The organism is Sphingobacterium sp. BN32 (assembly GCF_030503615.1).
Lineage (GTDB): Bacteria > Bacteroidota > Bacteroidia > Sphingobacteriales > Sphingobacteriaceae > Sphingobacterium.
Map to the genome: position 1 here is coordinate 3,287,275 of NZ_CP129963.1, position 115,343 is coordinate 3,402,617.

97 protein-coding genes and 1 tRNA gene (2 of these 98 only partly in view) are annotated in these 115,343 nt (G+C 41.7%); 36 read left to right on the forward strand and 62 right to left on the reverse strand.

Features of this window, described 5'->3' with window-relative positions; all coding sequences use genetic code 11:
• From QYC40_RS13910 to mraZ, 15 genes are all read right to left on the reverse strand, one after another.
• Window positions 1-354 carry the beginning of a sugar phosphate isomerase/epimerase gene (locus QYC40_RS13910; protein ID WP_301990731.1) on the reverse strand. It extends 786 nt beyond the left edge of the window, so only the first 354 of its 1,140 coding nucleotides appear in the window; the start codon lies at window positions 352-354; its stop codon lies beyond the left edge, outside the window.
• A 76-nt stretch (window positions 355-430) separates the two neighbouring features.
• Window positions 431-616, reverse strand: coding sequence for a histone H1 (locus tag QYC40_RS13915; protein WP_149525106.1), 186 nt, complete (start codon window positions 614-616; stop codon window positions 431-433).
• 206 nt (window positions 617-822) lie between these two features.
• Window positions 823-2,526 (reverse strand): cell division protein FtsZ, encoded by a 1,704-nt coding sequence (gene ftsZ, locus QYC40_RS13920; protein WP_301990732.1) that lies wholly within the window; start codon window positions 2,524-2,526, stop codon window positions 823-825.
• Between the two features lie 140 nt (window positions 2,527-2,666).
• Entirely contained in the window at window positions 2,667-4,049 is a 1,383-nt protein-coding gene (gene ftsA / locus QYC40_RS13925; protein ID WP_301990733.1) for a cell division protein FtsA, read from the reverse strand.
• Between the two features lie 39 nt (window positions 4,050-4,088).
• Window positions 4,089-4,916, reverse strand: a complete 828-nt coding sequence (locus QYC40_RS13930) for a cell division protein FtsQ/DivIB (RefSeq protein WP_301990734.1) — start codon at window positions 4,914-4,916, stop codon at window positions 4,089-4,091.
• The gene (murC, locus tag QYC40_RS13935) at window positions 4,909-6,264 is read right to left on the reverse strand and encodes a UDP-N-acetylmuramate--L-alanine ligase (RefSeq protein WP_301990735.1); all 1,356 of its coding nucleotides are present in this window, start codon (window positions 6,262-6,264) and stop codon (window positions 4,909-4,911) included. The genes QYC40_RS13930 and murC overlap by 8 nt, the downstream gene beginning before the upstream one ends.
• Window positions 6,265-6,266: 2 nt before the next feature.
• Window positions 6,267-7,367: an undecaprenyldiphospho-muramoylpentapeptide beta-N-acetylglucosaminyltransferase gene (gene murG, locus QYC40_RS13940; protein ID WP_301990736.1), complete on the reverse strand. Its 1,101-nt coding sequence runs from the start codon at window positions 7,365-7,367 to the stop codon at window positions 6,267-6,269.
• 4 nt (window positions 7,368-7,371) lie between these two features.
• Window positions 7,372-8,571, reverse strand: coding sequence for an FtsW/RodA/SpoVE family cell cycle protein (locus tag QYC40_RS13945; protein WP_301990737.1), 1,200 nt, complete (start codon window positions 8,569-8,571; stop codon window positions 7,372-7,374).
• 17 nt (window positions 8,572-8,588) lie between these two features.
• Window positions 8,589-9,962: a UDP-N-acetylmuramoyl-L-alanine--D-glutamate ligase gene (murD, locus tag QYC40_RS13950; protein WP_301990738.1), complete on the reverse strand. Its 1,374-nt coding sequence runs from the start codon at window positions 9,960-9,962 to the stop codon at window positions 8,589-8,591.
• A 10-nt stretch (window positions 9,963-9,972) separates the two neighbouring features.
• Window positions 9,973-11,217: a phospho-N-acetylmuramoyl-pentapeptide-transferase gene (gene mraY / locus QYC40_RS13955; protein ID WP_301990739.1), complete on the reverse strand. Its 1,245-nt coding sequence runs from the start codon at window positions 11,215-11,217 to the stop codon at window positions 9,973-9,975.
• Between the two features lie 5 nt (window positions 11,218-11,222).
• Complete coding sequence (locus QYC40_RS13960; protein ID WP_301990740.1) at window positions 11,223-12,680, reverse strand: UDP-N-acetylmuramoyl-L-alanyl-D-glutamate--2,6-diaminopimelate ligase; 1,458 nt, start codon at window positions 12,678-12,680, stop codon at window positions 11,223-11,225.
• A 1-nt stretch (window position 12,681) separates the two neighbouring features.
• Window positions 12,682-14,808, reverse strand: a complete 2,127-nt coding sequence (locus QYC40_RS13965; protein ID WP_301990741.1) for a penicillin-binding protein — start codon at window positions 14,806-14,808, stop codon at window positions 12,682-12,684.
• A gap of 16 nt (window positions 14,809-14,824) precedes the next feature.
• Window positions 14,825-15,235, reverse strand: coding sequence for an FtsL-like putative cell division protein (locus tag QYC40_RS13970; protein WP_149525095.1), 411 nt, complete (start codon window positions 15,233-15,235; stop codon window positions 14,825-14,827).
• Between the two features lie 19 nt (window positions 15,236-15,254).
• Window positions 15,255-16,166, reverse strand: coding sequence for a 16S rRNA (cytosine(1402)-N(4))-methyltransferase RsmH (gene rsmH, locus QYC40_RS13975; protein WP_301990742.1), 912 nt, complete (start codon window positions 16,164-16,166; stop codon window positions 15,255-15,257).
• Complete coding sequence (gene mraZ / locus QYC40_RS13980; protein WP_301990743.1) at window positions 16,159-16,632, reverse strand: division/cell wall cluster transcriptional repressor MraZ; 474 nt, start codon at window positions 16,630-16,632, stop codon at window positions 16,159-16,161. The genes rsmH and mraZ overlap by 8 nt, the downstream gene beginning before the upstream one ends.
• Window positions 16,633-17,315: 683 nt before the next feature.
• Between mraZ and aspS the strand changes: the two genes are divergently transcribed.
• Window positions 17,316-19,070 carry an aspartate--tRNA ligase gene (gene aspS / locus QYC40_RS13985; RefSeq protein WP_301990744.1) on the forward strand — a complete coding sequence of 585 codons (1,755 nt, stop codon included), beginning with the start codon at window positions 17,316-17,318 and terminating at the stop codon, window positions 19,068-19,070.
• Window positions 19,071-19,181: 111 nt separating this feature from the next.
• Window positions 19,182-20,567 (forward strand): LutB/LldF family L-lactate oxidation iron-sulfur protein, encoded by a 1,386-nt coding sequence (locus tag QYC40_RS13990; RefSeq protein WP_301990745.1) that lies wholly within the window; start codon window positions 19,182-19,184, stop codon window positions 20,565-20,567.
• A 98-nt stretch (window positions 20,568-20,665) separates the two neighbouring features.
• Here the strand turns inward: QYC40_RS13990 and QYC40_RS13995 are convergent, their stop codons facing one another.
• Window positions 20,666-22,501 (reverse strand): von Willebrand factor type A domain-containing protein, encoded by a 1,836-nt coding sequence (locus QYC40_RS13995; protein WP_301990746.1) that lies wholly within the window; start codon window positions 22,499-22,501, stop codon window positions 20,666-20,668.
• A 93-nt stretch (window positions 22,502-22,594) separates the two neighbouring features.
• Between QYC40_RS13995 and QYC40_RS14000 the strand changes: the two genes are divergently transcribed.
• Window positions 22,595-23,155 carry an RNA polymerase sigma factor gene (locus QYC40_RS14000; protein ID WP_301990747.1) on the forward strand — a complete coding sequence of 187 codons (561 nt, stop codon included), beginning with the start codon at window positions 22,595-22,597 and terminating at the stop codon, window positions 23,153-23,155.
• Window positions 23,148-24,383, forward strand: a complete 1,236-nt coding sequence (locus tag QYC40_RS14005; RefSeq protein WP_301990748.1) for a carboxypeptidase-like regulatory domain-containing protein — start codon at window positions 23,148-23,150, stop codon at window positions 24,381-24,383. Before QYC40_RS14000 ends, QYC40_RS14005 begins: the two co-directional genes overlap by 8 nt.
• Before the next feature lie 32 nt (window positions 24,384-24,415).
• Here the strand turns inward: QYC40_RS14005 and QYC40_RS14010 are convergent, their stop codons facing one another.
• Window positions 24,416-28,762 carry a translocation/assembly module TamB domain-containing protein gene (locus QYC40_RS14010; protein WP_301990749.1) on the reverse strand — a complete coding sequence of 1,449 codons (4,347 nt, stop codon included), beginning with the start codon at window positions 28,760-28,762 and terminating at the stop codon, window positions 24,416-24,418.
• A 102-nt stretch (window positions 28,763-28,864) separates the two neighbouring features.
• Between QYC40_RS14010 and tsaD the strand changes: the two genes are divergently transcribed.
• The 8 genes from tsaD (at window position 28,865) to QYC40_RS14050 (ending at window position 36,125) form a co-directional block, all read left to right on the forward strand.
• The gene (tsaD, locus tag QYC40_RS14015) at window positions 28,865-29,866 is read left to right on the forward strand and encodes a tRNA (adenosine(37)-N6)-threonylcarbamoyltransferase complex transferase subunit TsaD (protein WP_301990750.1); all 1,002 of its coding nucleotides are present in this window, start codon (window positions 28,865-28,867) and stop codon (window positions 29,864-29,866) included.
• A 310-nt stretch (window positions 29,867-30,176) separates the two neighbouring features.
• Window positions 30,177-31,025, forward strand: coding sequence for a transketolase (locus QYC40_RS14020; protein WP_301990751.1), 849 nt, complete (start codon window positions 30,177-30,179; stop codon window positions 31,023-31,025).
• A 55-nt stretch (window positions 31,026-31,080) separates the two neighbouring features.
• Window positions 31,081-32,034 (forward strand): transketolase family protein, encoded by a 954-nt coding sequence (locus tag QYC40_RS14025; RefSeq protein WP_301990752.1) that lies wholly within the window; start codon window positions 31,081-31,083, stop codon window positions 32,032-32,034.
• A gap of 6 nt (window positions 32,035-32,040) precedes the next feature.
• Window positions 32,041-32,586 (forward strand): RNA polymerase sigma factor, encoded by a 546-nt coding sequence (locus tag QYC40_RS14030; protein ID WP_149525083.1) that lies wholly within the window; start codon window positions 32,041-32,043, stop codon window positions 32,584-32,586.
• A 34-nt stretch (window positions 32,587-32,620) separates the two neighbouring features.
• Window positions 32,621-33,565, forward strand: a complete 945-nt coding sequence (locus QYC40_RS14035) for a hypothetical protein (RefSeq protein WP_301990753.1) — start codon at window positions 32,621-32,623, stop codon at window positions 33,563-33,565.
• A complete protein-coding gene (locus tag QYC40_RS14040; RefSeq protein ID WP_301990754.1) occupies window positions 33,565-34,002 on the forward strand; it encodes a hypothetical protein in 438 nt (145 codons plus the stop codon). The genes QYC40_RS14035 and QYC40_RS14040 overlap by 1 nt, the downstream gene beginning before the upstream one ends.
• Window positions 34,003-34,133: 131 nt before the next feature.
• Window positions 34,134-35,321 carry an aspartate aminotransferase family protein gene (locus QYC40_RS14045; protein ID WP_301990755.1) on the forward strand — a complete coding sequence of 396 codons (1,188 nt, stop codon included), beginning with the start codon at window positions 34,134-34,136 and terminating at the stop codon, window positions 35,319-35,321.
• Window positions 35,322-35,363: 42 nt separating this feature from the next.
• Window positions 35,364-36,125 (forward strand): SGNH/GDSL hydrolase family protein, encoded by a 762-nt coding sequence (locus QYC40_RS14050; protein WP_301990756.1) that lies wholly within the window; start codon window positions 35,364-35,366, stop codon window positions 36,123-36,125.
• 162 nt (window positions 36,126-36,287) lie between these two features.
• On the opposite strand, the gene QYC40_RS14055 is transcribed toward QYC40_RS14050, so the two are convergent.
• From QYC40_RS14055 to thrA, 5 genes are all read right to left on the reverse strand, one after another.
• Window positions 36,288-37,955, reverse strand: coding sequence for a hypothetical protein (locus tag QYC40_RS14055; protein ID WP_301990757.1), 1,668 nt, complete (start codon window positions 37,953-37,955; stop codon window positions 36,288-36,290).
• A gap of 767 nt (window positions 37,956-38,722) precedes the next feature.
• Entirely contained in the window at window positions 38,723-39,907 is a 1,185-nt protein-coding gene (locus QYC40_RS14060; protein ID WP_301990758.1) for a class I SAM-dependent rRNA methyltransferase, read from the reverse strand.
• Between the two features lie 414 nt (window positions 39,908-40,321).
• Entirely contained in the window at window positions 40,322-41,629 is a 1,308-nt protein-coding gene (gene thrC, locus QYC40_RS14065; RefSeq protein ID WP_301990759.1) for a threonine synthase, read from the reverse strand.
• A gap of 5 nt (window positions 41,630-41,634) precedes the next feature.
• Window positions 41,635-42,636 (reverse strand): homoserine kinase, encoded by a 1,002-nt coding sequence (locus tag QYC40_RS14070; protein WP_301990760.1) that lies wholly within the window; start codon window positions 42,634-42,636, stop codon window positions 41,635-41,637.
• Between the two features lie 10 nt (window positions 42,637-42,646).
• Window positions 42,647-45,097 (reverse strand): bifunctional aspartate kinase/homoserine dehydrogenase I, encoded by a 2,451-nt coding sequence (gene thrA / locus QYC40_RS14075; RefSeq protein WP_301990761.1) that lies wholly within the window; start codon window positions 45,095-45,097, stop codon window positions 42,647-42,649.
• A 469-nt stretch (window positions 45,098-45,566) separates the two neighbouring features.
• Between thrA and QYC40_RS14080 the strand changes: the two genes are divergently transcribed.
• Together QYC40_RS14080 and QYC40_RS14085 are read left to right on the forward strand one after the other, a co-directional pair.
• Window positions 45,567-46,142, forward strand: a complete 576-nt coding sequence (locus tag QYC40_RS14080; protein WP_301990762.1) for a C40 family peptidase — start codon at window positions 45,567-45,569, stop codon at window positions 46,140-46,142.
• Between the two features lie 149 nt (window positions 46,143-46,291).
• On the forward strand, window positions 46,292-46,807 hold the full coding sequence (locus tag QYC40_RS14085; RefSeq protein WP_301990763.1) for a phosphoribosyltransferase family protein: 516 nt from the start codon (window positions 46,292-46,294) through the stop codon (window positions 46,805-46,807).
• A gap of 43 nt (window positions 46,808-46,850) precedes the next feature.
• On the opposite strand, the gene QYC40_RS14090 is transcribed toward QYC40_RS14085, so the two are convergent.
• The 6 genes from QYC40_RS14090 to QYC40_RS14115 form a co-directional block, all read right to left on the reverse strand.
• Window positions 46,851-48,299, reverse strand: a complete 1,449-nt coding sequence (locus QYC40_RS14090) for a lytic transglycosylase domain-containing protein (RefSeq protein ID WP_301990764.1) — start codon at window positions 48,297-48,299, stop codon at window positions 46,851-46,853.
• A gap of 150 nt (window positions 48,300-48,449) precedes the next feature.
• The gene (locus tag QYC40_RS14095) at window positions 48,450-48,665 is read right to left on the reverse strand and encodes a twin-arginine translocase TatA/TatE family subunit (protein WP_301990765.1); all 216 of its coding nucleotides are present in this window, start codon (window positions 48,663-48,665) and stop codon (window positions 48,450-48,452) included.
• 73 nt (window positions 48,666-48,738) lie between these two features.
• Window positions 48,739-50,016: a murein hydrolase activator EnvC gene (locus QYC40_RS14100; protein ID WP_301990766.1), complete on the reverse strand. Its 1,278-nt coding sequence runs from the start codon at window positions 50,014-50,016 to the stop codon at window positions 48,739-48,741.
• A gap of 108 nt (window positions 50,017-50,124) precedes the next feature.
• The gene (locus QYC40_RS14105; RefSeq protein WP_301990767.1) at window positions 50,125-50,910 is read right to left on the reverse strand and encodes a DUF4292 domain-containing protein; all 786 of its coding nucleotides are present in this window, start codon (window positions 50,908-50,910) and stop codon (window positions 50,125-50,127) included.
• Window positions 50,888-52,600 carry a tetratricopeptide repeat protein gene (locus QYC40_RS14110; RefSeq protein ID WP_301990768.1) on the reverse strand — a complete coding sequence of 571 codons (1,713 nt, stop codon included), beginning with the start codon at window positions 52,598-52,600 and terminating at the stop codon, window positions 50,888-50,890. The genes QYC40_RS14105 and QYC40_RS14110 overlap by 23 nt, the downstream gene beginning before the upstream one ends.
• 154 nt (window positions 52,601-52,754) lie before the next feature.
• Window positions 52,755-53,444: a hypothetical protein gene (locus QYC40_RS14115; protein ID WP_301990769.1), complete on the reverse strand. Its 690-nt coding sequence runs from the start codon at window positions 53,442-53,444 to the stop codon at window positions 52,755-52,757.
• A 310-nt stretch (window positions 53,445-53,754) separates the two neighbouring features.
• On the opposite strand from QYC40_RS14115, the gene rplM reads away from it, so the two are divergent.
• From rplM to QYC40_RS14185, 14 genes are all read left to right on the forward strand, one after another.
• Entirely contained in the window at window positions 53,755-54,198 is a 444-nt protein-coding gene (gene rplM / locus QYC40_RS14120) for a 50S ribosomal protein L13 (RefSeq protein WP_149525068.1), read from the forward strand.
• 11 nt (window positions 54,199-54,209) lie between these two features.
• On the forward strand, window positions 54,210-54,596 hold the full coding sequence (gene rpsI / locus QYC40_RS14125; protein WP_149525067.1) for a 30S ribosomal protein S9: 387 nt from the start codon (window positions 54,210-54,212) through the stop codon (window positions 54,594-54,596).
• Between the two features lie 18 nt (window positions 54,597-54,614).
• Window positions 54,615-55,421, forward strand: a complete 807-nt coding sequence (gene rpsB / locus QYC40_RS14130; protein WP_301990770.1) for a 30S ribosomal protein S2 — start codon at window positions 54,615-54,617, stop codon at window positions 55,419-55,421.
• Between the two features lie 224 nt (window positions 55,422-55,645).
• On the forward strand, window positions 55,646-56,482 hold the full coding sequence (tsf, locus tag QYC40_RS14135) for a translation elongation factor Ts (protein WP_301990771.1): 837 nt from the start codon (window positions 55,646-55,648) through the stop codon (window positions 56,480-56,482).
• Between the two features lie 207 nt (window positions 56,483-56,689).
• The gene (locus QYC40_RS14140; RefSeq protein ID WP_301990772.1) at window positions 56,690-57,727 is read left to right on the forward strand and encodes an AI-2E family transporter; all 1,038 of its coding nucleotides are present in this window, start codon (window positions 56,690-56,692) and stop codon (window positions 57,725-57,727) included.
• A 392-nt stretch (window positions 57,728-58,119) separates the two neighbouring features.
• Window positions 58,120-58,863 (forward strand): SDR family NAD(P)-dependent oxidoreductase, encoded by a 744-nt coding sequence (locus QYC40_RS14145; protein WP_301990773.1) that lies wholly within the window; start codon window positions 58,120-58,122, stop codon window positions 58,861-58,863.
• A gap of 366 nt (window positions 58,864-59,229) precedes the next feature.
• Entirely contained in the window at window positions 59,230-62,520 is a 3,291-nt protein-coding gene (locus QYC40_RS14150; protein ID WP_301990774.1) for a TonB-dependent receptor, read from the forward strand.
• 10 nt (window positions 62,521-62,530) lie between these two features.
• Window positions 62,531-64,336: a RagB/SusD family nutrient uptake outer membrane protein gene (locus tag QYC40_RS14155; RefSeq protein WP_301990775.1), complete on the forward strand. Its 1,806-nt coding sequence runs from the start codon at window positions 62,531-62,533 to the stop codon at window positions 64,334-64,336.
• Window positions 64,337-64,357: 21 nt separating this feature from the next.
• Window positions 64,358-66,073 carry an FAD-dependent oxidoreductase gene (locus tag QYC40_RS14160; protein WP_301990776.1) on the forward strand — a complete coding sequence of 572 codons (1,716 nt, stop codon included), beginning with the start codon at window positions 64,358-64,360 and terminating at the stop codon, window positions 66,071-66,073.
• Between the two features lie 625 nt (window positions 66,074-66,698).
• Window positions 66,699-67,568, forward strand: coding sequence for a bifunctional transcriptional activator/DNA repair enzyme AdaA (locus tag QYC40_RS14165; RefSeq protein ID WP_301990777.1), 870 nt, complete (start codon window positions 66,699-66,701; stop codon window positions 67,566-67,568).
• Window positions 67,555-68,157 carry an alpha-ketoglutarate-dependent dioxygenase AlkB gene (locus QYC40_RS14170; protein ID WP_301990778.1) on the forward strand — a complete coding sequence of 201 codons (603 nt, stop codon included), beginning with the start codon at window positions 67,555-67,557 and terminating at the stop codon, window positions 68,155-68,157. Before QYC40_RS14165 ends, QYC40_RS14170 begins: the two co-directional genes overlap by 14 nt.
• A 141-nt stretch (window positions 68,158-68,298) precedes the next feature.
• The gene (locus QYC40_RS14175) at window positions 68,299-68,799 is read left to right on the forward strand and encodes a hypothetical protein (RefSeq protein ID WP_301990779.1); all 501 of its coding nucleotides are present in this window, start codon (window positions 68,299-68,301) and stop codon (window positions 68,797-68,799) included.
• 172 nt (window positions 68,800-68,971) lie between these two features.
• Complete coding sequence (locus tag QYC40_RS14180; RefSeq protein WP_301990780.1) at window positions 68,972-70,561, forward strand: ABC-F family ATP-binding cassette domain-containing protein; 1,590 nt, start codon at window positions 68,972-68,974, stop codon at window positions 70,559-70,561.
• A gap of 100 nt (window positions 70,562-70,661) precedes the next feature.
• The gene (locus QYC40_RS14185; RefSeq protein WP_301990781.1) at window positions 70,662-71,186 is read left to right on the forward strand and encodes a hypothetical protein; all 525 of its coding nucleotides are present in this window, start codon (window positions 70,662-70,664) and stop codon (window positions 71,184-71,186) included.
• Window positions 71,187-71,191: 5 nt separating this feature from the next.
• On the opposite strand, the gene QYC40_RS14190 is transcribed toward QYC40_RS14185, so the two are convergent.
• Both QYC40_RS14190 and QYC40_RS14195 read right to left on the reverse strand, forming a co-directional pair.
• Window positions 71,192-71,482 carry a GNAT family N-acetyltransferase gene (locus tag QYC40_RS14190; protein WP_301990782.1) on the reverse strand — a complete coding sequence of 97 codons (291 nt, stop codon included), beginning with the start codon at window positions 71,480-71,482 and terminating at the stop codon, window positions 71,192-71,194.
• A gap of 53 nt (window positions 71,483-71,535) precedes the next feature.
• Complete coding sequence (locus tag QYC40_RS14195; protein ID WP_301990783.1) at window positions 71,536-73,932, reverse strand: TonB-dependent receptor; 2,397 nt, start codon at window positions 73,930-73,932, stop codon at window positions 71,536-71,538.
• Window positions 73,933-74,042: 110 nt separating this feature from the next.
• Between QYC40_RS14195 and QYC40_RS14200 the strand changes: the two genes are divergently transcribed.
• Together QYC40_RS14200 and QYC40_RS14205 are read left to right on the forward strand one after the other, a co-directional pair.
• On the forward strand, window positions 74,043-75,134 hold the full coding sequence (locus QYC40_RS14200; protein WP_301990784.1) for a cadherin repeat domain-containing protein: 1,092 nt from the start codon (window positions 74,043-74,045) through the stop codon (window positions 75,132-75,134).
• Between the two features lie 123 nt (window positions 75,135-75,257).
• Window positions 75,258-75,974: a DUF1963 domain-containing protein gene (locus QYC40_RS14205; RefSeq protein WP_301990785.1), complete on the forward strand. Its 717-nt coding sequence runs from the start codon at window positions 75,258-75,260 to the stop codon at window positions 75,972-75,974.
• A 71-nt stretch (window positions 75,975-76,045) separates the two neighbouring features.
• Here the strand turns inward: QYC40_RS14205 and QYC40_RS14210 are convergent.
• Window positions 76,046-76,119, reverse strand: a tRNA-Met gene (locus QYC40_RS14210).
• Window positions 76,120-76,443: 324 nt separating this feature from the next.
• Here QYC40_RS14210 and QYC40_RS14215 point away from each other — a divergent pair.
• The 4 genes from QYC40_RS14215 to QYC40_RS14230 all read left to right on the forward strand — a co-directional run bounded on the left by QYC40_RS14215 (window position 76,444) and on the right by QYC40_RS14230 (window position 81,326).
• Window positions 76,444-76,821 carry an START-like domain-containing protein gene (locus tag QYC40_RS14215; RefSeq protein WP_149525048.1) on the forward strand — a complete coding sequence of 126 codons (378 nt, stop codon included), beginning with the start codon at window positions 76,444-76,446 and terminating at the stop codon, window positions 76,819-76,821.
• Between the two features lie 200 nt (window positions 76,822-77,021).
• Window positions 77,022-78,485 carry an LptF/LptG family permease gene (locus QYC40_RS14220; RefSeq protein ID WP_301990786.1) on the forward strand — a complete coding sequence of 488 codons (1,464 nt, stop codon included), beginning with the start codon at window positions 77,022-77,024 and terminating at the stop codon, window positions 78,483-78,485.
• A gap of 70 nt (window positions 78,486-78,555) precedes the next feature.
• On the forward strand, window positions 78,556-79,767 hold the full coding sequence (locus tag QYC40_RS14225; protein WP_301990787.1) for a bifunctional 3,4-dihydroxy-2-butanone-4-phosphate synthase/GTP cyclohydrolase II: 1,212 nt from the start codon (window positions 78,556-78,558) through the stop codon (window positions 79,765-79,767).
• A 122-nt stretch (window positions 79,768-79,889) separates the two neighbouring features.
• The gene (locus tag QYC40_RS14230; protein ID WP_301990788.1) at window positions 79,890-81,326 is read left to right on the forward strand and encodes an NAD-dependent succinate-semialdehyde dehydrogenase; all 1,437 of its coding nucleotides are present in this window, start codon (window positions 79,890-79,892) and stop codon (window positions 81,324-81,326) included.
• Here the strand turns inward: QYC40_RS14230 and QYC40_RS14235 are convergent.
• From QYC40_RS14235 to QYC40_RS14260, 6 genes are all read right to left on the reverse strand, one after another.
• Window positions 81,314-81,820 (reverse strand): hypothetical protein, encoded by a 507-nt coding sequence (locus QYC40_RS14235; RefSeq protein WP_301990789.1) that lies wholly within the window; start codon window positions 81,818-81,820, stop codon window positions 81,314-81,316. The two genes, QYC40_RS14230 and QYC40_RS14235, sit on opposite strands and share 13 nt — an antisense overlap.
• Window positions 81,821-81,829: 9 nt before the next feature.
• Window positions 81,830-82,381 carry a CopD family protein gene (locus tag QYC40_RS14240; protein WP_301990790.1) on the reverse strand — a complete coding sequence of 184 codons (552 nt, stop codon included), beginning with the start codon at window positions 82,379-82,381 and terminating at the stop codon, window positions 81,830-81,832.
• A gap of 124 nt (window positions 82,382-82,505) precedes the next feature.
• Window positions 82,506-83,540 (reverse strand): uroporphyrinogen decarboxylase, encoded by a 1,035-nt coding sequence (gene hemE / locus QYC40_RS14245; RefSeq protein WP_301990791.1) that lies wholly within the window; start codon window positions 83,538-83,540, stop codon window positions 82,506-82,508.
• A complete protein-coding gene (locus QYC40_RS14250; protein WP_301990792.1) occupies window positions 83,540-84,055 on the reverse strand; it encodes a hypothetical protein in 516 nt (171 codons plus the stop codon). Before QYC40_RS14250 ends, hemE begins: the two co-directional genes overlap by 1 nt.
• 6 nt (window positions 84,056-84,061) lie before the next feature.
• The gene (locus QYC40_RS14255) at window positions 84,062-84,769 is read right to left on the reverse strand and encodes a response regulator transcription factor (RefSeq protein WP_149525041.1); all 708 of its coding nucleotides are present in this window, start codon (window positions 84,767-84,769) and stop codon (window positions 84,062-84,064) included.
• On the reverse strand, window positions 84,759-85,634 hold the full coding sequence (locus tag QYC40_RS14260) for a sensor histidine kinase KdpD (RefSeq protein WP_301990793.1): 876 nt from the start codon (window positions 85,632-85,634) through the stop codon (window positions 84,759-84,761). The genes QYC40_RS14255 and QYC40_RS14260 overlap by 11 nt, the downstream gene beginning before the upstream one ends.
• Before the next feature lie 120 nt (window positions 85,635-85,754).
• Between QYC40_RS14260 and QYC40_RS14265 the strand changes: the two genes are divergently transcribed.
• Window positions 85,755-86,456, forward strand: coding sequence for a YjjG family noncanonical pyrimidine nucleotidase (locus tag QYC40_RS14265; RefSeq protein WP_301990794.1), 702 nt, complete (start codon window positions 85,755-85,757; stop codon window positions 86,454-86,456).
• Window positions 86,457-87,127: 671 nt separating this feature from the next.
• On the opposite strand, the gene QYC40_RS14270 is transcribed toward QYC40_RS14265, so the two are convergent.
• The 15 genes from QYC40_RS14270 to QYC40_RS14340 form a co-directional block, all read right to left on the reverse strand.
• On the reverse strand, window positions 87,128-87,709 hold the full coding sequence (locus QYC40_RS14270; RefSeq protein ID WP_301990795.1) for an RNA polymerase sigma factor: 582 nt from the start codon (window positions 87,707-87,709) through the stop codon (window positions 87,128-87,130).
• Between the two features lie 108 nt (window positions 87,710-87,817).
• Window positions 87,818-90,127, reverse strand: a complete 2,310-nt coding sequence (locus tag QYC40_RS14275) for a hypothetical protein (protein ID WP_301990796.1) — start codon at window positions 90,125-90,127, stop codon at window positions 87,818-87,820.
• A 5-nt stretch (window positions 90,128-90,132) separates the two neighbouring features.
• Window positions 90,133-90,486: a RidA family protein gene (locus QYC40_RS14280; RefSeq protein ID WP_301990797.1), complete on the reverse strand. Its 354-nt coding sequence runs from the start codon at window positions 90,484-90,486 to the stop codon at window positions 90,133-90,135.
• 29 nt (window positions 90,487-90,515) lie between these two features.
• Entirely contained in the window at window positions 90,516-91,352 is an 837-nt protein-coding gene (locus QYC40_RS14285; RefSeq protein WP_301990798.1) for an amidohydrolase, read from the reverse strand.
• Between the two features lie 5 nt (window positions 91,353-91,357).
• The gene (locus QYC40_RS14290; protein WP_301990799.1) at window positions 91,358-92,578 is read right to left on the reverse strand and encodes a UxaA family hydrolase; all 1,221 of its coding nucleotides are present in this window, start codon (window positions 92,576-92,578) and stop codon (window positions 91,358-91,360) included.
• Complete coding sequence (locus QYC40_RS14295; protein ID WP_301990800.1) at window positions 92,556-92,852, reverse strand: UxaA family hydrolase; 297 nt, start codon at window positions 92,850-92,852, stop codon at window positions 92,556-92,558. Before QYC40_RS14295 ends, QYC40_RS14290 begins: the two co-directional genes overlap by 23 nt.
• An 11-nt stretch (window positions 92,853-92,863) precedes the next feature.
• Window positions 92,864-94,072, reverse strand: a complete 1,209-nt coding sequence (gluP, locus tag QYC40_RS14300; protein WP_301990801.1) for a glucose/galactose MFS transporter — start codon at window positions 94,070-94,072, stop codon at window positions 92,864-92,866.
• A 10-nt stretch (window positions 94,073-94,082) separates the two neighbouring features.
• Window positions 94,083-94,829, reverse strand: a complete 747-nt coding sequence (locus QYC40_RS14305) for a creatininase family protein (RefSeq protein WP_301990802.1) — start codon at window positions 94,827-94,829, stop codon at window positions 94,083-94,085.
• A gap of 25 nt (window positions 94,830-94,854) precedes the next feature.
• Window positions 94,855-96,501, reverse strand: a complete 1,647-nt coding sequence (locus QYC40_RS14310) for a RagB/SusD family nutrient uptake outer membrane protein (RefSeq protein ID WP_301990803.1) — start codon at window positions 96,499-96,501, stop codon at window positions 94,855-94,857.
• An 11-nt stretch (window positions 96,502-96,512) separates the two neighbouring features.
• Complete coding sequence (locus QYC40_RS14315; RefSeq protein WP_301990804.1) at window positions 96,513-99,851, reverse strand: TonB-dependent receptor; 3,339 nt, start codon at window positions 99,849-99,851, stop codon at window positions 96,513-96,515.
• Between the two features lie 190 nt (window positions 99,852-100,041).
• Window positions 100,042-101,262, reverse strand: a complete 1,221-nt coding sequence (locus tag QYC40_RS14320; RefSeq protein WP_301990805.1) for a FecR family protein — start codon at window positions 101,260-101,262, stop codon at window positions 100,042-100,044.
• 248 nt (window positions 101,263-101,510) lie between these two features.
• Window positions 101,511-102,629, reverse strand: a complete 1,119-nt coding sequence (locus QYC40_RS14325; RefSeq protein ID WP_301990806.1) for an SGNH/GDSL hydrolase family protein — start codon at window positions 102,627-102,629, stop codon at window positions 101,511-101,513.
• Window positions 102,629-103,444, reverse strand: coding sequence for a DUF1080 domain-containing protein (locus QYC40_RS14330; protein WP_301990807.1), 816 nt, complete (start codon window positions 103,442-103,444; stop codon window positions 102,629-102,631). The genes QYC40_RS14325 and QYC40_RS14330 overlap by 1 nt, the downstream gene beginning before the upstream one ends.
• Before the next feature lie 60 nt (window positions 103,445-103,504).
• Entirely contained in the window at window positions 103,505-105,991 is a 2,487-nt protein-coding gene (locus QYC40_RS14335) for a TonB-dependent receptor (RefSeq protein WP_301990808.1), read from the reverse strand.
• 95 nt (window positions 105,992-106,086) lie between these two features.
• Window positions 106,087-106,368 (reverse strand): ATP-dependent Clp protease adaptor ClpS, encoded by a 282-nt coding sequence (locus QYC40_RS14340; protein ID WP_149525026.1) that lies wholly within the window; start codon window positions 106,366-106,368, stop codon window positions 106,087-106,089.
• A gap of 68 nt (window positions 106,369-106,436) precedes the next feature.
• On the opposite strand from QYC40_RS14340, the gene QYC40_RS14345 reads away from it, so the two are divergent.
• Window positions 106,437-107,483 carry a 3-oxoacyl-ACP synthase III family protein gene (locus tag QYC40_RS14345; protein ID WP_301990809.1) on the forward strand — a complete coding sequence of 349 codons (1,047 nt, stop codon included), beginning with the start codon at window positions 106,437-106,439 and terminating at the stop codon, window positions 107,481-107,483.
• 126 nt (window positions 107,484-107,609) lie between these two features.
• On the opposite strand, the gene QYC40_RS14350 is transcribed toward QYC40_RS14345, so the two are convergent.
• The 10 genes from QYC40_RS14350 to QYC40_RS14395 all read right to left on the reverse strand — a co-directional run.
• Complete coding sequence (locus QYC40_RS14350; protein ID WP_301990810.1) at window positions 107,610-108,290, reverse strand: sterol desaturase family protein; 681 nt, start codon at window positions 108,288-108,290, stop codon at window positions 107,610-107,612.
• A gap of 433 nt (window positions 108,291-108,723) precedes the next feature.
• On the reverse strand, window positions 108,724-109,602 hold the full coding sequence (atpG, locus tag QYC40_RS14355; protein WP_301990811.1) for an ATP synthase F1 subunit gamma: 879 nt from the start codon (window positions 109,600-109,602) through the stop codon (window positions 108,724-108,726).
• A gap of 108 nt (window positions 109,603-109,710) precedes the next feature.
• Window positions 109,711-111,285 (reverse strand): F0F1 ATP synthase subunit alpha, encoded by a 1,575-nt coding sequence (gene atpA, locus QYC40_RS14360; RefSeq protein ID WP_149525023.1) that lies wholly within the window; start codon window positions 111,283-111,285, stop codon window positions 109,711-109,713.
• A gap of 57 nt (window positions 111,286-111,342) precedes the next feature.
• On the reverse strand, window positions 111,343-111,882 hold the full coding sequence (locus QYC40_RS14365) for a F0F1 ATP synthase subunit delta (protein ID WP_301990812.1): 540 nt from the start codon (window positions 111,880-111,882) through the stop codon (window positions 111,343-111,345).
• A 26-nt stretch (window positions 111,883-111,908) separates the two neighbouring features.
• The gene (locus tag QYC40_RS14370; protein WP_149525021.1) at window positions 111,909-112,409 is read right to left on the reverse strand and encodes a F0F1 ATP synthase subunit B; all 501 of its coding nucleotides are present in this window, start codon (window positions 112,407-112,409) and stop codon (window positions 111,909-111,911) included.
• A 104-nt stretch (window positions 112,410-112,513) separates the two neighbouring features.
• On the reverse strand, window positions 112,514-112,705 hold the full coding sequence (gene atpE / locus QYC40_RS14375) for an ATP synthase F0 subunit C (protein WP_099367593.1): 192 nt from the start codon (window positions 112,703-112,705) through the stop codon (window positions 112,514-112,516).
• 38 nt (window positions 112,706-112,743) lie between these two features.
• The gene (gene atpB / locus QYC40_RS14380; protein WP_301990813.1) at window positions 112,744-113,832 is read right to left on the reverse strand and encodes a F0F1 ATP synthase subunit A; all 1,089 of its coding nucleotides are present in this window, start codon (window positions 113,830-113,832) and stop codon (window positions 112,744-112,746) included.
• Between the two features lie 88 nt (window positions 113,833-113,920).
• Complete coding sequence (locus QYC40_RS14385; protein ID WP_149525018.1) at window positions 113,921-114,325, reverse strand: hypothetical protein; 405 nt, start codon at window positions 114,323-114,325, stop codon at window positions 113,921-113,923.
• Window positions 114,318-114,545, reverse strand: a complete 228-nt coding sequence (locus QYC40_RS14390; RefSeq protein ID WP_246172455.1) for an AtpZ/AtpI family protein — start codon at window positions 114,543-114,545, stop codon at window positions 114,318-114,320. The genes QYC40_RS14385 and QYC40_RS14390 overlap by 8 nt, the downstream gene beginning before the upstream one ends.
• 40 nt (window positions 114,546-114,585) lie before the next feature.
• On the reverse strand, window positions 114,586-115,343 hold the final stretch of the coding sequence (locus QYC40_RS14395; RefSeq protein WP_301990814.1) for a helix-turn-helix domain-containing protein. 1,459 nt of this gene lie beyond the right edge of the window; 758 of the gene's 2,217 nt are visible here — the last part of the coding sequence; its start codon lies beyond the right edge, outside the window — the gene reads right to left on this strand; it ends in the stop codon at window positions 114,586-114,588.

A 115,343-nucleotide genomic window follows, 5' to 3' on the forward strand; every position in this document is an offset into this window, starting at 1 on the left:
GACGTCGTTCTCATCGCCACCCAACAGGTGCGCAATCCGAATAAGTTTTAATAAGTGATTTTGGTTTTTTACGCGTTCGACTTCATCGCCGCCGATCATATTCTCGAAGGCGCCTAAAGACAGCCTCAATCCCATCGTATTAAAGCGCTCTAGGGTAGCTTTCGCCTGTTCGGGTCCAAACCCTTCATAGTCTAAGTGCGTTGCTGTGTGATCCTCTCTAGTGCCATCCTTCCGGAACACGCAAAGATCGACACCCTGCGCACCATTGGCGCGAGCAACTTCTAACAATTCTGTTTGATTTAATTTATCATAGGCCGAGCTCATCAACCATATCGGGTTTTGTATTGATTTCATAGCGTTGAAGTTATCAAAATTTAGGCAGTAAAAAAGCCCTGACGGGCTTAGAATGTAACGAGACTCGAAGAAAAGCTTATTTCTTATTCTTTAAATCTTGAATTCCTAGACGCAGCGACTGCGATAGCGTTTTAATGTCTTGAAGACCTTTTCTCACGCGCGTACCTGCAGCGCTATTGCCTTTAGAGAAGAACTTTTCTGCATCTCCTTCCAAACCGTCAATAAGAGATTTTAATTCTTTGAATTTATCAATACTTGCCATAACTGTTAGATTTATGTGTTTATATTTAGTAACTAGCTTAAAATTAACATCTTTTTTGAAGAATCAAAATGTTAAAACAAAACTTTCATGTTTCCATGAAACCATTTAAAGGCATCAACGTTCTTGATGGCAGTTAAAAATAAACAGCCTAGGACAAAAAAAAGGTGACCTTCGCAGGCCACCCTTTTTTATTAAATAGGATAAGATTAATCAACGTTGTCGTGTAGGAACGAGTTGTTTGGTCTGATTTCAGTTTCTCCATCGTCGAACGATAAAGTGAAACGAGACACTTGCGACTGCGAAGAATGTGGAACATCTTCTAAAGTCTTCTGCTTTCTTTTGTAAGCAGGCTCATTCTCTAATTCTTGAAGTCCATTGGAAGACTTTAATTTCATGCTCAACTCTTTCAAACGTAAGATACGCTCTTTCGTTTTCAATAATTGATCTTCGAAATTGATCTCTTCTTTCTTCGCTTCTTCCAATTCTACTTCAGCAACAGGAAACTGTTCAAGTGCTTCTGCAGAAATAGGCGCCTCTTCTTCTTGCTCTTCTGCCGGTTTGTAAGCATCAAATACCGTTGGCAATTTGAACTCGAATAATGATGGCGTAGTTTTTAATTCGAAACCGTGTGGATTTGAATCTTCTTCAACTTCTTCGACCTCTGAAGCATTATCAAACTCTAAGGTATGACGAATGATCTTGTCACTGTTTTCAGCCACAGCAGCTGTACTAGGACTAGTCACCGTTTTATTAGAGAATAGATCTTGCGGAGGTTGTGCCGAAGGGTTCTCTACCGGTTGAGAAGGCTTTACAAAAGCACTTTGATCAACAGCAGGACGTTCAGCAAATTGATTCTGAGAAACAGGTTTTACAAAAGCAGAAGTTTGAACTTCTGGTGTTAAGGGAATAGCAATCTTCTCTTTTTCTTTCTCCTTAACGCGCTCTTCTGATGTTTGGAAACCTGTAGCTATAATCGTAACAGAAAGTTCTTCGTCGTAGTTCTCATCGATACAGTTACCCCAGATTAAGTCAGCGGATAAACCAGCTTTCTCCTGAATGTAATCTGTAACAATAGCAACCTCGTCCATAGTTACCTCGCGTTTTCCGGAAGTAATATTTAACAAGATATAACGAGCACCTTCAATTTCATTATCTTTTAATAATGGCGATGCTAAAGCACCAGTAACAGCGTCTAATGCACGTTGTTCACCAGTTGCGATGGCATTACCCATGATTGCCACACCACTATCATTCATTACTGTGCGCACGTCTTTGAAATCGACGTTCACATATCCTGGAATGGTAATGATCTCTGCAATACCTTTTGCAGCTGTTGTTAAAATATCATCTGCTTTCGCAAATGCAGCTGTCATGGTCAAGTTACCGAAGATCTCACGTAAGCGATCATTCGAAATAACTAAATAAGAGTCCACATATTTACGTAGTTCGCCAAGCCCTTCCTCAGCTTGCATACGACGTCTTTTACCTTCGAACGTAAATGGAGTAGTAATAATAGCAACGGTTAGAATTCCTAATTCTTTCGCAGCCTTCGCTAATACCGGACTTGCTCCAGTACCTGTACCGCCACCCATACCAGCAGTGATGAAAAGCATCTTTGTATTGGTACCTAACATGCGTTTGATATCCTCAATACTCTCGATTGCTGAGTTCTCACCAACATCTGGGTCAGCACCTGCCCCCATACCTTCAGTTAAGCTCGCGCCTAATTGAACCTTATTTGGAATCGGGCTCAGCTCCAATGCTTGCGCATCTGTATTACAAACGATGAAGTCTACACCAGAAATCCCTTGCTTATACATGTGATTTACGGCATTCCCACCGCCACCACCAACACCAATTACCTTGATAATTGATGAATTCTCCTTTAACATTTCAAATTGTATCGACATATATGTTATCCTATTTAATTCTTCCTCAAGCAATTACGTTATCGCAATTTGACTCAACAATTCTAATGTAATATTACCAAAATCTTAACAACAGTTTTCCACATTTGTTAAAATGTGGAAAAATTGAACGATGTGGAAAATTATTTCTTTCCGATGAATGTATCATCGTCGATATCGGCGCCATCCTTGATCCAATCGCCTAAGAATCGCGTCAACCAACCTTCCTTTTTTGATTGTCCCTCCGCTATTTCTTTAACGCCTTCCTTCGCTTTTTCTTTTGTTTGAGGAGCTTTTTTAATTACTTTTTCTTCGTTGCGCATCTCCTCCTCTTCAATCGACTGAATACCTTTAATCAACAGTCCGATACCCGTTGCATACAATGGGCTCTTCAACTCGTCAAAGGCTTGTTTATTCAACATCTCTGTTTTTGCTAAATACTCATTCGGATATCCGATACGGCAATCAATTCCTGTGATATATTCAACTAATTGAACTAAGTGTTTCAATTGCGCACCACCACCTGTAATAACAATACCTGCAATCAATTTATCTTCATAACCTGAAGATTTAATCTCGTAGTAAACATGCTCGATGATCTCTTCCATTCTAGCTTGGATGATATAAGCTAGATTCTTTACAGAGATTTCTTTTGCTTCACGACCGCGGATACCAGGTACACAGATCACCTCGTTATCTTTGTTTTCGTCAGCTAATGCAGAACCGTAACGTACTTTCAATTGCTCTGCTTGATTGCGCAATACAGAACATCCCTGACGGATATCTTCTGTAACGATATTACCACCCAATGGAATTACCGCTGTATGACGGATAATACCCTCGTGGAAGATCGCTACGTCTGTTGTACCACCACCGATATCAACTAACACCACACCTGCCGTTTTTTCCTCTTCATCCAACACAGCTTCGGATGATGCAAGAGGTTCTAAGATCAATTCTGAAACTTCCAGATCTGAATTGTCTACACAACGCTTAATGTTTTTGATGTCAGTAACACGACCGGAGATAATATGGAAATTTGCTTCCACACGACGGCCAGCCATACCGATAGGTTCTTTGATACCAGGTTCGTTGTCAATAGTAAACTCCTGAGGCAACACGTGGATAATCTCCTCTCCCGGAGGCAAAACCAACTTATACATGTCCGAGATCAAACGCTCAATATCTAAACGTCCGATTTCATCATCATCGTTCTTGGTTAAGATACCACGGTGTTGAATACTTTTAATGTGCTGACCCGCAATACCCACGTTGACAACCTTGATGTCTACGTTTGATTGCCCTTCCGCTACGGCAACGGCCTCACGAATACTTGTAACCGTTTTCTGGATATTTGCTACTACCCCACGGTTAACACCTGCGGATTCAGCCTTGCCGACACCTAAAAGCTCCACCTTATTGACCCCACTACGACGACCAACGGTTACACAAATCTTTGTTGTTCCGATGTCCAATCCAACAATAATTGGATTCTCTTTTTCATTTTCTACAATTCTAGGTTTCATATGCTGTGTTTGATGCTGTATGTTATTAATTCTTTCTGTTTACTTCTTATTCATTTTCATCTGCAAGCTATCGATGAACCAATCACCATTGCGCTCGCAAATAATTTGGCCGCCATATTTCACATTCACTTTGCTATAGGCGCCAGTCCCCACTCTTGGCATAATATGCTTATAGAAGGTCGTCAATCGATTCAATTTATAATCCAATGAATCGGCGCTTCCGATAATCAAGGCTTGCTCACCAACACGAGGAACAATCTCTATATCGCGATCGCTGTTGACAAAGAGCTGTACGATTTGGTTGCTCCATAGTTCGTCATGCTTAGTATGCTCAACAACATTTACTAGATCTTTGACTAGCGAAGATTGTACAGGCTCCAAAGCTTTCTTATAACCTTCTTTGATATTTCCGTTCGCAACCATCACATGCGGAACATATTTCAAGGTCACCGGAATCTTTTTGTTCTTGGAGTCTACATAATACTCCTGCCCCATCTGATTGATGACACGAAGTACAACCTCGCGCTGCATAACCTGCACCTGCATCGTTCCATCCATGTCCATATGCACATCCGCTTCCGATACGTAAGGCGATTTCTTCAACTCGTTCTCGATCTTCTGCAATGGAATTTCATTCAGATTCTTACCCACAACACGACCAAACTTGTCTTGAATCATCGAGGAAATATCCTGCTGATCGATGAACGTCTCTTTACCCTCTACTAAAACCTTCAGTGATGTACATACCTGCACCTGATCTTTCTTCGATACCAGGCTCATCAACATACCGACTCCAACCAAGGATGCAATTCCTAGGAAAAAGTAGCCTACTTGGCGCCACTGTATGTTTCTAATTTTATTAAGCATTTGTCAACACTTCTTTAATCGGTTTAACCAACTTATCAATATCTCCTGCTCCCACAGTTACAACCAACTCCGGACTTTCGGCTTTTACAATCGCCAATACTTCTTCCGGACTTACCAAACGCTTGTTTTCTAAGCGAACCTTTTCCAACAACCATTGCGAATCCACTCCCGGAATCGGCAATTCACGTGCTGGATAGATCTCCATCAACAACAGCTCATCTGCTAAAGCTAAAACCTCTGCGAAGCCATCGACGAAGTCACGCGTACGGGTGAACAAGTGCGGCTGAAATACAACCGTTAATTTCTTATTCGGATAAAGCTTCTTCATTGATGTCAAAAATGCACGCAACTCCTCTGGATGATGCGCATAGTCATCGATGTAAATATGCTCTGGCGATTTAAAAATATATTCAAAACGACGCTTCACGCCTGCGAATGTCGACAATGCATGAACGATCTTCGGAGCAGCAATTCCTAATAGCTTTGCAACAGTAATCGCAGCAACCGCATTCTCTACATTATGCAATCCCGGAATACCTAGATGAATATCCTTGATCGTCAAATCTTCCGAGTGATAATCAAAATAGAACTCGCCATCTTTAACAACAACGTTCTCCGCGTATGCATCGCAAACTTCTTCACGAGCATAGTTGATATCTGCCGCAAATGGCAATCCTTTTCTTACGATCTTTTGGCCATCCTCTACCACGCGATCCAAAAACATCTGGAAAGACTCCTGAAGCTTGCTCGCCTCGCCGTAGATATCCAAGTGATCAGCATCCGCAGATGTCACGATCGCAATATTCGGATGCAGCGTCAAAAATGAACGATCATACTCATCCGCTTCAACAACCACGACGTTATTATCGCCGAACAAAACGTTATTTTGGTAGTTCGTACTGATTCCGCCTAAGAAAGCAGAACAGTCATAACCACTATCTTTCAATATATGAGCAACCATGGTCGACGTTGTTGTCTTGCCATGCGTGCCTGCAACAGCAATCGTGAAACGACTTGCTGAAATAAAACCTAATACCTGAGAGCGTTTATACAGCTCATGACCCGCTTTAATGAAATGTGACTTCAAAGCTAAATCTGCAGGAATAGCTGGTGTAAAGATGATTAAGGTATCTTCACCTGCCGAGTCAAACGATGCTGGCACTGCCGCCACATCATCTGTATAAATAATCGGCATCCCCTCTTCCTCTAATGTTCTGGTCAACTCTGTCGACGTACGATCATAGCCCGCAACCTCACAACCTAAGCGACTAAAATAACGAGCAAGACCGCTCATACCGATACCACCGATACCCAATAAATAAACTCGTTTAATCTTGTCGATATTCATCTTTACTTTCTTATTAAATTCAATACTTCTTGTGCAATCACCACATCAGCATCTGCTAATGCCAGTTTATTGATCGCATCGCCTAAAGCCTGCATCTTCGGTTCATCATTCAGCAAGCTTAATAGCGTGCTGACCAAAACCTCACGTGCCTCATTGTCTTTCACCATGATAGCCGCGTCTTTGCTGACTAATGCCATCGCATTTTTCGTCTGATGATCATCCGAAACATTCGGTGAAGGAACCAATACTACTGGCTTTCCAACTACACATAACTCGGAAATAGTACCAGCACCTGCACGTCCCACGATCACATCTGCCGCCGCATACGCATAGTCCATACGGTCTACGAAGGCCATCAATTTGATCTCTTCGGGAAGCGAGTCGCCTAGCTCCTCTTTTAGTTTCTCATAGTAGTAACCACCACATTGCCAAATCACCTGAACGCCTGCCGCAACAAATTGCGGAATACCCGCTTTGATACAATCGTTCAATGTCAAGGCGCCTAAGCTACCACCGGTAACCAAAATGGTCTTCTTATTCATATCCAATGCAAAGGCATTGATTGCTTCCTCGCGCTTATTCTCAATCGCCACGGAAGACTTACGAATAGGATTACCGGTCAACAGAATGCGCTCGGCTGGAAAGAAACGATCCATACCCTCGTACGCAACACAGATCTTCTTTGCTTTTGCGCCCAACTTCTTGTTGGTCACTCCGGCATAAGAGTTCTGCTCCTGGATAATTGTCGGTAAACCCATCATATTGGCCATCATCAATAATGGACCCGATGCATAACCGCCAACACCAATTGCCACTTCGGCGTTAAACTGTTTAAGAACGCTGCGCGCTTTCAAAAGACTCTTTAGCATTTTGAATGGAAGCGCTAAGTTTTTCAATAAAGATTGGCGGTTGATACCGACGATATCCAAACCTACAATCTCATATCCTGCTGCTGGCACACGCTCCATCTCCATCTTGCCCTCTGCACCAACAAATAAAATCTCCGTGTCGGGCGCCAATTGCTTCAAAGCATTCGCAATCGCAATCGCCGGGAAAATATGTCCTCCCGTGCCGCCTCCACTTATGATTACTTTATGCGCCATATATTTATATAGTACCCACTACCACCTTACGAGCAGCTGGCTTTTTAACTACGTCTAATTCTTCTTTATGCTTCAACTCTTCAATGTTACGGCTCACACTTAGGATAATCCCTAAGGCCACACTCGTAAACAAAATCGACGTTCCTCCCATACTGACCAAGGGTAATGGAACACCCGTTACCGGGCCAAGCCCTACCGCAACAGCCATATTGGCCAACGCCTGTATCGTCAAACTGAAGCCCAAGCCTGCTGCCAAAAAGGCCCCGAAGGCTCGCGGACTTAAAGTCACGATTCGGATGCATCGATACATCAAGGCAATATATAGGAACAGCAATACTGCACCTCCTATCGTGCCATACTCTTCAATAATAATCGCGAAGATGAAATCCGAATATGGGTGAGGCAATACGTTACGTTGAACTGAATTACCGATACCTTTTCCGAACATCTCTCCTGTTGCAATTGCAATCTTCGCGTTGTTCGCCTGGAAGTTTTTATCCTCCTGAAATGAACCTTTCGACTCATGAACCTCCTCCGTTTGGAAGAAACCCTGAATACGACTAATATAGGTACCGCGACGTGGTCCTAATAGCATAACCAGTGTCAGCAACACCGCTCCGCCCAGACATACCACTGCAATCTGTTTAAAGTCGATACGCCCAATCATCAGCAATAGAACACTTACACCAAACAGCATCAATGCGGTCGATAAGTTTGCTAAGGCAATTAATACGAATACCGCACAAACGGCGCCCATGATAGGGATGAACGACTTTTTAACGTCTTTAATTTCTTCCTGCTTTCTCGACAGCATACGCGCCAAGAAAGTAATCAAGGCAAGTTTTGCTAAATCCGACGTTTGGAAGGTCTGATTAATGATCGGAATAGTCAACCAACGACTCGCCTCATTCACCTTGCTACCAAACATCAACGTGTAAAGCAACAATGGAATCGTGATCAACATCAACAGTTTGGATATTCCAGCATAATAGCGGTAATCTAACTTGTGCGATAAGTACATTAATCCTAAGCCCGCCACAACGATAAAAAGGTGCTTGAACAGATACATCTCGGTACCTTTGCCTTCTTTATAAGCCAAAGTACCTACAGAACTGTAAACTGCTAGTAGTGACCAAATGGATAACAAGATCACAATGATCCAGATCCACTTATCGCCTTTTAGTTTAGAAAAAATGTATTCCATAGATCCCCCTTCTATTTTTATAAAGCCATTACAGCTTCCTTAAATTTATCACCACGCTCTTCGTAGTTCTTGAACCAATCAAAGCTTGCACAAGCAGGCGACAACAAGACTGTATCTCCTTTTTTCGCAAGATGAGAAGCAATCTGAACCGCATCAGACATCGACGCTGAATTAACGATCACATCCGTATCATCCTCAAAAGCCTCATGAATGCGACCAGTATCTTTACCAATACAGATAATCGCTTTTACCTTTGACTTTACTAAATCGCGCAACATATCGTAATCATTGCCTTTATCCACACCACCCATAATCAAAACGATGTCTGTAGAGAAACTCTCCAAGGCATACCATACCGAGTTTACGTTTGTTGCCTTTGAATCATTGATATAATTCACGCCACCAACGCTAGCCACATGCTCTAGTCTGTGTTCAATATTTACAAAGGATCCCATACTCTCCTTCATCGACTGATTGCGCAATTCTTGAACTTTTGCAATCAATCCCGCCGCACTGTTATTGTAAACATTGTGCTTGCCCTGTAACGATAATTCTTCAATATTCATGGTAAAAACTTCTCTATTAGGTACTAAAATGTTCAAATTGTTCTCCGCATCAACAAAAGCCCCCTGAGTCAATGCTTGATCCTGTGTAAATGGCAAATGAATAGCCTTTGTAGGATGCTTATCCAATGCCGCTACTGTTTCCGGATCATCTAAACAGTAAATGAAGTAATCCGTCTCGCGTTGGTTCTGCAGCATTCTAAATTTAGAAGCCACATAATTCTCCATCTTATAGTCGTAGCGATCTAAATGATCGGGCGTAATATTTAAGATGACAGCGACATCTGCACGGAAATGATACATATCATCCAACATAAAGCTGGAAATCTCCAATACATAACAGGCATGCGGATCGCGAGCTACTTGTAAAGCGAAACTGTTACCGATATTTCCTGCCAAGCCAACATCCAATCCTGCATTTTTCAACAGCGTATAAGTTAGCATGGTGGTTGTCGTCTTGCCGTTAGAACCCGTAATGCAATATAATTTTGCATCGGTGTATTGCGCAGCAAACTCAATCTCCGAGATCAATGGCTTATTTAAAGAACGTAACTGTTTGATCAATGGAGCCTTCTCCGGAATACCCGGGCTCTTCACTAGCAAATCAGCATTCAATATCAGTTCCTCACTGTGCTTACCCTCTTCAAAAGAGATTTGCTCTTTTTCCAAGATCTGCTTGTAAGAATCAGCGATCTGCCCCATATCGGAAACAAATACATCAAAACCCTTATCCTTACCTAAAATTGCAGCCCCTACGCCACTCTCGCCCGCACCTAGGATTACTAGGCGGCCAGATTGTGGATAATAGGTATGTGCTATATTTGACATCTCTTTATTTTTATCTAACTTTCAACGTAACTATGGTCAAAATCGCCAGGATAATCGACAGAATAACAAACCGCGTCACGATCTTCGATTCATGATATCCTTTCTTTTGGTAGTGGTGATGTAATGGCGACATCAAAAAGATACGTCTGCCCTCACCGTATTTCTTCTTCGTGAATTTGAAATAAGACACCTGAAGAATCACCGATAGATTCTCGATTAAGAAAACCCCACATAATACCGGAATCAACAGCTCCTTACGGATCAAGATTGCAAAAGCCGCAATTATACCGCCGATGGCCAAACTTCCTGTATCGCCCATGAACACCTGCGCAGGATAAGCATTGTACCAAAGGAAGCCTGTACATGCACCGATAAAAGCACCAGCAAAAATTACCAGCTCACTCGAGTTCGGGATATACATGATATTCAGGTAATCCGAGAAAATGATGTTACCGGATACATAGGCTAAAATCGCCAGGGTAATCCCCATAATTGCCGAGGTTCCCGTCGCTAGCCCATCTATCCCGTCCGTTATATTGGCACCGTTCGAAACCGCCGTAACAATAAAGACCACGACTACCAAGAAAACCATAAAAGTGACCCAAGGGTTATTCACGCCCAAAAAGTCTAAGACTTTCGAATAGTCAAACTCATTATTCTTATAAAAAGGAATATTCGTCTTGGTCGACTTTACATTTTCTGCATATATCTTTTCGCCTGTTGAGGGGTTGATAACCACTTCAACTGGTTTGGAAGAAGTCGGGTTGGTCACTTGCTGACGAACCACGATGTCCGGATGGAAGTACATTGTAATCGCAATCAAAACTCCTAAACCAATCTGACCGATCACTTTAAAACGGCCCGCTAATCCTTCTTTATTCTTACGGAATACTTTGATGTAATCATCTAAGAATCCAATGGCACCCATCCATACGGTTGTGATGATCATTAAGATGACATAGATATTATCCAGCTTCGCGAACAGTAAGGTTGGAATCAGGATACCAGCGATAATGATCAATCCACCCATCGTTGGTGTTCCTTGCTTCTTCTTCTCGCCTTCCAAACCTAAATCGCGAATTGTTTCGCCTACTTGCTTCTGATGAAGCAAACGAATCAAACGACTACCGAATACCGTCGTAATAATTAACGAAACAATAACTGCCATGGCCGTCCGGAATGAGATATACTGGAACAATCCAGCTCCCGGAATATGAACATGTTCATTAAGCCAAGTAAATAAATAATATAACATCCTCTCTAATTGATCTCGTTAAATATATTTTCTAATTCCTCACGGTCGTCAAAGTGATTCTTCACGCCATTGATCTCTTGATATTTCTCGTGTCCTTTGCCCGCAACGAGGATAACATCTCCCGGTTGTGCTAAGTGAACCGCCGCGCGAATTGCTTCTCTTCGGTCGGTTATCGAGAATACATTTTTCTTCTTCTCCGCCGGTAAGCCCGCTTCCATATCTCTGATAATCTGTACCGGATCTTCCGAACGTGGATTATCCGATGTCAAAATCACCTTGTCGCTCATTCGAGCAGCAACTTCCGCCATCTCCGGGCGCTTTGTTTTATCGCGATCGCCCCCACAGCCTAATACCGTCAATACCTGTTGACCTTGCTTTCTCAAATCAAGAATCGTCTCCAGTACATTCTCTACTGCATCCGGTGTATGTGCATAATCCACGATAGCCACAATCCCATTGTTCGAACGAACGGTTTCAAAACGTCCCTCTGCACCAGAAATCTCGCTCAAAGCCGTTAGAACCTTCATGGTTTCTTGTTCCAATAAAATGGCAGCACCGTAAACCGCTAACAAGTTGTAGGCATTGAAATGCCCAACCAACTTCACCCATAGCTCCTGGCTGTCAATCTGCAACAACATGCCATCTAAATGACTCTCCAAAATCTTAGCCTTGAAATCAGCCATCTGATGCAGACCGTAAGTTTTACGATGTGCAAATGTATTTTGAAGCATCACGACGCCATTCTTATCATCGATGTTGGTCAATGCGAAAGCATAGCGATCTAAGTCGTCAAAGAATTTCTTCTTTGCCTTAATATAGTTGGCAAAAGTGCCGTGAAAATCTAAGTGATCGTGCGTGATATTTGTGAAAATTCCACCCGCAAAGCGCAATCCTGCAATACGTTGTTGAACAACCGCATGCGAACTCACCTCCATGAAACAATAGTCGCAGCCATCATCCAGCATCTCGCGCAATAATGCGTTCAGAGAGATAGGATCTGGTGTGGTATGTGTAGCAGGAACAATGCGATCGCCGATCTGATTTTGAACCGTTGATAACAAGCCTACATGATAACCCAGCTTCGTGAACAGGTTGAACAACAAAGTTGCCACCGTCGTCTTGCCATTCGTACCTGTAACCCCAACTAATTTTAAATCTTTGGACGGGTTGCCATAAAAATTCGCCGCAAAAACGCCTAATGCAAAGGAAGAATCATCAACCAATATATAAGTTACTCCTTCGGCAATTTCCGCAGGATATTCTTCCAATAACACTACACTTGCGCCTAACTCAACAGCCTTTGCGATAAACAAATGACCATCGGTTTGATGCCCTCGAACTGCTACAAAAGCTGAACCTGCCTGTGCTTTTCTTGAGTCCAGACATACCGAAGTCACCGCTGTATCGAGCGAGCCTTGGTAATCCTTTACCGGGATAGCATGTAACAATTCTTTTAACAACATATTAGTGTAATTCAATTAACACCTTAGTACCCGACTTCAAACGCTGTCCGGCAGCTAATGATTGATTAAAAACTTTTCCTTTTCCACGTACAGTGGTCTTGAAGCCTGCATTCTCCATCGCAAAGATGGCATCTACCAAGCCCATACCTTTGACATCCGGAACAACACCTTCTTTAAACTCTGCGCTCGTAAATGGCAGGGCATTCGTGCTGTTCGCTCCTGAATCCGATTGCACGATCGCATTCCAATTCACGGATTGAATACCCAACAGCTGGTAAACCTTTGCGGTAGCATCCTTCGAACCTTTCAATGTATATGGAACTTTAGTCCCTTTGAAATTTACTTGGCGCTTATCTAATGTACTATGCAACGACAGGTCGTTCGCATAAACCATGTCCGCTAACTCGCGAAACACCGGACCGGCAACAGACCCTCCGTAATAACCATTTCTAGGGTTTCGGATAACGACGATCATCGAGTACTTCGGATTTTCCGCAGGGAAATAACCCACGAAGGATGATTGATAGCGACGAGCGCCATATCCTCTCGATCCGTCTGCCATCTGTGCAGTACCTGTTTTACCTGCCGAACTGTACAAAGGGCTACGCAAGCGCTTACCTGTTCCTTCTGTCATCACCCCTTCCATCATCTTCTGCATCTTGCGGATAGCATCTTCTGAAGCCATTTGTTTATTGATAACGCGAGCATCAAACTTGCGCACCGTATTCCCCAAATGTTGAATTTCCTTAACAAACAAAGGAGCTAATAAACGTCCATTGTTCGCTACACCATTCACCAATGTCAAAGTCTGTAACGGAGTCAATTTTAATTCGTAACCATAAGCCATCTGCACCAAAGACAACTTGCTCCATGAGCGGCTATCCGGCATCTTAACCCAAGGCTTGCCTTCTCCAGGAATCTGCAAGCCTAGTGGATCATTTAAGCCCCACTTATGCAGTTTACCAGTATATTTTGCAGGGTTGCTACCATAATGCTGATTAATCAACTTGGCAACACCCACATTCGATGACTCTTCGAACGCTTCTTTTGCGGTTACTCTAGATTTCTTCGGCGGATGCGAATCGCGAATCGTATGGCTCGGCACTTTGTAGGTACCATTGCCAATATCAACAATCGTATTCGTGTCGATAACCCCATCATCCAAAGCCACTAAGTAAGATGCAATCTTAAATGTTGAGCCTGGATCCGCACCTTGCGCGATCGCATAGTTAAATTTTTCTCTATAAACGCCTTCAGTATCACGTGTGAAATTGGCAATCGCACGAACTTCACCGGTATTCACTTCCATTAGGATCACACAGCCGTTATCCGCATTGCTTTGGATCAATTGTTTCTCCAATGCGCGCTGCGCCATATCCTGCATGTTAACATCGATGGTCGCGATAATATCCGAACCGTCGGTCGGAGCAACTTCCATCTCTCTGTTCACCGGTATCCAAACACCACCTGCAATACGCTGCATTAATTGTACACCACTACGTCCTTCGATATAATCTCCGAATGCACCCTCTAAGCCCACACGAACGGTATCGCCTTTGGTATTTTTATAACCTATGGTACGAGCCGCAAGATTAGTAAACGGCAAAATGCGCTTGTTCTCGCGCACCGCTATCAAACTACTGGAATAGCGTTTCTTATTTTCTTTAAACCCTTTTAATAAAGGAAATTGCTTCAATGCCTTTAACTGTTGATGCGAGACCGCTCGCTTAATCAACATGTAGCGCTGTTTCTTGGCACGCGCTTCTTTCAGTTGACCCAAGTATTGTCTAGACGACTTATCACCGAAGAATTTCGCCAATTGAATAGCCAAAGAGTCGACACGAGCATTGAATACATCGTTCTCCTCTGCAGGAATCGCCATTGCATCAAATCGAATGTCGTATTCAGGTACTGAGGTCGCTAATAAGCTGCCGTCGTTTGAATAAATATTTCCACGAGCCGCTTCAACAACACGCTCGCGAATAGTCAAACTATCAGCGATTGCTCTCCAACGGTCACCATCCACATACTGTAAATGCAAGAGCTTTCCGAAAACCAATAGGGCACCAAATACCATTAGCCCGAACGCCAGGTACACCCTAATCAATATGGATTTCCTAATATTCATGTAATGGTTCTTGTATTTACTGTTTAACTTCTTTTACTACTTGCAATTTGATCGGCGGTTCGGTTCTTTCCTTCAGACCTAGTGTATCCGCACGTTTCGCTATTTCTGTCTGCGTCGTCAATTTCATCAACTCCGCATTCAACGATTTATAATCCCAACTCAACTCTTTCACCTCTTTCCCTAGGCGGTCGATTCGACGAACCGTGTTCTCCGCAAGGTGTCGGTTTGATATGTAAAGCAAACCCAACAAGGCCAAAAAAGCCACGAACGGTAGGTTCTTGGCAACGAGATAAGTAGAGAGCTTCTTTTGGGAGAAAATGGACTTCAGGAAATCTTCCGTCTCTTCAACCTTTTCTTCCAAGGCATCAGACATCTCCTCTTGCACTTCCTCGCTTAGCTCTTTATTTTTTATCGTATTCCTCGCCATTCGCTAGTCTTTGCTTCAATTACACCTTTTCTGCTATACGCAATTTCGCACTGCGCGCCCTGTTGTTTCTCGCCAACTCCTCTTCATTTGCCACAATAGCCTTCCGGCTGATTACTTTAAATGGTTTGATTTCATTCCCGAAAAAGTCCTTCTCCACCTCTCCTTTGAACTTACCCTTCGCCATGAAATTCTTAACCAATCTATCTTCTAAAGAATGGTAAGACATCACCACCAATCGTCCGGACTCTTTCAAAACCCCAACCGTCTGCTCCAAGAACTCCTGCAGGGCTTCTAACTCTTTATTTACCTCGATACGTAAAGCTTGAAATACCTGTGCATGGTATTTATGTTCTTTACCTTTCGGAACTAATTTCTTGATCACCTCTTTTAGCTCAGCAACCGTATTGATCTCTTGATTTAAGCGAGCAGTAACGATTGTCTTTGCCAAAGTCTTTGCATTGATGATTTCACCATACATCCCGAAGATGCGATGCAAATCTTCTTCGGCGTAGGTACGCAATACCTTGCGCGCATCTAAGTCCGAAACCTGATCCATCCGCATATCCAAATCCGCATCAAAGCGAATGGAAAAACCGCGGTCAGCATCATCGAACTGATGTGAGGAAACGCCTAAATCAGCTAAGATGCCATCAACAGAACGAATCCCCTCTAAACGCAAATAATTTTTTAAGAACCTAAAGTTTTGATGTATCAACGTAAAACGAGGATCATCCAAAGCATTCTTAACAGCATCCGGATCCTGATCGAACGCGATCAAACGACCCTTTGGCCCTAAGTGTTTCAATATTTCTTTTGAATGCCCACCTCCACCGAAGGTCACATCCACATAAATCCCGTCTGGTTTTATAGCAAGTGCATCAATACACTCTTGAAGCATCACTGGTACGTGGTAGCCGATTTCGTTACTCATTCTCCAACCCTCCGAAATCAAATCCACCCATAACGTCTTCCGCTAAAGCAGCAAAATCATCACCCATATCTGCATCCATAATCGCATCGTATTCTGCTTTCGACCACACTTCAATCTTATCAAACTGACATGCCAGAACAACATCCGCTTGAATACCCGCGTATTCTAACAAACCCTTCGGCAACAACACACGGCCTGCAGAGTCCAAAGACAATTCCGTTGCACCACGCATAAATTGACGAATGAAGTTTCTGTTCTTCGCATTATATTGGTTCAGCTTCGACAGCTGCGCCATCTTCTTATTCCATTCATCTCTTGTGTAAATCACCAAATTCTTCTCAAAACCTCGGTTCACGACAAGCCCTTCCCTCTCCGCTTCCGGCAGCTGCCGTTTAAGCGAAGCTGGAACCACCATTCTTCCCTTGGTGTCTAGCTTACATTCGAATTCTCCGATTAATTGATTCATTCAGTATACGTCTACACTAATTTTAATGTAAAAGTAGACACTTTCCCCCACAATCTCCCACAATCCCCCACAAAAAAGTTTTCCACATCATGATACGACTACAAAAACAGCCTCTAACGCAACAAAATCAAAGGATTATATTGAATTACAATAAATTAAAAAATGTATCAAATCGATTGAAAACCATCGATTAAGGAAAGGATATTGGAGGCTTTTCCATAAAAAACTAAGGAAATAAGATCAAAGTGGTTGAAAGTGGGAGAAGAAAAGACAAGCTCAAGTCAATGCCATTCTAAACCCCTTTCAAACCCAATTCAAACCCCAATCAAACCCGCTCTGGAGCGGGTTTGATTGGGGTTTGAATTGGGTAGTATTTAGTAGTTAGTAGTTAGTAGTTAGACCTAGGGCGGTTATTAGGTTTTAGAGATTAGACTTTGTCTTGAACCAGGAAAGAAAGGATGTAATGATTGACAGGATATTTGGCATACAGTATTAACGGGTGGAGACATAATGGTCGCTATAGGTCTTTATACTAAGTACTAACTACTAAATCCTTCCTTTCTTGGTTCAAGACATCCCCCTTCCACAACCAAAAAAGCGCTCCTTCCTTCTACCTAAAATCCAATTCTTTATTTTAATATAAATCCGATAATTTTGTCCTTCTATAATAAAGACAGTAAATCATGCACAGAACACATACTTGTGGCGAACTAAGAATTGAAGATATTGGAAAAACCGTAACCTTAAGTGGTTGGGTTCAGAAATCACGCGACCTTGGAGGGATGACCTTCATTGACGTTCGTGATCGATATGGTATTACACAATTAACCTTTAACAGTGATGATGACGAGTCCCTTCGTAGCCGCGCACGCGAGCTAGGGAGAGAGTTTGTGATCAAAGCTACAGGAACTGTTATTGAGCGCTCAAGTAAGAACAGTAAAATCCCTACGGGAGAGATTGAAATTAAAGTGAGCAACTTGGAGATTCTAAACGAATCGAAGCTACCTCCATTCACTATTGAGGATGAAACGGATGGTGGTGATGATATCCGTATGAAGTATCGTTATTTGGATATTCGTAGAAATCCGGTTAAGAACAGCTTACTTTTCCGTCATAAAGTAACGCAAGAGGTTAGAAACTATTTATCGAACCTTGACTTCTGTGAGGTGGAGACCCCTTATTTAATTAAGTCTACTCCAGAGGGGGCGCGTGACTTTATCGTACCTTCACGTATGAACCCTGGGCAGTTCTATGCCTTACCACAATCGCCTCAAACATTCAAACAGTTATTGATGGTCGGTGGTATGGATAAGTACTTCCAAATCGTTAAGTGTTTCCGCGACGAGGATTTACGCGCAGACAGACAGCCGGAGTTTACACAGATCGACTGTGAGATGTCATTCGTAGAACAAGAAGACATCTTGAATATCTTCGAAGGCATGACTCGCCACTTATTGAAAACAATCCACGGAATAGAATTAGATCAATTCCCTAGAATGACATTCGACGAAGCGATGCGCACTTACGGAAACGACAAACCGGATATCCGTTTTGGAATGAAGTTCGGTGAGTTAAACGCCGTTGCTCAGCATAAAGAGTTTGCTATTTTCAACAATGCCGAACTTGTCGTTGGTATTGCTGTTCCAGAGGCAGCTTCTTATACTAGAAAACAGATTGATGAACTTATCGAATGGGTAAAACGCCCTCAAGTTGGTGCATCAGGAATGGTCTATGCAAAATACGAAGCTGATGGCAGCATAAAGTCTTCCGTAGATAAATTCTACGATCAGGCAGACTTGTTGAAATGGGCAGAAGCCACAGGCGCTAAACCTGGTGACTTGATCTTGATATTATCGGGTCCGGCAAATAAAACACGCGCGCAGTTATCTGCATTACGTATGGAATTAGGAAATCGCCTAGGCTTACGCAAGCCTGATGAATTTGCACCGCTATGGGTAATTGACTTCCCATTATTGGAGTGGGATGAAGAAAGCGGACGCTTCCACGCGATGCACCACCCATTCACCTCTCCAAAATTAGAGGATATGCCTTTATTAGACACCGATCCGGGAAAAGTACGTGCAAATGCATACGACTTAGTCCTAAATGGTAATGAAATTGGTGGTGGTTCCATCCGTATCCATGATAAAGAAATGCAAGCCTTGATGTTTAAGCATTTAGGATTCACGGAAGAGCAAGCACAAGATCAATTTGGATTCCTGATGAATGCCTTCCAATATGGTGCTCCTCCGCACGGCGGATTAGCATTCGGACTTGACCGTTTAACAGCAATTCTTGGTGGACAGGAGACAATTCGTGACTTTATCGCATTCCCGAAAAATAATTCTGGACGTGACGTGATGATCGATGCTCCTGCGACAATTGCTTTAGAACAGCTAGATGAGTTGAATATTGCGTTAAAACCTCTAACAAAATAATAGGAATCGGTTTTTCCACATCCACTCATTAACGGATAAATTATTATCTTTATAAAAGTTGACCATATCCCGGTCAACTTTTATTTTTGTATACATCGCACACAATACCCTATGGCAGCATCAGTAGCAGACAAATTCCTTCAGGACAGTAAGACGAAATCGTTCGATTTGCGCCATCGGCAGATTATCAATACGAATATTGATAAGTATAATGTGGCTTTTGAGCGTGGCAAATCGAAATTTCATGACCTGGAGAATTCGAAACAGAAGGCTAATCTGATCAAATGGAAGGTGATCGAAAATCTGGATCGATATTTATTGGATTTCGAGTCTAATTTCACGAAGAACGGCGGCCATGTGATCTGGGCGAATGATGCGGAAGAAGCAAGACAGGAGATTGCGAAGATTATCGAACAGCACAACGCGAAGTCGGTCATCAAATCCAAATCGATGGCGACGGAGGAGATTGAACTGAATCACTTTCTTGCCAAGAAAAATATCGAAACCATTGAAAGCGATTTAGGTGAATTCATTATTCAACTATTAGATCAAAAGCCTTATCATTTCGTTACTCCTGCTATGCACCTTAGTTTGGAAGATATTGCCAAGCTATTCCATGAGCGTTTCGAGACACCCATGGAAGCGACAGCGGAGGAATTGACCATGAAGGCGCGTGAGATATTACGCGAGAAATATACGACTGCAGATATTGGTATCAGCGGTGCGAATTTTTTAGTTGCAGACTCAGGAAGTATCGCCATCACAGAAAACGAAGGGAATGCGCGTCTGACGACCTCCTTTCCGAAAGTTCATATTGCGGTTGTCGGCATTGAGAAGGTTATTCCCAGTATGGCCGACCTGGATTTGTTCTGGCCGCTCCTCGCCTCCCACGGAACCGGACAAAACCTAACGGTTTACAACACCCTCCTAAGCGGGCCTCGCAAGGCCTCCGAAACGGACGGTCCGGAAGAAATGTATGTAATCCTATTAGACAATGGACGCAGCAATGTATTAGAACAAAAAGACCAACGTCAAGGACTATACTGCATCCGTTGCGGCGCCTGTCTTAATGTTTGCCCTATCTATCAAAATATTGGCGGTCATACCTATGAAACGACCTATCAAGGACCTATTGGCTCTTTGATTTCTCCACACCTGAATGGCATGAAAGAGTTTAAGCACTTGAGTTATGCCTCTTCGCTATGTGGAAAATGTACGGAAGTATGCCCAGTAGGCATTGATATTCAAAAAATGCTCTTGTTGAATCGTCGCGACTCGGTTCAGGAGAATCTAACGACCGGTGCGGAGAAGAAAGCATGGGGCCTGTTTACCTGGGCTATTCAGAAGCGCAAGATCATCGATTTCTTCGGCGGTAAAACCAAAAACTTCTTTATCAAGAATTTCTTTAGAAAGGCATGGGGAGAAAATAGAGAACTCCCTAAGATTGCGGAGAAATCTTTCTCTCAGCAATATAAGGAAATGCAGAAAAAGAAGTAATCAAAAGTTTATCTGGACGCCAATGCGTAGAGCCCTTTCATTGAAGGGCTCCGAAAAGAAATTCTTTACGCATTGTTATAGAATCCTAAATCTTATACCTATCGCTTGTCCAAGACCGCAGCATTTTCTGCCATGCGAATAAATTCTGCTCTGTAGCCCTCATCATCTTTTCCTTTGGCAGCTTTTGCACGAGCCACTAAATTGTTATAACTTGATTCTTGCTTATAGTCTGAATTACGCAGCAACATTCCCAATTCGGCTACTGCTGTCGCAAATCTAAAGTCTTCGCTCATTTGATCCATGCTCGCCATTTTGTTGGATACAACGACCTGTTGCAATTTACTCTTATCACTTTCCGGTTCTTTATAGCGGAATTTCACAGTTGCCAACTCTCCATTTAATGTACCTTGGTTTGCTTTCTTATTGTCTTGATATTTCAAGGCATCGACTGTACCGATGATGCTGCTCTTTACGCCTACTGGCACAATTTCATAGATCGCCGTCACGCTATGTCCTACACCCATATCGCCACCTAACTTGGCGTCGTTATTGAAATCATCCGCAGCGAGCAAGCGGTTCTCATAACCTACTAAGCGATATGCTTGTACATAAGCTGGATTAAATTCGATCTGAATTTTAACATCCTTGGCAACGGTAAACAATGTTCCTCCAAACTCGGTAACCATTGCTTTGCGCGCTTCGGAGATATTATCGATATAGGCATAATTCCCATGTCCTTTATTCGCCAACAATTCCATCTTACTATCCTTTAAGTTACCCATTCCAAAACCTAACACCGTCAAATGCACACCACTTTCACGTTCTTTGCTGATGAGTTTTTCCATATCGTCGTCGCTTGATGCACCGACATTAAAATCGCCATCCGATGCTAGGATGATACGGTTATTTCCGTTCTTCATGAAGTTTTGGCGGGCGATATCGTACGCTTTACGAATACCAGCACCCCCAGCTGTGCTACCTCCTGATACCAATTCGTCGATCGCTTCTTTGATCTTCATCTTCTGACTGCCTGAAGTGCTTTCCAATTTTACTCCGGCACTACCTGCGTAAGTAACGATGGCAACCCGGTCTTGATCGCGTAATTGATCCACTAATAATTTCAAAGAGGATTTTACGAGTGGCAGTTTATTCGCTGCATACATGGATCCGGAAACATCGATTAAGAAAACGAAATTTGATGCTGGCAGTTGTGCCGATGGAATATCCTTCGCCTTCAAGGCTATGCGAAGGAGCTGATGTTCTTTGTTCCACGGGGAAACACCCAATTCGGTGTAAATTCTCACGGGATCACCATTCGTAGGCGCTTTAAGATCATATTGGAAATAGTTGATCATTTCCTCTACGCGTACTGCATCACGATCAGGCAGGTTGCCTGCATTGATCATCCGACGAACATTGCTATATGATGCCGCATCCACGTCGGCCGCAAAAGTTGATAGCGGGTCTTTTAAAGGTGATTTAAAAGCATTCTCATCAATATTTTTATAAGTTTCAGCATCCTCAGCCATTGGCATTCGTCCAAGTATAATGCCTCGCGAAGCACTTGCTACTTCATAACCAACCGTGTTCATCTTAGGGCTACCCTTTACTCCTGTTACAACAATTTCCTCTAAGACCTGATTTTCTGCTTGTAAAGCGATATTGATTACTGTCTTTTTTCCAACTTTAACGGTCTGGGTTTGAAAAGCGATGAAGCTGAATACTAATTTATCCCCATCAGCCGCTTTAATTGAATACTTCCCGTCTTGCCCTGTGTGTGTACTTCTATATTTACCTAAGACTGAGACCTCTACCCCTTGCAAAGGGAGATTCGACCCGCGATCTGTCACTTGCCCGGTGACAACCTTTTCCTGCGCATGAGCTCCGCCTACTAAAGCGAAAAACACCATCAAAATGCTGAGTATACTTTTCATGATTCTAATTTTTTGTAGAGGGATGCAGATATGTGCAGATTTCCATAAACGAGAAAAAAAAATTATTTTACCCCTTGAATTTGCATTAGGATCTTGTCAAAACCAACATTACAATCTGATGAAGAGTTATTGGACACCTACCTACGGGAGGGTGATCTCGCCTGTCTTGGTGATCTATACCAACGTCACAGCGAGATGGTATTCTATGTATGCCTGCGTTATTTCAAAGAACCGGAGCGCAGCCGAGATGCGGTAATGCAAATTTTCGAAGAGCTCATCGAAAAAGTTAAGAAGCAGTCTATTCAAGATTTCCCGCGCTGGCTTTATGTGGTCAGTAAAAACCACTGTCTTATGGCATTACGGTCGGCAAAAAGCAAACCTGAAATTGTTACAAATGACTTTGTGGAATTTGCGGCAAACCTGCATCAGGAGGAAAACTATAAAGAGCGGGAGGAACAATTGTCGCAATTGGAGAGCTGTATAGATCGATTAATAGAAAAACAACAACAGAGCATCCGTCTCTTCTTCATTGAGGAGAAATGCTATAAAGAGGTTGCCGAGATAACCGGATACAGTATGAACGACGTTAAGAGCGCCATTCAGAATGGAAAGAGGAACCTCAAAATTTGTATGGAAAGGGCACAACATGAGTAATCATTTTGATATCGCTTATTTACGTAGGTATGTGAACGGCGAATTAAGCTCCTCCGAGATGTACGCTATTGAGAAAGCTTCGCATCGGGACGAAATGCTGATGGATATCATTATGGGCCTGGAAGAAGAGCAACGACTGAAGAGCAGCCTGAATCCAGCGGAGCTGCATGCCGCGATTTACGAACGCACGCATCCCGAGAAAATAAGAACGCTGCTTCCTTATAAAGCTTTGGGAATTGCTGCCTCTTTATTATTGGTACTGGGAATTGGAACGATTTGGTATTTGAATAGACCGGAAGATGCAGCTGAATTAGCGATGGCACCAGCCGATATTGCTGAAACGGCCCCTACCGATACGACCTTAAACAGCATTGAATTAGACCCTTTTGAAGAGGATTCGACGAGCAACCCGATTGCCGCAGTACCCGAATTGAGCGAATCTAAAACACAACCATCGCCAACACGGACAGCAAAACGCTCCAACAAAATGGAAGAAACGCGAAAGAAAGACCTGGTTATCAGCCCGGACTTATTTATTGATACAGTTCAGGTGATTTCTGGAAAAATGCTTGCGAAACGCTCTCCGGCCAACAATCCAAACGTCATCAGCTTACAGGGCAAGGTATCGGGTATCAATGTTGCCCCTCAGGCGGAGATGTCTGCACGGGTGGGCAGTCCACAGGACTACAAACGTATTATTACAGGTGAAGTTGTTGATCAAGAGTCGGGATATCCAATTCCACAGGCGACGGTTAGAAATGTGAAAACGAATGAAGTGGTGATGACGGATTCATCAGGAAGTTTTGTGATGCCTTCAGCGATAGAATCTACCGAACTTGAAATATTATCCATAGGATACCAGTCTGCACGTATTCTGGCGAGCAATCAACAAACCATCCGACTGGCACCAGATTATGCAACATTGGATGAGGTAGTGAGCGTTCGTCCTGGAAAAACTGACAGCAAGATAAAATCGGAACCATTAATAGGTTGGAAAGCCTACAAAAAATATATTAATGACCATAGCAAGGAATCTCTATATGGTAAAGGCGTTGTAACGCTTGTTTTTGAAATCAACAATTTTGGTCGTCCGATGAATATTGTTGTTTTGAAATCCGCCAATCCATCGCTAGATCAACAAGCGATTCAGATTATTAAGAATGGTCCGGATTGGAAAAAAGGCAATGACGGAAAGAAAATGGAAGTGAAGATTGAGTTCAGGCAGTAGTTTCGATGTATGTATGCTTGAATTCGATTTTCTTACTTCATTTCCCGTTTTGTCGTATCTAGCTTCGGAATCGGCTTGAACAGCAAGTCGCTGTTGGATCCGCTCCAGTTCCATAATTTTCTCCAGAACTCACCAAGCGTATTAAACTCCTGACGGTAAATCAAACCTACGGCATTGATATAATCGTCGGTTGGGGTGAATAAAATATTTCGGGTATTCAATCGATTGTATGCACGGAACATTAAGTTACCATCCCTACGCAACTTAAAGGTTAATTCGGCATCGGTTGCTACTTTATTAGAGAAGAAGGTTAAGTCTGTGGTTTGCACATTTCTTCTATCCACGATCCCCCCTGTCAGCACAAGTCGGTCGTTAAAGAATCGGAAGGATGCAGACGCATCGTTCAGCGAGCGGATATTGAAATCTAAGAAATCGATCTTGAGCGATTGTGCTAAGATATTGTTCAACTGGTTGAAGGCGATTTCTGTTCCTGCGGACAATAGTGTATTATTCACCTCGCGCCCCAATTCATTGTTAGAACTTGCGGTAAAGCTTCGTCTTACGATCAAGCTCAGCGCCTGCTGATTGACATTGTTGGCATCACTAAGGTAAGCCTGAAGCTCATCTTTAACATATGGTGTTTGCGGGAAGTTAAGATCGAAGGACACATCGGGCTGGCTCAATGTTCCTTTAATATTCATATCCGCCTGCGCCATAACGCGCTCATCCTGTCCGGAGCGTCCTGCAGCGTTATACAATGGAGCGATTGACGTGCGTTGTTGATAGATCGCCGTCATATTGATGGTAGCCCCCGATGGGGAGCCTGTCCAACGAATCGTACCGCCTTGTTTGATATCGAAGAACTTATTAAAGAAATCCTGCGCGGTAAAATGGAATTTTCCGGAATTAACGGTGTAATCACCAAACATCTCAAAATCCCCAAGACTGGAAACTTTTAAGGTGATTTCGCCGGTTCCATTTCCTTTCAACGAACCTAAGTCGGTTTGGAGGTTGACTTCTGCGGTTGGCGTAAATTCAATATCCATGTTCATGGTCATCCCTTTCAAGAGATACTTAGACTCCTGCTGTTTATTTTTGCTGGAATCATTGCTTACGAAATAGATGAAGTCACTATCGGTGACCGTCATTGCGGAGTTGAACGGAATGGTAATGGAAGTGTTATCCTCCGATCTCGCTTTGATGTTGATGTCGATTGCAGAGGTCGCTCCCTTGAATTTAAAGGTACCGGTGGCATAAGCCGTCCCGAAGTAAAGGTTATTATCTTTATAGGTCGTATTCAGAATCATGGTATTGTTCGTCACGACATCGACATCGATATAAGGATTGCTCAACTTATTCAGATTGACAATGCCGTTGGCAACGGCTTGATGGCCTTTGCTATCATGGAAAGCCACCTGGTTCAACATGATGCTGTTCTTGTCCAACAATACCGTTTGATTACTGATATTATAGGAAGTTTTGAGGTAATTTACGTTGAAAGAAGCATATTCTATTTTCGAAATAGCGTTGAATTCCGGATTTTTCAGCGTTCCTCCAATCTGAATTTCAGCATTCATTCTGCCCTGCAACTGGGAGGTTAAGTTCCGCACGAATGGTTGGAAAAGAATCAGTTCCATCTGATTGAGGGAGCCTTTAAGGTTCAGTTCTTGATCGGCAGCAGCAATTTGATAGGTACCATTCAACTTCAAGCCTTTGTTGAGATCGTCCAAGAGCTGTAGATCGAGGTTCGCTTGTTTGGTCTCGGGATCAAAATCTGCTAATAAACGTAGTTGCCCGATTGGGATTTGATTGTAAACCAAAGGACTAGTTTGCACATTGGCAGAGAGATAGGGCTTCTTAAATGCGGAGTGCAATTCAATATCTCCATTTAACTCCCCATCTAGGCGTATACCCAAGGGTTTCAGCACCACTTCCAGGGCATTCAAGTTAAACTTGCTGAAATTGACTTCCAGCTTATCGTCTTCATTTGATAATACACCGTTGAAAGCAACCTTTTGTTGACCTTGGCTCGCAATGAGATTGGTCAAGTAGAATTTACCCTTTGACACACGCATTTCTGCATCGGTATTTAACGTCCAAGGTTCTTTGTTGATAATGATTGACGATTTATTGAAGTGTATATACGCCGGCTTATTATGTGCGAAATGTATATCGCCGTTTAGGCGGAGATAGTTGAGATCGGTCTCTTTAGCGCCATTTATGCTGAACAGCAGACTATCATTAGAAAGTATATTATTGATTTCAATATCGGTTACAAAAATGCTATCGCTCAAAAAGAGCTTGTCGGCCGTAATATCTAGAGAGAAAGCGTCTTCATCGGCATTTTCACGGATATGTATATTTTGCAGATTGACTCCCTGATAGCGCACGAAAGGGCTGAATGCAGTGAATTGCGCCGTATAGTCTTCGGACGAGAAGTGTGCTTCCAATGACGCTCCATCATCCAGTATAAGTGTTGGGTCTAGAAATGCCGATACCGGCTCGAAGGATTTAACATTCAATTGCAAGTCGAATATCTGCGGATTGTAGGGTTCTACTGTTAGGCCAATTGCTGGAGCATAGCGCATCGCTAAGGCTTTGAAGTAAGGGATGAGCGTATTTAGGTCGATCACTCCTTTCATTTCCGCATCCAGCACATTAGACCGCAGGGTTAGCAATCGATCCATCTGCGTTCCTTCTGCAGAGAAGAAAAGATCGTCGACCGTGAAATCTCCTTTTGTAGTTCGCATGTTAATCTGCTCGGCAATCACTTCACCGTTCAGGTTATTGAGCGTGTTGCCGGTAAGATGGGTATTGATTTTAGAATTGAAGATGACAATGCTGTCTTTATCCACAAACCCCAATTTTTTCAGGTTAATCAAGTCTACATCCGCAGACAGGTCGTAGCTTGCTTCTTCGGATTGTAAATCCACTATAGCATCATACGCGAGCTGTGCATTCGGATCTTGGATAAAACCGGTTACATCGATAAGTTTTTGATCCAGCAATCCTGATACTTCCACACTATCGTAGCTGTAGTTGCCAAATTGAAAATTGCGCAAGCCTCCATCCAGTTGCAGTTTCATTTTATTAAAATCAAGGCTATGCCCGTCGAAGTCAAATGCTAATGCCGTATTTTTGATGGACTTGCTACCGATCAGTTCACCTAATTGAAAGGCACTGGACGCCAGGTGACCTTGATAGGTTATTTCCTTTCGGATATCAATTTTACTATCGGTATGAACTGCTCCTAATTTGGTATCGAAATCACCTTTAACATCAAATAAATCGTATAATCCTTGAAAAGTCCCTGCGAATTTGATCAGTCCAAACTGATGCAGTTGCTCGGGAAGGGAAAACTTGGCGCGGTTCGCTAATTTAGGAATCAGTAATTCAAGATCTTTTGCCGAGGTCTGGAGATTGCTAGCATCAAAATCAAAAATGGTCTTATCCATATCCGGCAGCCCTTTGATGCTGAAGTCGCCTCGAAGTATAGTTTCCTTACCTGTTTTGATATGTGCATTTCGCGTGCGGATATTATTTACCGTGCCTTCAACGGAGGCCTGCGGTACACTCGCTGTAAATTGCACCTTACTCATGGTTGGTGCAAAAAACTCTATGTCACGCGAATCGACATAAACTTCGTCCATCGTCCCTTCGATATGCACCTTCTTGATGAAGTCCCCAAAATCTGCGAACTTTTTATACGAGAACTTCAGATAACGTGCAACTTTAGAACGGTTGGTTTCCAAATCCAACTGATCGAACTCCATGCTGGTATTACTAATATTGGCCTTCGCAAGAAGACGTTTAATCTGGAATCCTGATTTCTCCTGTAGCGAAAGCTCCTTGATGTCCGTTTTAAACGAAACAGAATCAAACTTGATGTTGGCGAGATTGACATTCAAATGTTGGAGTTCAATATCTGAAAAGTCTACACCGCGGTTATGATGCTTTTGCTGATGGTTTAAGATTTTGATATGGTTGTCGACCAGTCTCAGATTGTGCAACTGCAGTTCGAGTGGTTTTTTCTTTTTACCATCGGATTTCTTTTTCGGCGCGAAATAATCGACGAGGAATTTAAAATTGGAACTGTCTTTATAGATTTGAAAGTCTACATAAGCCTTTTGCAATGCTAAATCTTCGATAACGATTTTGTTTTGGAAGAAATGTCTGAGCATCATATTAGCGTGCAGTTTCTCCGCACTTAACATGGGCTTCCCTTTCTGGTCGCTGATTTTGAATTCAGTCAGTGTTAGTTGATCAAATGGACGGAAGTAGATTTGTTTAAGCTCAACTTTGGCATTCAGCTCGTCAGAGAGGTAGTTTGCGACACGTTTGGTTACAAATGTTTGAACCGACGCAAATTGTAGGGACAATACGACAAGGCAAAGCAGGGCTATTAAGCCGAGCAAGCTATACAACGTTATTTTAAGTATTTTTTTGATACTTTTGTGCTTTATTTATAATACATCCCTCAAATGGCTATCATACTCGGTATAGAATCATCCTGCGATGAAACTTCCGCATCTATCTGTATAGACGGCGAAATTCGTTCAAATATTATTGCAAGTCAAGCAATCCATGCGAAATATGGAGGGGTTGTACCAGAATTGGCGTCCCGTGCCCATCAACAGAATATCATTCCAACGGTAGATCAAGCCATTATTCAAGCAAAAATAAGCAAAAAAGATATAGATGCAGTGTCTTTTACGCGCGGACCCGGACTTTTAGGGTCTTTATTGGTGGGAACTTCCTTTGCAAAATCCTTCGCTTTGGCGATGGATATTCCATTAATCGAGGTTAACCACATGCAGGCGCATATTTTAGCACACTTTATCGATAACCCGAAGCCTTCTTTTCCATTTTTATGTTTAACGGTTTCAGGTGGTCATACACAGATTGTTTTGGTAAAGGATTACTTCGAGATGGAGCTTCTTGGCGAAACCTTAGATGACGCTGCAGGAGAAGCGTTCGATAAAACTGCCAAGATCTTGAATCTGCCCTACCCCGGCGGACCATTAATTGATAAACATGCGAAAGGCGGAGATCCCACAGCATTTAAGTTGCCAGAGCCGCAAATACCGGAGCTTAATTTTAGTTTTTCGGGTCTTAAAACGGCTATCCTATACCTCGTACAAGCAGAAATGAAGAAAAATCCAAACTTCCTTTCAGAACGTATGGATGATCTTTGCGCTTCCGTTCAAGATCGCATCGTTTCCATCTTGTTGAATAAACTTAAAAAAGCCGCTAAACAAACCGGCGTTAAAGATATCGCAATCGCCGGAGGTGTTTCTGCAAACTCGGGACTGCGCAGCTCGCTATTAGCAATGGGCGAAAAGTATAAATGGAACGTCTTTATCCCTAAATTCGAGTATTGTACCGATAATGCCGCCATGATCGCTATAGCTGGTTATCATAAGTTCCTGAAACAAGACTTCGTTGGACAGGATATCTCTCCGCTGGCAAGAATGCATGTGTGAGGTTAGATTTTAGATGATAGATGTGAGATATTAGACCTGCAGCAATGCGGGTTTTTTGTTCTGAACCAAGAGCGGGCTTTTTGTTCTGAACCAAGAAAGGAAGGATACAAGGATATTCAGGATCCTGTTAATCTTTGTATCCTTCCTTTCTTGGTTCAATGACAAGTTTCCCATTCCTATTTGAAAATCACACACTAATGTCTAAAATCTATTGTATAAAGTCTAAAATCTAACCTCTACTAAATACTAGATACTTTTAAAAAATTCACTACCTTTATCGGCAAAACAATCGAAACATTTATACTAAAAAATGAGTGCAGATATAAACAAGCTTGAACAAACAGCTTCTCAAGTAAGAAGAGACATTGTTCGCATGGTACATGCATGTCAATCAGGACACCCAGGGGGATCTTTAGGTTGTACAGATTATTTTGTGGCATTGTACTTCCACGCGATGAAACATGACCCTTCATTCAACATGGATGGCATTGGTGAGGATTTATTCTTCTTATCAAATGGGCACATTTCTCCGGTATTTTACAGTACTTTGGCGAGAGCTGGATACTTCCCGGTTAGCGAATTAGCGACTTTCCGTAAGATTGATTCACGTCTTCAAGGACACCCGACAACACATGAACACCTTCCAGGAATTCGTGTTGCATCAGGTTCATTAGGACAGGGACTATCTGTAGCGATCGGTGCTGCTCAAGCGAAGAAGTTGAATAAAGACAACAGCTTAGTTTATGTCTTGATGGGTGACGGTGAGTTGCAAGAAGGACAAGTTTGGGAAGCAGCATTGTATGCTCCTCACAACAAAATGGACAACATCATCGCAGCAGTTGACTACAACAATGCGCAGATTGATGGTTCTACAGACGCGGTTCTTTCATTAGGCAACCTACGTGCAAAATGGGAAGCTTTTGGATGGGACGTGTTAGAAGTTGAGAAAGGTAATGATATGGCATCTGTTGTTGCTGGTTTAGATGAGGCTAAGGCTCGCACTGGAAAAGGTAAACCAGTAATTATCTTATTGCATACGGAAATGGGTAATGGTGTTGATTTCATGATGGGATCACATAAATGGCATGGTGTTGCTCCGAACGATGAGCAATTAGCAAGCGCATTGAACCAAATCCCTGCAACAATTGGTGATTATTAAGATAACATTTGTTAGACTTTAAATGGCTTTGCCATTCTGAACGAGACTTCAAAAAATGAAAAAATATACATATACAGAATCAAAAGATACACGCTCAGGTTTCGGTGCTGGCTTATTAGAAGCTGGTCAACAAAACGAAAACGTCGTAGCGTTATGTGCTGACTTGATCGGTTCATTGAAAATGAACGACTTTATAAAAGCTTATCCTGAGCGTTTCTTCCAAATTGGAATCGCGGAAGCAAACATGATGGGTATTGCTGCTGGTTTAACCATCGGTGGAAAGATCCCTTTTACAGGAACTTTTGCTAACTTCTCTACAGGTCGTGTTTATGACCAAATCCGTCAATCGATCGCCTACTCAGGTAAGAATGTGAAGATTTGTGCATCTCACGCTGGATTAACGCTAGGGGAAGATGGTGCCACTCACCAAATCTTAGAAGACATCGGATTGATGAAAATGTTGCCAGGCATGACCGTTATCAATCCTTGTGATTATAACCAAACAAAAGCCGCTACTATTGCGTTAGTAGACCATGAGGGGCCAGCATATTTGCGTTTTGGTCGTCCTGTTGTTCCTAACTTTACACCTGCAGATCAGAAATTCGAGATCGGTAAAGCTGTGATGTTGAACGAAGGTACAGACGTAACGATTATTGCTACTGGCCACTTAGTATGGGAAGCGATCCAAGCTGGTGAGGAATTGGAAAAAGCAGGCATTAGCGCTGAGATTATCAATATCCACACGATTAAGCCTTTAGATGCAGAAGCTATCTTGAAATCTGTGGCAAAAACGAAATGTGTAGTTACAGCCGAAGAACACAACCGCTTAGGTGGTTTGGGTGACAGCGTAGCACAGGTATTAGCGAAAGAACTTCCTACTCCTCAAGAGTATGTTGCGGTTGACGATAGCTTCGGCGAGTCGGGAACACCAGCTCAGTTGATGGAGAAATATGGTTTAACAGCTGCAGACATCGTTAAAGCAGCGAAAAAAGTAATTAGCAGAAAATAATCCAATATGGAAGATTCCCTGATCATTGCGAAGTTCGCCGATGAGAAGACTCGTGAGGAAGCATTTCGCGAGTTATTAAAAAAGTACCAGCAGAAGATCTATTGGCATGTTAGAAGAATGGTTATTGACCATGACGATGCTGATGATGTTGTGCAGGATATCTTTATTAAGGTTTGGCGTAATCTCGAAAAGTTCAGAGAGGACTCGCAGCTATATACTTGGTTATATAGAATTGCGACGAATGAATGCATTACTTTCTTAAATAAGAAAAAACAAAAGCAGAATGTTTCATTGGATGATGAAACATCTGCTTATCTTTCGGATACTTTAGCGGACGGATCATACTTTAATGGTGACCGCGCGCAGCAGAAGTTGCAGGAAGCCTTGTTAACACTTCCCGATAAGCAACGGTTGGTCTTCAATATGAAATATTTTGAAGACATGAAGTACGACGAAATATCTGAAGTATTAGGCACAAGTGTCGGCGCCCTAAAAGCGTCCTATCATTTGGCCGTTAAGAAGATAGAGAACTTTTTTGCCAAGAATGATTAAACCTTTGGCGCAAAAACGATTCTATTAGTGTACTATGAAAGAAAACAACACATATTACGACAACATGGAAGGCAATAACTTACCTGATTCGTTGCGTGTTAACCCTTTCATTGTACCCGACAATTATTTCAATGAACAAACCAACAGGCTATTGTTCTTAGCAAAATTGGATCGTACAAGCAAGGATCAACGTGCTGGCTTCGATGTTCCCGAAAGTTATTTCGGAGAATTGAGCGAACAGATTATGTCGCAAGTTAAGATTGACCAGTTTCAGCAACATGAAGGTTTTGAAGTTCCGGCGAATTACTTCGCAGACTTAAATGATCGTATCATGCAGCAGGTACAGATCGACCAATTGCAAGAAGAACAATTTGAAGTTCCTGAAGGCTATTTTGCAAACTTGAGCGATTCTATTATGGCGAAAGTTGGCGAAGAGAATCTTAAAGAGCAAGTTCAAGAAAGTGGGTTTGAAGTTCCAGATCAATATTTTGAAACTTCTGCTGATCAGATTATGGCATTCATCGCCGTTGATGATTTAAAATCTAAGGTTCAGACGGATGGATTTACTGTTCCGAATGGATACTTCGACACATTAACGCAGTCGATATTAGATCAGGTGGAAGATAAGAAAGTTATCCAAATGCCACAGGCTACTCCTGTGACCGAGCGGAAGAAAAGCAGACCGGTTATTTGGATAGGTGCAGCCGCAGCAGCATGTGTTGCAGCATTTGTTGGTGTTTCTACTTATAATAGTGATCCTAACAATGTAAATTCTGCAGCAACTGTAGCGAATGCGCAACAAGTTTCCTTAGATGAAATTCCTGAGGATGAAATCATTAGCTATTTGGCTAGTCATTCGGATGGCACGGATTTAGCATATTATGCAGAGTACATCTATGAGCCGGAGGAATCAGCAGCTATTGGTAGTCAAATTGATGACAAAGATTTAGAAGAATACTTAAATTATAATACATTATAATGCTTCGTTTGAAACATATTATTACGACATTCTGTTTGGCTTGCTTATTTTGTTTGGGAGCAAATGGACAATCACGTCAAGATAGATTTGAAGCGATAGAGAATCAAAAATCTGCATTCATTACCAAACAGTTACGATTGACTCCTGCGGAGGCTCAACAATTTTTCCCGATTTACAATCAGTATACGAAGGAAATTAGAGATGTAAAATCGCAGAAGAGTCGTGGTGGCGATCGCAGACAGGGTGGCTCTAATTCTTTTAGACCTGGAAATGACGCTATATCCTTCGATGCGAAAGAAGTCGAAATCAAGAAAAACTATAGATCCCGCTTTGCGGAAGTAATCGGGCAATCCCGAGCTTCGCAGTTCTTCTCTGTAGAACAAGAGTTTATCGAATTACTCTACAAAGAGCTGAAAGGCAGGAATCACAGAAATTAACGAAAAGAAGCTCTTACTTAGAGCTTCTTTTTTCTTATGGGGTTTACTATTATAAAACCCTCCAGAACTTTCATTATTGACTCTACTTTAATGGAAGTTTGAAATTAATTGTTATTGAATAATACCCAACCATGATTAGCAATAGAGAACTATTTTTACAAAATACCGCGCAGACATCTGAATCCCCAAGACTTATTGAAGTAGAACGTGCTGAAGGCATTTACCTTTATGGACCAAACGGAAAATCCTATATGGACTTAGTTTCAGGATTTAACGTAAGTAATATCGGTCATCGCCACCCCAAAGTGTTGGAAGCAATTCAGAATCAGCTTGAAAAGTTTATGCACGTAACGGTATATGGCGAATTTGTGCAAGCACCGCAGGTGCAATTTGCGACAGATCTATTAAGTGTTTTACCAGATAGCTTTGGATCGGTTTATTTAACGAATTCGGGTGCTGAAGCAGTCGAAGGCTCAATGAAGATCGCAAAGAAATTTACGGGTCGACAGGAAATTATCGCAGCAAAGGAAGCTTACCACGGTAGTACACAAGGCGCATTGAGCTTAATCGGAAATGAGGATTACAGAAAAGCATACGCTCCACTCCTGCCCGGTATTTCGTTTATACAATACAATCATTTGCCCGACCTAGACAAGATCAGCGATAAGACCGCAGCTGTAGTTGTTGAAGCGATACAAGGCGAAGCAGGTGTCCGCGTTCCTGACAAAGCCTACATGCAGGCGTTGCGTAAGAAATGCGATGATACTGGCGCTCTTCTGATTTTTGATGAAATACAAACTGGTTTCGGTCGCACGGGGAAACTCTTTGCTTTTGAGCATTTCGACATCGTTCCGGATATCCTGATGCTGGCAAAAGGTATCGGCGGGGGTATGCCGCTGGGTGCTTTCGTAGCCCGAAAAGAAGTGATGGACGTAATCAAAGCCAATCCAATGCTTGGCCATATTACCACCTTTGGTGGTCATCCTGTATCCTGTGCTGCTGCGAAAGCGTCTTTGGAGGTCATTAAACAGGAAAAACTTGTGGAGCAGGTCGATACTAAAGCGACATTGTTTCGTAATGAACTTGACATCCCTCAAATCAAGGAAATCCGTGGATTGGGCTTGATGATGTGTTTGCAGTTGGAAAATTTTGAACAGGTATATGCGGTCAGTAACTACTGCGCAGAACAGGGATTGATCATCGACTGGTATCTACATTGTGAAACGGCCCTTCGTGTTGCACCTCCACTAACAATTACTGAGGAAGAGATAAAAGCGGCGTGTAAAATTATTCGTGAAGGGATTGCCAAATTTTGCTAGTTTCCTTATCTTGTATAGGAATAATCAACCTATCCAAAGACCATGAATTCAAGAAGAGATTTTTTAAAGAAAAGTATATTGACTGTGGGGACTACAGCCATGGGCAGCGCATTGTTGCATGCCGAGGATTTTTCATCTGCAAAACCTAAGGTTGGTATCAGCATTAACCAGAACGATGTGATTCTCTTTCAGGGGGATTCCATTACGGATGCGGGCCGGAAGAAAGATAACCTGAATCCGAATGAAATGAATGCCTTTGGTGGCGGATATGCGATGCTTGCTGCAGGCGTATTGTTGAACAAATTTGCAAGCAAGAACATCAAGATTTACAACCGTGGTATTTCCGGAAACCGCGTTCCTGATTTATTGAATCGGTGGCAAGCCGACTGCATCGATTTAAAACCCAATATTGTATCTATCCTGATCGGTGTCAATGATTTTTGGAGAACCAAAGATCGTGGTGCTATCAATACCCCAGAGCAATATAAAGGACAATATAAAGAGCTGTTGGACAAAACCCTAACCGCGCTGCCAAACGTGAAATTGATTATCGGCGAACCCTTCGGATTAAAGGATGTGAAACATATCAACGATAGTTGGTATCCTGAATTTCCGAAATACCAACAAGCAGCACGCGACATCGCAAAAGAATATAAAACGGCGTTTATTCCTTATCAGGATATCTTCGATAAAGCATTAAAAGCCAATACCGGTGCCTACTGGACTACCGATGGGGTGCACACCTCTTGGGCTGGAGCCAACCTAATGGCAGAAAGCTGGCTATCACAAATCAAAATCGGATAGTATTTCAGAGTTGAAGTAAAAAGAAAGTGCCGCCCTTAACGGGCGACACTTTTTTTTAAACAACACGCATTATGTAAGGATAATCTAAATTTTTTCTAAAAACGTCTGTTTTGAAAAACCAACAAGAATTTCCATCCTTTTTGATGTTTATGTAGAGAGTTCTTATTTCGCAGTTGGTATATCTCTAATACATCTAATTGGCACCCTATCGTCGCGCGAAAAATAAGGATCCTTCAATCTGTAATAAAGCATGTTCTGTGTATTTCCACTCACGTTATCTACAATCATCGGCATATGGACTTGCCAGTTTACATTGCTAACGGCGACGCCTTGTGTTCCATCGATCGCCATGTAGTGTGCATCTTTGTCATTAAAATTATGGGCCGCATCATCTACTGAAATATTGTTGATAACAAAGTTTCGCTTACGTCCGGTTTTATAGAATCTCAGTTGCGCTGCTTCTCCACTGCCTTGTTGTACACCGTCGAAATAGATATATGCGAAGCCGGTTTTTGCACCATTTGGCTGCCCCCCGTCAAAGCTTCCTATTTCACCCGCACTATTGATAACCTTAAAATTTCCCAGCGCCGCAAAATCTGCTAAAGTTGGCATACGCCAATTATTGCCCGCTACCAAGCGACAAGGATCTTGTATTACGTCTGGAATTTTAGGTGCTATCGCCTCCAATCCTACAAAATAATCGTCCGGCACGTTCATCGCCGGCAACAAAGGAGTTTCCGCAGAGGCAAAATTCCAATAATCTGATGCATGGTACGCATACCCACTCTCTTCAGGAAAACTACGGTTAAAATACACGCCATCCACATAGGCTAAGTTACCTCTTGCCCATACATTCCCTCCTACAGTAATTCCGTTCGATTCGATCGTAAGTTTGAGTTGATATTGAATACCGGGTCGAATCACAAGATCTGTGATATTGGCTAAATCTTTCCGAACTGCACCACCATTTAATGCGATTTCCAGAATCTTCAGTTCTAACTGTGCGCTTTCTGCATTGCTTATCGTTGTAGGCGTGCTCGTCACGGTAGGCAGATTTAACGTTGGAAAAGCGAACATCAATGCGGAAGGCGTACTAGGATGTGTAAGTGCGCCATCATTTAATCCGATATTCACCGTTGGTTCTGCAGTGATACTAGCCTTTAGGGCGCTAATTGACCCGAGTTCCGCAGCAGCAGCCATGGTTAACACAATGCTGCTAAAACGATTCTTAAAAACTAAATTCAACAAATTCTGTCCTCCCTTTACAGTCATTTCTTTATTCATATATAGAAAGTCAGTACTAGTCGAGATATTCGAGAGGCTGATTTTGTCCGATGAAATGTGCGGCACTTCAGGAATGGCTGAAGTATTGTTAAATGAGTATGCTATAAATCGATAGGTACCTGGTTCGAGTTCAAATCCCTGCGTATTCGTCGCTTCTCCCACAATAAACTCTTGTTGATCAACATAGCTATTATCCATTTTAAATATAAGAATCCGATAACGAACTCCTTTTTCAACCGGATTGACCACGTTGCTTCTAGTAGATCTCCCCTGTGCTTTTAGCTCAGTACCAATGGGCTTTAATGAAACCACTAAATTGTAGTCTCGGTTGAAGGATACTTCTTTTACCTGTTCGGATAAGCCTGGCAGTAGCATATCCGTCCCCCCTCTAAAATTGTTGGTTTGCTCGGTTTGAGAAACTTGCACGGCGCTAATTTTAACCAGGGCCGCTCCACCTTTGCCCTGCAGATCTTTCTTACATGCGTAAGTCGAAAGTAAAGATCCTACAATAATAACGAAACTAAAGATTCGCTTAAATGTCTTCATAAGAGTCGATAATTTTTTTCCAGAGCAGTATAAAAATCGGGGTCAAAATACATGTATATTGAAATTTTGAACGTGATAAGACGAAGCTAAACGAACAGCAACTCGAAAAAATTACTGCCTGCTAGCTTAAAAAATCATATTCTGCTTCTCGCATGTGTTCGGACGCCACGCGACCTATATTGCTTTGTGCAAATATTATACAATTATCCTATTAAGAAAATGACACATATCACTAATTATTGCGCCGACTTGATGGGCATTCTAAGTCCTAGCACGAAAAGCTAAACAGAAAAGGCGGCCAAAAACGACCGCCTCATCGGAACAACATGCAAACATATAAAGTTTAGAAACTAAATCATTTATAACAATATAATTAACCAAGATAACTCATGTAAATGATGATTTTTAAAAATATGCGACATGCATGCGCAAGCTAAAACTACGTTAGAACTCGATGAAGAAAAAGAACTAAAAAATAGATTTAAACATATACAAACATGTCACAATCATGAATTATTTGTAACAAATATTAAAGTAATAACCTAATGGGAAAATGACCAATATCATACATTGATGTTACACGAACAAGCATGTAAGTCGATAACTTTAAAAATCAATCAGTTAACATGATATAACATTTATAGGGAACCATGTAATGATGGTTTTTTGTAGGCTGATATCGACAGGACAATATCAATAGTTAATCCTATAATGAAAAAGGGATCAACATATCTTGTCGATCCCTTTTTTATCACTAATATTTTCTCCTAAAGTACGCGTACCAATAGTCCCTTTAGGTACTCACTTTCTGGAAATGATGCTCGAACAGGATGATCTTCTGGTTGGCAATATTGATAGATAAATTGAATTTCTTTTCCTGCATCTAGCGCTGCCCAAGCTAACACCTGTTTGTAGGTATCGATATCCATCGCTCCAGAGCAAGAAAAAGTTGCCAATAGGCCGCCCGAGTTCAAAAGCATCAGGCCCCTACGGTTTAAATCCTTGTAGGCACGCGAAGCCTTTTCTAGTGTGGATCGTGAAGGTGCATATTTCGGAGGATCCAAAATGATCAAATCAAACTTCTCGCGCTGCTCGCCCAACTCCCGAAGGTACTTGTTGACGTCGGACTGTACAGCAATATGTTTTGAAGAATCAAATCCATTCAATTGAATATTCTTCTGCAGCGTTTCGATCGCTAAAGCCGAGCTGTCAACAGAAGTGACAGAAGCGGCGCCTTCGCGAAATGCATTCAGCGTAAATCCGCCCGAATAGCAAAAACAATCTAATACGCGCTTGTCTTTAACATATTTCGAGGTGATATATCTATTGTCGCGTTGATCGCAATAGAATCCAGATTTCTGCCCTTCTACGATATTCACCTGATAATGTATTCCATTTTCAATAATGTCGACAAATGGAGGAGGCATCTCGCCCGCTAATAAGCCATTGGTATCTGCCAAGCCTTCATGCTCTCTTGATTTCAGATCGCTGCGCTCATAAACCCCTTTCGGATTTAAAAGCTGCTGCAATTCATCCACCACAATCGCCTTTACGCGTTCCATCCCAGCAGCATGCACCTGCACGGAGATATAATCCCCATATTTATCAGCAATAAGCCCCGGCAGGAAATCCGCCTCGGCAAATACTAAACGAACCGTATTATTCTTGTCGTTCAAAAGGTGAGTTCTGTTTTTGACAGCTCGCTGCAATCTATCGCGCCACCATCCTTCTGAGATCTCTTTTTGTGGATCCCACTCCAATAAACGTACTGCCACACGCGATTGCTTATTGTACATTCCATAAGCAATAAATTCATCATCATGATTATATACGGAAACGATATCACCGTTTTGAAGAGATTCAGACACTCGAGCTATGGCACCGGAGAAAATCCAAGGATGTAACTGCCAGGCCGCCTTATCCTTTCCTTTGTTGAGGATTATTTTATTCATCCCCGCAAAAGTAAATAGAATTGAAAAAAAATAAATCAGCTAAATGAAAAAAAACAGTCAAACCTTAAAGCAGTGACATCCTTTTCATAGCCTATTCAAACCCATATCAATCCCCTTTCAGAAGGGTTCTGATACGGGTTTGTATTGGGTTTGAAAGGGGTTTAAAAGGGGTTTGAGTTGTAGATTTTATATAGTAGTTAGTACTTAGACATTAGACTAACAGATATTAGACAATAGAGTATTGTCTGAACCAGGAAAGGAAGGATAAAAGGATTGACATGATATTACGCTATAGGTCTTTATACTAAGTACTAACTACTAACTACTAGATACTAACTACTACCAAAAAAATGGCGACCATCTCTAGCCGCCATACTCTAAAATCTTATGTCTAACGTCTAAAGTCTAAATCTACTAATTATTCACTAGTAGATAAGTTTTAAATGTTTTATAGTCTACCGGCATTTCGACGGCTTGCTTTTCTTTTTCTGCTAGAGAAGAAGCTCCTTCGGGCAGCGTCACATGTTGGAAAACCTCTGCTTTTATGGCTTCCGGGAATTTGCATGGATGTGCTGTAGATAGGAATACCGATGCGTATTCGCCAGGCTGTTCACTACGATAAGCTTTGGATGCGAGGTAAGCAATCGCCGTATGCGGACAAGCTACATACTTGTATTTGTGGAACAATTCTTCCATTCCTGCTAAGATTTGCTCATCGGTATAAGTGTAGGAACTAACCTTCGCTTTTAGCTGCTCGAGGTCTTGTCCAAAGAGATCCTGTATGCGGGCCCAATTGCTTGGATTACCTACATCCATCGCATTTGCGAGGGTTTGTATGGAAGGTTTAGGTTCGTATACTCCGTTTTGTAGGAAGCGTGGAACTGTATCGTTGACATTCGTTGCTGCAACGAAATGTGTAACCGGAAGTCCCATTTTATAGGCCAATAGGCCAGCACCGATATTCCCGAAGTTTCCGCTCGGTACGGTGAAAACAATTTCGTCCATTCCTTGCGATTTCAATTGCGCGTAGGTCCAGAAATAGTAAAACGTCTGCGGAATGAGGCGAGCAATATTGATTGAATTGGCCGATGTCAGTCGCAATGCATTATTCAGGTCTGGATCATTGAATGCTTCTTTTACCAGGGCTTGGCAATCATCAAAAGTACCCTCTACCTCGAGGGCGCGAATGTTTTGTCCGTTGGTGGTAAGCTGCTCTTCCTGTACTTTCGATACTTTTCCTTTAGGATACAAGATCGTCACACGAGTGCCTTCTACACCCAAAAATCCGGAGGCAACCGCACCGCCGGTATCGCCTGAGGTCGCTACCAAAACGTCGAGCAATTGATCTCCCTGCTTTGAGAAATACCCCATTACACGGCTCATGAAACGTGCCCCGAAATCTTTAAACGCATAGGACGGTCCGTGGAATAATTCCAAGACAGCTGTTTCGGCGTCAAGAAACTTAACAGGCGCTTCAAAATTGATGGCGTCGTCGACAATCGCTTTCAGGTCTGCATCGGGAATATCGCTTCCGATAAACGCCTTAGCGATGGTGAAAGCAATTTCCTGCAAGGAATACTGCTGAATATTTTTGATAAAATATGGGTCAAGCTGAGGGATAACTTCCGGCATATACAAGCCTTTATCTTGCGGTAAGGAGTTGAATACCGCCTCTTGAAAGGAAACACGAAGCGCTTTATTATTTGTACTGTAAAATTGCATAGCTATTATTTTAGGTTGATTACTTTAGGACCCGCGACATTGACGGAGGACACATATTGCAAACTCTCGATTCCGTGCGATGTTAGATGCGCTTGGATTTTATCTACGGCCTGCTGCGCTGCTTCTTTACCTCTACTAATGGCAACAACAGATGGTCCGGAGCCTGATATACCGAAGCTGAGCACGCCGCATGAAAGGGCGATTTCCTTCATTGCATAAAACTCAGGAATCAGGATTGCGCGGGTCGGCTCGATAAGCACATCATGCATGCTCCTGCTAATTAAATCGTAATCGCTTCGGTAGAGGCCGGCAACAAGCCCAGCGATATTGCCCCACTGCACGACAGCATCTTTTAAAGAAACCTTCTCTTTAATCAATTGTCTAGCATCTCTAGTCGGCACATCAACTTGAGGGAATACAATCCCCGCTACCAAATCTTCGGGCACGGGCAGACTGATCATATCCAGCGGCTCATATCCTCTAATGAGGGTAATGCCGCCCATTAATGCCGGAGCGACATTATCGGCATGTCCATGCCCGCAAGCCAGGCGTTCGCCTTCCACACAAAATGGCATTAGCTCTTCCTTGCTTAGGGGTTCGCCCAGTAGGCTATTGATCGCAAAAAGACCTGCAACCGTACTCGCGGAACTAGAACCTAAGCCACTGCCAATCGGCATATGCTTCGTTAATTCAATTTCCACCCCGATGCTGTCGCTGAGATCCAAATGCGCCAATAACATCTGAACGCAGGCACTGACAGTATTTTTTTCTGGATCTAAAGGAAGGCGTCCTTCATCGCCATGAATTGCTTTAATAGTAACCCCTGGTTTTTCGGTTCTTCGCATCAGTACCTCGTCGCCCGGGAAGTCCACTGCAAACCCGAGGATATCAAATCCGCAGATCATGTTGGCAACCGTTGCGGGAGCAAACACACGAACTTCTTGCTTTATCTTTTCAAAATCTACTTTATGTTTCTCTTCCATGATGGAATCTTGATTAGTCATCATATTCATTGCTTTATTTAGCGCCTACATTCACTAGATCGGCGAAAACGCCTCCGGCTGTCACCTCCGCACCCGCTCCAGGCCCTTTGACGACTAATGGCCTTTCTTTATAACGCTCCGTTGTGAAAGAAATGATATTATCACTTCCTGAAAGCGCATAGAATGGATGTGTTTCATCAACCATCTGTAAGCTGATCGATACTTTTCCATCTTCTAAGTTACCGATATAACGGATAACTTTCCCTTCTTTGGCGGCTTGATCTTTCAAATTGTTGAAGTAATCGTCAGACTTCAATAATTCTGTATAAAACTCATCTACGGAACTCGCTTTTAAGCAGTTTTCCGGAAGGATATTTCCTAAGTCAACGTCTGTGGACTCAATAACGTGGCCTGCGTCGCGAGCAAGGATAAGCATCTTGCGCATAAAATCTACGCCGCCTAAGTCATCGCGTGGATCAGGCTCGGTATATCCCAGCTCCTGCGCTTTCTTCACGACATCGTAGAAAGAGGCATCGCCATGGAAGTTATTGAAAATATAGGAGATGGTGCCGGATAGAATAGCCTCAATCTTCAGGATACGGTCGCCACTAAGCATCAGGTCCTTCAATACGCGTACAATCGGTAGGCCAGCTCCAACGTTGGTTTCATAAAAGAAGTCTACGCCATGCTTTCTTGCTGTTTCATGCAAGGAGCGGTACTGCGCATAATCTCCTGAATTTGCGATTTTATTGCAAGTAACGATCGAGATGTTAGATTTGAAGATCTCCTCGTAGTAGGTCGCCGGTAATTTGCTTGCGGTATTATCAATAAACACACAGTTCGGCAGATTCATAGCTTGCATCTTACTAACGAAAGTTGCTAAGTCTGCAACCTCGCCTTGCTCGTCCAGAGCTGCTTGCCATTTCGATAAATCTACGCCATCCGCGTCGAAAAGCATTCTGCGGGAGTTCGCCAAACCAACAACTTTGATTTCAATATCGTTATGATCCAATAGAAAATCGTGCTGTTCGTGTAACTGCTTGAATAACGTTGCACCGATATTGCCGGTTCCTAAATTGAACACGTGTAGTGTTTTCTTGAGCTCGGCAAAGAAGGCGTCATGAACGGCATTTAATGCTTTTGCTAAGTCCTCTTTATTAATAATAACCGATATATTGAATTCGGACGACCCTTGTGCGATCGCGCGAACATTGATACCATTTCTTCCCAAAGCATGGAAAAGGCGGCCCGACATACCCGGTGTGCGCTTCATGTTCTCTCCAACGATAGCCAGGATTGATAGGCTTTCTTCAATTACAGGCGCTGAAAGTTTATTAGCCAATAGTTCCAATTCAAACTCGGTGTTTATGAGCTTTACAGCCTTCTCTGCGTCGCTAGGATTGACTGCGAAGGTGATACTATGCTCAGACGAAGATTGTGTAATCAGGATCACATTGATTTGCTCTCTGGCCAACAAGGTGAACAGACGCCCACTAAACCCTGATTTCCCTACCATTCCGCTACCTGTCAGGTTGATTACGGATACGTCGGCGATGGAGGAAATACCTTTGATTGGGTAGGAAGACTTTCCGCTTTCAAATTGAATAACGGTTCCTGCAAGCTCTGGCTGAAATGTATTGCGGATAACAATTGGAATCTTCTTCAAGAAAGCAGGCACCATGGTCGGCGGATAGATTACTTTCGCGCCAAAGTACGACAGCTCCATGGCTTCGGTATAAGACAATACAGGCAGTGAAAAAGCCTTTTTCACGATTCTCGGATCTGCGGTCAACATTCCATTTACGTCAGTCCAGATTTCGATTGCTGATGCATTTAGAACCGATCCGAAGATTGCCGCAGTATAATCTGAACCACCGCGACCCAAGGTCGTCATACGTCCCTGCTCGTTCGACCCGATAAATCCTGTTACAAAGAGGAGTTTATCGGCGTGGGTGTGAGAAAGGGCTTGGATGAGTTGGGTGGTTAGTGGTTCGTTGAGGTGGGCATTCCCGAAATTGGAGTCTGTCTTCACATAATAGGAAGCGTTGATGTACTCAGCTTCCGGGACTTCCTGTTCCATGACTTTGGCGACAAGGTAGTTGCTGCAGCGCTCTCCAAAGGAAACAATTAGGTCTCGACTTTGATTGCTCAATTCCTTTAGCGCGGACACTCCTTGTAAAAGTTCTTCTAACTCGTTGAAAAGCAACTTTAAGCGTGTCAGAACAGGATTCTGATATTTTACAGCAATTAGTTTTTTAACCACATCGAAGTGTCTTTCTTCTAATTGCTTTAAACCTTCGTCAAACGGCTTTCCAGCTGCTGCATCTTCAGCCATCTGTGTTAACAGGTTGGTGACCCCTGACATGGCTGATAATACGACTAAAGGTTTTTCGCCAGCGTCAAAAGAAGCTTTCACTATTTTTAACACGGCCTGGATGCTCTCTACGGAACCTACGGATGTTCCGCCAAATTTTAAGATTTTCATTCTGTTCTAGCTTGTTTTAGGGTATGTTAATAAAAAAAGCCTTCCCCGAATGGAGGAAGGCTTCTAATATCTGTACTAAATTCTATACAATAGACTACTTCCTCCTAAGTTTTATCCCGGTGGTAATAATAATTGTAATAGAAATAGTATTGTTTTGCATTGTTGTTGATTATGATTTCTCAAATATATTACAATTCTTTTTAAAAAATCAAGATTTATTTAAATTATTTTAAATTCCAGATTATCGCTAGGACAATCTTTCATCGGCTTAGCGAATAAAAAAATGAACGAGTTTTTATTAAAATTCAGCAAACTGGCGATTGTTAAAAGTGTTAAAATTTTGTTAAATACATTGAAAATTGTTTTGAATTCAAGACAGTATGTATTACATTTGCTTCAGCCTGTTGAAAAAATAGACAATAATGTGAATAACTCAACAAGCTGATGGTTGTAATAAAAAAGCGATTTAATGAAAACAAAGAAACTAGTGGCAGCAATGCTTCTCATAGGCTTATGTCTAGTCTCGCAGGCACAAACCAATAGTCAAAAGTCATCTGATCCAGATAACCTAGCTAAAGAATACTTCTCTCAGATCATGGGCGTTGCGGCAAACGCAACTACAAATACCAAACTTTATCAATTTGTTTACGAATGGTTAGGAACTCCGTACCGCTTAGGTGGAGATTCTAAAAGAGGCATCGATTGTTCGAAGTTCTCCCTAGCTGTTTACGAAAATGTATTCAATACAACAATCGGATACAACAGTCGTAATCAGTACCAGAACGTAACGCCAGTTCGTAAAGGCGAGTTGGAAGCTGGAGATTTAGTATTTTTCAAAATCAGAAGCAAAAGTATTACGCATGTTGGTGTTTACTTAGGCGATGATAAATTTGCGCATGCATCTTCAAGCCGCGGTGTTATGGTTAGTAACTTAAACGAGGCGTATTGGAAAAGATATTACTACAATGGTGGCCGTCCGAAAGTTGATGATGCAAAAATCATGACGGCAGATGCTAACCCGAAAGAGAAAAGCAATTTAAATTAGACCAAACTCTTCAAATTTTATAAAAGGAATCCCAACGTAAAGACGTTGGGATTTTTTATTGTAACCCTATACGGGGCATTAGTTAATTGTTTTCGCTGAATAGAAATTAGCAAAGTTTTATTAAATTTACCGGCAACAAAAGAATAGCAATGTCATCTAAGAAAACGCTTATATTAAACAAGGAACAGATCCTTCAAAAATCAAAACGAATTGCTTATCAAATCATCGAAGATAACTTCGACGAACCTGCCATTGTATTAGTAGGAATTGCAGATAGAGGTTATGTTTTCGCGCAGCGCCTGCAGAGGTTGTTGTTAGAGATTGACCCCAGCAGATCCGTGGAATTATTGAAAGTTACGATCCAGAAGACAAAACGTAGTCTGGAGTCATCGACAGATCTACCGATTGATACAGTAAAAGATAAAGTGGTTATTCTAATTGATGATGTATTGAACAGCGGCAGAACGTTAGCTTATGGTTTAGGAGTGTTCTTGAACGTACCATTAAAGCGCATGAGAACTGCAGTGTTGATCGACCGTAGCCACCATCAGTTTCCGGTTTTCAGTGACTATTACGGATTAAAATTATCGACAATCCTCAAAGAACATGTGGAGGTATTGCTTGAAGAATATGACAATACAGAAGATGCGGCTTATTTATCATAAGCCGCATCTTTTTTTATAACATGATAGAGTAGCCTTCGCTTCTCTAGCCTTTTCCTTTGTAAATCTTTAGTTTCTGGCCAATCTTTAAATGGCTTCCTCGGATATTATTGTCCGACTTGATACGATTCACTGAAGAACCGCGATGTTTATCTGCAATATCGGATAGTGTATCACCTTTTCTTACGGTATATGAAACGAAAGTAGGATTGCTCTTCGCACTTGCCTTGGTCTTCGTAGCAGCAATAACGTTTTTAGCCATTTTGCTATCCACTCCTTTGCTTAAAATCAGATTTCTACCCGTAATACTACTTTGAGCCGAAAGTCTGTTCCAGGTCCTTATTTGCTGTACAGAGACACCATACTCCTTAGCGATACTTGCTACGGTTTCTCCGCGTTTTACTTGATGTCTTTGCTCATCATCGCTCTCTACGGATGCCAACGCTTGCATAACTTCAACGCGTTGATTGTTAAGCGCTGCATAGATCAGCGAATCCGACATGGATTCATGATAAGGAATAATAAGTCGGCGAGGCTTCGCTGCCGATCCAGACACAACTGCCCCTTTATAACCAGGATTCAACTGCTTCAATAAATCCGCGGAACAATTAAGGCCCTGCGCAACATTGCTCAAACTAACCGCTTTATCAACCATCAACACCTTATGATCGGTCATTAGATCATTCTGTTGGGGCACTAAGCCATAAAGCTCAGCGTGATTGAGGACATAGGTCATTGCAATAAATTTCGGAATATAGTTTTGCGTCTCTTTCGGCAAAAATGGAGACAGTTCCCAGTAATTTGGATTCACTAATCCAGAACGCTGAATAGCTCTCCTCACACAACCCCTTCCGCAATTATAAGATGCTAAGGCTAGCAACCAATCATTGAACTCGTCATGTGCTTCCTTCAAATAAGAAGACACAGCGTAGGTAGTTGAATAGACATCCTTACGCTCGTCGAAACCACCATCCATCGTCAGATTGTAGATCTTTGCCGTACCGTAGATAAATTGCCATGGACCAACTGCTCCTGAAGTAGAAACAGTATGAGGGTTCAGAGAAGATTCTACAACAGATAGATATTTGACTTCGTCGGGAATTCCCTGCTCGGCAAATATCTGATCGTAGATTGGGAAATAGTAATTACCCAGTCCGAGCAACTTTTCCATGTAAGGCTTGTAGTTTCTTGAAATGTACTTATCAAGATACACCTTTACCCGATCGTTGTATTCTAATGGAATTGTCTTCTGAAGACGGTTAATTCGCTGTGCGATGTTAACATCTTCTGCGGAGAAATCGGTCGTCCCTCCTGCTTTTTGTTTAACGGAATCAAGATGAGAGTAAATTAACTCGCGCTCTTTTTCCACTTGATCAATAACTTGGTTTTGAAATGAATCGTTAAACGTATGCAAGTCCGTTCGAACTTCTTGTGCCACACTTAATTTCAAAACACTTAGGCCTATTGTAACAAGAAAACTAATTTTTTTGTTCATAAGTAGATTATACTGTAAACACTTTTGGTTAGTTCTTCGCTTATCGTTGGCGAACCGAGCCACAGCTCGTAGATAACTTGAAAAAAAAGTTTCATCAAACTAGCGAATGTCAGCTTAATGAAACTCTATAAATTTCTTTAATGTACGATATTAACGTTGGTTGTTAACTGTATCATTGTTTGCAGTGTTGCTTGGATTATTTTCGGCATCAGGACCATCTTTTTGTCCTTCTTTGAATTCCTTAACACCTCTACCCAATCCACGCATCAATTCAGGAATTTTCTTTCCCCCGAATAATAATAATGCCAATACTACGATGATGATGATCTCGTTAGTACCGATAAATAATAATCCCGATGTATACATATTTCTTTAATTTACTAATCTCTCGTTTAAGTGTATCTAACAAATATAATAATTATAATGGAAAACATTGTAACTATCTTGCTATCCACGAGCTCGGATTCATATGGGTCTGGCCGCGATAAACACTCAAGTCTACATACGAATATCCAGCATCTGGATCCGAATCTGTTGTTCCGATTACCGTTCCTGTACTAATCTTTTGACCGTTACGAACCGATACTGATTTCAGGTTTGAGTAAACCGATAAATACTCACCATGTTGAACAATAACAGCAGATGATCCCATATTAATTACTCTAATGACAGTACCTTCAAATATTGATTTCACGGATGCATTATCCGCTGTGCGAATACGGATGTAATCGTAGAAGTCGCGAACACCACGTTCTACCGTAACATTACCATAGTTACGCACGATATTACCTTGACTTACCGGCCATGGAAGGCGGCCTCTGTTCGAGCTAAATCCTGCCGATAATTTGGTGGCCTCTGGCGAGTTATTCAATACAGCACTACCTGTTTTCTTTTCAATCTTCTTCTCTGCTTCAGCAACTGTAGTTCCTGACTTCTTAGCTTCCGCCTCGGCTAATCTTCTTCGGCGTTCTTCTTCCGCTTTCCGAGCTGCTTCCACTTCGCGAGCAATCGCCGACTTAATAGCTGCATCTAAACGACGTTTTTCTTGCTGTTTCTTAGTTAACTGTCCTTTAAATCCACGCTCCTCCTTAACAATCTGACTTAACTGCTGCGAGTGTGCAGCCTTATCCTTCGCAATTACATTACGTTCCGCCTGTTGTTCTTTAAGTAAGGCTTGTTGGGTTTGCTTATCGCGTTGTAGCTGAGCTAACTTCAGCTCGATTTGCTTTTTATGGCCTTCAATCTCCGAAACCTTCACCTTACGTGCATCTGTAAATTGTTGCAGATACTTCACACGCTTAAAGGCTTGATTGAAATCTTTGGAAGCGAAGATGAACATCATCTTATTGTATGAGTTCTTATTGCGGAACGCAAATAGGATCATTTTCTCATAATCCTGTCTAAGCTTCTCTAATTCGTCTTTGAGTTTATCGACTATCTTGTTGTTGGATGCGATATTGTTGTTGATGATACGAAGCTCACTATTGATGGTGCTGATTTTGTCCTCACGTAAATCTAGCTGTTTGCTTAACGCAGAAACTTCTCTTTGGGAGAGTAGTTTCTCTTGTGTTTTGGCGCTTAAAATCTTCTGAAGTTCAGCAATTTCCTTATCAAGTCGTTCTCTTTGTTTTTTTAACTCCAAGCTACTTTGACCAAACCCTACACTAACAAAAAGAAATATAGAAAATATACTTAATACGATTTTTTTAAATTCCATGAAACGCTAAATTCTTAATATCGTTTATTTTAAAACGTCCAAAAATAAGGATATACTTAATACGAAGTTAATAAAATCCTAATTTTATTTCCCATCCCTACTTCGTAATTATTTGATTTCCTTATATCTTGAAGGCACATTGAACGGCGTTTCAACAGCCGAATTAAACTCTGATTTATTGTAGAGCATATCCGCAGAAACCTTATCGCCAGCGCCCTCAATGTTTAACGTGAAACGTTGAGGAAAATTATATCCGCTAATATCTGCGAAGTCACTATACGTTGTTTCCAACTTTTGGTTCTTACCTAATTCTATCAAATTGAAAGTAAAAGGTCGATTCTTATTATTAACTCCATAATGAAAAGTCAGCCCATCCTTAATCCCGATTACTTGAACATCATCGGAACTTGTAGCGACTTGAAGCTGATCCGTTCGTAGCAGATCAACCGTCATATTTCCCACTAAAATATCTTGCAACATCCGGAAGCTCACTCCTTTATTCGTGTAATTATAGATATAGGAAAAGGGCTTAGCGATATACTCGCCTCGCAACTTATTCATAATCTTTACACTATCGGGGGTAATTAAGACGCGAGCAGCTTCGACACCCAGCAACGCTGTCACCGAAATCCAAATCGACTTATCTCTGTCCATCCGAATATTGACGGTCGCATTATGCGACTCCTCACCTACCTGCAATTTTGCTTTTGCTCGCCCGCTGAATGTGTGAAAATTCAAATTACTCAACTCGTAATTCTTCAGCAATTCCGCCTCTGTGCTTGCTCGTGGCAGGAGCTCATCTTTTTTTGCGACTCGTTTCTTGCTTGCGCAAGAAGCAATTATTAATACAGTTAATACTAAGAAACCAAGCTTAGTCCAAATATTTCTTCTCACTGATTTTCTTTTTTAATTTTTCCTTATCCACAGCGCTGCTTGCATCCGCACTGCTCAACGCCCGATCCCACTGCTTCAATGCCTCTTTGCTTTTTCCAAGCTTCATCAAAATATCGCCATAGTGTTCAAATAAAACAGCGGAAGGTTCTGAGTTCTTCATCGCACGCTCGATCCAAACCAATGCCTCTTTATAATCTCCGCGCTGAAACAAGACCCACGCATAGGTATCTTGAAAAGTGCCAGAGTTCGGTTCCAATTCATTCGCACGAGCTGCATATTCTGCGGCCATATCTAAGTTCTCTTTTCTTACAGACAAATAATATGCATAGTTGTTCATGGCCGTCACATTTGTGCTATCCCTTGCGATAGCCTCCTCGTATGCAATGTCCGACGCCGCTTCCAAATCAAGCTCATGATACAGATCCCCAAGCCCCGCATATATCATCGATTGGACAAAACCATTTTCATTCACACTTTGATCTAATGCTCCCTCCAGATATTGACGAGCTTGCTTGTTGTCCTTTTTGATAAAATGTGCCATTCCAACAAAGTAAGTCAGCACAGGGCTTCCAGGGTTATGCGTCAAAGCCTCATTCCCATGCTGGATAGCTTCATCTAGCTGATTTAAGTTCAAATCAATATTGATGAGCTTGCTCCAAGCGTCAATATGTCTAGGATTCATTCCCACCGTCGTAAGAAAAAGAGACTTCGCTTGTGTCAATTCTCCCTTTTGCCAGAGGATATCCCCTTTGAACATATGGGTATCCGGGATACGAGGATGTTTTAAGACTAACAAATTCGCTAGCTCTTGCTTCTGATCAAGCGTTAGAGTCGATTTTCCGTTCAATACAGTCATCATCACACGATGCTTATCCAAAAAGTTCACCTCTTCAGATTCAAAAGCCTTCTTCACATAATCAAATGCCAGTTTTTCTTTATTTGCCGCATTATAAGCGTCAGCTAGATCAAGATACAGCAAATCATCTTTGCTATTCTGAATTCCGCGTTCAAGGACAGCCAAAGCATCCTTGGTATTCTTCTCGTCTAAGTATATATAGCTTAAGGTGCTATATACTTGTCGGATCGGGGATTTCCTTTTATCCCAAACCTGCAACACTTGCTTCGCATCATCAGGTCGCTTCAAATCCATCAATATCTCAGCTTTCAGCACATCTAAGGTATCTGATTCGCCAAACTTAGCTTTTGTAGCCTCGTATTCATTCAGTGCATCTTCCGATTTCTTTGCCGCATGCAGCAACATGATCTTCTCGCGAAATAACTCCGGTTTATCTGTATGCTTGTCGATGACCTTATTTATTAATCCTACTGCCGAATCAAAATCACCTTCCGTCTTATAAAGTTCCATCAGATGGTTTCCGAACATGAGATTCGCAGGGTCTATCTCCACAGCACGCTCAGCAGCTGGAATAGCAACCTCGAAATTACGCGCTTGAGCAAACAGTAAGGATTTCGCGTAAAACACTTCAGCCCCCTGAGGATACTTCGCAATCGTGGCCTCGATACTATTCAGGGCATTCCCAACATCCCCTCTCTTCAATTGCGATTCGATAGAAGCGAGGCTTTCCTTATAACCAGCATCCTGCTTGATATCTTGTTGTGCAAAAGCAGATGTTCCCAACAGCACAAACAATCCCGCAATCCACATTCTACACTTAAACATTCTTCTCATTTTCTCTTTTTTATTTTTCACCTCGGGTTTTACCCAGATAGATTAGGGTAAATCAAGGTAATAAATTAATTTTAAAGAGCACAAAAATGCTGAAAAGTTTAAACCAGCACGCCTTAATTAATGTTAAATCTTGATTAAATCGAACCAATAGCCCCTAGAAAGACCATTGCAAATAGGCCGAATTTATCCGATCAGCGACAGCACCAACTGCATTAGAGCCCCCCAGCTTCCATTTGGCATTCTCCAAACCTAAACGATAACCAACTCGCATAAAATGATTCGTCCATCCCTTCGAATTCCGCTTCTTTAGCGCCAGTCCAAAATCAACAACCGGAGTAAAATGCTCCATCTCGATTACATTCCCTCGGTCCGACTGCAGCAGTCCTTCCACTTTAGCTCCCTCCTCCTTAATACGAATTCTAGCGTCTGTAGATTGCAAACCAAAGCCAACAAAAGGACTTACGATCACCTCCCCCGCCTTGATCTTATTTGTGGAAACAAACAATGCTGTGCGTCCAGTTCTAACCCTAGCTTTATCCGAAAAATTAATACTTGCCTCCAAATCCACTCCCAACAGCACCGGCCCCAAGTCGTAGCCTAAACCCAGCCCTAGGCCAAACTGAAACTTTGAGATTTCCGGATAAGCATTCGCTCGCAAAAGTTCGTTTAAATTCGACAGATTCATGTACGAAGCCTGAATCCCGAAGTATTTGTCAAGTTTGGATCTAAACTTCCAATATTTACTGTTTTGTGTAGAATCGCCCAGTTCTTGAGCGAAGGAACATTGCAATGAAGCAAAAAGCATCAACACAACGGCGAACACACTTTTAAGATTTCCTCTCATATATTTAAATCACTTGGTTTGAATGTTTCAAATATAAAATCATTGGCTCTACTTAGAAAGAATAAAAACCGATGCGAACAGAAAAAATATTAAAAACAACGATGCTTAGGAACACATTAAGGCAAAAGATATTCCCGATTGTCACAATGACTAGCTATACAGTATTTCAAGTTTTAGATTCAAAAAACACTAACTATCAGAATTTTAAAAAACGCTTTGCGATTACAATTTAAATAGTGTACCTTTGCGAACCTAATTGTAGGGATTACAATTGGATTTAAAACATTATTAATTAATTAAATAAAAGCAAGTGAATACGTTAAGTTACAAAACTGTCTCTGCTAACAAGAACACCGTTAACAAAGAATGGATCGTTGTTGACGCTGAAGGCGAGATTTTGGGGCGCTTGGCAAGCGAGATTGCGAAAGTGATCCGTGGAAAACACAAGCCAACATTTACCCCACACGTAGACTGCGGAGACAATGTTATTGTTATCAATGCAGACAAAATCAAATTGACAGGAAACAAATTAGGCGACAAAGTTTATGTTCGCTACACAGGCTACCCAGGTGGTCAGCGTTTCGTTTCTCCGAAAGAGTTAATGGCAAAACACCCTGAGCGCATCATTGAGAAAGCGGTACGCGGGATGTTACCTAAAAACCGTTTAGGACGTCAATTATTCAAAAACCTTTTTGTTTATGCAGGATCTGAGCACAAACATGAGGCACAAAATCCAAAACCAGTTAAATTCTAAGGAGATCGATTATGTCAACAACTAACACTTCAGGAAGAAGAAAAACCGCTGTTGCCCGCATCTACTTAACTGCTGGTAATGGAAATATCATTGTTAATGGAAAAGACTACAAAGTATATTTTCCAACTTTGCCTTTGCAATATGTAGCTACACAATCATTATTAGTAGCTGAGTCACTTGCAAATTTTGACATCAAAGTAAACGTTCAAGGTGGTGGAGTAAAAGGTCAAGCTGAGGCTGTACGTTTAGCGATTGCTAAAGCGTTAGTAGAGCTTAACCCAGAAGTAAAACCAGCATTACGCGCGAAAGGTTTAGTTACACGTGATGACCGTATGGTTGAGCGTAAGAAACCAGGACGTCGTAAAGCTCGTAGAAGATTCCAATTCAGTAAACGTTAATTTAAGGAGGGTCAAAAAATGGCAAGAACAACATATCAAGAATTATTGGATGCAGGTGTTCACTTTGGTCACCTTACTCGTAAGTGGGATCCGAAAATGGCTAAGTACATTTTCATGGAACGCAACGGTATTCACATCATCGATTTGAACAAAACCCTAACTAAGTTAGAGGAAGCTGCTTCAGCAATCAAACAAATCGTAAAATCTGGTCGCAAAGTATTATTCGTTGCAACTAAGAAACAAGCTAAAGAAATTATCGCTGAACAAGCGAAAGCTGTTAATATGCCTTTCGTTACAGAGCGTTGGTTAGGTGGTATGCTAACTAACTTCGCAACTGTGCGTAAGTCTATTAAGAAAATGTCGAACATCGATAAAATGCAAAAAGATGGTACATACGATGTATTATCTAAGAAAGAAAAATTGATGATTCAACGTGAGCGTATTAAGTTAGAAAACCTTTTAGGTGGTATTGCTGACTTAAACCGTTTACCTGCTGCTTTGTTCATTATCGATGTAAAGAAAGAGCACATTGCAGTAGCTGAGGCGATGAAATTAAACATCCCTACGTTTGCAATGGTAGATACAAACTCTGACCCTACAAACATCGACTTCCCTATCCCTGCGAACGATGACGCTACTAAATCTATCAGCTTAATCGCTGCTGTAATTGGTAAAGCTATCCAAGAAGGATTAGAAGAGCGCAAGCGCGATAAAGAAGAGGACGCGGAAAAAGAAGCTGCAGCAGCAAAAGCGGCAGTAGACAATGGTGAAGCTACTGAAGCGACTCCAGGAAAACGCACTCGTAAAGCAAAAGACGTAGAATAATATTCTATACTATTCCACCGGATAGACAAGTGTTGGTTTCTGGAAGTCAGCTTCCGTAAACTGCTCCTGTCTATCCGGTTTTTTTCTAAATAGGATAACCCATTTAGGAAAGAACAGCAAAATCACATAACGACCCGCTGTAAAACATTAAAAATTAACATTCTGTTGTTTTTACAACAAAAGATTGTTAACACTTCAATCGTAATTTTAACAAAAAAAATACTATGTCAGTACAAATTTCTGCATCAGATGTAAACAAACTGCGTCAACAAACTGGCGCTGGTATGATGGACTGTAAAAAAGCGTTAATCGAAGCAAATGGTGACTTCGAAGCTGCTGTAGATTACCTTCGTAAAAAAGGTGCTAAAGTTGCTGCTAGCCGTCAAGACCGCGATTCTAACGAAGGTGTGATCATTGCTAAAGCTGCTGCGGATGCTAAATCAGGTATCGTAGTAGAAGTTAACTGTGAGACTGACTTCGTAGCGAAAAACGCTGACTTCATCGCTTTCGCTGAATCAGTAGCTGAAGTTGCTTTAACTAACCAACCAGCTTCTTTAGAAGACTTAAAAGCATTAGAAATCGGTGGTGTTAAAATCGCTGACTTATTGATCGACCAAACTGGTAAAATCGGTGAGAAAATCGACGTTTCTAAATACGAGAATATTAGCGCAGAGAAAGTTGTAGCTTATATCCACGGTAACTACCGCCTAGGTGTATTAGTAGGTCTTTCTGCTGATGCTGAAGGTGCGGAAGAAGCAGGTAAAGATGTGGCTATGCAAATCGCTGCAATGAACCCTGTTGCTATCGATAAAGATGGTGTGGATTCAAAAACTATCGAACGCGAACTAGAAATCGCTAAAGAGCAAATCCGTGCAGAAGGTAAACCAGAAGAAATGGTTGAAAAAATCGCTGCTGGTAAATTGAACAAATTCTACAAAGATTCTACTTTATTGAACCAAGAGTTCGTAAAAGATTCTTCTAAAAATATTGCACAATTCTTAGACTCAGTTTCTAAAGGATTAACTGTTACTGCTTTCAAACGTATCCAATTAGGAGCATAAGTTTGACTGTAGCCATACAAAGGCTTTATTTAAATCCCGTTCGCAATCGAACGGGATTTTTTTTGATAGCTACTGTTTTCAAAGTCCGGCGGCAACTTAAATCCCTGTTGCTTTGTAATGGAAATATGAAAGTTTTTATCCATACTGCTAATTAATGACGAATGCTAAGCAAAAATTCGCTAAACTTGTTTAGAGAATGATCTTGCCATGCAATACAAACAAATCAACAACAATTCCATCAATCAGATCATGCTGATCATTATCATCATCCTGATCTGTATCTTAATTTTCACCAATCTCTATTACTACCTTCCCGGATTTCTAGGGGCTATAACGCTATACATTCTTTACCGCAGTTCCTACAATAAATTAACGGAACAACGGCGCTGGAATAAGTCGGCAACCTCGCTCCTCTTTATCCTCATCTCAATCGTATTTATCGTATTGCCAGTTTGGGCGATGGTCGATTACCTCGCACCACAAATCAGCGCACTACTCGGCAATACCGACAAAATCGTCGAACAATTTAACTTGCTCAAAGAATATATGAGCGATAAGCCACTGCTCAAAGACATCGACATGTCTGATGAGGCATTGCTAAACTCCCTGCAAAGCTTAACAAAATACCTTCCCAGTGTATTAAACTCGGTTGCTGAGGTCGCTGTGAACATATTAGTCACCTTCTTTGTGTTATTCTTTATGCAAGTACATAACAAGAAAATGGAGGCCTACATCATTCACGCAATCCCCTTCTCCTTACAAAGTAAAAACGAAATATGGACCGAGGTAAACCTGATGGTTCGCTCCAATGCCATCGGTATCCCTATTTTAGGCCTTTGTCAGGGCATCGTTGCGATGTTAGGTTACTACATCTTCGGTGTAGAGAACTTTGTGTTAATGGGCATCCTAACAGGCATCTCATCCATCGTCCCTTTTTTAGGTACCATGACTATCTATATTCCCCTTTCTTTAATTACAGTCGCCGCCGGAGACACCGGAAATGCGATCGGTATTTTTCTTTACGGATTATTATTGATCGGAAGTATCGACAATATTCTTCGTTTTACTATCCTCAAAACCCTAGGCGATGTTCCACCATTAATCACCGTCTTTGGCGTACTACTCGGCCTTAAGCTTTTCGGCATGCTCGGACTAATATTCGGCCCGCTTATCCTCTCCTCTGTAGGGGTGCTTATTAAAGTATATGCAAATGAATATGGTAAAGGGAAGAGTATTATAATTTAGATATAAGATATTAGACATTAGATTTTAGACGTTTGTGTCCTGAACCAGGAAAGGAAGGATAAAAGTATTGGCAGAATGCTCTTTCGTCTGAACCAGGAAAAAAAGGATACAAGGATTGACAGGATCCTGCTAATCCTTACATCCTTTTTTTCCTGGTTCAAAACAACCCAATTCTGCTTAATCCAAAGATTCAAAACAAGAATCCTATTCCGCCAATAGCCCGTCTACTCTAATATCTTATATCTAATGTCTTACATCTAATCTAATTGTAAGATTTCCCCCTTAATTTCCTATTTCCGTCACAATCTGTGGAAACAGTGACTTGCGTCACAATAACAGCGCATCATTATTCGTAAATTAACTGTATCACAGCTGCTAAACATAAAGAGTATATGAAACAATTAGAAAATAAAGTGGCCATCGTAACTGGGGGAGCCTCAGGTATTGGCAAGGCAATCGTCGAACTATTCGTTAAAGAAGGGGCTAAAGTGGTCGTTGCGGACTTGAATGAAAAACTGGGCGACCAATTGATCGATAGTTTAGGCGACAGCAACATCATCTTTGTAAAAGCTGATGCTTCTTCTGCGGAGGATAACAAGAAAATCGTAGATGTAGCCATCGAAAACTTTGGCGCGTTGCATATCGCAGTGAACAATGCCGGTATTGGCGGCGACTCCGCTACAGTAGGCGATCTGACTATTGAAGGATGGAAAAAAGTAATCGACATCAACCTCAATGGCGTATTCTATGGTATGCATTACCAACTTCCTGAAATAGAAAAAGTCGGCGGTAGCATCATCAATATGGCATCGATCTTAGGGCAGGTAGGATTTGCTAACTCATCAGCCTATGTTGCTGCAAAACACGGTGTTGTCGGGTTGACGAAGTCTGCAGGTTGGGAATATGCAACCAAAGGTGTAAGAGTCAATGCGATTGGTCCTGGCTTTATCTCCACGCCATTAGTGGACAATGCCCTAAATGCTGATGCTTTAAAATACCTGGAAACCCAACATGCTTTCCAACGTCTTGGACAACCAGAAGAAGTAGCCGAACTTGCGCTATGGTTAGCATCGGATAAGTCTTCCTTCGTAACTGCATCCTACTATCCGGTAGATGGTGGTTACTTAGCTAAATAAGCCCCATAATTAAGTTTATATGTTAAAGCATCCGACTTCGGTCGGGTGCTTTTTCTTTTTATTGCGGTTCAACTTTTAGAAATTAAAATAAACTGCAAAAAAATCCAGCCTCATTGGGGGATTCTCCTAAAATTCCACTCTATATCTTAAAGCGGCACACCGCAGACCAAAAAACGTAAACCAACAAGACTAGCAAAAAAATGAAAGGAGGTATCCTATAGAAATTACGTTACGAAAACGCTGATTTGTCGCAGCAAGGCAGCAACCTATTTTTGATTACCTAACTATGAAAATAAACGCTAAAAAATTATGAAAATCTCATGGAATGAAAAACCAATCCGGTTCTTCTTTAAAATCCTTACCATAATGAAATTTCTATTTTTCATTTCTGCATTTACCCTACTCTATGCAAACAATGTATTGAGCCAGCAGCTAAACTTCAAGATGAAAAACGTCAGCATAGATCAAGTGCTTCTAAAGATCAGCCAAGAAGTAAAACACGATCTAGTCTATGACTCTAAAATATTCAACGGTCAGAAGAAAGTTGATATTGATTTCAAAAACATCACCGTAAACCAAGCCTTAACGCAGCTATTCGACAAAACTCCCTATGTTTTTGAACTCAATAAAAATGTCATCGTCGTTCGTAAAGTCGTTACTAAGGCGGATCAAGCAGTAAGCAGTTCCGTCTATCAACAAAAAATAGTCGGTACGGTAAAAGATGAAGCCGGCAATCCATTATCGGCTGTAACGGTCAAAGCGACAAATAATGCAACCGCTACGACGACCGATGCCAACGGTAATTATGAAATAAACCTTCCCGCCGGAACGCAGAGTCTCCGTTTTTCTTTGCTTGGCTATGGAGATCGACAAATCGAAATCAGCTCCAGCACACGAATCGATGTCACCATGACCGCATCCGTCAGCGACATTGATGAAGTAGTCGTTGTCGGCTATGGTACGCAAAAGAAAGTAAACTTAACGGGCTCAGTAGCCCAAGTATCCAGCAAAGACCTCTTGAAACGAAATGCCTCGAACACATCCATCGCTTTACAGGGCTTGATTCCCGGAGTTTCTGTATCTACGACATCGGGTCGACCGGGTTATGATGGTGCGGGAATAAAAATACGTGGTACGGGCTCGTTAAATTCTGAAAATGGTCCCTTAGTATTGATCGATGGTGTTGAAGGCTATATGAACTTTCTAGACCCCAACAGTATCGAAAGCATTACGGTGTTAAAAGACGCCGCTTCGGCATCAATCTATGGTTCCAGAGCATCTAATGGTGTCATCTTGGTAACGACAAAACGAGGAAGAGAAGATGCACTAAGCATCAACTACAGTGGGTTTGTAGGAACGAATATGCCGACGAACTTTCCCGAACCGGTAAGCGCTATCGAATATATGGAAGCAATTAACGTGGCGCGCAAAAACAATAACCAAACGCCACAATACAGCGACGATATTATCAACATCTATAAAACACAAGGTGCTGATAACTTCAATTTCTATGATAGCAACTGGAAGGATCTGCTCGTTAGCAACAATGCGCTCACCCATAACAATTCCTTGAGTTTTTCCGGCGGATCAAAGCGCATACGTACCTTTGCCAACTTCGCCCATTACTATCAAGACGGCAATATCCCCAACAATAAATACACACGTTCTACTTTAAAGTTGAACAACGACTTTACGATGAACAGTTGGTTGCGCGGCGGAATAGATTTGAATATTCGCCAGTCTAAAGTGACGGCACCGGCGAACGATTCGCCCGAAGCATTATTCAATAAGGTGACGACCTTTGTTCCCGTGTTTTCCGCCATCAACTCCGACGGAACCTGGGGCTACGGTCAGAATGGTGACAACCCCATTGCATCAGCAAAAGCATCCGGTGTATCAACGACTACCACACCCGAGCTCGCTATTAAAGGGTTCTTGTCATTGACGCCCCTGGAAGGTTTGGAAATTTATACAAACTACAGTCAAAACCGATTGGAGAACAAAGCCGATCAATTCTTAAAACCTTACGACACCTATGAAACCGGCGTTTATAAAGTCACCTATCCGACTACCGGAAATGATAAATCCGAAAGCTGGGGACAAACGATTATCAATCAGTTCAATCTACAAGCATCCTATGAAAAAAATCTAGGTTCGCACTATTTGAAAGTATTAGGCGGTATGCAAACCGAAGAATTGCTCGGACGTTCATTCGCCGCAGGTAGAAAATTCTTTAAATATGCTGGCTTCGAAGACCTGAACAATGGCGATGTACTTTCTGCCACAAACTCCGGCTCGCACTACGAATGGGCGATGCTATCTTATTACGGTCGCTTAAATTATAACTATTTAGAACGTTATCTTCTCGAGGTAAACAGTCGCTTTGACGCTTCCACGCGTTTCAAAGGAAAGAACCAATGGGGATACTTCCCATCGGTATCTGCCGGTTGGCGTATTTCGGAAGAGCCATTCTTTCAAAATATCAAAAACAGCATCAACGACCTGAAACTCCGTGGATCCTACGGTACTTTAGGAAACCAAGCAATTGGGAGCTACTATCCTTACGCCGCAGCAATATATAGCGGACAGGGCTATTGGTTCGACTACAACCAAGGGACAGGGGTAGCACAAACGGAAGTTGCTAATGAAAATATCTCCTGGGAAAAATCACGACAGTTCAACGTAGGCTTAGATGCCCAATTATTCAATTCCCGACTCGGATTAACCGTCGATGTTTTCCGCAGAAAGACATACGATATGCTTCAACGGTTCCCGATTCCAAGTTATGTGGCATTGACTCCACCATGGGAGAACCGAGGAGATATAGAAAATAAGGGCTGGGAAGTTTCCGCAACCTGGAAAGACCAAATAAACGACTTTAATTATTCGATTACCGCAAATGTAACCGATATACGAAATAAAGCGCTAAACCTTTATGGTAATGAATACATCGATGGCATCTATACCACGAGAGAGGGCGAAGCGTTATCCTCTTTCTTCGGCTATGTTTCCGATGGGCTCTTCCAAACGCAAGAAGAAATCGACAACTCGCCGGTATATGGCACTAAGGCAAACACCAAACCTGGATATGTGCGCTATGTGGATATCAGCGGACCAGATGGGGTTCCAGATGGCGTCATCGACACCTACGACCGGACTATATTAGGTTCAAATATGCCGCGTTATGAGTATAGCTTAAACCTGTCTGCCGAATGGAAGGGCTTCGATTTAACACTCTTCTTTCAAGGGATAGGCAAGAAAGACTTGTTTTATACCGGTTCGGGCGTTCGCCCCTTCTTGGTGGGCCGATCGATGTTTAAGTATCAGTTAGATTACTGGTCGGAGGAAAATCGGGATGCTGAATTCCCTATTCTTTTGATTGATGGATCAGGCAACAACCCGAACAACATTGCTTCAGATTTCTGGATGAAGAGCGGTGCATTCATGCGGTTGAAAAACTTGACGCTGGGCTACACCTTACCAAAAGCCTGGACAGAACGTATGCAGACCAAACAATTCCGCGTATACTTCAATGCGCAGAACCTGCTTACTTTCTCCAATGCCTATGAAGGTTATGACCCGGAGAATGCATTCTCCAGCGGTAGCTTCTATCCATTGATGAAAACATTCACCTTCGGACTAAATGTTAACTTCTAAGCCTATTATGATGAAAAAGTCAACTCTATTTAAATCTATCGTCGGAGCATTTCTAGTCTCCACCACGCTTTCCTGTAAAGACTTTTTAGACCGGGAGCCAACGAGTTATTCTTCCGCAGGCTTCTACAAGTCTGAAGGCGCGGTGGAAGATGGCGTCTCGGGAATTTACGCAACGCTCAACTTCACTTTCGCAGCATCTTTACCTTTCCATATTATATATGACCATTGGACGGGTCTTGCTTTCGAACGTGCAGAAAACACGACCATTGGTGCTGGCGGATCTCTCAACCCGGAAAATGCAGTTATAGCAACCGCCTGGACCAACTTCTACAAAATGATCGATCGTTCCAACGAAGTACTTACCGGTGCGGAACCCTACCTCGAGACTTTAACAGGAAAATCAAAACAGTATCTAGCAGAAGCTAGGGTTTTACGCGCATTTGCATACAGCAATCTCCTAACGATGTACGGCAAAGTCCCGTTCTTCCAAAAACCAGTTACCCCAGAGGAATATAATGTGGAAAGAACCAATGAAGATGTCATCGTCGACTTCCTATTGGCTGATTTAGATGCTTGTCTAAATGATTTACCTTGGATAGCTGATAATCGAGGCCGTGTAGACCGAGCGGTAGCTTACGGAATAAAAGCAAGATTGGCGCTATTGGGAGGCAGTTTGAATTATGGTGGAAAAGGCGCAGCCTATTATAAAATAGCCGCCGAGTCGGCTAAAGCAGTCATCGGACAAAGACAACTCGCAGCGAAATTTGATGACCTATTCAATAAGACCGGGCAACAAAAGGCGGATGTAAGAAACGAGTCGCTTTTCGAAATCATCTATTCCGATAAGGGTATCAAAAAATCTCATTGGATTGCTTTCGGTCAGGTATCGAGAAATTATGGACAAACAGGTAGACACCCCTCGCAATTACTCGCAGATACCTACGAGTGCAAAGATGGTCTTCGGATCGACGAGTCGCCTTTGTACGACCCGAAGAAACCATGGGCTAACCGCGACCCTCGATTCCGCTCTACGCTATGGATGCATAAAGACACGGTGGAAGGCAACACAAATGGTACATCGACCGGACTCATCAAATTTGTCCTTGATCTCTATCAGCCTACCACGCAGTTCTACAATTACAACACGAAAACCTGGGCTAGCGGAACGAACGCCGATATCAACTCGGGTGCTGCATGGACCAGTTTCGCAAACGCGGGCGTAGGTTATATCTGGAAAAAATACAGCAATGAAACGGTGGAAGCCGTAGGTACGCAAACCTGTAACGCTATTATCATGCGCTATCCGGAAATCCTACTCACCTATGCAGAAGCAAAAATTGAGCTGAATGAGCTTGATGCATCGGTCTATGATGCCATCAATCAGGTTCGCAATCGGTCCAAAATGCCTAATGTTGCTGCGGATCGAATCGGTAACCAGCAAAGAATGCGTCAGCTCGTACGCCGCGAGCGTAAAGTCGAGTTCGCACTTGAGGGTTTACATTTTTCCGATATGCGCAGATGGAAAATCGGTGACCTAGAAAATGAAGGCCCATCCTATGGTTATCCGCTTCCTACTCGCGCAGCAAATGGCAGCATTCTTCAAGAAGGCTATGATTTGGTCACGCCGGACATGGTGCCTAACTTCAAGAAAACAGCACGGCATGACCTGAACGATATCGCAAATTACGATGCGTATAAATCAAAACTTAAAGTTAGAGACTTGAACCGTTTCTGGGATGATAAATTCTATCTATTCCCTATTCCGCAGCGCGAGCTTGACTTGGCGCCTGCATTAGGACAGAACAACGGTTACTAATTTCATATACGACAGAGAAACATGAAGAGAAGAAATTTTTTACAATTAGCTGCCCTTACGGGGCTGGGCAGCTTAAATCTACCTATTGTATCCGCAGGAAGTTTGGAAAGCGAGACCAGAGCAAAAGCACATGACGGATCCGATGAAATAAAAACCGACGTCTGCATTATCGGGGGCGGTCTGGGCGGATGTGCTACGGCTTTGGCTGCTTGCAGAAATGGCCTTCGTGCAATCATGACCGAAGAGACCGACTGGATCGGCGGACAGATATCGCAACAAGGCGTTCCGCCAGATGAGCACCAATGGATAGAAACGCATGGAGCACCTAGCTCCTACCGCGATTACAGAACTCGCGTTCGCGATTTTTATCGACGCAACTATCCACTCACTCCGGAAGCTAAAAACAAAGTCAACTTAAATCCAGGAAACGGCTCGGTATCTCGAATATGCCATGAGCCCCATGTTTCCGTCGCTGTACTCTACGAAATGTTATTGCCCTACCTCAGCAATGGACAGCTACAGATATTCCTGGGATTCAAAGCCAACACGGCTCTAATTCAAGGCGACGATGTGAAAAGTGTCGCGATTCGCTCGGTCGACGAAGATACGACGATCAACGTACTGGCGAAAAACTTTGTGGATGCCACGGAATGTGGCGATCTGCTGCCGATTACCAAGACGGAGTACATCACAGGAACGGAGTCAAAGAAAGAAACCAATGAACTGCATGCCTCCGAAACCAAAAGACCACAGAACCATCAAGCTTTCACGGTCTGTTTCGCGATGGACTACCAAGAGGGCATCGATAATACGATCGATAAGCCTACGGACTACGATCGATGGAAAAACTACGTTCCTAAACTGAATCCGGCATGGTCGGGTAAGTTATTAGATCTATCCTACTCCAATCCGCGCGACCTCAAGCCTAAGCGATTGGGATTTGATCCGCGAGGCATAGATACGCCCGGTATGTTGAACTTATTCAATTACCGCCGTTTGATTCATAAGGACAATTTTACGCCTGGTTTTTACGATGGCGATATCACCATTGTGAACTGGCCACAGAATGATTATATGATGGGCAATCTGATTGATGTGTCGGAAGCGGAATTCAAGAAAACGGTGGAAGATGCAAAAAACCTGAGCCGTTCCCTATTCTACTGGCTACAAACAGAGGCCCCACGTGCTGATGGCGGCATGGGCTGGAAAGGGCTACGCCTACGCGGGGATGTGATGGGCACCGTTGATGGTATGGCAAAATATCCTTATATACGCGAATCGCGAAGAATCAAAGCACAGTTTACGGTATTGGAAGAACATGTAGGCGCAGAGAACAGAAAGCTGGTAGCCGGCGAAAAAGAAGGAAAGAAAGCTTTTCAATTCTTTGATTCTGTGGGCGTAGGCTACTACCATATCGATCTTCACCCCAGCAATCAAGGCGATAACTACATAGACTTCGGATCCTTGCCATTCCAGATACCACTTGGCGCCTTATTACCGCAGCGCGTCAACAACTTGTTCCCTGCCAATAAGAACATCGGAACAACGCATATCACCAACGGCTGCTATCGCCTGCACCCCGTAGAATGGAGCATCGGCGAAGCCGTAGGCCTATTGATTGCCTACAGCACAAAAAATAAGGTCCATCCAAAACAAGTTAGAAGCAATAAAAATAATCTTAGCGCTTTCCAGAGCTTTATTCAGCAACAAGGAATAGAGCTAGTATGGAAGGTTTAGATTTTAGATATTAGACATTAGATTTTAGACCTGCAGCAATGCAGGTTTTTTGTATTTGGGGGGACGATGTTTTGTCTGAACCAGGAAAGGAAGGATGTAGGGATGGGCAGGATCGGATATAGTGTTGGATATCGGTATGCATATCGCACATTTACAGTATTTGTATCATACGTTACAGGAGACGTTTAGTGAAACGTCTCCTATAAAAAATACAATTCATCCCATTATTCGGCACAAAACCCGACCCTGCAAATCCTAAAATCCTTCCTTTCTTGGTTCAGACAAAATCTCTTTAGACCACAAAATTCAGACAACTACCCCTTCCAATCTCACATCTAAAATTTAAAATCTTATTTCTAAAACCTAGTAACCCACCCTAGGTCTAAATACTAACTACTAACTACTAAATACTACCCCAATCAAAGCCCAATCAAACCCGCTTCGAAGCGGGTTTGATTGGGCTTTGATTGGGGTTATCATTGGGTTTACAAGGGGACTGAGTCGAAGCAATTCCCTTCCATTCTCGAAGAGCTTTCGTAGGATCTCTGATGAGTTTTCTACTCAAAAACCTGTAACTTAGCAAGAATTGGATTTCAGATGCCTGCTATTCTTAGGATATTTGAGTATGGTAAAGACACAACAAGCAATCAATTACGCCCGTATCGCTCAGGCGATACAGTATATTCAGGATAACTTTCAGCATCAGCCGAGCCTGGAGGAAATTGCTGAGCATGTACATTTGAGTCCCTTTCATTTTCAGCGGATGTTTTCTGAATGGGCTGGTACGAGTCCAAAGAAATTCTTGCAATATATTCAGATTGACTATGCCAAGAAATTATTAAAAGAAGAGCAACGCACTTTGTTTGATACCCATATGCTGACCGGATTTAGCAGCACCAGTCGATTACATGATCTGTTTGTGCAGATTGAGGGCATGACGCCGGCAGAATACAAGCATGGCGCTGCAGGTTTAAGCATTGCTTATAGCTTTCAGGAAACGCCATTCGGCCGCTGCTTAGTCGCTTCGACCCATAAGGGGATATGCTACATGGCTTTCATCGATAATGAGGAGGATGCCTTGCGGACATTGAAATCTCAATTTGAACAGGCAGAGTTTGTCGCTGAAGAGAAGGAAAGCCATCGTCAGGCTTTAGCGATTTTCGATCCGGCGTCGGAGAATCCTGTGGACCGTATCAAGCTCCATTTAAAAGGTTCTCCTTTTCAACTGAAAGTATGGCAAGCCTTATTGGAAATTCCTACAGGGAAACTGAAGACCTACAAAGAAATTGCGGAGGCAATCGAGCGCCCTACAGCATCGAGAGCGGTCGGTACCGCGATAGGACAGAATCCAATCGCATATTTGATTCCCTGCCACCGTGTGATCCAGACTTCCGGAAAATTCGGTGGTTACCGCTGGGATCCTTTACGCAAAACAGCAATCATCGGTTGGGAAATCGCGAAACAAAAACCAGCAATGAGCAATGAGATTATTTAATTCTGCAGATCCGAAAAAAAATTGGCTTCCGTACGATGGTACGGTAAATTACTATGGTGTGGTAATCGAAGACAGCGCAGCATATTTTCAGAGTTTGATGCAGGATATTGCTTGGAAGAACGATGAGGCGATCATCTTTGGAAAACATATTTTAACCAAACGCAAGGTGGCATGGTATGGCGACACCGCTTTTGAGTACACTTATTCGGGAATTTTGAAGCGTGCCTTGCCTTGGAATGAAACACTCCTGCGTTTGAAGGAAATCGTCGAACAGGTTTCAGGTGAAACATTCAACTCCTGTCTATTGAATCTCTATCACGACGGCAGCGAGGGAATGGCATGGCATAGCGACGGGGAGAAAGACCTGAAAAAGAATGGCGCCATCGCATCCTTAACGTTCGGGGCAGAAAGGAAGTTTTCCTTTAAGCATAAAGACAGTAAAGAGAAAATCGATTTGCTGCTCGAAGATGGTAGCTTGTTGATCATGAAGGATACCACACAAACCCATTGGTTGCATAGACTCCCTCCAACAAAGGCCGCCCATGGGCCAAGAATTAACCTAACGTTTAGGACAATTGAGGAAGTCTAGTTATTTTGTCACTGTTTTTTTCTTTCCTCCTGTTAGCATTTGCCTAGATTCATCTGATTTACAGTATCTCTCTATTTGTTTATAAAGAAATTAATTTTTATTTTAGAGAAACTAATTTTACCAACGCCTATTTTTTAGATTATGAACAACTTTCAAAGATTCCTCTTGGCCCCGCTCATCTATACGGTCTTTATGTTCGTGTTTTTTTGGTTTGAATATGATCCTGTTAAAGCCATTTTGGGTGGATTAATGGCGGGTCTGATGTTCGGTATATTTTACTACTTCTATGAGACCCATAGAATGAAAAAACAATTGAGGGAGGACGGACTGGATAAAGAGCAAGTCAAGTTATTCAATGGTGCGAATTATGTTACCAAAGAAGATTCGCAAGCCATTAGATTATACCTTCTTTCCGATCGATTGGTCTTTAAATTTCATAAGCCAAAGACAGCGGATGCCAAAAGAGAAATCCCGCTTGAGCAGATTCAGTTAGTCGAAACGGATATGTCGAAGGGACTATTATTTAAAGGATTGGGCATAAAAACGAACAGTGGCGAGCTGCTGGATTTCCGAATATTCGCTCCGAAAAAATGGAAAGCGGAAATTGAAAGCGCAATGGCAAAGGATATGTCCGCTGGCTAAGCGTAGTTCAACCGCGCGATTCCTCTTAACTCGTCAATAGTCGAATTGTGCGATTTTTTTCCTTATCTTTGTATCAATCAAAATAAATAGCAGTATGTAATACCCCTCTTTCTATCGTTTTATTCCTGCACCTAGGGGTGCGACTTATGGTTTCACAAACATTGAAAGAGCTATGGTTATTTTACAGAACGCTACTTATATACATCCTAATAAAGATGTCCTATTTCAGGACCTTCAATTCACATTAAATAAACAAGAAAAGATCGCGCTCATTGGTCACAATGGTGTCGGCAAGTCTACCCTATTGAAAATTATCGCCGGACTTTTGACGTTGAATGGCGGTCTATTATCCGTTGAGGCAAGTCCCTATTATGTTCCGCAGCTATTTGATGCATACGAGCACTTTAGCATTGCGCAGGCATTGGGAATTGCTGAGAAGCTCAAAGCTTTGCAAGGAATCACCGAGGGTGATGCATCGGTGGAAAACTTTGAGATTCTTAACGATGATTGGGATATTGACGAGCGAGCGACCTATGCACTTCAGGAATGGGGTTTGGCAGACTATGCATTATCAAATCCTTTGAGTTCCTTGAGTGGTGGGCAGAAGGTGAAGGTCTTTCTAGCAGGAATTTCCCTGCATCAGCCGGAATTGATATTGATGGATGAGCCTAGCAACCATTTGGATTTGGCGTCGCGCCGCAAACTTTACGACTTAATCGAGGATAGTAATGCGAGTATGCTGATCGTGAGCCATGATAGGACATTGCTGAATTTGTTGGACATGACGGCGGAGCTCAGTCCGAAAGGCATTCAGCGCTTCGGAGGAAATTACACGGAATTTACCGAGCAAAAGGATGTGGAGAAGAACGCCTTGGACCAGCAGCTTCAAAATAAAGAAAAGGAGCTTCGCAAGGCGCGCGATAAGGAGCGGGACGCGGCGGAAAGGCAGAATAAGTTAAATGCCCGAGGTAAAAAGAAGCAAGAGAAGGCGGGCGTAGCGCGTATTATGATGAACACCTTGCGTAATAAGGCTGAGGGAAGTAGTGCTAAATTGAAGTCTGTGCATCAGGAGAAGATTGGCGGTATCCGTCAGGAACTTCATAATCTACGGATGAACCTCTCCGAGCTGGATCAGATGAAGTTTGGTTTCGACAATTCAAACACCTACAGCGGGAAGAATCTTATCGATGCGCAGGGAATCAATTTCTCGTATGATCAAAAGATGTTATGGTCGACCGACCTTTCCTTTAAAATATATCATGGCGATCGCGTTGGAATCTATGGCGATAATGGCGCTGGTAAATCGACCTTGATAAAATTATTATTGAATGAGCTGCAAGCGCATAAGGGAACTATTTATCGTGCGGATTTCACATACATTTATATCGACCAGGACTACTCGATCGTCCGCTCGGAAAAGAGTATTTACGACATGGCGGAATCTTTCAACCAGTCCGGTCTTCAGGAGCATGAAATCAAGATTCGATTGAATAGATTTCTCTTTGGAAAGGAATCGTGGGGAAAATCCTGCGCTGTACTGAGCGGTGGCGAGCGCATGCGATTATTGCTATGTTGTTTGAACATCTCCAGCAAGGCTCCGGACATCATTATGCTCGATGAGCCGACGAACAACCTTGATATTCAAAACATTGAAATCCTAACCTCTGCGCTGAATGATTTTCAAGGTACGCTGTTGTTGATTTCGCACGACAAGGTATTTATGGAAGAGTTAAAAATCGACAAAAGCATAAATTTAAACTAGAATTAAAGGATTTCTTTTTGATTTAAAATTTCTTTGATGTAAATTCACATGGTATTAAGGAATATCCTTTTTAGCAAACCTCTCAAGACCATAAAGAACCATGAGATTGACGCTGCTCTTTGTCTTTGCTTTTGGCTTACTCTTCGGATGTAAGGAGGATGATATTGCGCCAGAAAACCGGACGCTAGATGTTACGCTATTGCAACAGTACAGCTGGGAAAACCGTTCGGAAGTGGAAGAGCAAGCTGTGGAACAACCTGTGGTTTACAAATACGCAAAAAGGATTACGCTCCTGTTCAACGAGATACAATTTGCTCATAAAACAGAGTCCTACTTTCTTACGAAGCCAGAGAAAATGGGAAACATCAGTTTTTTGCCCGCTTTGGACAACGGAGAATTTTATGGGGACTATACGGTCTCGGCTCCCGACTCCATCCTGACTTTTAACTTTTCCTATAGCAACCCCGTCAATAACCGTTGGAATGCTCATGTGGATACGGTAAACTCGAGCATCAAATACAAGATTCTGCAGTTAGATCAACGGAAATTGGAAATAAAACCGCTGAGCGATATGCAAATTGATGGTACGCATCAAAGTATTATTTTTCAGCCAAGTGGAAAGTAATGTCTTTATAGATTGGGGTGATATTCTCGATTAATCTGTTCCCGAAGTTCCGGATGCTTCTTGACATACTTAGAAACAAAGGGACAGTATACCATGACCTTCTTTTTCTTTTCTTTGGCAAATGCAAAGGCTTTTTCGGCTAAAGCAGACGCCACCCCTCGCCCCTTCATACGCTCAGGCACTACCGTATGCATCATCGCGATATTGTTTTTATAGAAACGATACTCTAGCCGTGCAACCTCCTCGTTATCATGATATTCAAATTGTAGATTATTTTCGTTATTGATGATGTCCATAATGTGATATTGTACTAGTATAACGCTGGATTGTGGGCGGATGTTTTGAGCTCCTATATGTTTATTCTAAGTCCTGCGGACAGGTTTCTCCCCGGTAGAGGAGTGAGGTATTTTAATGGAGAGTTTTGCGGCCTAGCCTCTACGTTCAAGAGATTGTTTCCCGATACGAATGCGACAACTTGATATCGTCGAAGTGGAAAAAGATAACCGATTTGAGCCGATAGCATAGCGTAGGCAGGCATTGCCTTTTCCAGATTGATATTTTTTCCCAGGTATTTTTGTTTCATAAACTGTGTAAATGATGCATTAAGATTAAGCCTTTTTATGTCCGCACGTGCTTGCATTCCGTATCGGCTAGTTGGAAGATTCGGCATATAATCTCCTTCTGCCCATTTCCGCATCTCGTCATCGGAGGTGTTTTTGTTTTTCACCAAGTCGGCAAACCCTTCGATCTGAATGCGATGCTGTTCGTTCAAACGTTTTAGATACTGTAGCGTCATTTCAAATCCCGAGATTTCTGTATCGGAAGCTCGCCACTCCTTTTTGACAAATCCTCCCGGATTCGACAGGCCCGTATGCGCTAAATAGATATAATTGTTGAAGTGACTATGATAAATATTAGCGACTAGAGAAAACCCCAGGTAATTAAGCTTTGCTTCGGCTTCAACACTATTTGCTATTTCTGGGTTAAGTCTATCATCCCCATTCTCTTCGGTAATAATCGCGAAGTGGTTATTGCCGGCGTATAATTCATTGACACCCGGCGCCCGCTCGGCATGGTTATAGGAAAGTCTAATCTGCAATAAGCTGTTATGCTGCCATTGTAAAGCACTGGTGAACTGATTAAGTTGGAATGATCTAGGGCGCAGATTACCACCCGCTAGTCCTCGCGAGGTTTTGTAATCTGCATCAGCATGAGCGCTTCGATCGGTCCAGTCGCTTCTGTAGCCTAGATCTATCTGAAAAGCATGATACTTGAATTGATGTAGCGTAAAGATCCCCGTCTCCCGGCTTTCCACATTCGGCAGATAGCGCATCAGACCTTCGCTGAGCATCGATAGGTCCATATATTCGATTCCTGATGTACTCTTCCAAAATTCGCGGGACTGCAGTTCGAGTTCAGATCGAATAGCATGCCGACGGCTATTGAACTGATTGACCTTATAGATATCAAGCAATTCGCGGTTATCGCCATAATGAAAGCTGTAATTGACTGTGACTTTCTTTATCAATTTATGAATCGGTTGATAGGCGGATTCAAATAATCCCTCATAATTCAAGCTTCGGGTATTGATGGGTGAATAAATCGCTGCTTTCGCAGGGGCGTCATGATCGTGATTGTGTGCTGCTTGCTCAATTTTCGCAAATGCAGGAACTCCGAAATATCCTTCATTTGCCTTTAGCCCCAATCCTATTCTAAAATTATCGTAAATGAAACTTGTTCCTAGGTTGATGGCTTTACTTTCACCATGGCTATTAGGCATCATCCCTTTTTCTACCGGATGATAATCCCGAATTCCATAGACTTCCCGCACATAGCGCGGTGTATTTTCCGGTTGACCGGCAATAAATTTATCATTATTTGGATTCTGCACATTCACTCCGCCAATGACCGAGTAAGGTCTGTCGGTATAGAGATCTTCTTCCGACAAACCGTGATCGGGTTCCTTCATTTTTTCTATTACGTATTGGCTCAAATAGGGATACAGGCTCACGTTCTGAACATTCTTTGCATTCACAATTACCTGTGCCAGGTTTTCTGTACCCGGATCGATATCGGAATCATAGACTAACGCTGGCTTTGGGTTTCCCGGGATTTTAAAGCGATCATTCTTGTAGTTCATCCCTCCGAAATGCCAGCCCCAGTGCTTTCCGATTTGTCCAGTGAGCCTTACGGACTGCTTATGGCCCTCATTCGTTCCAGCCTCAACATGGAGGCTACCCTTTATTTTAGCCCCATTTAGATATTTCGGAATGGTCTGATCGATTAAGTTGACCGCCCCTCCTATCGCCTTTCCCCCATAGAGCACATTCGCGCCGGATTTGTATAATGTGATGCTTTCAATGTTATCAAAATCTACTTGAACGCCCAGGTTGGGTGAGATGCCCGATAAATCGTTGGCAGCAACGCCATTGTGTAAAATGCCAACTCGATTGCCACTTAAACTTCGAATGCTAGGCATACCGATATAGGGTCCATAATTTGAATTGTGAATTCCAGGGATATTGTCTAGGGTTTCCCCCAGCGAGCGTGACTGCATGCTCCTTAGCTTCAAACTGTCGATATACAGGACCTCTGCATATCTTGTTAGTCTTTTTTCCACACGAATTTCCTCAAGGCTTATTCTTTTTATAGAATCCGGAGTCGGCGGTTTCTGGGCAATCAATTTAAAGGAAATAAATACAAAGAGCAATAATAAGTATTTGCTTAAACCTAGCTTGAGTATCATTTTAACTATTGTTTAGTGCGGTAAAAGTAAAAATTATTCTTTAGATAATGCAACATTATTGCATTTACTAAATAATAATTTTTACTTTTACCGCAATCAAATACACATACATGAAAATTATTATGAAACCAACTTTCACCTTTTCCTGCTTTATCATCTTGCTAACTCTTTTATTTTCATCATGTAAAAAGGACAGCCCATCGGATCAGCAGATGATTCAGGAGGAAGCCTCCGACTTTAAATTAGTATTCGGCCAGGATACAACATTGGCATTTACATCCCTTGGAAATATAAAGGATCCTGTGGATTATGTTTTGTCTTTTGACGGGACAGCGGACATCAAGATATCGACGTCTATAAACCTACATGATCGGCTAAAAGATGCCATACAAATCGATAGGGAGAACAAAAAAATTGTCATTAAAAGCGGATTACTCTATCCCAACTCGGAGGTGTCTACCATCAATGGGGTCGCAATCCCACCGATATATAAAGTGGCACTACGTGCGGTAGCAAAGGATGGCAAGCTGCTGGCTGAAAAACTGATCAGTTTTGTTTTGCAAAAGTCATCGGTTCACTTACTGCGCTCAAATGCTGAGTCATCAGACTTCATTTATACCCTCTTTAGCGATAAAGCAAGTTCTTTCGAACTCCATAGCGAAGCGGCGAGAATTGCCGGCACGAGTTGGAATGTAAATTCCAAAGGAACTGACGGGGAAACGGTCAAGATTGAGGCCAATAGCGTTGTTTTCGCCGGGACCTCCGGGAGTTTGACACAAAAGGATGAGAAATCCTATGACCTAGAGCCTCAGTTATTAAAGGACGGCTTCCCAGTAGCTTCCGGTAAAATTAAGTTTATTTTTATCCCCGCAATTCAGTTTGTGTATGGCACATATTATCCGGACTTGAATTTAACGGTAAAATACAATTACCTTTTTGTTGATCTGCAAGCAGGCTATGTCTCGAAAGCTCCGGCATTTTATCCTGAATCCTACAAGGGGAAATTCAGTATTGACAAAATCGAGTGGAACAACAAGCCGTACGACAACAGCAATAGCATATTTTCGATTAATGAAGAAACAGGTATCATCTCGACGAAGGCTAAGAATGATTTACCGAAGGGAAGTTATAAATTGACTGTGAAAGCAACGGCGAAACATGGATTAGAATTTACGACGCCTCTTACTTTGGTATTGGAGTAGCAATGTAGGCGGACGGCAAACCGAACTATAGTATTATTGTTTTAAACTATAGGACAGTCACTTTCGAATCGCTAACCTTTTCGAAAGTGACTACTTATTTCTGTTAATAAGCACGATTGATATATGGACAAGAAAAAACAAATTTTTGAAATCATTAGTTTCACAGCTGATGATAGAGAATACTATCCGGCATCTATGGAACACGAAAATTGGATGCCAGATAACTTTGTAAAGCATACGGAAATTGACATTGCTTTAGGTCAGTCTCGATACGGCGGACCAATAGTAGATTTACCTCCGGGAGTTCAATATCCGGAAAATCTAAGATTTGCAGCACAGCTTGACTTATCCAAATTCTCACCCTATGATAAAACAGGGTTATTACCCAAGAAAGGACAGCTTATTTTCTTTGCAGAAATAATGAACGACACGGGAAAGGTGATTTATGCCGATGTTGCTAACGAAGAACTAGTTCGAACGACCAAAGAACATGAAGACAATTTCTACACTGGAATATTAATCGATAAAATATATGCTGACACCGAAACACTAGAAGAACGCTATGAAGAACCGGAAGATGATGAAGAAGAGCTAAATGAACAAGATGAGGTTTGGGGCTATTTTTCTGGTTGTGAAAAGTCAAAAATATTCGGGATTTATACGAATTGCCAGTTGCAGGAAGAAGAGATTGAGGAAGTTGCTTTTTCAGATAAGGTTGTACTGTTGCAGATCGGTGAGAATGGATTCAATGATGAAGGAGTTTTTAGCGTATTGATCCCAAAAGAAGATCTAAAAAATTTGAACTTCGATAATTGCGAATTTATTTGGGCCCAATCTTAAGAAAGATTGGGATACCTCTTGGAGGATTATTTATACTAAAAAAGCTCATCTTTCGATGAGCTTTTTTCTAGTAGCGGGGAGCAGGATCGAACTGCCGACCTCAGGGTTATGAATCCTGCGCTCTAACCATCTGAGCTACCCCGCCGTTTTTCGGTATGCAAAGATAGCAATAAGGAATAAGTTTCAAAGAAATTTTGAATAAAATAATTCAAATTCTCTACTTTATTTTCTCCTGCCGGCACAACGGTTTTATAATCAAAAAGATAGAATCTAGCATCTGGGTCGCTATTTTGAATAGCGTATAAAAAACAGCTCTCCGCGTCCGTGTTGATAACCGTTCTAATGTGTAAAAAAAGATACTGCCTTGCTTTTGGATTACAGTTTTATTCGCTATTATTACAAAAAGTAGGTATGCAAACATACCCACTTGAATAACTTAAATTGTTAGAGACTTCTACTTTGAATAAATATGTCGGAAAAAATTAAACTAGATTTAGAATATGTACTAAATTCTTCTCCTCGAATTTTATTTCCTTACTTGCAGGAGCCAAATGAGCTGGCACAATGGTTTGCTGACGATGTAAACTATCATGATGGTATATACGAATTTGTATGGGATAATGAGTCGCATCGCGCGAAGCTAGTCGCTGTCAAAGAAAATAAAAGCGTAAAATTCAAATGGATCGATGATGATCCTTATTTTTTCGAAATCGAAATCGTGCAAGATGAGTTGACAAACGATGTCGCACTTAGCATCACGGATTACGTCAAGGAAGACAACTTGGACGATCGTAAGAAAATCTGGGATAATTCAATAGGATACTTACAAAGCGTTATTGGCGCATAAAACATTCGGTGCACCCCGGCAACTCCTTGGGGTGCACTTCTTTTTCCCTCTCCTTTCCAACATCTTTTACATTAACAATTGCGATTCTCGATTGATCATTAACGTTTTTCTAACACATTTCAAGACGTAAAAATTGTATCTTTGCGGATAAACTAGGATGGATAATCTTTTGACTTTCTCCCTAGAAGGCATAGGTTTATATGAAGAAAATACATTTATTAATTCTACAAGCATTTATTAAACCGTTCTTGGTCACATTTTTCATTGTGATGTTTGTATTATTGATGCTTTTCTTGTTTAAGTATATCGATGACTTAATTGGAAAAGGCTTCCAATGGTATGTGATTTTAGAGCTACTGAGCTACCAATGCGCCGTGCAGTTGGCAATGGCTTTGCCACTATCCATGCTACTATCTTCTATTATGACGTTCGGGAATCTGGGCGAAAGCTATGAGCTCGTAGCGATCAAAGCTGCAGGGGTTTCTTTAAGGAAAGCAATGACACCGCTTTTCGTCGTGGTAGCACTTTTCAGTGCCGGATCATTTTTCTTCTCAGATTATATATTGCCAGTGGTAAACCTCAAGATGGGTTCACTGCTGTATGATGTTCGTAAGAAAAAAGCCGACTTCTTCATCAAACCGGGTGTATTCAATAGTACTATCCCGGGTTATTCTATTCGTGCGAAAGCAAAGAGCGAAGACGGTACGACGCTTTATGATATGATGATCTATCAACATCAATCAGGCGGTACAGCAGATAATGTCACCTTCGCTAAAGAAGGCTATGTACAGAACTCTCCCGATAACCGCTACATGGTATTAAAACTGATCGATGGAGTTCGTTATGAAGATGCCCGGGTGAAGAACGCGAAGCGTTATGACCCGAGGCAGCAGTTTACCCGTTTCAGATTCAAGGAAACAACGACTAAGTTCGACATGAGTTCCTTTGATATGAACCGTACAGATCAGGATCTCTTTAAGTCACATCATCAGATGTTGAACTTGAAGCAACTACGTTTATATTCTGATTCCAATCACGTTTACATCGACAGCTTAAAACATGTTAATGCCGTTGAAGCGAAACGTTATATCAATCTTTATTCAACCTACTTTCAAAATGGAAAACCACCTGCAAGGAAAACAAACGTTCATCTAGACGATATTGCAACTAAAGAGCAGTATAGGATGGCATTAAATAATGCATTGAATCAGGCACGTCAGGTGAAAGATCTTGCTGTGAATAAGCAGATGGAATATGCTCCTTATCGAGAGAAAGACATTCGCTATGATATAGAATGGCACCGTAAGTTTACATTGGCGGTATCCTGCTTGCTATTGTTTGGTATTGGAGCACCATTAGGAGCTATTATCCGTAAAGGAGGTCTCGGCCTCCCTGTGGTTATGGCGATTATCTTCTTCCTGATCTACCACGTTATTGCGACCCTGGCAGAAAAAGCAGCGAAAGATGCAAGCTTAACACCTATGTGGGGTATGTGGATGGCTATTATTGTACTTACGCCACTAGCTATCTTCCTGACTTACAAATCAACTACCGACTCCAAACTATTCGATGCCGATCAGTATAAGCTGAAAGCCGAAGCCCTATGGAAACGTATTGTCGCATTTTTTAATAGAAAAAAGAAAACCGATTATAGCAAAGGCTAGGATATTATGACAGCATATTAATAAATTAATGCATGATATGCCCTACCTTTGTACTGATATTTACTACAGAATGGAAATTAAATTAAACACGATAGAGGAAGCTATTGAGGATATCAAAGCTGGAAAAGTCATAATCGTCGTAGATGATGAAGATCGTGAAAACGAAGGCGACTTCGTAACTGCTGCGCGCAATGCGACGCCAGAAATTATCAACTTTATGGCCACTCACGGACGTGGGCTTGTATGTGCTCCACTGACGGAAGAGCGTTGTCGTGAGCTGAACTTAGGCCTAATGGTCAACAACAACACGGCTGTTTATGAAACAAATTTTACCGTATCTGTCGATCTACAGGGTTATGGATGTACTACGGGTATCTCCGCATCCGATCGTTCAAAAACTATCAAAGCATTAATTGATCCTAATATCCGTCCTGAGGAGTTAGGACGTCCGGGACATATCTTTCCATTGATTGCTAAAGATGGTGGTGTTCTTCGTAGAACAGGCCATACCGAAGCATCAGTAGACTTAGCGCGCCTAGCGGGGTTTGAACCTGCAGGTGTATTGGTCGAGATCTTGAAGGATGACGGAGAAATGGCTCGCCTACCGGACTTGATTAAAGTAGCAGAACGTTTCGATCTGAAAATCATCAGTATTGAAGACCTGATCGAATACCGTTTGAAGCATGACACATTAATCAAAGAAGAGGTTACTGTGGAAATGCCGACCGAATGGGGTGATTTCAAAATGAAAGCATTTACACAAAAAAACACGGGTGAGCAGCACCTAGCCTTATACAAAGGCGAATGGAATGAGGATGAACCTGTCCTAGTCCGCGTTCATAGCTCATGTGTTACAGGTGATATATTCGGTTCTTGCCGTTGTGACTGTGGACCACAGTTACACAAATCAATGGAGATTATCCAGAAAGAAGGTAAGGGGATTATCGTTTATATGAACCAAGAAGGTAGAGGAATCGGCCTGGTAAACAAGCTTCATGCTTACAAACTACAAGAGCAGGGTTCCGATACGGTAGATGCTAATATCGAATTGGGCTTCAAACCCGATTTAAGAGATTATGGCGTCGGAGCGCAAATCCTTCGTTATATGGGAGTTACAAAGATGCGTTTGTTATCTAATAACCCAAGCAAACGCGCTGGACTAATCGGATACGGACTAGAAGTGGTAGAAAATGTGCCCATTGAAATCCAACCCAATGAGTTCAACGAAAACTACTTGAAAACAAAAAGAGACCGCATGGGTCACACCCTAAGCAACTTATAAGAATAGCAAGAGGAGGATTGAACATCCTCCTTTTCTTTTCGTATCTTATGCTAAGCTTTATTTCAAATCAGCAGCGGAAATGAACAAAACCCTGATTCATACGTTGCTAAGAAAAAGAGATCATGAAAAACACCCTATTGATAGAGAAGGCCTATCTCAATGGTGCCTTTATTACAGCCGATAAGACTTTTGAAATCATCAATCCCTCCACGCAGAAACCCGTAGGCGTTCTACCGGATCTGTCGGTAAAGGATGCAAAGAAATATATCAAGGCCGCGCATGACGCTTGGCCAACATGGCGTAATACCGCCGTTGGAGAGCGTTCGAGAATACTGCGACGCTTATTTGACCTCATCAACGAAAACCGCGACGAGCTCGCAGAAATCATGACCTTGGAAAGCGGCAAGCCGATCAAGGAATCACAAACCGAAGTGGATTATGCCAATTCATTCGTTGAATGGTTTTCGGAGGAAGCGAAGCGCGCTTATGGCGAAACGATCCCCTCGACAGCGGGAAACAACAGAATGCAGACAATTAAGCAAGGCGTTGGTGTTGTTGCGGCTATCACCCCCTGGAACTTCCCATTGGCGATGATTACGCGCAAGGTCGCTCCTGCCCTAGCCGCAGGATGCACCGTAGTGCTTAAACCAGCCTCTCAGACTCCTTTCTCTGCTATCGCTTTCGCTAAGTTAGCCGAAGAAGCCGGAGTGCATAAGGGCGTCCTCAATGTGATTACATCGAAAGATAGTCGTGGACTGGGTGAGGAAATGGCAACCAATCCGCTAGTCCGCAAGATATCATTCACCGGATCTACGGCCGTAGGGAAAACCCTGATGTCGCAGGCTGCATCCACAATTAAACGTATCTCTTTAGAGTTAGGCGGCAATGCCCCATTTATCGTCTTTGATGATGCGGATATCGATAAAGCTGTCGAAGGTGCTATTGCAGGTAAATTCCGCAATACCGGACAAACCTGCGTTTCCATCAACCGATTCTATGTGCAAGATGCCGTTTATGATGAATTTGCAAAGAAATTGACAGCCGCGGTTAAGAAGCTAGAAGTTGGAGATGGCTTAAAGAAGACCACACAAGTCGGTCCACTCATCAATCCTGAAGGCTTGGAAAAAGTAATACATCATGTGAAAGATGCCACGGAAAAAGGTGCAAGCATTGCAACCGGTGGCAAAGCCATCAAAGGAAACTTCTTCGAACCAACAGTTTTATTGGATGTTCCTCATGATAGCATCATCGCAGAAGAAGAAACTTTTGGACCCATCTGTGCGCTGTTCAGGTTTAAGACAGAAAAAGAAGTGATTAAACTAGCTAATGATACTCCATTTGGCTTAGCATCCTATTTCTACAGCGATAATGTAACCCGCTGTTTTCGTGTTGCCGAGCAATTGGAAGCCGGAATGGTAGGAATCAATGCCGGGCTGATATCGAATGCAGCAGCACCTTTCGGTGGAGTGAAAGAGTCAGGATTAGGAAGAGAAGGATCGAAATACGGTTTAGACGAGTATATCGAAGTAAAATATATGTGCTTCGGTTACCAGATATGATAGCGTAATCCGAGCATCACATAATTCGGCTCCGTAGCTTCGTTCTTGAACTGATACTTCAGCTTGTATCCCGCATAGAGCGATAGCTGAACTGGAGCAAAATAATAACTCAAACCAGCTTGTCCATTCGCAACGGAAAAATTGTCCTTCGTACGGACAGGCTGTGTTTCCCCTTCAACCACGGTCATGTCATAAGTATAAAACTCTTGACTGAATCCCCCACCTAGGAACACATTGAAATTAGATTTCCTTTTATTTAGCAAGTTGAAAAGGTAGTCCGCGCCTACCCCTACAAAATCCCCTCGCCCATGTACCTGCGCCTGCAGCGCCTGGTAATTTCCGATATCGTATTTTCCCTGAACACCAAAACTGCCATTGTAGGAAGGATCCTCCAATTGGACATCGCCATAAAATCCAAAGGCCCAATTATGGTCCTGCGCATGCACGGAACTTAGGCCAAGTAAACTGCAAATAAATATAAGTAAATATCTCATATGACTGTTTTAATCAACTTTTTCACCCTTCGACTTGCGATACTTCTTGTATAGCTTGATCAATATCATCAATAATATGCTTAAGCCCAAGAGCCCCGCCACTCCAAACACCCAGTTTAGCGACGATTTAAGCACCACTAAAAACACAATAGCAAAGAGTATCAAAGTAGACACTTCGTTCCACATACGAAGCTTATTTGACGTCCAGCTAAGCTTCTCGTCACGAAGCTTGTACATCATCTGCTGGCTGATGAAATGATAAGCAATCAATCCTGCAACAAAAGTTAACTTAATATGCATCCATCCCATCGACAATAATCCGGGATTGATATAAAGCATCAAAAGCGCGGAAGCCACGGTAATATACATCGCAGGCGTCGTAATAACCCACCACAGCCTGTTTTCCATCAGCGTAAATTGCTTATGCAGGATTTGATATTCTACGGGAGATTTAGATTTCGCTTCGGTATGATAGATAAACAAACGCGGCATGTAGAACAATCCCGCCATCCAGCAAACAACAAAAATAATATGTATCGCTTTTGCGTATAGATAGAGCATATTAAAATAATATCTTCAAAAATAACAATTAATCAGCCAATAAATAACAGGCGAAGGTAAGGAATAAAGACAAAGAGGAGCTGCATATACACACAGCTCCTCTTTCTATCTAAAATGGAGATAATTAATAGCGATATTCTTTAATCGTTTCCACCGCGAATTTGACATTATCAAATGGGATATCCGGCATGATACCGTGGCCCAAGTTGAAAATAAAGCCGTCTTCACCGCGCATACGCTCAAACAGGTCAAGAATCTTTTTCTTGATAACCGGCTTGTCAGCATATAATACAAACGGGTCTAAGTTACCTTGAACCGCCATACCTGCTGGAAGCGATTTTTTGATGTTCAATAAGTCTGCATTCCAATCTACGGATACGACATCCGGCTGTGCTTCAGCCATCAATGGCGCAAAAACAGAACTTCCTTTACAGAAAGAAATGACCGGAACCGTTCTTTTCAATTTAGAAAGAATGTACTTGTTATATTTGTGCGAAAACTCTTGGTAGTCATTCCATGAAAGAGCCAGAGCCCAGCTATCGAACAACTGCAAAGCATTTACACCCGCATCAACTTGCATATTTAAGTATTCGATGGTCACATCAGCAATCTTTTGCAAAATGTAATGTGCCAACTCAGGTTGGTTGTTCAACAAGGTTTTCGTCAATTTGAAATCCTTAGATGATCCACCTTCAACTAAATAACTTAAGATAGTGAAAGGCGCACCAGCGAAACCGATCAATGGCACTTTACCATCCAAACGTTGTTGGATAACCTTAATCGCGTCGCCCACATATTGCAAGCGATCTAAACAATCTACCGAAAGTTTTTCTGCGTCCTGTTGATTTCTAACCGGGTTAGCGAATCGAGGTCCCACGCCTTGCTCGAAAGATAAGTCGCCACCCATTGCCTCCGCTGTAACGAGGATATCGGAGAATAAAATCGCCGCATCCACATCTAGCAGATCAATCGGCAACATGGTTACATCCGCCGCAATTTCAGGCGTTTTGCACATCTCTAGGAAAGAATATTTGTTCTTAATTTCCCAATACTCTTTCATAAATCTGCCTGCCTGTCTCATCATCCACACAGGAGGTCTTTCCGTAGGCTGCGATAATGCAGCACGAATCAAAAGATCGTTCTTCAATGAATTGTTCACTATTTATGTTTATTTACTTCGTTTTTTATTTTCTCTAGAATAGACTCTTGTCTTGCAGTCAGCTTCAACTTCTCTGCAGCATCCACATAACCTTCGACCCTGTCGTATTCTTTCTTGCGCAGATTGATGCTTGCCAAATTAATAAGCACCATCCCCTTTTCATGATCGCGACGCCAAGGCAGGCGCGATGCTAATTGAAAATGATACTCCGCTTCTTCAATCTTCTCCTCCTTCAGTAAAATATTGCCCATCATAAACTCGTAGAAGTTTCTGCGCCCCTTCCGTAGCCTATCAGGGTTCTTGATCTCGGCTAGAAGACGTTTTGTTTTTTCATAATCTTGCTTATGAAATGCCTGCGTAGCCAAATATACGGTACCCTCCTTCAGGTAACTCCATACCAGGTAGGCGATACCTCCGAAGATATAAACCGCGATATTATAATGCTTTGCAAAGACAGCATACAAGAGAAATGCGATCGCAATTGCGATAACTATTTTTCTAGCTCTATTGGTCATCCTTACCTAGTTCTGGTTATCGGTAAACTTATACCCCACACCGCGGATCGAATGGAAATAGATCGGATGTTTTTGATCAGGTTCAAAATACTTTCTAAAGGTCAAGATGAAATTATCGATGGTACGTGTTGAAGGGTAAACATCATAATTCCAAACCGTTTCAAGAATCTGCTCACGAGAAACTGCTTCATTACGACGCTCGATTAAAAGCTTCAACAACATAGTTTCTTTCTTTGTAAGCGAAGTGATTGTTCCATCCGCCTGATGCAGCTCGAAGGAGTTGAAATAAATCGTCTTATCACCGATTGTGTAAGAGTTCAATTCTTTCAAGTCATCGCCTTTCATTCCTCTACGGATCAAATTGCTCACGCGAAGGATCAGCTCTTCCAAGTTGAATGGTTTCACTAAGTAATCATCGGCGCCTTTTTTCAATCCCGTAATGCGATCTTCACTGCTATTCTTAGCCGTCAAGAACATAATAGGAACCTCAGAATTCTGCAAACGGATAGTTTCTGCTACCTGGAATCCATCGATTTCAGGAATCATTACATCAAGAATAATTAAGTTAAAACGTTCTTCCTTAAATATTTTCAATGCTTTTTTACCGTCTGTTGCTGTTGTTACGCGATAGCCCTCAAGTTCTAGGTTTAACTTGATAGCCTCTAATAGATGTTCTTCATCTTCAACTAAAAGTATACGTTGTTTACTTTGCATAATTTTCAAAAGTTACTTCAAAGATACTACCGGATGGCTTGTTATCTTTCACCCGGATGGAGGCATTATGTTTCTGTAGAACAGTCCTCACAATATATAACCCCAAACCTGTACCCTTGGTTTTACGAGTTGCTTCACTCCCCACTCGATAAAATTTATTAAATATAAGTCTTTTTTCCTCGTCTGGGATACCGATGCCATGATCGGCGACAGAAAATATCAGATTTCCACCCTCTTCTTTCAGTTTCACATAGATCATCCCACAGGCTGGAGAATACTTTACCGCATTCTCAACAAGGTTGGTAATTACATTGGTAATCGCGAATTTATCCGCTTTCAGCTTGATATGCTCGTCTAAATCGGCTTTAATAACCTGCGTTTTACATGCATTTTTCTGCAATCGATCGATGATCTGCTCCACCAAGTCCGACATATCAAATACTTCCTTCGGCAATTGATAAGCACGATTTTCTAATTTGGTTGATAGCAAAACATTCTCCACCAAATCGTCCAAACGTTCGATATCTTTCAACGAATTAGATAAAAAAACCTTTTGCTGTTCTCTATCCAACTCTCTTTTCAAAATCGTTTGAATGTACAATTTAACAGATGCTAAGGGCGATTTTAGTTCATGCGTTACAGCAAGCAGGAAATTTTGCTGTTGCAAATTGATTTCATGGTCGCGCTTGACTTGCTTCTTCAGCTTCAAAGCACCCCAAATAAAAATGAGCATAAAAATCAAGCCTTCACCGATAATCATGCCTTTTCTTTCCGGCTCGAATTTAATCAAAATATAACCCCACCACAGCAGCTGTGTAATGGCGTAAAAAATCAGAAAGTAAAATAGAAATAAGGCTTTTCTCATATGCTATGTTTCCCGTGCAAATGTACTTAAATAGCCTTTCAATAGGAAATACCCCAGACATTATGACAATAAAGCGAGAATCAAAATTGCGTTGCCAAGCAGCGCGCTGTATATTTGCATATGTTCAACGACAAAAAGCATCTATTCTTCGATTTAGACCACACCATTTGGGATTTTGATAAAAACGCCGAGGAAACCCTCCACGATTTGTATTTCAAATATAAGTTTGACGATCTTTTCAATATCCCAACTTCTGACAGTTTTATCGAAACCTACACCGTCAATAATCACCGCGTTTGGGGATTATATCACCATGGAAAAATAGATAAGCCTACCTTGCGCTATTTGCGCTTCGCCGATACCTTTACCCAACTCGGCGTTGACCCCAGCATGTTTCCAACAGAATTTGAGGAAGAATACCTCGCCATCTGTCCAACGAAAACAAATCTTTTCCCGAATGCTCACGAAACCTTAGCCTATCTAAAGGATAAATATACGCTCCACCTAATTTCCAATGGTTTTAAAGAGGCCTGCGAAAAGAAGCTGGAACATAGCAAGCTCGCCCCATACTTCAACACCATTGTGATCTCCGAGATTGTCGGCATCAACAAACCGGACCCTCGCATTTTTGAACACGCCCTACAAAATGGGCAGGCACAACGTGAACAGGCAGTTATGATCGGTGATAACATCGATGCTGATGTGCGTGGCGCACAGAATGCCGGAATTGAAGCGATTTTCTTCAATCCACTGGAAGTCGAGAAACCCGGCGATGTGAATTACATGATCAAAGATCTGAAGGAACTGCAGGAGATGTTCTAACGAAATTCCTATACTCTTTCCTTTTTTTAGATGGCTTGCCGAGCGACGATTTAGGCTCGCTCTGGATTGCTACAACTATATCCCAATGATAAAGCGTATCAAACCCAATGTATACCCCTTTCCAAGCGGCTATGATTGGGTTATACATTGGGTTTGAAAGGGGTTTGAAAGGGGTTTGAGTGGTGCTTAGTATTTAGTAGTTAGTAGTTAGTATTTAGACCTATGGCGGCTATAGATTTTAGATGTTAGATTGTATTGTCTTTGAACCAGGAAAGAAAGGATAAAAGGATTGGCAGGATGTTTTGTCTTGAACCAGGAAAGAAAGGATTAAAGGATTGGCAGGATCATGGTCATCCTAAAAACCTTCCTTTCCTGGTTCAGACGAATCCTCTTTTTTCAAAGACGAATCATCCCTCCCCTCTCTGCAACAAATAATCGATAACCCTTAATTTTCGCACAAAAAAAGGCGACCAATATTGGCCGCCATAGGTCTTTATACTAAGTACTAACTACTAAATACTATTTAAGGCCGCCCTAGGTCTTTATACTAAGTACTAACTACTAAATACTACTTAATGCCGCCATAGGTCTTTATACTAAGTACGAACTACTAAATACTATTTAAGGCCGCCATAGGTCTTTATACTAAGTACTAACTACTAAATACTATCTTATTTATTCAACATAAAAAACAAAAATAGACTATAGTATTTAAGATTTTTCTCTTTAAATATTTCCTTTAGCGTTTGAATAGCTTTTGATTTTGCGAAGTAAACTGTACTCGGCGTTGTATTGAGCATTTCACATATTTCGTTGGTTTCCAGCCCCTCGAAAAAAGACATTTTGAAAACCTTAGCTTGTGTCGCAGGCAATTTCTCTAACTCCTTTGAAATCGCATTTAATAATTCATTATAGATTATTTGAGCTTCGAAATCCTGATCAGGTTGGATTAACAAGTCAAGCGCGTCAGAATCGTGCTTCATGCGATTTACATTTAAATCCACGTAATCATAACAAGCATTTCTGGTAGAAAGGTAAAGAAATGCCCTTACATTCGCCTCCGTTTTTGTTCTTGCTCTACCATTCCATAGCTTATAGAAACTATCCGAAACAATCTCCTCTGCTGCTCCTTTATCCTTCACAATTGAATACGCAAAGAATCGTAGCGAACTTCCATATTTCGACATGTAAAAGGTAAGTCCAGCTTCCTTTCCATTTCTCAAATCTGATAATGGCACTGATGAAGGTATCATAAATTAGTGCTTAGGTTTATCTTTGAAATTACTAAATAGTTTTAATACTATAAAACAAATAGCGTCATTTTGACAATGACGCTATTCCGTGTAAAAATACGTCAAGAGTTAGGAATACTCCTCAATTAACTTTGAACAATTCAACGCCTTCTCAAATAAATCCTGAGGGACGTAGAAGTAATGGTTCGAAGCTTCAAAGCCGATGCGAGAATCTCCCCCCTGAACCGACGCCAAACGTAGAGCCAAATCAATTTCCGATTTCAATATATTTTTCAGCTGCGCTTTGATATCATTAGCATTTGACGATTGAAGTTCCCGTCTAGCCATAATAAACTTTGCCTGATTAACGATGCTTGCGTAGTGTAAATATAGCGCTTCGGCAACATTGATCTCCTGCTGCATCACTTTGCTAATATTTTTGTTCTTCGTTGTAGATTTTAACAGTTCTATCCCTTTTGAAAACCCGTCGCATACCTTCTGAAGTTGGCTTACAAAAACATCTTCAGGGTAAATACTTCGCCAGCTTTTCAAATCATCATAAGGCAATCCTACCATGGTAGCTTTATAATTTGTTTCGTTCTTCCATAAAAGATTGGAAGGACCGGCTTGTAATGGCGCAGTATATACTACACTGATATTGTAAGGAAACTCCCTAAAAGCCATACTAAAAATCTTCCAGGCCTCAGCGACTTTAGCGCCGTACTCTCCATAACGATTATCTGCGACTTTCAATATAGCTTCCTCGAAAGGCATCGATTTGTTTTTGCCTAGCATATCGACTAATTCCAGGTTCGGAGATGGATATCCTCCCAAGCTCCAACCTAACATTAATCCCGTTACTCCGGCATTCCTTAAGTTTGAAATATGTTGTCCAACGTTGTACAATGCAGGGATATATGGTATTGCTCCTATTTCCCAGCTATTGTTGGCTTGAATTTTTGCCATACAGGCTATATCGTTCTCCTTAGCTATTTTCCAATGCTTTGTGGCTCTTGGGCCAGGACCGATGCTGCTTATCGAATACTCGCCTACTTGGCTTTTTATTCCTCCTCGTTCAATGGGCAAACTCCATTCACTCACGCTCATAAAACTCAGCGACTCGTTCTTCAGACTCGGCAATACAACTTCCGCAATACCGTCCTGCCAACCCCAGTCCCAAACAATTAGACGAGGTTTAATAGAATGTTCTTCCTGTGTTTTCTTCGCTTTGGCGTATCCTTGTCCGATGGCGTCAATATATAGATTATTCAACTCCGCGATTACTTTTCCTGGCCCTTTGGGTCCGCAATTTGGACATAAATCTCCTCGATAATGCGACCAACAATGTGTCGGATTCTCGGAGGCACTGATAGAGAAAAAACCACCTAGACCAGGTACGCGTTCCGCTATTACGGAAAGCGAATTTTTTAAATATTCTTGGACTTCTGGTTTACTTGTACATAATGAATTCCCACTACCCTTTAACTGGGGATATTTATCAAAAAATTCTTTCGTTTGATTTCGAGGCTCGTTGAGATACAAATAAATCTTTATACCCTTCTCACCCGCACGATCAACAAGCTTTGCCATATTAGACAATCGCTTTTCCCAGTTCTTGCTTTGTTTCATATCCCAAGGGAAAGGCGATATTTTGCTCAACACAATATGCATCCATATACTGTCGACACCTTTAGCGTGCATTTTCTCTAAATAGGCATCTGGATAAGACTCTGTACTCTCCGACAATAAGGGATCTCCAAATAATGCGAAATAGGGGTAAGCTATTCTTGGACTAAACATGGAATCTCCTTCTTCGACTTTCGTCGGGCTTGCGGCCGATAGCTCTTCGACAAAATGGAAGAAAGGTTCCTCTTGCTTTGGTAATCCATTTGGAAACACGGATTGCAAGCGCTTCTTAAATTTCACCAATTCTGCTTTATCCAAGCTCTTCATACCCTCGGTATAATTCAAAATTTTACATTTAGGCTTTAGATTGCCTAGCTTTACGTAGAAAAAGTCATCTTCAATAAGCGTAAATTCCAAATGTTCACTCGTCCAGTCCATTAAGAGCAAAAGCTGAGATTTCGGCAATAAATGCCAATTTCTTCGTATGACAGTTAGATAACTACGCTCCCACTGCGAATTGCTAACCGCTTGCTCCTTTGGGAGCATCATTTCCCGGGCAAGTCCTCTTATTTGCGACGTTGTTGCGCCTATTGTCTTTGCCATGCGTTCGGTGGGTACCAAGTTCCAATTTCGCCACACAAAAGCATGTATTAAACTGGGAAAATGCGTTGGAATTAAGGCTAGAGGACCGTCGGTGTCAGGCTCTATATGTTGAAACTCATAAGGTATCATTCCTAGGCCAAGAAAGGCTCCAACTGCCAATCCACTACTTGCTAAAAACTGACGTCTATTTATAGATGATGTTAAGGTCATAATATTTACTTTTTTGCAACACAATCAATTTCTACTTTTATCCCCCGCATAAGAACAGACTGTACAGTCGTTCGTGCAGGCTTAATATTTGGAAAATAGGTTCGATAAACGGCGTTAAAGGCGTCGAAATCTTCCATATCCGCTAGATGAACATTACATTTTACGATGTTGTGGAACCCCATTTCTTCTTGCGATAAGATTAGTCTAATGTTTTCCATCGTTTGTCTAGTTTCCTCTTCTATCGTACTTAGCAGAAAAGTTCCCGTTGAAACATCAACAGAGCCTTGACCGCTTACATACATCCAATTATCATCTAATATTGCATCGCTTAAAGGAGGGTCGGATTCTAGCATCCTCATTGGGTGTTTTATACTTTTCATCATTTGGTTTATGGTTTAATATTGTAAAAATCTCTGCATGTGTTCCCCCAGATTGCTGCCTGTTCTACCTCGGTAAGCTTTGAAATATGTTGTTCGACGATAGCACACACTTCCGCATAAGACCCGCCAAGCTTACATACTGGCCAGTCACTTCCAAACATCATTCTATGGGGGCCAAAAACCGATAAGCAAAAATCAATGACTTCCTTAAAATCATCAACTTGCCAACGATTCCAATCCGCTTCAGTAACGAGACCTGCTAATTTGCAGCCTACATGATCCATCGACTTAAACTCACTTATCTCCTTTTTCCAGTCCGTGAAATTTCTATTCTTAATGTCCGGCTTACCAATATGGTCTATTATTAATTTCTGATCAGAAAATGTCTTACAAAATTCTAAAGCTATCTCTAGGTGTTTCGGGTAAATCAATACATCGTAGGTAAAATTGTACTTCTTCAACAGAGCGATTCCATTCATAAAAGATGGTTTCAATAAAAAGTTTAGATCAGGCTCAGATTGAACAATATGTCTAAATCCCTTCATCAGGTTATCCTCCGCGTAGAAAGCAAGTCTTTCTTCGATGTTGTTGCTCCGAAAATCGACCCAGCCAACGACCGCAACGAAGGAAGGGTGCTGTTTAGCGAGTGTCAATAGAAAATAGTTCTCCTTTTCACTCTGATCCGCTTGCACTAAAATGCCTTGTTCGATGCCTGCATCGTTCATCTGATGCAATAAATCATCGGGCATATAGTCAGACTTTAAGACTTCCATCTCGTCGGTAATCCAAGCATCTTTTATCGGATGGTATTTCCAGAAATGGATATGGCTATCTATTTTCATCATAATATTCAGGCTAAACAGGAAGGTCCTGCCGGTTCAAAAAACTTATAGCCAAGCGAAAACTCAAAGTGCCCTAATTCTTCTGCTTTTGTTCGTTTGCCACCTGCTGCTTCGGCAATACGAAGAATGATCTCATTCGCAATATCGTCCAAACTGCTCTCTCCCAATAGTATTTTTCCAGCATTCACATCCATGTTTTCCTCCAAACGCACATAATTCTCCGGATTTGCCATAATTTTTATAACGGGCGATATTGCAGAACCAGCAACTGAGCCCCTTCCGGTGGTAAATAAAATACAATGAGCACCCGAAGCGATCAATTCATTCATTTCCGAGATATCATTTGGATTTGGAAAACCGAATGTAGGCTCACCATCAGGTACAATATCCATTAGATATAATCCAGGAACCGTCGGTAGGTCGCAAGGCTTTAATACTCCAACTATTGCTGATGATCCGCTCTTACAGTAGGCTCCGATAGATTTTTCCTCCAATGTGGTCAGACCGCCTTCGGCATTTCCAGGCGCAAAACTTCCATGCCCCATTTTCGCATAATAAGATGCGGCCTTTAGTATCGTGTTTTTTAATTCCTCACCTAGGTCTGGACGACTTGCTCTACGTTTCAAATCGTCCTCTAATCCAATCATTTCGCCTGTATTTTCAAAAATACAGGTACTCTCAAGCGTTTGTAATTTATCAAATGCTAATCCCGTAGCCGGATTGGCAGTTAGTCCACTTGTCGCGTCGCTTCCTCCGGAAACCACGCCTATAATCATATCTTTCCAATAAATATCAGTTCGAGGAACTTGCTCTAATTGCGCTAATGCAAACGTGATAAACTGCTTACCCTCCTCGATGGCCATTTTCGTACCTCCAGTCTGTTGAATACCTACTAGCTTTACCGGTCTGCTGGAAGCCTCCACATGCTTGAACAGTGAGCTTCCGTTAAAACTCTCACATCCCAGAGAAACCAATAACACGGCTCCGACATTTGGTTGGGTACAAAGCGAATGCATCATTCGCTCGGCGTAGCTATTCGGATAACAGCCACTAAATCCAATCATTTGAACTTGTTGTTCATCAAATTGTAGCGCTATTTTTTGAGCGACATGCCTAGCACACTCTACTAAATAAACAATTAGAACAATGTTTCTAATTCCTTTCCTACCATCCGCGCGTAAATAACCACTGCCTAGACTGTTGTTTTTACTTGTTATCAAATCGTTCATCCTTAGAATATGTTGGTAAATAATCGCTTTTCAAATTATGTAAATGCACATGTTCTCCAAGTTGGATTTTCTTCGTGGCAGAACCGATCTTCATACCAAACTTGATGACTTTCTCACCTATTTGGATGTTACAGGCAGCGATTTTATGCCCTCGCCCCAAATCATAGGGAATTTTAATCGGGTTGCCATTAATCTCAATGATTTCACCTGATACAACAGGCTCTTTCAGAACATAGACATTATCGTCATCATTAATCTTATATAACTTTTCCATCGATTTAAACGTTAATGTGGTCTCAGTTTACTGCCTATTAAAGCATAGAATAACAGATATAGATATGCTGGAATACAGACTGAATAGGCGATTTGATGTCCATACAGATCCGCCAAATAACCGAAGATTAAAGGAAGAATTGCCCCCCCAATAATACCCATCACCAATACAGAAGCTCCTTTTTTAGTAAATCGTCCTAGGTCACGTAATGCTAAAGGAAATACCGTCGGCCATAGTAGGGAGTTTGCGAACCCCAGAGCGGCGACGAAATAGATGGACATGATTGGTTCTACAATCAATATGACTATTGTAGTTACTATACCCAAAAGTGTGCATATAACTAATCCTTGTCTTTGTGAGAGTCGCTTTGGGATTAGGCTTACGCCACACAAATAGCCAAACACCATTCCAAAGGTCGTATACCAAACATAGTGTTCAGGATGTTCGAGATTTAAGCTTTTAGCATAATCATTGATTGATCCAAGAGCGATTATTTCCACTCCGACATCAAAGAATATTGCAATGGCACCGAGATATAGGTGTGGGATTTGAAATATGGATGATTTTGTATTCCCATAAACACTTGTATCAAGTTCGTCGATTGCGCTGTCTTCACCAGGTGCTGAAATTTCCGGTAATGGAGAAAAGTAGATAGCAATACCCACTAAAATGGCAATGACAGCAATACTGTAAAAAGGAATCTTTAGGTGGTTGATATCTACATCTTGCAAGTCTAAGAACAGGGCTAATATAAAGGACGCACCTGCGAGTGCCAGCTTATCCGCTATTCCCATGATACTGATTCGTTTGGCTGCAGAATCCGGTGATCCAAGTATTGTTACGTAAGAATTGATGGAATCCGTGAGCAAGGTCTGAGCAATTCCCAATACAAAAAGGCCGAAAAGGAATAATTCAAAACTAGCTGACTGGGAAGAAAAGGCTATTAATGTGAATCCAACCGCCAATATGAAAAATGAGGTACAAATAGAATTACGGTATCCAATCTTTTTTAGCAACATCGCCGAGGGAATGGCAAACAGCACGTAAGCCGAAAAGGTAGCCGTCATAATCAGATAGGAGGTTGCTCTTTTTAAGGCAAATGCTTCCTGTACAAAAGGTATGAAATAGGCATTTATGCCTATAGAAAAGCCCAATACCGCATACATACACCCGATAATGATCAAATAAAGCCTAACATTTGTAGATGACAATGTCTTCATAATCTTGATATTAGGATTTCGGCTTCAATTTATCTTTCAAATGATCCTTAACTCTGGCTAGTACAGCTTCACCATATTCCAAGCTGGCGTCTTTTGCAGTCTGCGTGTACCATTTATCCTCCGAGAAATGATCCATATACACCCCTTCAGGACAAACAGCCATCATTAATGCTGTTTCTAGTTTCCCGGCATGATCTATAGGATAATCCTTCTGAATAGAATCGGACAATAATGGATAAGCTTGAATCCAATTAAATGGATTATCGCCTTCCTCATGGCCTTCATAATAATTTGCAGATTCTGCTTTACCCCACCAACCTTCACCAAATTGGCGCTCAATAAAATCGAACAAGGTTTGCCGTGCTGCTAATTTGAAAGATAGATCAGTTGGCATCCCTGCTGCAAAGTTTTCACTCTGATGATGCACAATGACATGGATATTTCGAAAACCAATCCTTAGCAAGTTCATAAATAATGAACTTGCAAAAGGATAAAGTATATCTGGCCGATTATGTATACTACCATTTGCTTCAGGCCCTTCGACCGCGTAGCTTGCAGCGCCATAATAAAAGGCTGGTAAAATAATAAAGGGAACTTCGTTTTCTAATTGTGCTAACGTTTCCGTAATCACCAAAGTGTCTACTCCTGTGCATAAATGCTCTCCATGATATTCCAACACACCTAATGGAAGAACGACCGGAATGTTGTCAGCTATCGCCTTACGAATCTGTGTCGGAATCATTAATTCGTATCTCATATTAAATTAGTTTTAGCGTTCATAACTACCAACCTTGGTTCTGTTCTAGGTTTCCATTTTTATCAATTTCGCCTTGTGGAATCGGCATAAAATACATTTTGCTTTCAAACACGATCGGTGTTGGATCGACTTCAGGATAAGCATATGTGAAGCTGCCGTCAGCATGCTTTGTTATTAAGGCTCCGTGATATTTTTTCCCGTTCAAAAATGTTTCTGCCAATTTCCATCGTCTTAGATCCCAATATCTCTTTTTCTCAAAGCACATTTCCACGTAACGTTCGTTACGAATCAAATCGCGCATCTGTACTTTATTTAGTGATCCTACCGCCAAATCTGTTGTTATACCTGCGCGTTTTCGAAGTGTATTCAACGCTTGATAGACGGAAGCATCTGGCGCGGAAAGCGCCTCATTCTGAGCCTCTGCATAATTCAACAACACCTCTGCATAGCGCAGTTCTATCCATGGCTGGTCACTTCCTGTGCTTCCGGTATAGATTGTATTATCCGGATTGATAGCTTTTCGCGTATAGTAGCTCGTTATGGTGTTATAGATCGTGTTCTCTTTTGAGGCATCATAATCTCTACCACCTGAGTATGTTTCCAACGTGATTTCACGAACCGGCGGACCGGAAGTTGTTCCCTTGACTTTAGACCCATTAAATGCGATGAATGCATAAAATCGATCGTCGCGACCGACATAGGGATCATTCGGATTATAATTCGATCCTGCTTCTTTGATTCCTTTTCCGTTCTTCATCGGAAATGCATCTACCAACTCCTGCAATGGAGATAGTTGACCAGCATTGTTATTGGCAAGGATTAGGGGTCTTAAACCGGCATCCCAACTGTGTTGCTTTTCTGGCAACTTGTATTGGATTTCAAAGATTGACTCTACATGATTATTTGCTTTATCTAACCATATTTTATTCAAGTCGGGATACAAACTATATCTGTTCAAATCCATCAATTCTTTATTTGCTTTTGCAGCGTCTGCCCAGAGCGCGTTGTTATTTTCCTGATTATAGAGGGGACTCGCATGATACAACAAAACCCTTCCCAACAGGGCCATGGCCGAGCCTTGCGATGCTCTTCCTCTTGGGGCTGAAGCAGGTAATTCGTCCGTAGCCAGTTTTAATTCAGTAGCGATGAACTCGAACGTTTCCTTAACGCCTGCTCTTTTTACCATTAAATCATCTGAGATATTTTGTGCTGTTGTAATAATTGGAACTCCGCCATAACGCTTGACCATATCAAAATATAGAAATGCTCTTAGAAAGCGTGCTTCGCCTTTCAGGCGTTTTCGCGTATCCTCGTCAAGTGTAGCGGCATCTATTTTCGACAGAAACTCATTTGCACGACGAACCTGTTGATAGGCCCAAAAACCGAGAGGATTATATGTTTGATCCCATTGGCCACGAAGTATTTGGTTTGGCGCATCCCCTGTATAATTGCATCGTCCTTCGTCAACTATGTTGTCTTGCGTATTTGAATACTCGTATCCTTGTCGGTCATTATACATTTGATTGACTAATAGTTCAATCAATTTGCCATCTGACCATACGTCTTCTTCCGAAATAGCCGATGGATTCTTGGGGTCTAAAAAGTCTGACTCGCAGGAAGAAAAGGCGAAAGTAAAGAAAGCGACTATTGCTATATATTTTGTGAATTTCATAACGTTAATAATTAAAATGAAAGCATAACACCTAGGTTGTAATTACGTTGTTGCGGATAGTAGTTTCCTGCACCGGTTGCAGCTTCAGGATCTAACTCATCGATTTGGCTAATCGTGAATAGATTAAATCCGGAAACATAAATTCTCATCTTATTGACTTTGATTTTATCGAGCCAATCACCAGAGAAATTATAGCCTAAGTCCAACGATTTTAAGCGAACATAACCCGCTTTGCGCAGCCAGAAATTAGAATCGCGATTATTTATCGATCGAGAGTCAACCCATGCAAGCGGATATTTCGCGTCGGTATTCTCAGGAGACCATGAATCAGCAAAATAAGCGAAGTTATTACTTGACCCGCCGTTCAAATACATCACTCGTCCAGCGGCAGTCAACATCATATTACGTTGTGACGCACCTTGGAAAAAGAAATTCATATCTACGTTCTTCCAGGATAGCGATCCATTAAAGCCATACATTATACGTGGTTCACTTCCATAGTTGGCAATGACTTTTTGATCTTGAATAGTAATTGCGCCATCGCCATCAATATCCGCATATTTGATATCGCCTGGAAGACTTTGCAATCCAAACTGCTTGCCGCCAAACCATGAATTAGCTTCTTCTTTTGATCGAAATAAACCCAATGCTTCGTATCCTGCACGGTAACCAATAGGGCGTCCTAGTTGTTTATTAAAATCCATCGCATTCGCAGGATCGTCTATTTGCGTTACTTCATTTGTCGCATAAGAACCCACTAGCCTAAAATTGTAACTCCAGTCATTAACAGCGTTCTGATGGCCGATAGTGAATTCGACACCCTTACTTTTAACTTTGGCATAATTCTCATTTGGCAATTGGCGGCCAAAAGTTCCAGGCACCGATCTATCCTTGCTCCAAAGGATGTCGCGGGTGTGTCGGAAGAAATAGTCGACTTCGAAGTTCAGCATAGAATTCCATAAGCTCCATTCCAATCCAATGTTGGTGTTATCTTGTTTTTCCCAAGTGATATTGTAATTCGGATATACGCCGTATCCGACCTGCGGCACAGCTTTTCCATCGACCACAGGGCCAGCCCCAGTGATGATCGAATAACTTTCCAAAAACTGATAGGCATTCACTCGATCATTTCCAATCAGACCTTTAGAAACGCGTAGCTTTAGGTTATTGATAAAGTTCAAACTTTCATTGTTCTTGAAAAAGGGTTCTTCCGAAATTCTCCATCCAGCAGAAACTGCGGGGAAGAATCCGAAGCGACTCTCTGTTGGAAAACGATAAGAGCCATCATATCTAAATGTCCCCTCAAACAAATATTTCCCTGCGTAAGCATAATTTACACGTCCCACAAGCGAACGTCGCGCATCGTTGATATATCCACGTCCATCAATCGATTGGTTAGTTGGTCCACTCGCAAAAAATTCATCTTTGATATTAGATATAAAATCTTCCTTTCTAGCGGTAAAGTTTTTACCTTTTGCGCCATATTGCTCATACAACAACATACCGCCAAGGCTATGATTATTAAAATCTCGGGCGTAGTTCAAGGAAATATTGTAAGTCGTATTAGTCAAGGCATCAAAACCTTCTGTTAAAGACGTTTTACTACCGACCATTTTTTCATTCGTTACATTTCCCTGCGCATCCTCATCGTACATCGTATAGGGCATTGCAAACACCTTATTGAAATAATGTTGTTTGTAATACGAGAAATTTCCATTGAGAGCGAGCCCTTCAGTAAGTACATCTAGCTTTTGATTGAAGAATAAAGTCCCTTGAAAAATGTCGTATTCTTGATCCTTGTATCCAGAGTTTTTTATCATCTCTACAGGATGGGAGCCCGTAGTATTAGCCGCTCTACCACTTGGGTGGTATGCTAAGCGGGTTGGTGAAGCGTTGATAACACGGTGAAAGATTTCCGAAGCGTCCCAACTTGGGGATTCAAAAAGCTCTTGTCGTGCTTCTAGGTTTAACCCAACGGTTAGACTATTTGTTATCGAGGCATCGATATTCGAACGAATATTATATCGTTTGAAACCAATATTATCGTATAGCCCGGTTTGATTCAAATAACCAAGCGAACCGAAATATCGAACAGATTCACTACCGCCCTGGAGACTTAAATTATGTTGATTTTGAGGGCTACGATCTTTAAATGTCTCAGCATACCAATCAGTTCCGTTTTCCTTAAATTTCTGTAATTCCGCGTCAGTATAGAAGTTATTTGCCTGTGCGGGATTATTTGGGTCGTATCCTTGATTATAGAATGCCTGATTGCGCGTAACGCCATAGTCGTAAGCGGTCATTAACGTTGGATATTGGGTTGGCTCCTGCAGGCCCACCATACCTGAATATGTCAAAACAGGTTTTCCGACTTTTCCTCTCTTTGTGGTTATCAAGATAACCCCGTTTGCTGCACGAGCGCCATAGACTGCCGCGGCTGATGCGTCTTTCAAAACGGAGATGCTAGCGACTTCATTTGGATCGATATTTCCAAAGCCATCGGAACGAACAACCCCATCGACTACAACCAGTGGGTTATTATCGTTCAATGTACTCAATCCACGAACACGAATAGTGGATCCGCTTCCCGGGCGACCATCAGAGTTCACAGAGGAAACCCCAGGCATACGCCCCCCGATGGCATTCGATAGGTTATTTGTTGGTGTTTTTGCGATTTCATCCCCACTAACCGTGGCGACAGAACCTGTTAAATTGATTTTCTTCTGCGTACCATATCCAACTACGACAACCTCATCAATATCATCGACAACCTCCAATAAGGTAATATTTACATTTGATCGATTGCCAATTGCAACTTCTTTACTCGAAAACCCCATCAAACTAACAACTAGGACAGGGTTTTGGATAGCATAGGATAATGAATACTCACCTCTTTCATTAGTTGAAACAGCCGCAGGAGTTCCTTTTATCGTCACGGTAGCCCCTGCTAAAGGCTCTCCTGAATCTTTGCTAACAACGCCTTGAACGGTGCTTTGTTGATTCCAACCGTTAAGACTCTCGGTATGAATTTGCAATTTTTGAGGCTTCAGATATCCATTCTGCTCTTGCTTAATTACGATGATGTCATCTTGCATTTCCCATGAAACTGGTTTCCCTTTCAAGAGCGACTCCAAAGCGAGCGATAAATCCATCGACTTCACATTAATATTCACCTTAAGCTCAGCTAGTTTTCTCCCGTTTAGAAAAAACTGTTTGCCGGTCTGCTGTTGAATGCTCCGCATCGCCTGTACCAAAGTAATGCCCTCCCCCTTCAGGGTGACCTGCTGCGCAATTCCATTCCCTAGAACGGTGCAGATATTTAAGAAAGTTAATAAGACTATTAATTTCATGGCTAGTAAAAATGGCTTCCCTAAAGACCTGATTCGGTCTTTAACAATTGAATAAAAAATCATAATTTTAAGTGGTTTAAATTGTTTCTGTTGCTTTTAATTGGCCTTCCTATTGTTCAATTGATGTAATAATCGATTTAAATCACGTCCAAATAGTGTAGCAGCACTATTTGGACTCCTTTTGAATCCATTATTTCTTGACTACTAACCGAAAACGGTTATCTTGTTTTTCCATTCTGAATTTTACACCTCCTTTTTCTAGTGTTTTTAGTACTGTGGTTAATTTGTTGGAACGATTTATTTCCGCATAAAATTGAGATTGTGGGATCTCTCCTTCGTAGCGAACATCGAAATCATACCATCTACTCAATACGTTCAATGCTTGGCTTAGGTCAGTATTGTTGAAAATGAACTTATTATCTTTCCATCCTAAAACGTCGTCAGTGTTAAACTGTGTCTTCTCGATAGCTGAATTGCTAATGATCGACTGTTCTCCTGGATTTAGATTTAATTTTCCCGCAGGTCTGTGTGCTTCCCTCACACGGACTTTACCATGTACTAAACTTGTTTTCTCAACCTTATCGTCAGCGTAAGCTTCTACATTAAATGCAGTGCCTAACACTTCTATAATTTGTCTTTTAGTATGTATTAAAAACGGTGTCCGAACCTGCTCTTGATCTGCATGGTCCTGATGATATCTTGTGGAAACTTCGAAATATCCTTCGCCTGACAGCTCTACCAATCGCTCATTGTTTTTAAACTTCAGAGGATATTTCAACACAGATCCAGAGTTTAACCAAACCTTCGTTCCGTCGCCTAAAACGAGATGATAATTACCCCCTTTCGGAACCTCCAAACTAAGCATCTCAATATTGGATAGTTCAGAGTCATTGCCAACGGATGTTCCATCAACATAGGATAAACCGTTATCTATTAGAAGTCCAGACTTTGCGGAGTTAAGCTCGATAACTTTCCCATTATCGAGTCGCAGAATTGCTTTAGAAGATGGTGTTGGAATTTCACTAACAATCTCGATATTAGAACTATTTCGACTTTGTTGATATAAAATAAATAAAGTAGAAATGGAGAGTGTGATCAGTAATAGACTCGCTATACGAAGCCAGGACATTCGTTTTAGTTTAACTGGAGGAATGTTAATTTCATGATCTCGAATCTTTCGAATGGTTTGAATCTTCAACCTTTCCTCCCAGGAATCATTATCTGATTTTTCTAATTCTAGTTTTTCAACTAAATCATCCCACAGCACACCATCCTCTCCAATTTTTTCCAATAGCTGGTGGAAATAAGGGTTTGCGGAAGCATAGTTTTCCAGAATAGTTAATTCTTCTTCGCTAATACTACCATCGATTCGCTTCTGTAAAAGCGATAATATTTCATCGAGATTATACATTGGTTATTGACAATTTCACTAGAAACGGAAAACTGTATTAAACCTTAGCAAAAAGTGTCATTTTTTTTCATGGAGAAACAAACATCATAAATCGAAGCTGCGAGACGAATCGGATATTGCCATCCGTGACTATTCAAATCATCCCTCCTTCCCTTCAACAAATAGTAGATAACCCTTAATTTTCGCACAAAAAAAGGCGACCAATATTGGCCGCCATAGGTCTTTATACTAATACTAAGTACTAAATTCTACTTCAATATTTTCTTCAGCACTTTCGTATAAGCATCCGAAATCTTCTTCATGCCGATATCGTTAGGATGTGCATAATCCACGGTCGATTCGATATCAAAGCCAATATCTTGACTTGACACCCAATACAAATTCTTGTCGCCTTTCGCTTTGATCTCTTTAAAAGTCTCGAATGCAACCACCGAAGAGGAGCCATATTCTGAAAGGTTGGTTTTGCTCATAATACCCGGCACTTCGCTGGAGCTGTGTGCCATCAGCATAATGGGCGTCGTGGGATGCTTTTTACGCAAGGTCGAAACCGCATTGATTATTAACTTTTTCAAGTCATCGGCAGAACGATCTTTGGTAAGTGCAAGATTAGGAATACAATCCAGCAGATATGCAGCAGCATCGACCTCATTGATGAGGTCGAGAATAGGCTGTTCCAGTCTTCCATTTCCGGAGAATGCCAGATTGATGACCGGTTGGCTAAAATTACGACCAAGCATATTTGTCCATCCTAAGCCTGGGCGTGTCGCGCATGCTCCTTGGGCAATCGAAGTACCATAAACGATAATTGGCTTTTCAGTATTCTTTGTGAACTCAAAGCTCGCCCCCTCCTTAACGCCGATTTCCATCCAATCAACCGCATTATACAAGGGAAGATAAAGCCTGTACTGGTTTCCTCTCCCCGTTGGCACTGCAAGGTTTACATAGTCGTAAGTAATGGTGTCAGCGAACTTATACTTGCCAAAAGACCACTTCCAGTCGCCTGCTTTCTCACCTTTTGCATATAAATCAACGCCGCTCACACCTGTAGTCGGCATATGGGGCATATTTAAGGCATTACGCACCTTATAGCGCACGGCCACTTCGGGTGAGTTTGAAATAAACTCCACATAGATACCTGCCGCTTGCTGACCTAGGTGCCACACCGGTTCACGAACTTCGGTTTTTAAATTCAAAGGCAAACGAGCATAGGCATCTTCTGCTTTTAAAGCTGCTGTACGCCCCTGCAAAGCTGATTCTTTTAGTGGGTTATGCCAAGAAATATTCTGCGCGAACAGACTCCCTGTTGCTACAAGCAAGAAAAGAGAGCTTAATAAGCTCTCTTTCCAGTTATGAAGTGTTTTCTTCATTATAATACTTTTACCGTTACATTCCTCAACCAAATATCGTCGCCGTGGTCTTGGAATCCAATAACCCCCGCCTTCTCTTTGCCACCTACGGTGCTTAATAACTCAAACGCCAAAGGCCATTTTTCCTTGCTGAATTTGCTGGCTTGTAGCAATTCGATCCAAGATGGAGTCCATAATTCATATTCCACCACTTTCTCGTCGTTCTGATAGTGCGTTACTTTCCCTTTGTTCACCACAATCTTCGCTCTATTCCACTGCCCGGCAGGGAAAGCATTTTGCGGTTTCGCCGGAATCATATCATACAGCGATGCAGATTTACGGTTACCATCAACCCCCTGCTTGGCATCCGGGTGATTTTGATTATCCAGTAATTGGTATTCTGGAGATGAAATATAGATTGGTTGGTTTTTAACCTCTTTGGCTAAGAAAAATACACCCGAGTTTCCTGCCTGTGAGATTTTCCATTCGAACTCTAGTTCAAAGTTTTTGAAATCGTGAGCAAAAATAATATCGCCACCCTCCGCCTTGGCATTGCCTCCCGGTGCTTTCGAGAATTTTAATGTACCATTGTCGATTGCCCATTTTGCAGGCACATGGTCTTTATTGTATCCTCTCCATCCATTTAAGGAAGAACCATCAAACAATACATAAGCTCCCGCAGAATTCTTTTTGAAATCCTTTAAGTTGACCTTCGGAAGTTTATTTAATTCGTATACAGGCTGCGCTTGAGGCGCGGTAGTAGATGATTTTGTTGCACATGATCCTAATGTTAATCCAAATGCAACAATTAATCCATACCCAAAATTTCTTTTCATAGTCATTAGTCGATTAAGTTGAAAGATTAAATTTAATGAAACAAATTGTAAATGCAAGGTTTAAAATTGTTGTCCTTCCATGTCGCCCATATCATTCTGTTCTCTTTTTTCTTTCTTATTTAAGTCTTGAATACCGAAACGGTAAGAGAATGAGAGAGTCACCATTCGGCGCATCCATCGATGCGAGAAATGCATTTGGCGATCGGCTAAATAGTTCTTCATCTCAAATTTGCGGGTGTTGAACACATCTCTAGCGTTCAAACTCAAGGTTCCCTTTTTCTTTAAGATATCTTTCTTCAGCGCCACATCTACTCCTTTCATCGGTTCCATCTGCCCCTGCATGGTCTTCATGCCGCTGCGATAATCACCGCGAACCTGAGCAGAGAATGTAGGCGTAAATTTCAGGTTCGTCGTCAAGTTTCCATTCCAGTTGAATGATTCGCGCTCGTTCAACCCCAATCCCGGTTTTGGATTAAATTTGATTGAAGATAAGTTTAAGTTTCCTGTAACATCCCACCAGCTAAATAGATTGACTTTCGAGATTAACTCGAAACCGGCAACATCCATATCAGAAGCATTTTCCCATTTCGAATAATTTACATTGGTGCGGTCACCAACAATCTCCGAAATCATCGATGGATCGTATAGGACGGGTTGTACTTCATCGTTTACTCGACGATAGAAAGCTGAAGCTACAAAGTTCCATTTCTCATAGAATTTGGAGAAGCCGAGCTCCATAGCATGGATATCCTCCGGCAATAGGTTCGGATTACCCTGCATAAAATTCTGTTCATCCGACATGTTGATAAATGGATTCACCTGCCAACCCCTAGGGCGTTGTACGCGTCGAGAATAGCTTAACTGAATCTTATCCGTCTTAGCCTCTCCTACTCCATAACTCAGGAATACACTTGGGTATAAGCGGAAATAATCTAACTTACCATCCGCGCGGATAGGAACAGTGGGTGCATCCTCATCATAAGAATAGATGCTGGTATTTAAATAAGCTTGCTCAGCACGCAAACCGAACTGTGCCCCTAATCGGTGAGTCAATTTACGTTGATAATTGGCGTATAGCGCATGTACGGCACTGCTCATATCGAAATCATTCGTCACAGAAAAATCTGTTGCAAATTCATTTGTAAGGGTGTCTAATAATTCGGAATACTGGCTTTCATCAGCATAGCGCAAGATCGAGCGGTATCCAGCTTCAAACTTATGGTCCTCGCCTAATGGGAGTGTATAATCCAATTGAAAGTTCCAGTTTCTACCCAGTTCAGAAGTCGTATTCTGACGTCTTAAATCGGCAATACCGCTGGCATAGGTCTGATGAAAATCGTTGGTACCATCTTCCGTGTCATAACCAAAAGAAACATTAGCCATCAGCTCCTCGCCTTGTCGTTTAAAGGTGCGCTTATAGTCCAATTGTGCATCAACTCCAAAGTCCTGCTCTTCCTGCATCGCGTTTCTAAAACTGCTCGCACCGTATTCCGGTATATTCCAATATTGATAGTTGATTTTACGTCCGCGTTCATTGTCACGAATACTAAAGTTCCCCGCAATGCTCAGTGAGTTTTTATCATTGATATAATAATCGGATCCTAAACGTATCGTATGGTTATAGCCCAAACGAGAACTCTCATCTTCACTGCGCGTGCGCGGGCTTAAATCCGTAACCTGTCTGTTGATATACTCCGTATTATCGTTGAAGCCATCACCCATAGAGTTTCTTCTGGCAAAGTTGTAGCTACCGAAGTAATTTATCTTGCCAGGTCGGTAGTTTAGTGTAACCCCGCCGTTTGCATTTTCATAATTTCCTACAGATGCATTGACCGAACCGTTCAGTCCTAGTCGTGCATTCTTCTTCAAGATAATATTCACGATACCCGACTGCCCTTCGGCATCATAGCGAGCGGATGGATTGGTGATAATTTCCACCTTATCAATCGCCTCAGCAGGCAAAGATTGCAAGAAGGCATTGATGTCGGAACCAGCCATAGCCGACTCCTTGCCATCCACTAGAATGCGTACGGATGTAGATCCCCGAAGACTGATTGCCCCATCAGACTCAACCTGCAAGGTTGGTACATTGCCCAACAATTCTTGCGCACTCCCTCCAATGCTTATGGTGCTCTGCGACACATCGAACACCTTTTTGTCGATACCAATCTGTAAGTCAGGCACCCTTCCTTGCACCACAACTTCTTCAATTTGCTTTCCGTCTTCTAGAAGCGTGATTTTTCCAAGATTGAGATCCTGATTCGCTGTAATGCTAATATTGCCTCTATTATACGTTTCATGACCGAGAAAACTTATTTGAATACGATAGGTTCCTGCCGATAGGTCTTCAAATCTGAATGTTCCAGCATTGCTTGTTTGTTGACCTTTCTGAGCGCCCTGCGAAGCCGCAGGAATCAGATTTACGCTAGCACCAACGGCTAAAGTTGTCCCGTCTTGTTCATAGACAGTTCCACGGATAATACCTTTTTGAGCAAATAAAATAAATGGAAATAGGAATAGGATGAGGAGTAGTTGATTCTTCTGCATGCAATATCTTCGTTTCTAGTGATAAGATGCAAAATTGCAGAATAAAGAGGGAAGTAAACCCATCGTAACTGCATTATTACGTGTATTTTAGACCCTTACTCTATACTAACGGTAAGTCCCTCAGACTTTAAGATCTTCCGATAGACTTCCATTTCCGTATAGGAGCCTTCGAGAATCGCGCATTTTCCTTTGGTATGAACAGTCCAAGCTATTCTTGCCGCTTCTTCCTCACCGTATTGCAGATAATGCATCAAACATTCGATCACATGATCAAAGGTATTGATATCATCATTCCATAAAATCAATCGATTGGACTCCTTCGTTACGGCTAGTATTTCTTCAAGTGTAAATGCCTCGGTTTCTACCTCTACGCTCATAAAGCAAAAATAGCTTATTTTTCAAATAATTCCTTAATTTTGGCGAATTGTTTACTAATAAAGACCCTATGTTTCAATCGAAAATAGCTGGACTAGGCTACTATGTCCCTAAGAATGTATATACCAACAACGATATGACACGTTTTATGGAGACCTCTGATGAATGGATCCAGGAACGTACGGGTATCAAGGAAAGACGATTTGCAGATCGCGTTGGAGAGACAACGACTAGCATGGCGGTAGAGGCTTCTAAAATTGCTATCGAGCGAGCAAACACAACCGCTGAAGAAATCGACTTTATTATTTTCGCAACATTATCTCCCGATTATTATTTCCCTGGCTGCGGCGTTTTGTTACAAAGAGAGATGGGAATGAAAGAAGTCGGTGCATTGGATGTCAGAAATCAATGCTCAGGCTTTGTATATGCATTATCTATTGCCGATCAGTTTATTAAGACCGGCATGTACAAGAACATCCTTGTTGTAGGATCGGAGAAGCATTCCTTCGCCTTAGACTTTTCTACGCGCGGACGTGCGGTATCTGTTATCTTCGGAGACGGCGCTGGAGCGGTTGTATTGCAACCGACTACAGAGCCTGGAAAAGGTATTCTTAGCACGCATCTTCATTCTGATGGTGCAGAAGCTGAAAAACTAGCAATGTATTATCCTGGGGCTTCTGCGGGATGCTATTTGGAAAACCCACCTACATGGCCAGATCAAGAGCTTGGCGGTATGTTGATGACGAAAGAAATGCTGGAAGATGGTTCTGCTTTCCCCTATATGGACGGACAAGCAGTATTCAAAAAAGCAGTCGTAAAATTTCCTGAAGTGATCGGCGAAGCCTTAGCTAAAAATAACTTAAAACCAACGGATATTGACATGTTGATTCCGCATCAGGCAAACTTACGTATCTCGCAATTTGTGCAGAAGACGATGGGATTGCCGGATGAGAAGATCTTCAACAACATACAAAAATATGGCAATACAACAGCTGCATCGGTGCCAATCGCCCTTTGTGAGGCTTGGGAGCAAGGAAAGATTAAGGATGGTGACCTAGTATGTCTAGCAGCTTTCGGTGCTGGCTTCACCTGGGGATCTGCATTAATTCGCTGGTAAGAAATTAAAAATACTTCCAGGTATCTGTGGAAAAAGCCACAGGAATGAAAGTTCTTGATGGCCATTGAAAACAGATACTTCCAGAAAAAAAAAGAGCGGGCTATCGATAACGATAGCCCGCTCTTTTTATACATTTTCAACAGTTTCTTGCGATAGTTTCTCTGTCTTCACGCTCTTGGCTGGTTTCTTCTTAGGGAATCCGGAATTAAAAAATACATCCCATATAGACGAACTTACACCAAAACCCTTATCTGGATCCGAGTAATGATGTAACATATGGTGATCTTTTATTCTTTTGAAGATTCCAGACTTGAAATTTGCATGATGCATCGCATAATGGCTCTCGTCATAGATCAAGTATCCTAAGAGAAATCCAGCAAAGAACGCTGCCAAGGTAAACTCGGCAAAGAAAAAACTAAATAGAATATAAATTATGGTAGCCATTGGAATGCTGGCTGATAATGGCATTACTAAACGCAATCTATCCTTCGGAAAGTCATGATGCACGCCGTGGAAGATGAAGTGGATCCGCTGTCCGAACTTTGAGCTAGGCTCATAATGAAACACCCATCGATGGAGTACATATTCTGCAAGCGTCCAAAAAGCTAGTCCGAAGAGAAACCACAGTGCAATTTCCCCTGCTGTCATCCCTCCTTGAGCAGACGCTTTCCAAATAAAATAAATGATGACAGGAATCCAAAAAATAAGTGGAACAGTAAAGTGAACCTTGGTTAATGACTCCAAAAAATCATTCTTAAACATACGTGAAGATTCCGTAGAATTGGAAACATATAACTTCTTCGCCATAGCACTCATTCTAAAAAGTAAACCCTAATAGTTAATAATCTAGCCATAATAGCAAAAGGCTAGCATAATTGAATTAGAACAAATGTAATTAAAATTGGTTCGGACTTACTTTATTTACTGATATTTTGACAATTTTTAGATAAAAGTCAGAATAGTAGTTAGTATTTAGTAGTTAGTAGGTAGACGCAGGGTTGGAATTAGCTTCTATGTATGAGAGAATAGGTGTAATACAATAAATAAAAGACACCTCCTACGATCTCTCCTCTCCTAGATACCTTTTCGCAGAAATACATATCCACAATCCTTAATAACTTACATCTGATATCTAAAATATAATATCAGCCTTAGGTCTAAATACTAACTACTATATACTAAATACTAAAAAAGCCACTGACTACGTCAGTGGCTTTCCTTATACAAATATTTTTTATGCTTATCCGTTTGATAGCGCTGCAGCACCGGAAACAATTTCTGTTAACTCGGTTGTAATAGCAGCTTGACGAGCCTGGTTGTACGACAATTTCAATGAACGTAATAAATCACCTGCGTTTTCAGTTGCTTTATCCATTGCAGTCATACGAGCACCATGTTCTGAAGCATTAGAATCTAGAACAGCTTTATAAAGCTGAATCTTGATTGCTTTAGGAATTAGCTCTTCAATAATCTTCTCTTTAGAAGGTTCGATAATGTAATCAAGTTCTGCAACATTCTCTTCTTTCTCCTCAGGAAGCAGAGGTAAGATTTGCTCTGAAGTAAGGATTTGAACTGCAGCATTACGGAATTGGTTATAAACAACCTCAACGCGGTCGATATTACCTTCCTTGAACTGATCCATAACATACTCTGTAACTTTAGACACGTTTTCGAAGTCTAGGTTATTGAATAGTTCATTATGGTTACCAATTACATTAAAGTTGCGTCTGCTAAAGAAATCATGACCTCTCTTACCGATAGCAATAATACTAACATCACCTCTTGCAAATTGATCCGCATATTTATCAGCGATCAAGTTGTTGGCAGTCTTAATCGCATTCGCGTTGAATGCACCAGCCAAACCTCTGTTCGAGGTAACCACAATAACCAAAACCTTTGTAGGAATACGATCTTGTGTATAAGGCGAATTATTACCCTCTACAGATGCCGATACTTGTGCTAAAATGTCTCTTAACTTGTTAGCATAAGGACGTAATTGCACAATAGCATTTGTCGCACGCTTCAACTTCGCAGCAGAAACCATTTTCATAGCTTTCGTAATCTGCTGAGTCGATGTTACGGAGGTAATACGATTTCTAACTTCTTTTAAGTTTGCCATATTTCTTTTTTAGATATAGGATCTCAGATTTCAGATGAGTGAACTATCCTCAAAAGAATAAATCACCCATCCTACTCTATGATCTAATGTCTATACTCTAATGTCTAATTAATATTTAGAAGCTAATTCTTTAGCTACCTTTTCTAATACATCAGTCAACTCATCGGAGAATTTACCAGCTTTTAATGCTGACAAAACTTCTGGATGACGTTGTTCCAATTGAGTTAAGAACTCCTCTTCGAATTGTCTTACTTTATTTACCGGAACAGCACGCAATAAGCCTTTTGTACCTGCGTAAATAATAGCAACTTGTTTCTCTACAGCAACTGGTGAATATTGACCTTGTTTAAGGATTTCCACGTTGCGAACCCCTTTATCCAATACTGCTTTCGTTGCAGCATCTAGATCAGATCCGAATTTCGCGAAAGCCTCAAGCTCACGGTATTGTGCTTGGTCTAGTTTCAATGTACCAGCAACTTTCTTCATCGATTTAATCTGCGCATTACCACCAACACGTGATACCGAAATACCTACGTTGATCGCCGGACGGATACCTGCGTTGAATAAGTTAGACTCTAAAAAGATCTGACCGTCAGTAATCGAAATTACGTTAGTCGGGATATAAGCTGATACGTCACCCGCTTGTGTCTCGATAATCGGAAGAGCTGTTAATGAACCACCACCCTTTACTAAGTGTTTGATAGACTCTGGAAGGTCGTTCATGTTGCGAGCGATCTCATCAGAAGAGTTGATCTTCGCAGCACGCTCTAATAAACGAGAGTGAAGGTAGAATACGTCTCCTGGGTATGCCTCACGGCCTGGAGGACGTTTCAATAATAAAGACACCTCACGGTAAGCCACAGCCTGTTTAGATAAATCATCATAAACGATTAATGCAGGGCGACCTGTATCACGGAAGAACTCGCCGATTGCAGCACCCGCCATTGGCGCATAGAACTGCATTGGAGCTGGATCAGCTGCAGATGCAGACACGATCACAGTGTAAGGCATTGCACCTCTTTCTTCCAAGGTACGAACGATGTTCGCTACTGTAGAGTTCTTTTGACCTACAGCAACATATATACAGAATACTGGTTGACCAGCATCATAGAATTCTTTTTGATTTAAGATCGTATCGATACATACCGCAGTTTTACCTGTCTGACGGTCACCGATTACTAACTCACGTTGTCCACGACCAATTGGAATCATCGCATCGATTGCTTTGATACCTGTTTGTAATGGCTCAGTTACCGGCTGACGGTAGATAACACCTGGAGCTTTACGCTCGATAGGCATTTCGTATGTCTCACCAGCGATAGGTCCTTTACCATCGATTGGCTGACCTAAAGTATTTACTACACGGCCTAACATACCTTCACCTACTTTAATAGATGCGATACGGTTAGTACGTTTGATAGTATCACCTTCTTTGATTTCATCTGAAGAACCTAAGATTACGACACCCACGTTGTCTTCTTCTAAGTTCATCACAATACCTTGTAATCCGTTTGCAAACTCAACCAACTCGCCTGATTGAACTTTTGTTAAGCCGTAAATACGTGCAATACCGTCACCTACTTGTAATACGGTACCCACTTCTTCTAACTCGGCCTCTGACTTAAAGCCTGACAATTGCTCTCTAAGAATTGCCGAAACTTCATCTGGTCTTACCTCTATCATTGTTTAAATTCGTATAAGGGGTTTTTATTCTATTATTTCTATGACTCGCTAGGCGGATTAGTGCCCTGCGAAATGTCTTTCTAATTTCTCTAATTTACCGTTGATGCTTGCATCAATTTGTCTATCACCAACGCGAACAACAAAACCACCAATCAAAGATTTATCAACCTTGTTAGACAAGATCACTTCTTTATTGATTTGTTGAGCGATAGCCGTGCGCAAAGCTTGTAAATTATCTTCCGATAGCGGAGCTGCTGAAGTAACTTCTGCTTTCACAATTCCCTTCACCTCGTTATACTCAGCGATGAACTCTTGCGCAGTAGCATATACCAATTCAGCACGTCCTTTTTTCACCATGATATTGAAGAAACCGATAATCTCTGGCTTCACCTTACCCTGGAATAATGCGTTCAAGATCGCCAATTTCTTATCTGTTTTGATAATTGGGTTCTTTAAAACAGCTTGCAACTCCGTACTCGACTTCAGAATCGCCACGATTTCCTCCATGTCGACCTTAATTTCGTCTAAGTTGTTATGCTCTTTTGACAAATCAATTAATGATTTGGCATATCTTGAAGCTACTTTGAAAACTGACATACGTTAATTCTTAATTTGGTAAGCAATTAGTTTAATTTCACATCTTTCAACAAATCAGAAACTAATGCTTCTTGTTTGTTTTGATCTTCAAACTCTTTGCTTAATACTTTACGAGCAATATCCAAAGATAATGCAGACACTTGATTTTTAACCTCAGCTAAAGCTTTTTGTTTTTGGTCTTCGATCTCACGTTTTGCTTGCTCGATGATTTTACCACCTTCAGCTTGAGCTACTTCTTTCGCCTCAGCAACAATCTTATCTTTCAACTCCTTTGCTTCTTTTAAGATGATATCACGTTCCTCACGAGCTTGCTTTAATAAAGCCTCATTCTCGTTCGTTAAACGCGCCATCTCTAACTTCGCTTTCTCAGCAGAAGCTAAAGCATCAGAAATACCTTTTTCGCGCTCTTCTAAAGCGTTTACAATAGGTTTCCAAGCAAACTTACCTAGGATAAAGATAACGATCAATAAGATGATCAATTGCCAGAAGAACAGACCGTACGAAAACTGATTAATTAATGCGTCCATTTATGTATGTATAAAATATAGATTTTAAGTTCTTTTTTTTTTGTTAAAACATAACTTGCAACCAACCGTTACAAGTTATGCTTATTTTTTTCAAATCTTGGCGCTTATTTACCTAAGATTAAAGCACCGAATGCTAAACCTTCAACAAGGGCACCGATGATGATCATTGCAGTTTGAATTTTTGATGCTGCTTCTGGTTGACGAGCGATAGCTTCCATTGCAGAACCACCGATTTTACCTAAACCTAAACCTGCACCAATTACGATTAAACCTGCACCTACTAAATTTGGGATCATAATAATTATTATTTATATAATTTAACAAAAAAATTCTACTAGTGATGAGCGTGTTCTTCTACCGCCATACCGATAAACAGGGATGACAACATCGTAAAGATAAACGCCTGTAAAAATGCAACCAATAACTCAAGGAAGAATAAGATCAATGTTAATAACATCGACACACCGATACTTCCAGGGATAGTCAATTGATGTTGGAATAAGTAAACGATTGCAATTAATCCCATTACCACAGAGTGACCTGCTGTAATGTTTGCAAACAAACGTAGCATTAACGAGAAAGGCTTAGTAAACATACCTAGAACCTCGATTGGCGCTAATACGAATTTAAAAGGAACCGGTACACCTGGCATCCAAAAGATGTGCTTCCAATAGTCTTTGTTTGCTTTGAATGTCGTGATGACGAACGTAAATAAAGCTAAACACAAAGTGATGGAGATATTACCTGTAACGTTGAATCCTAGTGGAGTCAATCCTAATAAGTTTAAAGTGAAGATCAAGAAGAATACCGAAAGCAAATACGGCATAAATTCTTTGTAACGGTGGCCGATGTTGGGAATCGCCATCTCGTCACGTACGTAAAGCACTAAAGGCTCTAATACACGTGCGAAACCTTTAGGGATAGCGTTCGCACCGTTTTTATAAGTTTTTGCTAAACCGATGAAACCGATAAACAACAATAATGCTGTCAACATTAAACCTAAAACGTTCTTTGTAATCGAGAAATCTAAAGGTTTTGCATTCGTTGCATGATGCTTATCATCATAGGTAATTGTGCCGGCAGCATCTGTTTTATAGATTTTACCGTGGTATAGTTTGTAATAATTTCCAGCCTTTTCAACTACTTTATCGCCATGTTCAAATTCAGCAGCTGAAAACACATGAAGACCGTTGTCAATCAAAATTACAGGAAGAGCGAAGCCATAATGCTTGTTTGCTTCTTTATCCACGAAGAACGTCCAATAGTAATCATCCTGTAAGTGATGATCAATGTGTTCTTTGATTTCTTGGTCTTTTGTTTTCCCCTCAGTTCCATGTGCTTCCTCAGCAGCGAACGAGCGAAATGGGCTTACAGCGATAAATAATACTGCGATAAATAAAAGTACTCTTCTCAGACTCACCATTTTAACTAGTGTTGAATTATGACAAATTTTGCGCAAAAATACAATTTTATTTGGCATTAGTTCATATTTATGAAAACTTTTTGAAAATTTACTTTTCCACATTGCGACCTTCCGTGTTGAGTAAACGAAATGCAATATAGACATCGAAAAAAAGATATAAAAAGAATACGCCTAAGAAATTCAATTCAATGAAATTATTCTCCAATAAATCTAGGCCAGAATGAATAAAAATATAACTCGCAACAGACTTCAATAACATGGCTCCCAGGAATACAAAACCCAATTGCTTAGGCATCGCATATTCGGCGCCATACAGGAATAAAATCATCACTAAAGAAGACACTGCACCGAAGGTATACATGCTCGCCAAACTATAGTCCGTTCCAATCCACCAGTGGTCCTGGTCATTAATCTTAAGGATAAAATAATGAAGCCCGTAGGCAATACCCGTCAGAACAACCAAGTAGATTAAGAATTCGAAAATTTTATTCATTTTTATTGATATAGTTTACCTGTCTAATAAATTGGTACATCGAAACCAATACACCCAGCATCGTCAATCCCTTCATCCACCACTCTCCCTCAACTTGATATTTGCCGTCAAGCCAAGTTCCAACCCAATAGAAAGCATAAATAGTCACGCCCATTTGAAAAGGCATACTCGTGAAAACCAACCACTTATTTACTTTCTTGTTTGATTTCTCTTCTTTCAAAGGTATTCGATTTCAGCAAATATAATTATTTATACCTACGCTAGGGCTTCTCAGCCAATATTTCCACATGCCTTTGTGCTATCCGAATTGCCGGATAATCCACATCAGGCCCTAACATCGTCTTCAACTCTAATGTTGTCGCTTCGGGGTTCTTTTCTATCAGTGTAACAATCTGGCTTAGCTCCTGTTCTGTCATCAAATCCGTAGCTTCCAATTCTGTCCCCATGAAATTGATTAAATGTCCATAAATGGTGCCGGCAACCATATTGCGTTTCTCCGCAATCTCCGCAATCTCCATTCCATCCTGAAACATTTCTAAAGTAATCGACTTCGTATCCTTTTCTTTTTCATTCTCGGACTCCTTTGGAAGATCATCCTTTGGCTTCGCCCAGGTTAACAATTCCTCCGAAACCTGATCATTCGACTTCGTTAATGCCTCCGCAATCGTCAAGCTGTGTTTCAATTGCTCGAACTTGCGTTTAAAATCTAACAACAAGCCTTTCAGCAAAGTCACATACTTCTTCGTACGTTTCTTTACCTTCCATGCTTCTAAATGGGCTTCTAGAGCCTGTAGACAGTCCTTTTCAAAGGTTGGCAAAAACCAATTCACCGCGGCCTTTGAGCGATCGCAGATTAAATCATAATCGATCTCATCTCGCTTGCTCAATAATCCATGCAGTTGGCTCATAAACTTATTCGCCACCTGCTCCTGTTTCTTCAACGAATCTAAAATACCGGTCAATACCGTAATCGCCTCTTCCTTCTGCTCCATCTTCTTATCGCGGTATTCCTCAACAA

Bases quoted from the DNA above. Each gene is read 5' to 3' on its own strand.
- QYC40_RS13915 (WP_149525106.1), bottom strand. From the start codon at position 616: ATGGCAAGTATTGATAAATTCAAAGAATTAAAATCTCTTATTGACGGT.
- ftsZ (WP_301990732.1), bottom strand. From the start codon at position 2,526: ATGTCGATACAATTTGAAATGTTAAAGGAGAATTCATCAATTATCAAG.
- ftsA (WP_301990733.1), bottom strand. From the start codon at position 4,049: ATGAAACCTAGAATTGTAGAAAATGAAAAAGAGAATCCAATTATTGTT.
- QYC40_RS13930 (WP_301990734.1), bottom strand. From the start codon at position 4,916: ATGCTTAATAAAATTAGAAACATACAGTGGCGCCAAGTAGGCTACTTT.
- murC (WP_301990735.1), bottom strand. From the start codon at position 6,264: ATGAATATCGACAAGATTAAACGAGTTTATTTATTGGGTATCGGTGGT.
- murG (WP_301990736.1), bottom strand. From the start codon at position 7,367: ATGGCGCATAAAGTAATCATAAGTGGAGGCGGCACGGGAGGACATATT.
- QYC40_RS13945 (WP_301990737.1), bottom strand. From the start codon at position 8,571: ATGGAATACATTTTTTCTAAACTAAAAGGCGATAAGTGGATCTGGATC.
- murD (WP_301990738.1), bottom strand. From the start codon at position 9,962: ATGTCAAATATAGCACATACCTATTATCCACAATCTGGCCGCCTAGTA.
- mraY (WP_301990739.1), bottom strand. From the start codon at position 11,217: ATGTTATATTATTTATTTACTTGGCTTAATGAACATGTTCATATTCCG.
- QYC40_RS13960 (WP_301990740.1), bottom strand. From the start codon at position 12,680: ATGTTGTTAAAAGAATTGTTACATGCTATCCCGGTAAAGGATTACCAA.
- QYC40_RS13965 (WP_301990741.1), bottom strand. From the start codon at position 14,808: ATGAATATTAGGAAATCCATATTGATTAGGGTGTACCTGGCGTTCGGG.
- QYC40_RS13970 (WP_149525095.1), bottom strand. From the start codon at position 15,235: ATGGCGAGGAATACGATAAAAAATAAAGAGCTAAGCGAGGAAGTGCAA.
- rsmH (WP_301990742.1), bottom strand. From the start codon at position 16,166: ATGAGTAACGAAATCGGCTACCACGTACCAGTGATGCTTCAAGAGTGT.
- mraZ (WP_301990743.1), bottom strand. From the start codon at position 16,632: ATGAATCAATTAATCGGAGAATTCGAATGTAAGCTAGACACCAAGGGA.
- aspS (WP_301990744.1), top strand. From the start codon at position 17,316: ATGCACAGAACACATACTTGTGGCGAACTAAGAATTGAAGATATTGGA.
- QYC40_RS13990 (WP_301990745.1), top strand. From the start codon at position 19,182: ATGGCAGCATCAGTAGCAGACAAATTCCTTCAGGACAGTAAGACGAAA.
- QYC40_RS13995 (WP_301990746.1), bottom strand. From the start codon at position 22,501: ATGAAAAGTATACTCAGCATTTTGATGGTGTTTTTCGCTTTAGTAGGC.
- QYC40_RS14005 (WP_301990748.1), top strand. From the start codon at position 23,148: ATGAGTAATCATTTTGATATCGCTTATTTACGTAGGTATGTGAACGGC.
- tsaD (WP_301990750.1), top strand. From the start codon at position 28,865: ATGGCTATCATACTCGGTATAGAATCATCCTGCGATGAAACTTCCGCA.
- QYC40_RS14020 (WP_301990751.1), top strand. From the start codon at position 30,177: ATGAGTGCAGATATAAACAAGCTTGAACAAACAGCTTCTCAAGTAAGA.
- QYC40_RS14025 (WP_301990752.1), top strand. From the start codon at position 31,081: ATGAAAAAATATACATATACAGAATCAAAAGATACACGCTCAGGTTTC.
- QYC40_RS14030 (WP_149525083.1), top strand. From the start codon at position 32,041: ATGGAAGATTCCCTGATCATTGCGAAGTTCGCCGATGAGAAGACTCGT.
- QYC40_RS14035 (WP_301990753.1), top strand. From the start codon at position 32,621: ATGAAAGAAAACAACACATATTACGACAACATGGAAGGCAATAACTTA.
- QYC40_RS14040 (WP_301990754.1), top strand. From the start codon at position 33,565: ATGCTTCGTTTGAAACATATTATTACGACATTCTGTTTGGCTTGCTTA.
- QYC40_RS14045 (WP_301990755.1), top strand. From the start codon at position 34,134: ATGATTAGCAATAGAGAACTATTTTTACAAAATACCGCGCAGACATCT.
- QYC40_RS14050 (WP_301990756.1), top strand. From the start codon at position 35,364: ATGAATTCAAGAAGAGATTTTTTAAAGAAAAGTATATTGACTGTGGGG.
- QYC40_RS14055 (WP_301990757.1), bottom strand. From the start codon at position 37,955: ATGAAGACATTTAAGCGAATCTTTAGTTTCGTTATTATTGTAGGATCT.
- QYC40_RS14060 (WP_301990758.1), bottom strand. From the start codon at position 39,907: ATGAATAAAATAATCCTCAACAAAGGAAAGGATAAGGCGGCCTGGCAG.
- thrC (WP_301990759.1), bottom strand. From the start codon at position 41,629: ATGCAATTTTACAGTACAAATAATAAAGCGCTTCGTGTTTCCTTTCAA.
- QYC40_RS14070 (WP_301990760.1), bottom strand. From the start codon at position 42,636: ATGATGACTAATCAAGATTCCATCATGGAAGAGAAACATAAAGTAGAT.
- thrA (WP_301990761.1), bottom strand. From the start codon at position 45,097: ATGAAAATCTTAAAATTTGGCGGAACATCCGTAGGTTCCGTAGAGAGC.
- QYC40_RS14080 (WP_301990762.1), top strand. From the start codon at position 45,567: ATGAAAACAAAGAAACTAGTGGCAGCAATGCTTCTCATAGGCTTATGT.
- QYC40_RS14085 (WP_301990763.1), top strand. From the start codon at position 46,292: ATGTCATCTAAGAAAACGCTTATATTAAACAAGGAACAGATCCTTCAA.
- QYC40_RS14090 (WP_301990764.1), bottom strand. From the start codon at position 48,299: ATGAACAAAAAAATTAGTTTTCTTGTTACAATAGGCCTAAGTGTTTTG.
- QYC40_RS14095 (WP_301990765.1), bottom strand. From the start codon at position 48,665: ATGTATACATCGGGATTATTATTTATCGGTACTAACGAGATCATCATC.
- QYC40_RS14100 (WP_301990766.1), bottom strand. From the start codon at position 50,016: ATGGAATTTAAAAAAATCGTATTAAGTATATTTTCTATATTTCTTTTT.
- QYC40_RS14110 (WP_301990768.1), bottom strand. From the start codon at position 52,600: ATGAGAAGAATGTTTAAGTGTAGAATGTGGATTGCGGGATTGTTTGTG.
- QYC40_RS14115 (WP_301990769.1), bottom strand. From the start codon at position 53,444: ATGAGAGGAAATCTTAAAAGTGTGTTCGCCGTTGTGTTGATGCTTTTT.
- rpsI (WP_149525067.1), top strand. From the start codon at position 54,210: ATGTCAACAACTAACACTTCAGGAAGAAGAAAAACCGCTGTTGCCCGC.
- rpsB (WP_301990770.1), top strand. From the start codon at position 54,615: ATGGCAAGAACAACATATCAAGAATTATTGGATGCAGGTGTTCACTTT.
- tsf (WP_301990771.1), top strand. From the start codon at position 55,646: ATGTCAGTACAAATTTCTGCATCAGATGTAAACAAACTGCGTCAACAA.
- QYC40_RS14140 (WP_301990772.1), top strand. From the start codon at position 56,690: ATGCAATACAAACAAATCAACAACAATTCCATCAATCAGATCATGCTG.
- QYC40_RS14145 (WP_301990773.1), top strand. From the start codon at position 58,120: ATGAAACAATTAGAAAATAAAGTGGCCATCGTAACTGGGGGAGCCTCA.
- QYC40_RS14150 (WP_301990774.1), top strand. From the start codon at position 59,230: ATGAAATTTCTATTTTTCATTTCTGCATTTACCCTACTCTATGCAAAC.
- QYC40_RS14155 (WP_301990775.1), top strand. From the start codon at position 62,531: ATGAAAAAGTCAACTCTATTTAAATCTATCGTCGGAGCATTTCTAGTC.
- QYC40_RS14160 (WP_301990776.1), top strand. From the start codon at position 64,358: ATGAAGAGAAGAAATTTTTTACAATTAGCTGCCCTTACGGGGCTGGGC.
- QYC40_RS14165 (WP_301990777.1), top strand. From the start codon at position 66,699: ATGGTAAAGACACAACAAGCAATCAATTACGCCCGTATCGCTCAGGCG.
- QYC40_RS14170 (WP_301990778.1), top strand. From the start codon at position 67,555: ATGAGATTATTTAATTCTGCAGATCCGAAAAAAAATTGGCTTCCGTAC.
- QYC40_RS14175 (WP_301990779.1), top strand. From the start codon at position 68,299: ATGAACAACTTTCAAAGATTCCTCTTGGCCCCGCTCATCTATACGGTC.
- QYC40_RS14180 (WP_301990780.1), top strand. From the start codon at position 68,972: ATGGTTATTTTACAGAACGCTACTTATATACATCCTAATAAAGATGTC.
- QYC40_RS14185 (WP_301990781.1), top strand. From the start codon at position 70,662: ATGAGATTGACGCTGCTCTTTGTCTTTGCTTTTGGCTTACTCTTCGGA.
- QYC40_RS14190 (WP_301990782.1), bottom strand. From the start codon at position 71,482: ATGGACATCATCAATAACGAAAATAATCTACAATTTGAATATCATGAT.
- QYC40_RS14195 (WP_301990783.1), bottom strand. From the start codon at position 73,932: ATGATACTCAAGCTAGGTTTAAGCAAATACTTATTATTGCTCTTTGTA.
- QYC40_RS14200 (WP_301990784.1), top strand. From the start codon at position 74,043: ATGAAAATTATTATGAAACCAACTTTCACCTTTTCCTGCTTTATCATC.
- QYC40_RS14205 (WP_301990785.1), top strand. From the start codon at position 75,258: ATGGACAAGAAAAAACAAATTTTTGAAATCATTAGTTTCACAGCTGAT.
- QYC40_RS14215 (WP_149525048.1), top strand. From the start codon at position 76,444: ATGTCGGAAAAAATTAAACTAGATTTAGAATATGTACTAAATTCTTCT.
- QYC40_RS14220 (WP_301990786.1), top strand. From the start codon at position 77,022: ATGAAGAAAATACATTTATTAATTCTACAAGCATTTATTAAACCGTTC.
- QYC40_RS14225 (WP_301990787.1), top strand. From the start codon at position 78,556: ATGGAAATTAAATTAAACACGATAGAGGAAGCTATTGAGGATATCAAA.
- QYC40_RS14230 (WP_301990788.1), top strand. From the start codon at position 79,890: ATGAAAAACACCCTATTGATAGAGAAGGCCTATCTCAATGGTGCCTTT.
- QYC40_RS14235 (WP_301990789.1), bottom strand. From the start codon at position 81,820: ATGAGATATTTACTTATATTTATTTGCAGTTTACTTGGCCTAAGTTCC.
- QYC40_RS14240 (WP_301990790.1), bottom strand. From the start codon at position 82,381: ATGCTCTATCTATACGCAAAAGCGATACATATTATTTTTGTTGTTTGC.
- QYC40_RS14250 (WP_301990792.1), bottom strand. From the start codon at position 84,055: ATGACCAATAGAGCTAGAAAAATAGTTATCGCAATTGCGATCGCATTT.
- QYC40_RS14255 (WP_149525041.1), bottom strand. From the start codon at position 84,769: ATGCAAAGTAAACAACGTATACTTTTAGTTGAAGATGAAGAACATCTA.
- QYC40_RS14260 (WP_301990793.1), bottom strand. From the start codon at position 85,634: ATGAGAAAAGCCTTATTTCTATTTTACTTTCTGATTTTTTACGCCATT.
- QYC40_RS14265 (WP_301990794.1), top strand. From the start codon at position 85,755: ATGTTCAACGACAAAAAGCATCTATTCTTCGATTTAGACCACACCATT.
- QYC40_RS14270 (WP_301990795.1), bottom strand. From the start codon at position 87,709: ATGATACCTTCATCAGTGCCATTATCAGATTTGAGAAATGGAAAGGAA.
- QYC40_RS14275 (WP_301990796.1), bottom strand. From the start codon at position 90,127: ATGACCTTAACATCATCTATAAATAGACGTCAGTTTTTAGCAAGTAGT.
- QYC40_RS14280 (WP_301990797.1), bottom strand. From the start codon at position 90,486: ATGAGGATGCTAGAATCCGACCCTCCTTTAAGCGATGCAATATTAGAT.
- QYC40_RS14285 (WP_301990798.1), bottom strand. From the start codon at position 91,352: ATGATGAAAATAGATAGCCATATCCATTTCTGGAAATACCATCCGATA.
- QYC40_RS14290 (WP_301990799.1), bottom strand. From the start codon at position 92,578: ATGAACGATTTGATAACAAGTAAAAACAACAGTCTAGGCAGTGGTTAT.
- QYC40_RS14295 (WP_301990800.1), bottom strand. From the start codon at position 92,852: ATGGAAAAGTTATATAAGATTAATGATGACGATAATGTCTATGTTCTG.
- gluP (WP_301990801.1), bottom strand. From the start codon at position 94,072: ATGAAGACATTGTCATCTACAAATGTTAGGCTTTATTTGATCATTATC.
- QYC40_RS14305 (WP_301990802.1), bottom strand. From the start codon at position 94,829: ATGAGATACGAATTAATGATTCCGACACAGATTCGTAAGGCGATAGCT.
- QYC40_RS14310 (WP_301990803.1), bottom strand. From the start codon at position 96,501: ATGAAATTCACAAAATATATAGCAATAGTCGCTTTCTTTACTTTCGCC.
- QYC40_RS14315 (WP_301990804.1), bottom strand. From the start codon at position 99,851: ATGAAATTAATAGTCTTATTAACTTTCTTAAATATCTGCACCGTTCTA.
- QYC40_RS14320 (WP_301990805.1), bottom strand. From the start codon at position 101,262: ATGTATAATCTCGATGAAATATTATCGCTTTTACAGAAGCGAATCGAT.
- QYC40_RS14325 (WP_301990806.1), bottom strand. From the start codon at position 102,629: ATGAAGAAAACACTTCATAACTGGAAAGAGAGCTTATTAAGCTCTCTT.
- QYC40_RS14330 (WP_301990807.1), bottom strand. From the start codon at position 103,444: ATGAAAAGAAATTTTGGGTATGGATTAATTGTTGCATTTGGATTAACA.
- QYC40_RS14335 (WP_301990808.1), bottom strand. From the start codon at position 105,991: ATGCAGAAGAATCAACTACTCCTCATCCTATTCCTATTTCCATTTATT.
- QYC40_RS14340 (WP_149525026.1), bottom strand. From the start codon at position 106,368: ATGAGCGTAGAGGTAGAAACCGAGGCATTTACACTTGAAGAAATACTA.
- QYC40_RS14345 (WP_301990809.1), top strand. From the start codon at position 106,437: ATGTTTCAATCGAAAATAGCTGGACTAGGCTACTATGTCCCTAAGAAT.
- QYC40_RS14350 (WP_301990810.1), bottom strand. From the start codon at position 108,290: ATGGCGAAGAAGTTATATGTTTCCAATTCTACGGAATCTTCACGTATG.
- atpG (WP_301990811.1), bottom strand. From the start codon at position 109,602: ATGGCAAACTTAAAAGAAGTTAGAAATCGTATTACCTCCGTAACATCG.
- atpA (WP_149525023.1), bottom strand. From the start codon at position 111,285: ATGATAGAGGTAAGACCAGATGAAGTTTCGGCAATTCTTAGAGAGCAA.
- QYC40_RS14365 (WP_301990812.1), bottom strand. From the start codon at position 111,882: ATGTCAGTTTTCAAAGTAGCTTCAAGATATGCCAAATCATTAATTGAT.
- QYC40_RS14370 (WP_149525021.1), bottom strand. From the start codon at position 112,409: ATGGACGCATTAATTAATCAGTTTTCGTACGGTCTGTTCTTCTGGCAA.
- atpE (WP_099367593.1), bottom strand. From the start codon at position 112,705: ATGATCCCAAATTTAGTAGGTGCAGGTTTAATCGTAATTGGTGCAGGT.
- atpB (WP_301990813.1), bottom strand. From the start codon at position 113,832: ATGGTGAGTCTGAGAAGAGTACTTTTATTTATCGCAGTATTATTTATC.
- QYC40_RS14385 (WP_149525018.1), bottom strand. From the start codon at position 114,325: ATGAATAAAATTTTCGAATTCTTAATCTACTTGGTTGTTCTGACGGGT.